This window comes from Pseudomonas sp. AC172, from assembly GCF_979258595.1.
The window spans coordinates 4,508,026-4,622,425 of sequence record NZ_OZ409868.1; the positions used below are offsets into that span (position 1 = coordinate 4,508,026).

The 114,400-nt window shown below is 57.6% G+C and carries 104 protein-coding genes, 4 pseudogenes and 1 riboswitch (1 of these 109 cut by a window edge); of the genes and pseudogenes, 46 read left to right on the top strand and 62 right to left on the bottom strand.

The genetic code is table 11. The features are described 5' to 3' along the window. Positions 1-269 precede the first annotated feature (269 nt). From eat to ACZ0A4_RS20390, 13 genes and pseudogenes are all read left to right on the top strand, one after another. Positions 270-1,640: an ethanolamine permease gene (gene eat / locus ACZ0A4_RS20330; RefSeq protein WP_463576160.1), complete on the top strand. Its 1,371-nt coding sequence runs from the start codon at positions 270-272 to the stop codon at positions 1,638-1,640. A gap of 189 nt (positions 1,641-1,829) precedes the next feature. Beyond that, complete coding sequence (locus ACZ0A4_RS20335) at positions 1,830-3,224, top strand: ethanolamine ammonia-lyase subunit EutB (protein ID WP_463576161.1); 1,395 nt, start codon at positions 1,830-1,832, stop codon at positions 3,222-3,224. After that, positions 3,221-4,054: an ethanolamine ammonia-lyase subunit EutC gene (eutC, locus tag ACZ0A4_RS20340; RefSeq protein WP_463576162.1), complete on the top strand. Its 834-nt coding sequence runs from the start codon at positions 3,221-3,223 to the stop codon at positions 4,052-4,054. Before ACZ0A4_RS20335 ends, eutC begins: the two co-directional genes overlap by 4 nt. 115 nt (positions 4,055-4,169) lie before the next feature. After that, positions 4,170-4,631 (top strand): GNAT family N-acetyltransferase, encoded by a 462-nt coding sequence (locus ACZ0A4_RS20345; protein WP_074691599.1) that lies wholly within the window; start codon positions 4,170-4,172, stop codon positions 4,629-4,631. A gap of 229 nt (positions 4,632-4,860) precedes the next feature. Next, positions 4,861-5,511 carry a DedA family protein gene (locus ACZ0A4_RS20350; protein ID WP_007910892.1) on the top strand — a complete coding sequence of 217 codons (651 nt, stop codon included), beginning with the start codon at positions 4,861-4,863 and terminating at the stop codon, positions 5,509-5,511. Between the two features lie 4 nt (positions 5,512-5,515). Further along, positions 5,516-6,328 carry a M90 family metallopeptidase gene (locus ACZ0A4_RS20355; RefSeq protein WP_463576164.1) on the top strand — a complete coding sequence of 271 codons (813 nt, stop codon included), beginning with the start codon at positions 5,516-5,518 and terminating at the stop codon, positions 6,326-6,328. Between the two features lie 112 nt (positions 6,329-6,440). Then, entirely contained in the window at positions 6,441-6,968 is a 528-nt protein-coding gene (gene ppa, locus ACZ0A4_RS20360) for an inorganic diphosphatase (RefSeq protein WP_003205933.1), read from the top strand. Positions 6,969-7,191: 223 nt separating this feature from the next. Next, complete coding sequence (locus ACZ0A4_RS20365; RefSeq protein ID WP_397483551.1) at positions 7,192-7,938, top strand: helix-turn-helix transcriptional regulator; 747 nt, start codon at positions 7,192-7,194, stop codon at positions 7,936-7,938. 505 nt (positions 7,939-8,443) lie between these two features. Beyond that, a complete protein-coding gene (locus tag ACZ0A4_RS20370; protein WP_463576166.1) occupies positions 8,444-9,364 on the top strand; it encodes a restriction endonuclease in 921 nt (306 codons plus the stop codon). A 65-nt stretch (positions 9,365-9,429) separates the two neighbouring features. Next, positions 9,430-10,516, top strand: a pseudogene (gene darG, locus ACZ0A4_RS20375) (type II toxin-antitoxin system antitoxin DNA ADP-ribosyl glycohydrolase DarG). Positions 10,517-10,722: 206 nt separating this feature from the next. Then, positions 10,723-11,898 (top strand): GGDEF domain-containing protein, encoded by a 1,176-nt coding sequence (locus tag ACZ0A4_RS20380; RefSeq protein ID WP_463576168.1) that lies wholly within the window; start codon positions 10,723-10,725, stop codon positions 11,896-11,898. 127 nt (positions 11,899-12,025) lie between these two features. Continuing rightward, complete coding sequence (locus ACZ0A4_RS20385; RefSeq protein WP_463576169.1) at positions 12,026-12,583, top strand: hypothetical protein; 558 nt, start codon at positions 12,026-12,028, stop codon at positions 12,581-12,583. Between the two features lie 61 nt (positions 12,584-12,644). Next, on the top strand, positions 12,645-13,079 hold the full coding sequence (locus ACZ0A4_RS20390) for a hypothetical protein (RefSeq protein ID WP_463576170.1): 435 nt from the start codon (positions 12,645-12,647) through the stop codon (positions 13,077-13,079). Positions 13,080-13,103: 24 nt separating this feature from the next. Here the strand turns inward: ACZ0A4_RS20390 and ACZ0A4_RS20395 are convergent, their stop codons facing one another. The 6 genes from ACZ0A4_RS20395 to ACZ0A4_RS20420 are packed head-to-tail and all read right to left on the bottom strand — an operon-like array spanning position 13,104 to position 23,287. Continuing rightward, on the bottom strand, positions 13,104-13,916 hold the full coding sequence (locus ACZ0A4_RS20395) for a YfaP family protein (protein ID WP_463576171.1): 813 nt from the start codon (positions 13,914-13,916) through the stop codon (positions 13,104-13,106). A 3-nt stretch (positions 13,917-13,919) separates the two neighbouring features. After that, positions 13,920-15,539 (bottom strand): DUF2300 domain-containing protein, encoded by a 1,620-nt coding sequence (locus tag ACZ0A4_RS20400; RefSeq protein ID WP_463576172.1) that lies wholly within the window; start codon positions 15,537-15,539, stop codon positions 13,920-13,922. 1 nt (position 15,540) lies between these two features. After that, on the bottom strand, positions 15,541-20,115 hold the full coding sequence (locus ACZ0A4_RS20405) for an alpha-2-macroglobulin family protein (RefSeq protein ID WP_463576173.1): 4,575 nt from the start codon (positions 20,113-20,115) through the stop codon (positions 15,541-15,543). Then, positions 20,112-20,762, bottom strand: coding sequence for a DUF1175 domain-containing protein (locus ACZ0A4_RS20410; protein WP_129395691.1), 651 nt, complete (start codon positions 20,760-20,762; stop codon positions 20,112-20,114). The genes ACZ0A4_RS20405 and ACZ0A4_RS20410 overlap by 4 nt, the downstream gene beginning before the upstream one ends. After that, positions 20,747-22,459, bottom strand: coding sequence for a DUF2138 domain-containing protein (locus ACZ0A4_RS20415; RefSeq protein ID WP_463576175.1), 1,713 nt, complete (start codon positions 22,457-22,459; stop codon positions 20,747-20,749). Before ACZ0A4_RS20415 ends, ACZ0A4_RS20410 begins: the two co-directional genes overlap by 16 nt. A 36-nt stretch (positions 22,460-22,495) precedes the next feature. After that, on the bottom strand, positions 22,496-23,287 hold the full coding sequence (locus ACZ0A4_RS20420; protein ID WP_463576176.1) for a YfaP family protein: 792 nt from the start codon (positions 23,285-23,287) through the stop codon (positions 22,496-22,498). Positions 23,288-23,565: 278 nt separating this feature from the next. Here ACZ0A4_RS20420 and ACZ0A4_RS20425 point away from each other — a divergent pair, with 278 nt between their 5' ends. The 5 genes from ACZ0A4_RS20425 (at position 23,566) to ACZ0A4_RS20445 (ending at position 29,988) form a co-directional block, all read left to right on the top strand. Then, positions 23,566-24,711 carry a Fic family protein gene (locus tag ACZ0A4_RS20425; protein ID WP_463576178.1) on the top strand — a complete coding sequence of 382 codons (1,146 nt, stop codon included), beginning with the start codon at positions 23,566-23,568 and terminating at the stop codon, positions 24,709-24,711. A 112-nt stretch (positions 24,712-24,823) separates the two neighbouring features. Beyond that, positions 24,824-25,066 (top strand): exodeoxyribonuclease VII small subunit, encoded by a 243-nt coding sequence (locus tag ACZ0A4_RS20430; protein WP_003228627.1) that lies wholly within the window; start codon positions 24,824-24,826, stop codon positions 25,064-25,066. Beyond that, complete coding sequence (ispA, locus tag ACZ0A4_RS20435) at positions 25,063-25,950, top strand: (2E,6E)-farnesyl diphosphate synthase (RefSeq protein ID WP_463576179.1); 888 nt, start codon at positions 25,063-25,065, stop codon at positions 25,948-25,950. Before ACZ0A4_RS20430 ends, ispA begins: the two co-directional genes overlap by 4 nt. Before the next feature lie 91 nt (positions 25,951-26,041). Then, a complete protein-coding gene (gene dxs / locus ACZ0A4_RS20440; protein ID WP_463576180.1) occupies positions 26,042-27,940 on the top strand; it encodes a 1-deoxy-D-xylulose-5-phosphate synthase in 1,899 nt (632 codons plus the stop codon). A 164-nt stretch (positions 27,941-28,104) separates the two neighbouring features. Continuing rightward, the gene (locus ACZ0A4_RS20445) at positions 28,105-29,988 is read left to right on the top strand and encodes a TonB-dependent receptor domain-containing protein (RefSeq protein ID WP_463576181.1); all 1,884 of its coding nucleotides are present in this window, start codon (positions 28,105-28,107) and stop codon (positions 29,986-29,988) included. A gap of 109 nt (positions 29,989-30,097) precedes the next feature. Here ACZ0A4_RS20445 and ACZ0A4_RS20450 read toward each other — a convergent pair whose 3' ends face one another. The 12 genes from ACZ0A4_RS20450 to nrdR all read right to left on the bottom strand — a co-directional run bounded on the left by ACZ0A4_RS20450 (position 30,098) and on the right by nrdR (position 38,922). After that, positions 30,098-30,898 carry a cobalamin-binding protein gene (locus tag ACZ0A4_RS20450; protein ID WP_463576182.1) on the bottom strand — a complete coding sequence of 267 codons (801 nt, stop codon included), beginning with the start codon at positions 30,896-30,898 and terminating at the stop codon, positions 30,098-30,100. Continuing rightward, positions 30,898-31,317 (bottom strand): MFS transporter, encoded by a 420-nt coding sequence (locus ACZ0A4_RS20455; protein WP_463576183.1) that lies wholly within the window; start codon positions 31,315-31,317, stop codon positions 30,898-30,900. Before ACZ0A4_RS20455 ends, ACZ0A4_RS20450 begins: the two co-directional genes overlap by 1 nt. Then, positions 31,314-31,931, bottom strand: a complete 618-nt coding sequence (gene ribA, locus ACZ0A4_RS20460; protein WP_016984117.1) for a GTP cyclohydrolase II — start codon at positions 31,929-31,931, stop codon at positions 31,314-31,316. Before ribA ends, ACZ0A4_RS20455 begins: the two co-directional genes overlap by 4 nt. Before the next feature lie 239 nt (positions 31,932-32,170). Next, positions 32,171-32,908, bottom strand: coding sequence for a substrate-binding periplasmic protein (locus ACZ0A4_RS20465; RefSeq protein ID WP_463576184.1), 738 nt, complete (start codon positions 32,906-32,908; stop codon positions 32,171-32,173). Between the two features lie 37 nt (positions 32,909-32,945). Then, positions 32,946-33,449 (bottom strand): phosphatidylglycerophosphatase A family protein, encoded by a 504-nt coding sequence (locus tag ACZ0A4_RS20470; RefSeq protein ID WP_007910933.1) that lies wholly within the window; start codon positions 33,447-33,449, stop codon positions 32,946-32,948. Further along, positions 33,446-34,411, bottom strand: a complete 966-nt coding sequence (gene thiL, locus ACZ0A4_RS20475) for a thiamine-phosphate kinase (RefSeq protein WP_463576185.1) — start codon at positions 34,409-34,411, stop codon at positions 33,446-33,448. Before thiL ends, ACZ0A4_RS20470 begins: the two co-directional genes overlap by 4 nt. Positions 34,412-34,429: 18 nt before the next feature. Next, positions 34,430-34,930 carry a transcription antitermination factor NusB gene (nusB, locus tag ACZ0A4_RS20480; RefSeq protein WP_016984114.1) on the bottom strand — a complete coding sequence of 167 codons (501 nt, stop codon included), beginning with the start codon at positions 34,928-34,930 and terminating at the stop codon, positions 34,430-34,432. Beyond that, positions 34,927-35,403, bottom strand: a complete 477-nt coding sequence (gene ribH, locus ACZ0A4_RS20485) for a 6,7-dimethyl-8-ribityllumazine synthase (RefSeq protein ID WP_003228649.1) — start codon at positions 35,401-35,403, stop codon at positions 34,927-34,929. The genes nusB and ribH overlap by 4 nt, the downstream gene beginning before the upstream one ends. Positions 35,404-35,494: 91 nt before the next feature. Continuing rightward, positions 35,495-36,586: a bifunctional 3,4-dihydroxy-2-butanone-4-phosphate synthase/GTP cyclohydrolase II gene (gene ribBA / locus ACZ0A4_RS20490; RefSeq protein WP_463576187.1), complete on the bottom strand. Its 1,092-nt coding sequence runs from the start codon at positions 36,584-36,586 to the stop codon at positions 35,495-35,497. A gap of 31 nt (positions 36,587-36,617) precedes the next feature. Beyond that, on the bottom strand, positions 36,618-37,280 hold the full coding sequence (locus ACZ0A4_RS20495; protein ID WP_463576189.1) for a riboflavin synthase: 663 nt from the start codon (positions 37,278-37,280) through the stop codon (positions 36,618-36,620). A 47-nt stretch (positions 37,281-37,327) separates the two neighbouring features. Further along, on the bottom strand, positions 37,328-38,461 hold the full coding sequence (ribD, locus tag ACZ0A4_RS20500; RefSeq protein ID WP_463576190.1) for a bifunctional diaminohydroxyphosphoribosylaminopyrimidine deaminase/5-amino-6-(5-phosphoribosylamino)uracil reductase RibD: 1,134 nt from the start codon (positions 38,459-38,461) through the stop codon (positions 37,328-37,330). After that, positions 38,458-38,922, bottom strand: a complete 465-nt coding sequence (nrdR, locus tag ACZ0A4_RS20505; protein ID WP_007910946.1) for a transcriptional regulator NrdR — start codon at positions 38,920-38,922, stop codon at positions 38,458-38,460. Before nrdR ends, ribD begins: the two co-directional genes overlap by 4 nt. A gap of 128 nt (positions 38,923-39,050) precedes the next feature. Here nrdR and ACZ0A4_RS20510 point away from each other — a divergent pair, with 128 nt between their 5' ends. The 3 genes from ACZ0A4_RS20510 (at position 39,051) to trxA (ending at position 41,221) form a co-directional block, all read left to right on the top strand. After that, positions 39,051-39,515, top strand: coding sequence for a YbaY family lipoprotein (locus ACZ0A4_RS20510; protein ID WP_463576191.1), 465 nt, complete (start codon positions 39,051-39,053; stop codon positions 39,513-39,515). Beyond that, the gene (locus ACZ0A4_RS20515; protein ID WP_463576193.1) at positions 39,512-40,165 is read left to right on the top strand and encodes a class I SAM-dependent methyltransferase; all 654 of its coding nucleotides are present in this window, start codon (positions 39,512-39,514) and stop codon (positions 40,163-40,165) included. Before ACZ0A4_RS20510 ends, ACZ0A4_RS20515 begins: the two co-directional genes overlap by 4 nt. Positions 40,166-40,348: 183 nt before the next feature. Further along, on the top strand, positions 40,349-41,221 hold the full coding sequence (trxA, locus tag ACZ0A4_RS20520) for a thioredoxin (protein WP_463576194.1): 873 nt from the start codon (positions 40,349-40,351) through the stop codon (positions 41,219-41,221). 4 nt (positions 41,222-41,225) lie between these two features. On the opposite strand, the gene ACZ0A4_RS20525 is transcribed toward trxA, so the two are convergent. After that, positions 41,226-41,585 carry a hypothetical protein gene (locus ACZ0A4_RS20525; protein WP_077574711.1) on the bottom strand — a complete coding sequence of 120 codons (360 nt, stop codon included), beginning with the start codon at positions 41,583-41,585 and terminating at the stop codon, positions 41,226-41,228. A 135-nt stretch (positions 41,586-41,720) separates the two neighbouring features. On the opposite strand from ACZ0A4_RS20525, the gene ACZ0A4_RS20530 reads away from it, so the two are divergent. From ACZ0A4_RS20530 to ACZ0A4_RS20550, 5 genes are all read left to right on the top strand, one after another. Beyond that, positions 41,721-42,320, top strand: coding sequence for a DUF2796 domain-containing protein (locus tag ACZ0A4_RS20530; protein WP_463576195.1), 600 nt, complete (start codon positions 41,721-41,723; stop codon positions 42,318-42,320). 139 nt (positions 42,321-42,459) lie between these two features. Continuing rightward, complete coding sequence (locus tag ACZ0A4_RS20535; protein ID WP_463576196.1) at positions 42,460-43,170, top strand: ABC transporter ATP-binding protein; 711 nt, start codon at positions 42,460-42,462, stop codon at positions 43,168-43,170. Position 43,171: 1 nt separating this feature from the next. After that, a complete protein-coding gene (locus tag ACZ0A4_RS20540; protein WP_463576197.1) occupies positions 43,172-44,437 on the top strand; it encodes an ABC transporter permease in 1,266 nt (421 codons plus the stop codon). Positions 44,438-44,448: 11 nt separating this feature from the next. Continuing rightward, positions 44,449-44,967, top strand: a complete 519-nt coding sequence (locus ACZ0A4_RS20545) for a DUF3299 domain-containing protein (RefSeq protein ID WP_463576198.1) — start codon at positions 44,449-44,451, stop codon at positions 44,965-44,967. Between the two features lie 249 nt (positions 44,968-45,216). Continuing rightward, positions 45,217-45,915: an OmpW/AlkL family protein gene (locus ACZ0A4_RS20550; RefSeq protein ID WP_007910962.1), complete on the top strand. Its 699-nt coding sequence runs from the start codon at positions 45,217-45,219 to the stop codon at positions 45,913-45,915. Between the two features lie 365 nt (positions 45,916-46,280). Here ACZ0A4_RS20550 and ACZ0A4_RS20555 read toward each other — a convergent pair whose 3' ends face one another. Continuing rightward, positions 46,281-47,213 (bottom strand): NAD-dependent epimerase/dehydratase family protein, encoded by a 933-nt coding sequence (locus tag ACZ0A4_RS20555; RefSeq protein ID WP_463576199.1) that lies wholly within the window; start codon positions 47,211-47,213, stop codon positions 46,281-46,283. Further along, positions 47,206-48,090 carry a sugar nucleotide-binding protein gene (locus ACZ0A4_RS20560; protein ID WP_463576200.1) on the bottom strand — a complete coding sequence of 295 codons (885 nt, stop codon included), beginning with the start codon at positions 48,088-48,090 and terminating at the stop codon, positions 47,206-47,208. Before ACZ0A4_RS20560 ends, ACZ0A4_RS20555 begins: the two co-directional genes overlap by 8 nt. A 324-nt stretch (positions 48,091-48,414) precedes the next feature. On the opposite strand from ACZ0A4_RS20560, the gene ACZ0A4_RS20565 reads away from it, so the two are divergent. Continuing rightward, the gene (locus ACZ0A4_RS20565; protein WP_463576201.1) at positions 48,415-52,701 is read left to right on the top strand and encodes a DEAD/DEAH box helicase; all 4,287 of its coding nucleotides are present in this window, start codon (positions 48,415-48,417) and stop codon (positions 52,699-52,701) included. A gap of 121 nt (positions 52,702-52,822) precedes the next feature. On the opposite strand, the gene ACZ0A4_RS20570 is transcribed toward ACZ0A4_RS20565, so the two are convergent. Further along, positions 52,823-54,916 (bottom strand): mechanosensitive ion channel family protein, encoded by a 2,094-nt coding sequence (locus ACZ0A4_RS20570; protein WP_463576202.1) that lies wholly within the window; start codon positions 54,914-54,916, stop codon positions 52,823-52,825. 345 nt (positions 54,917-55,261) lie between these two features. On the opposite strand from ACZ0A4_RS20570, the gene ACZ0A4_RS20575 reads away from it, so the two are divergent. The 4 genes from ACZ0A4_RS20575 to ACZ0A4_RS20590 are packed head-to-tail and all read left to right on the top strand — an operon-like array spanning position 55,262 to position 59,236. Continuing rightward, entirely contained in the window at positions 55,262-56,188 is a 927-nt protein-coding gene (locus tag ACZ0A4_RS20575; protein ID WP_463576203.1) for a DUF72 domain-containing protein, read from the top strand. Further along, a complete protein-coding gene (locus ACZ0A4_RS20580; RefSeq protein ID WP_102901721.1) occupies positions 56,185-56,982 on the top strand; it encodes an endonuclease/exonuclease/phosphatase family protein in 798 nt (265 codons plus the stop codon). Before ACZ0A4_RS20575 ends, ACZ0A4_RS20580 begins: the two co-directional genes overlap by 4 nt. Then, the gene (gene clsB / locus ACZ0A4_RS20585) at positions 56,979-58,253 is read left to right on the top strand and encodes a cardiolipin synthase ClsB (RefSeq protein ID WP_463576205.1); all 1,275 of its coding nucleotides are present in this window, start codon (positions 56,979-56,981) and stop codon (positions 58,251-58,253) included. The genes ACZ0A4_RS20580 and clsB overlap by 4 nt, the downstream gene beginning before the upstream one ends. Continuing rightward, positions 58,250-59,236, top strand: a complete 987-nt coding sequence (locus ACZ0A4_RS20590; RefSeq protein WP_463576208.1) for a lysylphosphatidylglycerol synthase domain-containing protein — start codon at positions 58,250-58,252, stop codon at positions 59,234-59,236. Before clsB ends, ACZ0A4_RS20590 begins: the two co-directional genes overlap by 4 nt. A gap of 111 nt (positions 59,237-59,347) precedes the next feature. Here ACZ0A4_RS20590 and ACZ0A4_RS20595 read toward each other — a convergent pair whose 3' ends face one another. From ACZ0A4_RS20595 to ACZ0A4_RS20605, 3 genes are all read right to left on the bottom strand, one after another. Continuing rightward, entirely contained in the window at positions 59,348-60,106 is a 759-nt protein-coding gene (locus ACZ0A4_RS20595) for an alpha/beta hydrolase family protein (RefSeq protein ID WP_463576210.1), read from the bottom strand. Beyond that, positions 60,096-61,205, bottom strand: coding sequence for a DUF3182 family protein (locus ACZ0A4_RS20600; protein ID WP_463576212.1), 1,110 nt, complete (start codon positions 61,203-61,205; stop codon positions 60,096-60,098). Before ACZ0A4_RS20600 ends, ACZ0A4_RS20595 begins: the two co-directional genes overlap by 11 nt. Before the next feature lie 281 nt (positions 61,206-61,486). After that, positions 61,487-62,488, bottom strand: coding sequence for a GlxA family transcriptional regulator (locus ACZ0A4_RS20605; protein ID WP_463576214.1), 1,002 nt, complete (start codon positions 62,486-62,488; stop codon positions 61,487-61,489). A 101-nt stretch (positions 62,489-62,589) separates the two neighbouring features. Here ACZ0A4_RS20605 and ACZ0A4_RS20610 point away from each other — a divergent pair, with 101 nt between their 5' ends. From ACZ0A4_RS20610 to ACZ0A4_RS20640, 7 genes are all read left to right on the top strand, one after another. Continuing rightward, positions 62,590-63,144: a cysteine hydrolase family protein gene (locus ACZ0A4_RS20610; RefSeq protein ID WP_463576216.1), complete on the top strand. Its 555-nt coding sequence runs from the start codon at positions 62,590-62,592 to the stop codon at positions 63,142-63,144. A 232-nt stretch (positions 63,145-63,376) separates the two neighbouring features. Beyond that, positions 63,377-63,958 carry a YjfI family protein gene (locus tag ACZ0A4_RS20615; protein WP_253756885.1) on the top strand — a complete coding sequence of 194 codons (582 nt, stop codon included), beginning with the start codon at positions 63,377-63,379 and terminating at the stop codon, positions 63,956-63,958. Positions 63,959-63,975: 17 nt separating this feature from the next. Then, positions 63,976-64,674, top strand: coding sequence for a PspA/IM30 family protein (locus ACZ0A4_RS20620; RefSeq protein ID WP_038362095.1), 699 nt, complete (start codon positions 63,976-63,978; stop codon positions 64,672-64,674). 200 nt (positions 64,675-64,874) lie between these two features. Continuing rightward, a complete protein-coding gene (locus ACZ0A4_RS20625) occupies positions 64,875-65,525 on the top strand; it encodes a DUF2491 family protein (protein ID WP_141126625.1) in 651 nt (216 codons plus the stop codon). Positions 65,526-65,540: 15 nt separating this feature from the next. After that, positions 65,541-65,966 (top strand): DUF350 domain-containing protein, encoded by a 426-nt coding sequence (locus ACZ0A4_RS20630; RefSeq protein WP_016983572.1) that lies wholly within the window; start codon positions 65,541-65,543, stop codon positions 65,964-65,966. Positions 65,967-65,983: 17 nt separating this feature from the next. Next, the gene (locus tag ACZ0A4_RS20635) at positions 65,984-66,676 is read left to right on the top strand and encodes a DUF1190 domain-containing protein (protein ID WP_463576217.1); all 693 of its coding nucleotides are present in this window, start codon (positions 65,984-65,986) and stop codon (positions 66,674-66,676) included. Between the two features lie 2 nt (positions 66,677-66,678). After that, positions 66,679-67,836 (top strand): glutathionylspermidine synthase family protein, encoded by a 1,158-nt coding sequence (locus ACZ0A4_RS20640; RefSeq protein WP_463576219.1) that lies wholly within the window; start codon positions 66,679-66,681, stop codon positions 67,834-67,836. Positions 67,837-67,913: 77 nt separating this feature from the next. Here ACZ0A4_RS20640 and ACZ0A4_RS20645 read toward each other — a convergent pair whose 3' ends face one another. The 18 genes from ACZ0A4_RS20645 to ACZ0A4_RS20730 all read right to left on the bottom strand — a co-directional run bounded on the left by ACZ0A4_RS20645 (position 67,914) and on the right by ACZ0A4_RS20730 (position 86,836). Further along, a complete protein-coding gene (locus tag ACZ0A4_RS20645) occupies positions 67,914-69,119 on the bottom strand; it encodes an acyltransferase family protein (RefSeq protein WP_141126629.1) in 1,206 nt (401 codons plus the stop codon). Positions 69,120-69,727: 608 nt separating this feature from the next. Continuing rightward, on the bottom strand, positions 69,728-70,084 hold the full coding sequence (locus tag ACZ0A4_RS20650; protein ID WP_294167184.1) for a copper-binding protein: 357 nt from the start codon (positions 70,082-70,084) through the stop codon (positions 69,728-69,730). Then, entirely contained in the window at positions 70,081-73,239 is a 3,159-nt protein-coding gene (locus ACZ0A4_RS20655; RefSeq protein WP_463576222.1) for an efflux RND transporter permease subunit, read from the bottom strand. Before ACZ0A4_RS20655 ends, ACZ0A4_RS20650 begins: the two co-directional genes overlap by 4 nt. After that, on the bottom strand, positions 73,236-74,720 hold the full coding sequence (locus tag ACZ0A4_RS20660) for an efflux RND transporter periplasmic adaptor subunit (RefSeq protein ID WP_463576223.1): 1,485 nt from the start codon (positions 74,718-74,720) through the stop codon (positions 73,236-73,238). Before ACZ0A4_RS20660 ends, ACZ0A4_RS20655 begins: the two co-directional genes overlap by 4 nt. Further along, positions 74,717-75,973, bottom strand: coding sequence for a TolC family protein (locus tag ACZ0A4_RS20665; RefSeq protein WP_463576224.1), 1,257 nt, complete (start codon positions 75,971-75,973; stop codon positions 74,717-74,719). Before ACZ0A4_RS20665 ends, ACZ0A4_RS20660 begins: the two co-directional genes overlap by 4 nt. A gap of 99 nt (positions 75,974-76,072) precedes the next feature. Next, positions 76,073-76,414: a hypothetical protein gene (locus ACZ0A4_RS20670; protein WP_463576226.1), complete on the bottom strand. Its 342-nt coding sequence runs from the start codon at positions 76,412-76,414 to the stop codon at positions 76,073-76,075. Between the two features lie 155 nt (positions 76,415-76,569). Beyond that, entirely contained in the window at positions 76,570-78,111 is a 1,542-nt protein-coding gene (gene gapS1, locus ACZ0A4_RS20675) for a GapS1 family protein (RefSeq protein ID WP_463576227.1), read from the bottom strand. Between the two features lie 72 nt (positions 78,112-78,183). Then, complete coding sequence (arsJ, locus tag ACZ0A4_RS20680) at positions 78,184-79,404, bottom strand: organoarsenical effux MFS transporter ArsJ (RefSeq protein ID WP_463576228.1); 1,221 nt, start codon at positions 79,402-79,404, stop codon at positions 78,184-78,186. Between the two features lie 9 nt (positions 79,405-79,413). Beyond that, the gene (locus ACZ0A4_RS20685) at positions 79,414-80,418 is read right to left on the bottom strand and encodes an ArsJ-associated glyceraldehyde-3-phosphate dehydrogenase (protein WP_463576229.1); all 1,005 of its coding nucleotides are present in this window, start codon (positions 80,416-80,418) and stop codon (positions 79,414-79,416) included. A gap of 23 nt (positions 80,419-80,441) precedes the next feature. Then, positions 80,442-80,903: a phosphatase domain-containing putative toxin gene (locus ACZ0A4_RS20690; protein ID WP_463576230.1), complete on the bottom strand. Its 462-nt coding sequence runs from the start codon at positions 80,901-80,903 to the stop codon at positions 80,442-80,444. A 63-nt stretch (positions 80,904-80,966) separates the two neighbouring features. Then, complete coding sequence (arsH, locus tag ACZ0A4_RS20695) at positions 80,967-81,683, bottom strand: arsenical resistance protein ArsH (RefSeq protein WP_294167129.1); 717 nt, start codon at positions 81,681-81,683, stop codon at positions 80,967-80,969. Beyond that, positions 81,676-82,749 (bottom strand): ACR3 family arsenite efflux transporter, encoded by a 1,074-nt coding sequence (gene arsB, locus ACZ0A4_RS20700; protein WP_463576231.1) that lies wholly within the window; start codon positions 82,747-82,749, stop codon positions 81,676-81,678. The genes arsH and arsB overlap by 8 nt, the downstream gene beginning before the upstream one ends. Before the next feature lie 17 nt (positions 82,750-82,766). After that, entirely contained in the window at positions 82,767-83,237 is a 471-nt protein-coding gene (locus ACZ0A4_RS20705; RefSeq protein WP_070415435.1) for an arsenate reductase ArsC, read from the bottom strand. A gap of 36 nt (positions 83,238-83,273) precedes the next feature. Next, on the bottom strand, positions 83,274-83,636 hold the full coding sequence (locus ACZ0A4_RS20710) for a metalloregulator ArsR/SmtB family transcription factor (RefSeq protein ID WP_463576232.1): 363 nt from the start codon (positions 83,634-83,636) through the stop codon (positions 83,274-83,276). A gap of 8 nt (positions 83,637-83,644) precedes the next feature. Next, complete coding sequence (locus ACZ0A4_RS20715) at positions 83,645-84,058, bottom strand: arsenate reductase ArsC (protein ID WP_463576233.1); 414 nt, start codon at positions 84,056-84,058, stop codon at positions 83,645-83,647. A 326-nt stretch (positions 84,059-84,384) separates the two neighbouring features. Beyond that, positions 84,385-85,740, bottom strand: a complete 1,356-nt coding sequence (locus tag ACZ0A4_RS20720; protein ID WP_463576234.1) for an FAD-dependent oxidoreductase — start codon at positions 85,738-85,740, stop codon at positions 84,385-84,387. A 14-nt stretch (positions 85,741-85,754) separates the two neighbouring features. Then, a complete protein-coding gene (locus ACZ0A4_RS20725) occupies positions 85,755-86,258 on the bottom strand; it encodes an arsinothricin resistance N-acetyltransferase ArsN1 family A (protein ID WP_294169290.1) in 504 nt (167 codons plus the stop codon). An 80-nt stretch (positions 86,259-86,338) separates the two neighbouring features. Continuing rightward, positions 86,339-86,836 carry a MarR family winged helix-turn-helix transcriptional regulator gene (locus ACZ0A4_RS20730; RefSeq protein WP_294167121.1) on the bottom strand — a complete coding sequence of 166 codons (498 nt, stop codon included), beginning with the start codon at positions 86,834-86,836 and terminating at the stop codon, positions 86,339-86,341. A gap of 193 nt (positions 86,837-87,029) precedes the next feature. On the opposite strand from ACZ0A4_RS20730, the gene ACZ0A4_RS20735 reads away from it, so the two are divergent. Both ACZ0A4_RS20735 and ACZ0A4_RS20740 read left to right on the top strand, forming a co-directional pair. Beyond that, the gene (locus ACZ0A4_RS20735) at positions 87,030-88,178 is read left to right on the top strand and encodes an MFS transporter (RefSeq protein ID WP_463576235.1); all 1,149 of its coding nucleotides are present in this window, start codon (positions 87,030-87,032) and stop codon (positions 88,176-88,178) included. 146 nt (positions 88,179-88,324) lie between these two features. Beyond that, on the top strand, positions 88,325-88,516 hold the full coding sequence (locus tag ACZ0A4_RS20740) for a hypothetical protein (protein ID WP_294167117.1): 192 nt from the start codon (positions 88,325-88,327) through the stop codon (positions 88,514-88,516). Between the two features lie 68 nt (positions 88,517-88,584). Here ACZ0A4_RS20740 and ACZ0A4_RS20745 read toward each other — a convergent pair whose 3' ends face one another. Genes ACZ0A4_RS20745 through ACZ0A4_RS20755 form a run of 3 tightly spaced genes read right to left on the bottom strand, consistent with a single transcriptional unit; the run spans position 88,585 to position 90,090 of the window. Further along, positions 88,585-89,082: a hypothetical protein gene (locus ACZ0A4_RS20745; RefSeq protein ID WP_294167115.1), complete on the bottom strand. Its 498-nt coding sequence runs from the start codon at positions 89,080-89,082 to the stop codon at positions 88,585-88,587. Between the two features lie 5 nt (positions 89,083-89,087). After that, on the bottom strand, positions 89,088-89,684 hold the full coding sequence (locus ACZ0A4_RS20750) for an antitoxin Xre/MbcA/ParS toxin-binding domain-containing protein (protein WP_463576236.1): 597 nt from the start codon (positions 89,682-89,684) through the stop codon (positions 89,088-89,090). Beyond that, positions 89,677-90,090 (bottom strand): hypothetical protein, encoded by a 414-nt coding sequence (locus tag ACZ0A4_RS20755; protein ID WP_463576237.1) that lies wholly within the window; start codon positions 90,088-90,090, stop codon positions 89,677-89,679. The genes ACZ0A4_RS20750 and ACZ0A4_RS20755 overlap by 8 nt, the downstream gene beginning before the upstream one ends. 93 nt (positions 90,091-90,183) lie before the next feature. Between ACZ0A4_RS20755 and ACZ0A4_RS20760 the strand changes: the two genes are divergently transcribed. From ACZ0A4_RS20760 to ppa (ACZ0A4_RS20780), 5 genes are all read left to right on the top strand, one after another. Next, complete coding sequence (locus tag ACZ0A4_RS20760; protein ID WP_294167112.1) at positions 90,184-90,492, top strand: helix-turn-helix domain-containing protein; 309 nt, start codon at positions 90,184-90,186, stop codon at positions 90,490-90,492. Between the two features lie 465 nt (positions 90,493-90,957). Beyond that, on the top strand, positions 90,958-92,637 hold the full coding sequence (locus ACZ0A4_RS20765; RefSeq protein ID WP_463576238.1) for a hypothetical protein: 1,680 nt from the start codon (positions 90,958-90,960) through the stop codon (positions 92,635-92,637). Between the two features lie 175 nt (positions 92,638-92,812). Continuing rightward, a riboswitch (Fluoride riboswitch) is annotated at positions 92,813-92,874 on the top strand. 142 nt (positions 92,875-93,016) lie between these two features. After that, on the top strand, positions 93,017-93,400 hold the full coding sequence (crcB, locus tag ACZ0A4_RS20770; protein ID WP_010924788.1) for a fluoride efflux transporter CrcB: 384 nt from the start codon (positions 93,017-93,019) through the stop codon (positions 93,398-93,400). A 10-nt stretch (positions 93,401-93,410) separates the two neighbouring features. Further along, positions 93,411-93,764, top strand: a complete 354-nt coding sequence (locus ACZ0A4_RS20775) for a DUF190 domain-containing protein (RefSeq protein ID WP_186752031.1) — start codon at positions 93,411-93,413, stop codon at positions 93,762-93,764. Positions 93,765-93,766: 2 nt separating this feature from the next. Then, the gene (gene ppa, locus ACZ0A4_RS20780) at positions 93,767-94,312 is read left to right on the top strand and encodes an inorganic diphosphatase (RefSeq protein ID WP_463576239.1); all 546 of its coding nucleotides are present in this window, start codon (positions 93,767-93,769) and stop codon (positions 94,310-94,312) included. A 13-nt stretch (positions 94,313-94,325) separates the two neighbouring features. Here the strand turns inward: ppa (ACZ0A4_RS20780) and tnpC are convergent. The 10 genes and pseudogenes from tnpC to ACZ0A4_RS20830 form a co-directional block, all read right to left on the bottom strand. Further along, positions 94,326-94,891: pseudogene (gene tnpC / locus ACZ0A4_RS20785) on the bottom strand (IS66 family transposase); the annotation flags it as partial. A 155-nt stretch (positions 94,892-95,046) separates the two neighbouring features. Beyond that, positions 95,047-95,130 (bottom strand): annotated as a pseudogene (locus ACZ0A4_RS20790) (IS66-like element accessory protein TnpA); the annotation flags it as partial. A 223-nt stretch (positions 95,131-95,353) separates the two neighbouring features. Next, on the bottom strand, positions 95,354-97,126 hold the full coding sequence (locus ACZ0A4_RS20795; RefSeq protein ID WP_463576240.1) for a UvrD-helicase domain-containing protein: 1,773 nt from the start codon (positions 97,124-97,126) through the stop codon (positions 95,354-95,356). Then, positions 97,108-98,928, bottom strand: coding sequence for an ATP-dependent nuclease (locus ACZ0A4_RS20800; RefSeq protein WP_463576241.1), 1,821 nt, complete (start codon positions 98,926-98,928; stop codon positions 97,108-97,110). The genes ACZ0A4_RS20795 and ACZ0A4_RS20800 overlap by 19 nt, the downstream gene beginning before the upstream one ends. 291 nt (positions 98,929-99,219) lie before the next feature. Next, entirely contained in the window at positions 99,220-99,711 is a 492-nt protein-coding gene (locus ACZ0A4_RS20805) for a protein kinase (RefSeq protein ID WP_294363412.1), read from the bottom strand. Continuing rightward, the gene (locus ACZ0A4_RS20810; protein WP_294173740.1) at positions 99,704-101,686 is read right to left on the bottom strand and encodes an integrase; all 1,983 of its coding nucleotides are present in this window, start codon (positions 101,684-101,686) and stop codon (positions 99,704-99,706) included. Before ACZ0A4_RS20810 ends, ACZ0A4_RS20805 begins: the two co-directional genes overlap by 8 nt. Further along, positions 101,683-103,257, bottom strand: a complete 1,575-nt coding sequence (locus ACZ0A4_RS20815; protein WP_463576242.1) for a site-specific integrase — start codon at positions 103,255-103,257, stop codon at positions 101,683-101,685. Before ACZ0A4_RS20815 ends, ACZ0A4_RS20810 begins: the two co-directional genes overlap by 4 nt. Before the next feature lies 1 nt (position 103,258). Beyond that, complete coding sequence (locus ACZ0A4_RS20820) at positions 103,259-104,329, bottom strand: site-specific integrase (protein ID WP_463576243.1); 1,071 nt, start codon at positions 104,327-104,329, stop codon at positions 103,259-103,261. Between the two features lie 368 nt (positions 104,330-104,697). Further along, on the bottom strand, positions 104,698-105,222 hold the full coding sequence (locus ACZ0A4_RS20825) for a single-stranded DNA-binding protein (RefSeq protein ID WP_008081898.1): 525 nt from the start codon (positions 105,220-105,222) through the stop codon (positions 104,698-104,700). A gap of 9 nt (positions 105,223-105,231) precedes the next feature. Further along, a complete protein-coding gene (locus ACZ0A4_RS20830) occupies positions 105,232-106,629 on the bottom strand; it encodes an MFS transporter (RefSeq protein ID WP_141126630.1) in 1,398 nt (465 codons plus the stop codon). Positions 106,630-106,820: 191 nt separating this feature from the next. On the opposite strand from ACZ0A4_RS20830, the pseudogene uvrA reads away from it, so the two are divergent. Then, positions 106,821-109,656, top strand: a pseudogene (gene uvrA, locus ACZ0A4_RS20835) (excinuclease ABC subunit UvrA). Between the two features lie 65 nt (positions 109,657-109,721). Here uvrA and bfr read toward each other — a convergent pair. The 6 genes from bfr to rpsK form a co-directional block, all read right to left on the bottom strand. Next, positions 109,722-110,189, bottom strand: coding sequence for a bacterioferritin (bfr, locus tag ACZ0A4_RS20840; protein WP_007918444.1), 468 nt, complete (start codon positions 110,187-110,189; stop codon positions 109,722-109,724). A gap of 149 nt (positions 110,190-110,338) precedes the next feature. Next, a complete protein-coding gene (locus ACZ0A4_RS20845; protein WP_463576244.1) occupies positions 110,339-111,793 on the bottom strand; it encodes a catalase in 1,455 nt (484 codons plus the stop codon). A gap of 239 nt (positions 111,794-112,032) precedes the next feature. Then, positions 112,033-112,419 (bottom strand): 50S ribosomal protein L17, encoded by a 387-nt coding sequence (rplQ, locus tag ACZ0A4_RS20850; protein WP_003176402.1) that lies wholly within the window; start codon positions 112,417-112,419, stop codon positions 112,033-112,035. 42 nt (positions 112,420-112,461) lie between these two features. Beyond that, complete coding sequence (locus ACZ0A4_RS20855; protein WP_003186012.1) at positions 112,462-113,463, bottom strand: DNA-directed RNA polymerase subunit alpha; 1,002 nt, start codon at positions 113,461-113,463, stop codon at positions 112,462-112,464. 22 nt (positions 113,464-113,485) lie between these two features. Next, positions 113,486-114,106: a 30S ribosomal protein S4 gene (gene rpsD, locus ACZ0A4_RS20860; RefSeq protein ID WP_003176404.1), complete on the bottom strand. Its 621-nt coding sequence runs from the start codon at positions 114,104-114,106 to the stop codon at positions 113,486-113,488. An 18-nt stretch (positions 114,107-114,124) separates the two neighbouring features. Further along, on the bottom strand, positions 114,125-114,400 hold the 3' portion of the coding sequence (gene rpsK, locus ACZ0A4_RS20865; RefSeq protein ID WP_002555466.1) for a 30S ribosomal protein S11. 114 nt of this gene lie beyond the right edge of the window; 276 of the gene's 390 nt are visible here — the last part of the coding sequence; the start codon falls outside the window, past its right edge — the gene reads right to left on this strand; the stop codon is at positions 114,125-114,127.

The window sequence follows — 114,400 nt, forward strand, 5'->3', positions numbered from 1 at the left end:
ATTTCTGTGTCGCCCGTTCAACCGCTTTCGCGGGCAAGCTCGCTCCCACAATGGATTTGTGGCGAGCCAATTCCCTTGTGGGAGCGAGCCTGCTCGCGAAGGCGCCCTCAATGACACAACACACAAGGCCTGGCCGCTCTGGCACGGCCCTTGCGTACCCGTCATTCAGATTTTGCGCGAACACTGCCGCTGCGTGAACAGCATCCATCCACCTCAACCGCGCCACCCGAAAGTCCAACAGATCAAACAATAAAAAACAGAGAGGACTTATGACTTCCACCGCACAGCTCAAACCCACACTCGGCACCCTGCATCTGTGGGGTATTGCCGTCGGCCTGGTGATTTCCGGCGAATACTTCGGCTGGAGTTACGGCTGGGGCACCGCCGGCACGCTCGGTTTTCTGGTCACGGCACTGATGGTCGCCACCATGTACACCTGCTTCATTTTCAGCTTCACCGAATTGACCACCGCCATCCCACACGCTGGCGGGCCGTTTGCCTACAGCCGTCGGGCGTTCGGTGAGAAAGGCGGATTGATCGCCGGGATCGCCACGCTGATCGAGTTCGTCTTTGCTCCACCGGCGATTGCCATGGCCATCGGTGCCTATCTGAATGTGCAATACCCGGAGCTTGATCCGAAGATTGCCGCCGTCGGCGCGTACTTTGTGTTCATGACCCTGAATATCCTTGGTGTCAGCATCGCCGCGACATTCGAGTTGGTGGTCACCGTGCTCGCCGTCGCTGAGCTGCTGGTGTTCATGGGCGTGGTCGCGCCGGGCTTCAGCTTCAGCAATTTCGTGCTCAATGGCTGGTCGGGGGCCAACGAATTCACCTTGGGCTCAATTCCGGGGATCTTCGCCGCGATACCCTTCGCAATCTGGTTTTTCCTCGCCATCGAAGGCGCGGCCATGGCCGCCGAAGAGGCGAAAGACCCGAAACGCACAATTCCCAAGGCGTACGTCAGCGGCATTCTGACCCTGGTATTCCTCGCCATCGGCGTAATGGTCATGGCCGGCGGCGTTGGCGACTGGCGCCAACTGTCGAATATCAACGATCCGCTGCCGCAAGCGATGAAAGCCGTGGTCGGCAACAACTCGACGTGGATGCACATGCTGGTGTGGATCGGTCTGTTCGGGCTGGTGGCGAGTTTCCACGGAATCATCCTCGGCTACTCCCGGCAATTCTTCGCCCTCGCCCGTGCCGGATATCTGCCGAGAGGGCTGGCCAAGCTGTCGCGCTTCCAGACCCCACACCGGGCGATTCTGGCTGGTGGCGTGATCGGTATTGCGGCGATTTACAGTGACGGTCTGGTCAATCTGCAAGGCATGACCCTGACGGCGGCGATGATCACCATGTCGGTGTTCGGCGCCATCGTGATGTACATCATCAGCATGCTCAGCCTGTTCAGACTGCGTAAAACCGAGCCGAACCTGGAGCGCACCTTCCGTGCGCCGGGCTATCCGGTCGTGCCGGCGATTGCGCTGTTTCTGGCGGTGGTGTGCCTGATCGCGATGGCGTGGTTCAACACGCTGATCGGTTGTGTGTTCCTTGGCTTTATGGCCGCCGGTTACCTGTATTTCCAGCTGACCGCCAAGCAACGCGCCGATGCGCCGGCAGACGCTATGCTCGAAGGTATCTAGTTGCACCGGCACCGGGCCTTTCGCCCGGTGCCGGCTATATAGAGGTGCACACAAAACCAATGTGGGAGCGAGCTTGCTCGCGAAGGCATAGCGTCAGTCGACTACTGCTTTGAATGTCAGTCCGCTTTCGCGAGCAGGCTAGCTCCCACAAGGAATTCGCTACCCACAGAATCAGGAGGACATCGCCCCATGGCCGCATTCGCCCATTCCGTCGGCGCCCAGACCTATCACTTCGACAGCCTCAAGGACGTCATGGCCAAGGCCAGCCCGGCGCGCTCCGGAGATTTCCTCGCCGGCGTCGCCGCCCTCAATGATGGCGAGCGCGTAGCGGCGCAAATGGCACTGGCCGACATTCCGCTGACGCATTTCCTGCAAGAAGCGCTGATTCCCTATGAGGCCGACGAAGTCACTCGGCTGATCATCGACACCCACGACAAACAAGCCTTTGCCGTGGTCAGCCACCTCACCGTGGGCGGTTTCCGCGACTGGCTGCTCAGCGACGCCGCCGATGAAACCAGCCTGCGCAACCTCGCCCCCGGCCTGACCCCGGAAATGGTCGCCGCCGTGTCGAAGATCATGCGCGTGCAGGATCTGGTGCTGGTGGCGCAAAAGATTCGCGTGGTGACGAAGTTTCGCGGCACCCTCGGCCTGCGCGGACGGCTGTCGACGCGCCTGCAACCCAATCACCCGACCGACGAACCGTCAGGCATCGCCGCGAGCATTCTCGATGGCCTGCTCTATGGTAATGGCGACGCGATGATCGGCATCAACCCGGCGACCGACAGCATCGCCTCGATCTGCGCGATGCTGGAAATGCTCGACGCGATCATCCAGCGCTACGACATCCCGACCCAGGCCTGCGTACTGACCCACGTCACCACCTCCATCGAGGCGATCAATCGTGGCGTGCCGCTGGATCTGGTGTTCCAGTCGATCGCCGGCACCGAAGCGGCCAATGCCGGTTTTGGCATCAATCTGAACGTGTTGCAGGAAGGCTACGATGCCGGCCTGAGCCTGAATCGCGGCACCCTCGGGCAGAATCTGATGTATTTCGAGACCGGTCAGGGCAGCGCGTTATCGGCTAATGCCCATCACGGCGTCGACCAACAGACCTGCGAAACGCGGGCCTACGCCGTAGCACGGCATTTCAAGCCGTTTTTGGTGAACACAGTCGTAGGATTTATCGGCCCGGAATACCTCTACAACGGCAAACAGATCATCCGCGCCGGCCTCGAAGACCATTTCTGCGGCAAGCTGCTCGGCGTGCCGATGGGTTGCGACATCTGCTACACCAACCACGCCGAAGCCGATCAGGACGACATGGACACTCTGCTGACTTTGCTCGGCGTCGCCGGAATCAACTTCATCATGGGCATCCCCGGCTCCGACGACATCATGCTCAACTACCAGACCACTTCATTCCACGACGCGCTCTATGCCCGGCAGACTCTGGGCCTGAAACCGGCGCCGGAGTTCGAGCAGTGGCTGGCGAACATGGGCATCTTCACCCAAGCGGACGGCAAGGTCCGCTTCGGTAACAACTTGCCGCCGGCCTTCCGCCAGGCGCTGGCGCAACTGGGATGAGTCACATGGAAAAACCGCCCATCGATCCGCAAAACCCTTGGCTGGAACTGCGCCGCCTGACCCCGGCTCGGATCGCCCTTGGCCGCACTGGCACCAGCCTGCCGACCAGCGCGCAACTGGATTTTCAGTTTGCCCACGCGCAGGCACGCGATGCCGTGCACTTGCCGTTCGATCACGCTGGGCTCAGCGCGCAACTGACTGAGCGTGGCCGTGAAAGCCTGTTGCTGCACAGCGCCGCTGCGGATCGCAACAGTTATCTGCAACGCCCGGATCTGGGCCGCAAGCTCAGCGATGAATCGGCGCAAGCCTTGCGTGACTATGCAACAGCGCATCCGGGCGGTATCGATCTGGCAATTGTCGTGGCTGACGGCCTGTCGGCGCTGGCGGTGCATCGGCATACCTTGCCGTTTCTCACGCGACTGGAAGAACAGATGAGCGCTGACGGCTGGTCGATGGCGCCCATTGTCCTGGTGGAACAGGGCCGCGTTGCCATCGGTGATGAGATCGGCCAACTGCTCGGCGCAAAAATGCTGGTGATGTTGATCGGCGAACGCCCAGGCCTCAGCTCACCAGACAGCCTCGGTTTATATTTCACCTACAATCCAAAGATCGGCCTGACCGACGCCTACCGCAACTGCATTTCCAATGTACGGCTCGAAGGCTTGAGCTACGGCATGGCGGCGCACCGCTTGCTTTATCTGATGCGCGAAGCCTGCCGGCGGCAGTTGTCGGGGGTCAACCTGAAGGACGAAGCACAGGTTCAGACGCTGGAATCGGACGCTGGTGTAGACATGAAAGGTAATTTCCTGCTCGATCCGCCCACAAACTGAACCGTTTCCGCATTGCGTTTCTGCGCCGGTTTCAGGCAGGATCGATGCACGGCCGCACGGGTTTCCCATCGCCGTCAGAGCAGTTGAAGACAGCCACTTGAAGACGAGACCTATCATGCGGATTATTCAAGCGACCCTCGAACATCTGGATTTATTGACTCCGTTGTTCGTCAAATATCGCGAGTTCTACGGTTCACTGCCTTACCCGGATTCCTCCCGCGCCTTTCTGGAAAAACGCCTGCGCCGCAAGGAATCGGTGATCTACCTGGCGCTGGCCGATGATGACGACAAGAAGCTGATGGGTTTTTGTCAGCTCTATCCAAGCTTCTCTTCGCTGTCGCTCAAACGCGTGTGGATTCTCAACGACATCTATGTCGCTGAAGATGCCCGCCGCCAACTGGTCGCCGACAACCTGATCCGCACCGCAAAAAAAATGGCCAAGGAAACCCAGGCCGTGCGCATGCGCGTATCCACCAGCGCCGACAACGAAGTGGCGCAGAAAACCTACGAATCCATCGGGTTCAAGGAAGACACCGAGTTCAAGAACTACGTGTTGCCGATCAGCGAAGAGCTCTGACTGCAAATGCAACGTGTGATGAGGGAGTCCGCTCCCTCAGGCACTCCGAAAGCTTCCTGACAATTGTTCACACCCCGACATCCCTCGCTACAAAACCAACGCGCTTTTCATCCTTCAGACCGTATAATCCCGATCTTTCCGGCTTGTAAGAAAAACTACACCCCGCTGTAGGCTTACACGAAGTCATCCGCACAGGCCTGCCGAGTCGGGCCGTCAAACAGGTGCCCCCATGGATTTCAACCCGCTCGACCTTATCCTGCATCTCGACGTCTATCTCGATTTGCTGGTGAACAACTATGGGCCATGGATCTACGCCATCCTGTTTCTGGTGATCTTCTGTGAAACCGGACTGGTGGTGATGCCGTTCCTGCCGGGTGATTCGTTGCTGTTCATTGCCGGTGCCGTTGCGGCTGGCGGTGGCATGGACCCGGTGCTGTTGGGCGGCTTGCTGATGCTCGCGGCGATCCTTGGCGACAGCACCAACTACGTGATCGGACGAACGGCTGGCGAGAAACTGTTCAGCAACCCGAACTCGAAAATCTTCCGTCGCGATTACCTGCAGAAAACCCACGACTTCTACGACAAGCACGGCGGCAAGACCGTGACGCTGGCGCGCTTCCTGCCGATCATCCGTACCTTTGCGCCGTTCGTTGCCGGCGTAGCGAAGATGCCATACCCGCGCTTCTTCGGTTTCAGCGTGCTGGGCACCATCCTTTGGGTCGGCGGTCTGGTCACGCTGGGCTACTTCTTCGGCAACGTACCGTTCATCAAGAAAAACCTGTCATTGCTAGTGGTGGCGATCATTCTGTTGTCGCTGGTGCCGATGATCCTCGGTGTGGTTCGCAGCCGTTTCGGCGGCACCAAAGCGCAATCGCACTAAGCCGATGTGGTCGCTGAGCGCCTGGCGTCGCCGGCGCATTCTGGCGAAGCACCCGATTGCCGACGAGATGTGGCAACGGGTGCGCCATCACCTGAGCTTCCTTGACGGCATCAGCGCTGCCGAAGACCAGTGGTTGCGCGAAGCCTGCGTACTGTTCCTCGAAGACAAACACCTGAGCGCCCTGCCCGGCGTCGAACTGCATCAGGAACAACGACTGCTGCTCGCCGCCCAAGCGCAATTGCCGCTGCTCAATCTGGATGATCTGAACTGGTATCAGGGTTTCCACGAGATCGTGCTCTACCCTGACGACTTTCTCAGCCCGCAACGTCATCGTGACGCCAGCGGTGTCGAGCATGAGTGGGACGGCGAACACAGCGGTGAAGCCTGGCAACAGGGGCCGATCATCCTCGCCTGGCCGGGCGTCATGGCCAGTGGCGGCTGGGAAGGCTACAACCTGGTCATTCACGAACTGGCGCATAAGCTCGACATGCTCAACGGTGACGCCAACGGCCTGCCGCCGCTGCATGCCGACATGCGTGTCAGCGACTGGGCCGAGGTGATGCAACACGCCTACGACGACCTCAACCGCCAGCTCGATCATAATCCTGACGCCGAAACTGCCATCGACCCCTACGCCGCCGAGAGCCCGGCCGAGTTCTTCGCCGTCACCAGCGAGTACTTCTTCAGCGCCCCGGATCTGCTGCACGAGGCTTATCCACAGGTGTATGCGCAGCTACAGCTTTTCTACCGCCAGGATCCGTTGGGCAGGTTGCGGCAACTTCAGGCCACAGACCCGGTCTATCAGCCACACGACTGAGCGCTGCACGACTTTCGGTACATGGCGCCCACGGCAGAATATGCCTATAATCGCCGCCACTTTTTGGTCAATCCGGCCAAGTGTTTTTGGTCAACTACGGGGGCAACGCCCAATGAGCTACAGCAAGATTCCGGCTGGCAAAGACCTGCCGAACGACATCTACGTCGCGATCGAGATCCCGGCCAACCACGCGCCGATCAAATACGAAATCGACAAAGACAGCGATTGCCTGTTCGTTGACCGTTTCATGGCCACCCCAATGTTCTACCCGGCCAACTACGGTTACATCCCGAACACCCTGGCTGACGACGGTGATCCCCTCGACGTGCTGGTTGTGACCCCTTACCCGGTTGCTCCAGGCTCGGTAATCCGCGCGCGTCCAGTCGGCATCCTGAACATGACCGACGACGGCGGCGGCGATGCCAAAGTCATCGCAGTGCCACACGACAAGCTGTCCCAGCTGTACGTCGATGTGAAGGAATACACCGACCTGCCGCCACTGCTGATCCAGCAGATCGAGCACTTCTTCGCGAACTACAAAGATCTCGAAAAAGGCAAATGGGTCAAGATCGAAGGCTGGGCCGGTGCTGACGCCGCCCGCGAAGCGATCACCAAGTCGGTTGCCGCCTACAAAGGCTAAGCAACTGCGCTACGCGTGATGCTTGAAGAAAACCCCGGTTGATCCGGGGTTTTTTGTGCTCGGGAAAAGCTGTCTTAAACAGAGTGTTTATCACGGACTACAGAAAAGTTTTAGCCTGTGTAATTTCCCACAAGAACGCCTTACATCCCGTCGCAAAATTCAGCCCGTTTTTGAACGTCCGGTTTATTCAAACCGCTCTGGCACGGCCGTAGACTCCGTGTTTATGAGAAAGAACACTAGCGGTCCAAGATTCAAGGCACTCCTGGAAGCTGCGAACATCTCGACGACGGGTTTCGCAAAGTTCTGGGGCACGGAAGCCCAAAATGTCCACAACTGGTACACCCGGGGCGTCCCGGCGTATCGCATGGAAGAAGTCTCACGCCTGCTGTCCGTCAACAGCGAATGGCTGAAAACCGGCCAAGGCATAAAAGAGCTGCCGAGCCTGACTCCACCTGCCAGCAACGGCGACAGCTTTGACGCCCACGACCCACAGGGCGCCTACCGATTCATCCATCCCAACGACATCGAACTGGCCTTCTTCAAAGAAACACCACAGACCAACGGCTCCGACAAAACCCACGTTATCCAGGATCCGGAACTCTCCATCCGCCTGCTGCGGGCACACGTTGATCAACTGGAGATCCGCCCCGCCGACGCCATCTGCGCACACATGATCGGCAACAGCATGGCCGAGCGCATCGAGGACGGCTCCGTTGTCGCCATCGATCGCGGCCTGACCCAAGTGGTGGACGGTGAAATCTACGCCATCGAACACGACGGTATGCTGCGCATCAAATACCTGCACCGCATGCCCGGCAACGGCCTGCGCCTGCGTAGCCACAACAGCGCCGAATACCCGGACGAAGTGTTCCGCCCGGCGCAGATCGAGGAGCAACGGATTCATATATTGGGCTGGGTGTTCTGGTGGTCGACGGTGAGCAAGCGGCGGCCTGTGGTGCCGTTTCTCTAGAAAACAGTGTGTTCTCTCGGCAAACATCGATCCCTGTGGGAGCGAGCCTGCTCGCGAAGAGGCCCGGACAATTGGTACAAATCCCGGTTTTCTGGCGCAGAAGTCGCTCTAACCCGCACTTCAGGCTGGGAATCCCAATCAAAACTCAGTATCCTGCGCCCCACATTTGCGCATCGACCCGCCCCGCGGCTCAGACAGCGCCCGACGCGGCAGACCAACGTCTGGCCAAGTCCCACAGCCGGACGCAGATCCGGATGTACGTTTTGAAGGCTGGCAAGGCTTACCAAAAATAGGCCAAGCCAGTCCCCGAGAAGCCGGCCACAAGCCGGCTTTTTAATGCCTGTGAAAAAGTGAACCAGCCTGATATTCGACATATTTGTGAACCGAGACATAGCGACTTACGTTTTCACGCAAACAGCGCTTACTCTCCAAGGCATCCTCAGCGAGCGTTAATTTATACTCGCCCGCCGGTTAGTTAAAAAACCTTCAGCACAGGGATGCGCCTATGTCCGTTCCAACCTACGATCAGTTCATCGAACCGATCCTTCGTTTTCTCGCCACAAAACCCGAGGGTGCGATTGCTCGGGACGCTCACGAAGCGGCAGCAAAAACACTGCAACTGACCGAAGCACAGCGCGAAGAATTGATCGCCAGTGGTCAGGCTACCTACAAAAACCGTTCAGGTTGGGCGCACGATCGACTCAAACGTGCCGGTCTTTCCAGCTGTGCCAAACGCGGGTATTGGAAATTGACCGATGCAGGCGCGCAGTACGCCAAGGAGCATGCATTTCCACTGTCAGCCAAGGACGTGGAGCATTTGGCAATCGGCTACATGAATGTGAAGCTGAAGGTCGCGCCTGACGCTGAGCCACTGGATGACCAACCGAATGTGGAGCCAGATCTAGCCTCTGCCACCGAAAGCCCCGACGACCGACTGGAGCGAGCGCTTAAGGAATTGCGCGATGCCACGGCGGCCGACCTTTTGGATAACTTGCTGCAAGTCAGCCCCAACCGCTTCGAAGTGATCGTGCTGGATGTGCTTCATCGCCTGGGTTACGGCGCCAGTCGTAATGATCTGCAACGTGTCGGCGGTTCCGGTGATGCCGGTATCGACGGCATTATCTCGCTTGATAAATTGGGGCTGGAGAAGGTTTATGTTCAGGCCAAACGCTGGCAAAACACGGTTGGCCGGCCTGAACTGCAGGCGTTCTACGGAGCACTCGCCGGGCAAAAAGCTAAGCGCGGCGTATTCATCACCACGTCTGGCTTTACCGCACACGCTGTTGACTTCGCTAAATCGGTGGATGGCATTGTGTTGGTAGACGGAACGCGACTGGTGCATCTGATGATGGATCATGAGGTTGGCGTGACATCGCGCTTGTTGCGGTTGCCGACGCTGGATCGCGATTATTTTGATGAGGAATAAACCTTGACGCTATCTGAACTGGCTTTTGCTCCTCCAGTCCATGCGCGCCCCAAATGGTATTTCCAATGATCAGATTCACCCAAGGCAACCTGCTGGAAGCCAAAAACGAAGCCCTCGTCAACACGGTGAACACCGTGGTGTGTGATGGGTAAAGGCATCGCCTTGATGTTCAAAGAACGCTTTGCGCAGAATTACCACCTGTATGCAGCAGCGTGCAAGGCCGGTGAAGTAGAAACCGGCAAAATGCACGTGACGGCCACCAATGAACTCGATGGCCCGCGCTGGATCGTGAACTTCCCTACCAAACGTCATTGGCGCTCTCCGTCGCAAATGGCGTGGATTACCGAGGGTTTGCATGATCTGCGTCGTTTCTTGATAGAAAACGATGTGAAGTCTGTCGCTGTCCCGCCGCTAGGTGCTGGTAACGGTGGGCTGAAGTGGCCTGAAGTGCGTGAGCAAATTGTTGAGGTACTGGACGATCTGGACGTGGATGTATTGGTGTTCGAACCCTCCAATCAGTATCTGAATGTCGCTAAACGCAACGGAGTTGAGCAACTCACTCCGGCACGGGCGCTGATTGCAGAGCTGGTACGACGTTATTGGGTTCTGGGGATGGAATGCAGCCTGCTCGAGATTCAGAAACTGGCGTGGTTTCTTGAGCGTGCAATTGAAAAACTTCCTAGTACTGAGAACCCGCTGAATCTTAAATTCGTCGCCCATAAATTCGGACCGTACGCTAATCGATTGGAACATCTGCTCAACAATCTGGATGGCAGCTATCTGCATTGCGATAAGCGCATCAGTGATGCGGGAATCACCGATGTGATTTGGTTTGACCAGGATCGCAAAGCCTTTTTGCAGACCTACCTTAAGACTGAAGCCAAGGAATACTCCCAAGCGTTAGAACGCACGGCTGAGTTGATTGATGGCTTTGAATCACCTTTTGGCATGGAGTTGCTCGCGACTGTCGACTGGTTGCTGATTCAGGACGGCGTTGCGCCAACCGTTCCAGCTTTACGCGAAGCGCTGCTGAAGTGGGATGGTGGTTCCAGCGCTGCAGTGCGAAAAAACAAGCTATTTGACGATCAAGCTCTGGGGATCGCAATTGAGCGCCTTACTTCCAGCAGTTTCAGTCCAAACATAGCGGCCTGACGCCGGAGCGAAACAGGGCAATTGCTGCTGCACAATTGCCCCGCTGCCTGTCGCAATGGCTTAGGCAATCCTCAGGCCAATGCGCCAACACTTGCAAAACCCAATCCCCACAGTGCTAAATCCCGCCTTGTAACCGCCCCTCTGTTTTTACCCGCATCCCCGACCCCGGCCGGATTCCGGTATTGAGCCTCACGGGAATCCATGGAATGGCCCTGCATATCCCGACCCTGCTGGTCGTTTCAGTCTTCGTCTTCTTTTTGATGGGACTTTTGACGCTGCACGCCTGGTATCGCGAAACCCGCGAGCCGCCACTGGCGTACCTCGGCAGCATGATGCTGCTTGGCGCCTTGGGCGTGGTATTGGTCAGTTGGCGTGATCGAGGGGTCGACTTCATTCCCATTGTGTTCGGCAATGTTGTTCTATTGCTCAGTGCAGCGATGAACTGGACGGCCATGCGTACGCTGGTCGGGCGCAAGCCTTCAGTGTCCGGCATTCTGGCAGGGGCGTTCGCCTGGCTGACCTTGTGCCTGATTCCCGCCTTCTACGAGTCGATGCCCAATCGGGTTCTGATCTACTCCTTGCTGGCATTCGGTTACGGCGTGCTGACAACGCTGGAGCTCTGGCGCAGCCGCCACACTCTGGACGTCGCGTTTATGCCGGCGCTGGTGCTGACCGTTTTGCACACGGTGTTCTACGCCGTTCGCAGTGCGACCGATGAAGGGCTGCCGGTGACAAAAGCGTTACTGGGCAGTGGCGAGGGCGTGCCGTTTTTCTCGTTCATGCTGTTCGAGTCGATGCTGTATGTCATCGGCATCGCCTACATCACGCTGGCGATGGTCAAGGAGCGTGCAGAGCTCAAGCTCAAAGCGGCGGCGTTCAGCGATCCGCTGACGGGCATTGGCAATCGTCGCGCATTCATGATGAACGCCGGACAACTGCTTGCCGAAAGTCAGCAACACGGGGAACCGGCGGCGTTGTTGCTTTGTGATCTGGATAATTTCAAGCGCCTGAATGACACCTATGGCCATCCCGTCGGGGATCAGGCGTTGATTGCGTTCGGCCGGATCATGGTCGAGAGCCTGCGCAAGGAAGATGTTTGCGGGCGGATCGGCGGTGAGGAGTTTGCTTGCCTGCTCTACGAATGCGATGAGGAGACGGCACTGGAAATTGCCGAACGGATCCGTCGTTCATTCTCGCAATTGTCGATTCTTGAGCCTGGATTGCTCAGTGTCAGCATCGGCGTGGTGACCACCCGCGAATCCGGTCATGACCTGTCACGCCTGCTCTCGGAAGCTGATCAGGCGCTGTACGGCGCCAAGGATCAGGGGCGCAACCGCGTACAGACACTGCGTTCTTTGTACTTGAGTCTTTCCGACAATTAATGCCCGACAACCGGCCATTTCAATAAGCCATTAGCACATCCGCCCTAATTGCCCCGGCCTGCACCCGCCACTAAATTTCCGTTCTGTTTTTGTACATTACAAAAGCGCCAAGGAATGGAGCAGCACCATGTCACCGTTTTTCAAACTGAGTAAATCCCTCGCTCTACTGACTGCACTCTTGACGGCTACTTCAGTGTCAGCAGAAGAACCGAACCCCGTCGGCGACTGGTGGATCATTTACGGCAACGGCGTCCCGCACAAAAACATCATGTATGTGGCCGACAAAACTTCAGTAGTGCCGTCGACACGCACCAAGGGTGCTCAGATGCTGGCGGTGACGCTGGTGTATGAAGAGCCGGGCAAGCCGATGATCGATGCCTATAACCTGGAAGTTCAATGCAAGACTGGCAAGGTGCGGTTTGTTAATGGCCAGTCGGTGGATCGAATTGCCTACATGCTGCGCCACCTGAAAGTGAACGAACAATGGCAGCAGCCGAAGGAGTTCTGGGTGCAGCGCGCCTTTGCTTTTGTTTGCTCTGCGGAGAAAAAAGACATGATTGCCGTGGGCAAGATGGAGCATTTGCAGATGATTCAGGGCATGCAGCAAATGTTCTTCAAACTGGCACCAATTCAAGAGAAAGGCCAAATGATGGACAACCTCGACTCGATACTGGGCAACAAGTAACAGCCTGACGGCTTAACGCTGCAGCGCGCTATTCGTATCGCACATGACATCGGGAGTCATGATGAATCAATGGACCAAGACGTTACTGGCGCTGCTGATGACAGCCACAACTTTGTTGGTGAATGGCTGCCACCTTGTTGCGCAGTCGCGCTGGGAAGGACGGGATGTTCAGGAAGCACTCGATCTGTTCGGCAAACCCGACTCAATGAAAAAACAAACCGGTACCAACGGTGAAAATCTGGCCGTCCTTACCTGGTTCAAGTCCTCAAGTTGGACCACCACCGAAGCGGCCGGTACTTCCATGAATCACACCGGCAACGGCATGGTTTATACCGAGTACTACGAGACCGTCGGGCATAGCTCTGATTGCAAACTGGAAGCCACCGTCAATAAAGCCAAGAAGATTGTGCTGTTCAGGATCGAGGACGGAAAAATCATTCACGGAAAATGCATCAATGTTCCATTCGTGCCCGGTTACATTCCGCCCGGGCTCTAGTGCTGTCCCTGAGGAAGTAACGGCTCAGGGATAACTGAACGCCTTAACCAAAGTCAGCTCCCCTACCGCGCGCATCGGGATCAGAAACGTCTCCATTTTCTCGCTCGGCGTGCCTTCTTCAGTAATCACCGTCACCTGCGCCGTGGTCAGCGGCTGCACCGCCTCATCGCCGCCCTCGTCATCCCCGCGATAGCCACCGCCGTAATAATTTACATAGACCAGATACTGGCCCTTGATCGGCGCAGGCATGGCGAAGATTTCCGGGCCGTAACCCGTGGTGACGTCGACGTCGAGCGCGGCGCCGTTAGCGGCGCTGCGGTTGCCGTACCAGATGTGTGCGCCGTCGGGGGTGACCAGGTGCAGGTCGAGGTCGGTGCCGTCACTGTCCCACGCCAGCAGTACGCGCAGTTTCGCCGGGGTCGCGCCGCCGCTGGTGTTGAGGAATTGTGTGCGGTGGCGTTGCTGGCCATCGGGACTGCGCACTTCGACACTGTTGCTGCCGCTGGGGAAGGAGAACGGGCGATCGAAACGGCCGCTTTCATCGATTTTCAGCGGCATGCTGACGCCGTTGACGATCAGGCGGCCGGGCTCATTGCCTTTCTGCGCTGCTTTGATCTCTCCGCTGATGCGCGCGGTGTTGGCCTGGCCGACCGGGGTGTTGACCGACGAGGCCGGGTAGTTGACGGTCTGGCGGAAGCTTTCGCCCTCGCCTTCTGGCGCGCCGCTGCGCCAGCCGCCGACCGGGGTGTCGAGTTTGACGCCGTCGGCAGCGATGGCCGGCGAGAGCGCGGTCAACGTGCAGAGCAGCAGCAAGACCTGTGGATAACGGAGTGTCATGGTCTATTCCAGCAAAAGGTGACGGGCAAGCCCTTCGATGTAGGTTTCATCCTGGCCGTTGGGATGTGCTTCAAAGGCCAGGTGCAGATATTCGTGGGTCAGGTCGAGGCGATCCTGCAGGGTCAGCACGCCCCGTACGTAAATGCGTTGGCGTTCACGGTCGACGAAGGGACGACCGAAGGCGAGTTTGCACACGGCGAAGGTGCTGACTTCGTTGTAGCCGGCTTCACTTTCCAGCTTCGGGCGCCAGCTGCGACGTTGTTTTTGCAGCCAGTCTTGCGCGGCGGGCAGCGCTTCGCAGGAAGCAACCGGGTTGTCCCAACGACTGAGGCTGGCGCGCGGATAAGCGTGCAGCAGAATCGCGTCGTAACGTTGACCGGCATTGGCTTGCTCGACGGCTTGTTGCCAGGCGAGTTTGTCCGGGCCGGGTTGATCGGAGTGATAGGTGACAGTGCTGCCGGCCAACACCAGATCCGCCGTCCATGCGGCGATGTTGCGGGATTCGGCCGAGGCCGGGCGCGGCGCGACACGTTGGCGATTGCTGCTGTCGTCGATGCTCAGGCAGTCGCCGTTGCGCGTGGCGTTTTGCAGCAGATACGTGCGGATCGCCACGGCCAACGCCTTGGCCGCTTCGGCAGGTTCGGGTTTGGCTTCGCGCTCAAGGACGCGGGCGACGTATTCTTCGCGATCAAGCCTGGCGACGAGTTTGTCGTTGAGCAAAAACAGTTCGCCGTCACTGTGGATATCCAGCGCGTTGCCGTTGGCGAATTCAACGCGGTAATCGCCTTGTAACGGGCCGGAAGTGACCACTCGCTCGCCAGTCAAAACCCGGGTTACCGGATAGCGCGAAAAAAGATCGACCTCAACACAACGCCCCGCCTCTGCCGGCCAAACCGCAGGTAACACCGTTGCTAGCGCTTGCCCGTAATGACGTAAAACCATCTGACTGGTGCCGCGCCCGCCAGCCCAGACCGGTGAGCCATCAGCCGTCCAGCCAGCGAATCCGCCCTGTCGCGATTGCGGGTCTTGATCGCCGAGCCAGCTCCAGGTTTTCACCCGTAAGCGCCCGCCCAATTCACCAACGACATTGCCGTCCGCCGCATTCAGCACAACGTCGAGCAACACCCGCCGCGCCTGATCCTGCGCCGGCAACGAAGCCAGGACCTTCAGCAGTTCAACCACGGAAACCCGTTGAGCCGGTTGCACCGAAGGCAGATCGAGCAACCACGACGGCGCTTGTCGCGCCTGCCAATAGTTTCTCCAATCAGCCGTCGCAATACCCAGCCGCGCAGGCCCGAAATATAACCCGCAGGATTTCACCAACGCCTGATCACGTTCAATCCTGCCGCCCGCCGTGCAGCAATAAACCTCGTCCTTCGATTGTCCGCGACATTCATACGCAGGTTCCCGGGCGCCGGTGTCCACCAGCCACGCATAGACAAACAACTTCCACAGACTGCCCAGTGGCGTATCCAGCGATGACGGCAACGCTTCACGGGCGATCAGTTGTGTCCGACTCAACGACAACAATTCGCCCTTGTAGGCCACGCGCAGCGGCTCATCCTGCGCCGTCGCCAGCGCAGGGAACATACATATCAGCAGCCACAGCAGCGGCCGGCTCATGTCAGTTGACCGTGACCTGACCGAGGGCCGCTTTCGCTTCCTGGGCCTGATGCTGCGGCGCGTAGACTTGCTTGAAACGCACCGGCGGCAGGTTGAACTGGCCCTTCTGCGAGAAGCGCACCAGATGGCGCAGACGCAATTCGCCACTCAGGGCATCGACCGGGACCGCGTACGCCAGTTGACCCGGTTCGAAGCGCGCCTTCTCCAGCGCGGTCGGCTCGGTGCCGTCCTTGCCCTGCAACTTGATGCCCCACGTCGTGCGCTCAACATCGGCGCCCGGTGGCAGCGGCACTTCGAGCATGCCGTAGCGCAGCGGTTTCGGCGTTTTGCTGGAGAGGATCACTTCGTCCAGATACAGGCTGTCGCTGGACAGCGGCTTGGTGCCGACCGGCTCCAGTTTGAAAGTGAACGCTTCGTCGCCCGGCACCAGCCGCGACAGGCGACGGGTGATGGTCACGGCCATCGGATCGGCCGCCGGCTGCTGGGTCTGGAAGCTCAACGCCGCGCGCAATGGACGCTCTTGCGTGCCGGATACTGTCAGCACGCTCGGTACTGGTGTCGCACCCTGCCAAGTCCAGTACATCTCACCGGTTGCACCGTAGTTTTTCTTCCAGCCTTCACCCGGTGTCAGCGCGATGGTCGGCGAAGCCTGGGCGATGCTGCGTTGCAACCAGGTCAGCGCCAGCGCACGCTCCAGAGTCGATTGTTGCGGCAGCAGACGTTGCAGCAGCGCTTGCGAACGCGCCTGATCGAACGCCTGCAGCGATAGATTCAGCGCTTCGGCAAACGGCTGCGAGCTGACGGACAGACGCTGTTGCGCAGCGCCCACCTGACGATTGAATGCATCTGGCAAGGTCACTTTCGACTGCGTGGCCAGCGCGGCGGTCAACACCCGCGCCGCCGCAAGACTGAGCGCCGAATCCGGATCACTCATCACCAGACTGTCCTCACCATCGTCGAGCATGGTTTCAGCATTGCCTTCACCGGCCTTGGCCAGATCATCCATCAAACCGCTGAGCAGCGTGCTCACCGGCAAATGCATCTGCTTGGCGAACGACAGAATCAGCGCCCGCTGCAGCAACGGTGTGTTCGGCGCTTGCTTGGCGTACACCTCCAGCACCCGCTGCCAGTGCTCCGGCGGCAAGGTCAGCTCCAGCACTTGACTGGCGTTAAAGTCGGCGTAATAGGCGTAAGCGGTGAGAAACGCATCCGGTTCACCGTCGTAGCCCCACCAGGTGAAGCTCGCCGACGGCCCGGCCATTTGCACCAGACGCAGACGGCTGTTCTGCATGATCAGGCGCAAGCGATCGCGGATCTGCGGATTCGACGCCAGCGATGGATAGGCAATGCTCAGTGGCAGCAAACGGCTGGCAGTCTGCTCGACGCCGCCGTACGGATAGCTGAGCAGATCATCGAGTGCCGAGCGGAACAACGCTTGCGGACTGTCATCCAGACGCAGGCGAATATCGCTGGCGTCGGCCGGCAGACTCAACGGCGTGTCACCGCTGGCGACATCGAGGCTTTGCGTCTGCGTCACTTGCCAGCCGTCACCGGTCGCACTCAGGCGCACGGCGAGGGAGTCGGCGGTTTTGCCGTCCTGCACCAACTCCGCCGTCCACTCGCCGAAAGCCAGGGAGAACGCCGGCAGCGGCAGGTAGTTGATGCCGTTGTTGAGGGTTACCGGCAGGCGTTGCTCGGCACCCGCGTAGTGAGTGACCAGTTCAGCCTTGACCGGTTTCTCGGCCTGACTGAACGCGAATACGCCGAGTTGCGGCTGATCGCCCTTACGGAATTTGCTCGGGCCGCTCCACTTCAGGTACAGCGGTTTTTCCGAACGAACGAATTGCTTCTTCTGCCCGACCTGACCGTCATCGGCGATCGCGCGGGCGGTGATGCGCCAGCGGGTCAGCGAGTCCGGCATCTTGAAGGTGAAACGGGTTTTGCCGTCGGCACCGGTCAACAACTCCGGCTGCCACGCGGCGGTATCGACGTCTTCACGACGCGGACGCTCCAGCACTTTCACCCCACGCTCGCTGCGGTTGGCTTTGCCCGGTGCGCCGGGGCTGCCAGGCAACGCGACGTCGTAACTGATGAACGACAGGCTGGCACTGGTGCGCACGTTGTTGCGGCGCGGGTGATAGAAGAACTGGTCGATGGTCGGCGCGACTTCCGGTTGCAGCGCGTAGACCATTTCGTCGACAACGCTGACGGTCAGATGCGCCGGAACCGCTTTGCCGGCGAACTGCGTGGTCAGGTCAACCGTAACCGTGTCGCCCGGCAGATACACCGCTTTGTCGGTGCTGATCGCTACGTCGATTTGCGGCGCGACAACCTTGATCCCGGCGTTCTGGAAGCTGTACTGCCCGCCCTTGGTGTACAGCACGGAGAAGGTCAGGTTCGGTGCGAAGTTGTCTTTCACCGGAATACGCGCGCGGTATTGGGTGTCGCTGAGTTTTTCCAGTTTCAGCCAGTCGCCGCCCTTGGCCAGCAGCGCGGTGGCTTCGACCTTGTCACGCTCCAGCGACAGCAATGCATCACTGACCGGTTCCGGGAACGTGATCAGCGCCAGCGCTTCATCGCCGGCCTTGTACTCAGGCTTGTCGAGGACGATTTCCACGGTGCCCGGCACCGCTTTGACGCCGTCGCCGGTGACCGAATGCCCGGTGGCACCGAGCACGCGACCGTGTTGATCTTTCAAGGTCAGGTTGTAAGTGCCCGGACGCTCAAACGCCAGACTGAAGCCCTTGTCCGTTCCCGCGAGTTTGCCTTCGCCGGTGCTCTGGTCTTCCAGGCGCACCCAGCCATACGTGCTCGGCGTCACCGCTTTGCTTTGTTCGGTGCCGCCCTCGTTGGCGTAACGGAACGCGACTTTGTCGCCGACTGCGCTGAAGCGTTGCGCAGCGGTCAAGCGGAAGCTCGCCGCGCCACGGTCGATGAGAATTTCCTTGGTGGTCTTGACCCGATAGGCCGCGCCATCGCTGGCGAACACGGTGAGCATGTAGCGGCTCGGTTTGTCGGCGGCCGGCAGGTCGAGGCTCGCGTTGCCTTTGCTGTCGGTGGTCAGCTCGGTGCTGGTCAGTTCCACCGGGAATTGCCCGAGGTATTGCAGTTCGTTGTCGACCATCGACAGTTGCTGGGCACGCAGGCTCAGGGTCAGCTTGGCGTTGGCCACCGGTTTGCCGTCCGGGTAGAGCAACACCAGACTGCCTTTGACCGGTTCGCCGGTGCGGTAATCCTGCTTGGCCAGATTCAGTGAGATTTCGAAGTGCGGCTTGATGTACTCCGCCACGCGGAAGGCGCTGCTGTAGGCCTGATCCTTGTAGTTGAAACGAATCTCGTAGCCGCCCGCCACCGCGTTGTCCGGCAACTGGAAACGGCCCTGAGTACCGGCCTTCGAATCGAGTTTCAAATCGAGGTGCTGCAACTCGGTGCCGGTGGCATCGAGCACGCTGACCGTGACATCTGCCGCGCCCGGCAACACCGAATCCCGCGCATTCTTGAACTCGCGGCCGACGATTTTCAGCGACACCCAATCGCCCGGGCGATACAGCGGCCGGTCGGTGAAGGCATACAGTTTGGTGTCATAGATTTCGCTGTCGTAATAGAAGTTTTCAGAAACAAAGACGCCGCCCTCTTCATCCTCGCCGATCACGAACGAACGTTCAGGACTGACGTGTTTCAGGCGCAGCAAACCGTCGGCATCAGTCGCGCCGCTGCTCATCACGCCGAGGCCGTCAGTCCACAGCACATTGACCTTCGGTACCGAACTGCCTTCGTGTTTGCGTGCGGCCCAGACCAGCAATTCATCGCCGGCAATCTTGCTCACCGCCACGGTGTTGGAAACGAAGACCATGGTGGTCGCGCGGTACTTGCCGATCAGCGCTTCGACCAGATACAGGCCCGGCTTCAGCTTGCCCAACGGGATATAGACGTTGCCCGGCGCAACGCTGACGAAATCGCTGGAAGACCCGGCCAGATTGACCCCGGCCGGAGGCTCGATCGGCTTGGCCTGCCACAACGGATAACGGAACTGACTGACTACCGGCAGACCCGGGATCAGCGCGAATTGCGGCTGCGCGTCGTACGGAGTAGGCGCGGCGATGGCGTTGCCCATCTTCAGTTCCGGCACTTCCTCGGTGACCTGTTTGCGCGATTCATAGGAGAACGCGCGCTGCATTACCCGACGGGATTTGCGGTACCAGTTGTCCCACAGGTACGCGAGGGTGTTGGACAAGCCTTCACCCTTGAACTGGCCATCACTGACCACACGGTGCAGGTTCTTCTGGCGCTTGAGGAAGTCCAGCGGCTTGTCGATGCGGTACACGCGAATGTCGGCGCCGCCATACGGTTCCATGCGGAATCGACGATAATCACGGCCCGGTGCTTCGAGGCGCACCATCGCCTGCTCGTCCGCCGCGAAACTACTGTCGGCGAGCAGGAAGAAGCTTTCACCGGACACCGGCGTATAGCCGCTCGGCTCGACCGAATCTTCGGCGCTGACGGTGGCCATTGGCAGCAACAGTGCCAGCAGCAAAGGAATTCGGGAGCAGAGTCGCAACATGCGGGCACCGGTCATTGGGAGAGAAAGTTCAGTCGATAGACGCCGATGAAGTTGGGGTTGGCTGCGTCGGGTATCCATCGGGTGTCCTTCCATGTCATGAGTTGCTGCAGGCTTGCCGATCGCATGCCGTTGTCAGTCGGGGTGGTGGTGCCGGTGTGATAGGCGATGTAGCGGCCCATCCAGATCATCAGGTGCTGGTCGTCGCCCTGATCGAAAAACATCAAGTCACCGGGCCGCGCCTGCGAAACGTCACGGCTGACCAGATGGCTGTTGAACTGAATCAGTTTGATCGCGTTGACATACGGCCCGACCTTGCCGCCGCCCTGCTGCCATTGCTGGGCAAGCTTGCGCTGATCATCGCTGAGCGACAGCTCCGGTGGCAGATAACGATTGGACAGGCCATTGCTGCGCAGCCATTTGTCGTCGTGGACTTTCAGCGCTTCGTTGGCGGCAAAGCGCACCAGCCCGGCACAGTCCTGCTGATACCAGCGCGGACTCGGGCCTTGGCTCAGCTGCTCTTGAGCGATACGCACGAACCAGGCGCGAAACACCTGGGATTGCGCCGGATCCAGCGCTGGCGCTTCAACGGCGCGAGCGCCCGCACTGAGCAACAGCGCAAGCAGGCCGAGGCTGCGGATCAGTGCCGTCACAGCGCTTTCCATTCCAGCGGTAGCCACTGCCAGTGACCGTCAGGCTCGCTGCCTTCGGGCAAGGTCAGGGCATATTTGCCATAGCCACCGAAGGTGCGCAGTTTCGGGATCAGGTAGGTTTGCGCGGCGTTGTAAAACACCGGTTCCATGTCTTGCGGCAGACTGTCGAGGGTTTCCTGCTGCATCAGTTGCGCCATCGAATCCGGACCGAAATAGATCGGCATCAGCACATCTTTGGGCAGCACGTCGGCCATCGGCGGGAAGCGTTTGTCGAGAGTGCCGATGGCTTTGTCGACGAGTTTGTCGTCGAGGGAAAACAGCAGCGTCGAACCGTGACGGGCGAGGCTGACTTTCATGAAAGCCTTGCCGGAAATCGCGTCCGGGTTTTCCGCCGTCTTCGCCGCGTACGGGCCGAAATTGGAGCTGACCTGACGCTGCCAGACGTGGTTCTGGCCTTCTTGCTTCTCTACTACGGGGAAAACGTTTTCATCGACGTTGGCTTCGAACGCGCCGACCATCGAACCGAACAGTTTGCCAAGATCACCGTCGAGCTTGCTGCTGTCCTCGTCTTTCAGGCTGGCCACCAGCAACGGCGTGTACAAACGCGAATCGGCGTACCAGCACAGACCCGCCGCGCCGGCCACGTGTTCGGTGAGGGTTTGCGCCACGGCTTCTTCGGCGCCGAGTTTTACCAGCAATGGCTTTTGCGGTTCGGCAGCGACCGGCAAGGTTACGCAGGCGCTGGCACCGAGCGGCATGGCTTGCCAGACCGGTTTGAAATCGAAGTCGGGCTGGTTCTCCAGCTCGTCCATGGCCAGATAGCTGTGCCAACCCCTGCCGTCCATGTCGAAACGCAGCCCGGCGAAGTTCGGGATAAAGCGCTGATAACCCATGGCCAGAACACTGGAATTGACCGACAGACGCTGCTTGGTTTCCGCGGTTTTCGCCGGCAGACCGAACGCCTCAGGAAAGAGTTTTTCGCCATTGAGCAGCGCAGCCAGCGCTTGCGGCGAGACGTGACCGGACTCTTCAGACACGCCGCTTTCCGGGTCGTAGTACTTGGCGGGGTTGGACAGCACCACCAGTTTGTCGCCGTGGGAGGCGAACAACAGGGCTTTGCTGGCGTTATAGGTCAGTTGGTACAGCGGCACAGTATCGCCGCCGACTTTGAGTTCGCCCATTTGGCTGAGCTGCGTGTCATCCAGCGCGACTTTCGCTAATGGCTCGAGCAGTTTCGCCAGCCCACCGCGATCCATCACCAACAGGAAATCCTTCAAGCGACCATCCGCCCCGCGCCACAAAGCAACATCGGCCGGCTGATCGAAAAGCTGTTCGATCAGGCTGTCCTGCAACTTCAGATCATGCTCGTAGATGATCCGGCGCAGACTGCCGATCAAGCCGAGGCGATCCGCATGGGTCTCGTAATAGAAGACAAAATCTTCGGTGAGCGTGGCCTTGAGGAACGGCACGGTCAGCAAGTCCTTGGGCAACTGGCTCAGCGAGCGGGTTTCCAGCAACGCGTCAGGGCGGCTCAAGCCGAGCTTGTCACTCGCCAGTTCCGCCGGCGGCGCTTTGGGCTTGTGCAAAAACCAGCCAAGACCGCCTGCCACCCCGGCCACCAGGCACAGCCCGGCCAGCAGCAGCGGCCATTTCCGGGAAGGTGAAGTCGCTGGCGTAGCGGCAACTGGAGTCACAGTGTTATCACTCATCGTTAACAAAACCCGATTTCATCCGTGGCGGGATGCTTAATAGTTGAAAGTCTTGACCAGCAGCAGATCACCGATCGCCCGCAGGGGCACGATGAACGTTTCGCGTTTTTCGTCGACGGTGTTTTCGTTGAGCACCAGCGTGATCTGCGAGGTGATCACCTCGTTCTGGTTGCTGGTCTCCTCGAAGTTATAGCCGCCGTTGCCGAAGTTGCCCCAATAGTTGACGTAAACCAGATAGGTGCCGTGCAGGGGCGCAGTCATGGTGAACATCTCCGGGCCGGGTCCATCGACGCCATCCGGGTCGAGACCGCCGCCGTTGCTCAGCGCCGGCTGCGCCCAGAAGGCATGCTGACCATCGGGCGTGACAATGTGCAGATCGAGCTCGGCCTTCGGGTCATCCCATCCCAAGACAAGACGAATCCGCGCCGGCGTGCGCAAGTTGTTTGCTTCATAAAATTGCACCCGCTTGAGCGACTGGCCCTCGGCACTGATCACTTCGACGCTGTTGGAGCCGGCGCCGAACGCGTACGGCCGGGCGAAACGGCCTTGGTCGTCGGTGTACAGATTCAGGGGATTGCCATTCACCGCCAGGCTGTGCGGCGGACGCATGTGCCCGATGGCCTTGAGCTGGCCCTGGATCATCGTGCGATTACGCTGGATACCGCGATCGATTGGCGGCGTCGGGTAGGCGACTTGCGGGTTTTCCGTGCGATCGAGCAGGCCGTGATAGCGCCAGCCGCCCACCGGTTCCGACAACTCGGCACTCGGCGCGGCCAGCAGCCCAGGCGCGCAGGCCAACCCGATCAGCAGCAAAAGAAATGAACGCATGTAATGCCTCCTGCCATGCCTGAACGAAACCTTGCACCCGATCCTCGGTACTTCACAGCGGTGAAAACTGCGTTTCGTCTGAAGGACCCGTAACTATCAGGTCGTAGAAGGCGCGAAGATTAGCCATTTGGCAGTTTTTTAACAATCGGATACATGTGCTATTGCTGTAGGAGTCAGGCCAACCCGGTGGACGGTGAGCCGAATAGGCGTCATATTCGGCTCACAAAATGAGCCGAATAGCTTTCCTATTCGGCTCACGGACTCAAGGCAGGTAATAAATGGCAGCTCACTGGATCTGGCAACAGCCCGACTGGCCCGACTTCAACTGGCAGGCAGAACGCCTGACACCGTTGTTGCGCGAGTGTGTTCAGGCACAAGGTCAGTTGATGGGTATGGCCGGTTCAGTAGGCGACGCTTTGGGGGTTCAGACCGAACTGGATGCCCTTTTGCAGAATATCGTTACGTCTTCGGCCATCGAAGGTGAACAACTGAATGTTGGCTCCGTACGGTCGTCCTTGGCGCGACGTTTGGGCCTGGAGTTGATCGACGGCGATAAAGTCAGTCAACGCAGTGAAGGTCTGGCGCAGCTCATGCTTGATGCCACCCGGCGATTTGCCGAACCGTTGACGCTGGAACGCTTGCTGGAATGGCACCAGTGGCTGTTTCCCGCTCAAGAAGCTGACCTTACGGCGCGCTCAATGCATGTGGGTGCGCTGCGCGGTGATGAGCCAATGCAGGTGGTATCGGGTCGCATTGATCGCCCGACCGTTCATTTCGAAGCCCCACCACGCCAAGGTCTTGAACTGCAGTTCGACCAGTTTCTCCAATGGTTCGAGGCAAGCCAGCATCAGACAGCACTGGACCCGATGCTTCGTGCGGGCATCGCCCATTTCTGGTTTGTCACTTTGCATCCGTTTGACGATGGCAACGGTCGCCTCACCCGCACCATCACTGATCTGGCGCTGGCACAGGGCGAAGCGCAAGCCATACGTTTCTACGCCATGTCGGCTAGCATTCTGGATGATCGTTCCGGCTACTATCGGATTCTGGAGTCGAGCCAGAAAGCCACGCTGGATATCACCGAGTGGCTCACTTGGTTCCTGCAAACGTTGCTACGTAGTCTGAAAGAAGCCATCACCCGGATTGAAAGCGTGCTGGGCAAGACGCGCTTCTGGCAGGCACACCGCGAATCTGAACTTTCGGCGGAGCAGGTCAAAGTGCTTAACCGCCTGCTCGACGGCGGTGAGCGGGGTTTTGAGCACGGTATCAGCGCCGGTCAATATCAAGCGGTGGCGAAAGTGTCGAAGGCCACAGCGACCCGACATCTTGCAGAGTTGCTGGAGAAAGGTTGCCTGCAACGCTTGCCGGGGGGCGGTCGTAGTACACGCTATCAGATCTGTTATCCGGACAGAGCTGCGCGTTAAACCCAACCGCCACAGAGTCATTTTTACCCTTTCGGGCCACCCCGCTCATTTGCCCATACCCCCCCTATCTGCTAGTGTCGCGCCGGTTTAACGTCAACCGGAAATCGCCGCCATGGCCCGCAAAAAAGCTGCACTGGATTTCGAACAGTCCCTCGCCGACCTGCAAACACTGGTCGAGCGTCTGGAGAACGGTGAATTGTCGCTGGAAGACTCGCTGACCGCTTTCGAGCAGGGCATCGGCCTGACCCGTGACTGCCAGGCAGCGCTGGCGCAAGCCGAGCAGAAGGTGCAGGTGCTGCTGGAGCGTGATGGCGAACTCGCCGAGGAACCCTTCGACGCGGAACAGCCAGAATGATTGCCGCGTACACGGCGAGCAGCCAGACCCGGGTCAACGCAGCGCTGGAAACCCTGTTCAATGCGCCGCTGCCGGAACTGGCGCGTCTTTACGAAGCCATGCACTACAGCGTGATGAACGGCGGCAAACGCGTGCGACCGCTGCTGGCCTACGCCGCGTGCGAAGCGCTCGGTGGCAAAGCTGAACAGGCCAACGGCGCGGCCTGCGCGGTCGAGCTGATCCACGCCTACTCGCTGGTTCACGATGATTTGCCGGCGATGGACGATGACGATCTGCGTCGCGGCCAGCCGACCACTCACAAGAAATTCGATGAAGCCTGCGCGATTCTTGCTGGTGACGGCTTGCAGAGCCTGGCCTTCAGCGCCCTGCTCGACCCGCGCCTGAGCGACTGCAGCAGCGACATTCGCCTGCAAATGGTCACCGCGCTGGCTAACGCCGCCGGCCCGGCAGGCATGGTTGGCGGTCAGGCCATCGACCTTGGTTCGGTCGGCCTCAAACTCGATCAGAAAGCCCTCGAACAGATGCACCGGCACAAGACCGGCGCGCTGATCGAAGTCAGCGTCAAACTCGGCGCCCTGGCCAGCGGCCGTGCCGAGCCGGATGAACTCCGCGCCCTGCAGACTTATGCACAGGCCATCGGCCTGGCCTTTCAGGTGCAGGACGACATCCTCGACGTCGAAAGCGATACCGAAACCCTCGGTAAACGCCAGGGCGCCGACATCGCCCGGGACAAGCCGACCTACCCGGCGCTGCTCGGTCTCGACGCCGCCAAGGCCTATGCTTTGGAACTGCGCGATCAGGCCCTGCACGCCCTGCGACCGTTTGACGCGGCAGCCGAGCCGTTGCGCGAGCTGGCCCGGTATATCGTCGAGCGCCGCAGCTGACGGCGAATCAGCCAAAAAAGACCAACGCGTGGGCAGGGGGCGATGCATCAGGTAAACTGCCGCATCTTCTATACCTATAACGATTCGCCTGATGCCCACGACGTTTCATGAGATTCCCCGCAAGCGCCCGACCACGCCCCTGCTCGACCGCGCGAACACGCCGGACGGCCTGCGCCGGTTAGGCGAAGCCGAGCTGGAAACCCTGGCCGATGAGTTGCGCCTGGAATTGCTCTACACGGTCGGTCAGACCGGTGGGCATTTCGGGGCCGGTCTGGGCGTGATCGAGCTGACCATCGCATTGCATTACGTCTTCGACACGCCGGACGACCGGTTGCTGTGGGACGTTGGTCATCAGGCGTATCCGCACAAGATCCTCACCGGTCGCCGTGAGCGCATGGGCACCCTGCGTCAGAAGGACGGCATCGCTGCCTTCCCGCGCCGCGCCGAGAGCGAGTACGACACATTTGGCGTCGGCCATTCCAGCACCTCGATCAGCGCTGCGCTGGGCATGGCCATTGCCGCCCGCCTGCAGAACAGCGATCGCAAGGCGATCGCGGTGATCGGCGACGGCGCGTTGACCGCTGGCATGGCTTTCGAGGCGCTGAACCATGCGCCGGAAGTCAACGCCAACATGCTGGTGATCCTCAACGACAACGACATGTCGATCTCGCGCAATGTCGGCGGTCTGTCCAATTATCTGGCGAAGATCCTTTCCAGCCGCACCTACGCAAGCATGCGTGAGGGCAGCAAGAAAGTCCTGTCGCGCCTGCCCGGCGCTTGGGAAATCGCCCGTCGCACCGAAGAATATGCCAAAGGCATGCTGGTCCCCGGCACGCTGTTCGAAGAGCTGGGCTGGAACTACATCGGCCCGATCGACGGCCACGACCTGCCAACGCTGATCGCCACGCTGCGCAACATGCGTGACCTGAAAGGCCCGCAGTTCCTGCACATCGTCACCAAGAAAGGCAAAGGCTTTGCGCCGGCGGAAGTCGACCCGATCGGTTACCACGCGATTACCAAGCTCGAACCACTGGACGCTCCGGCCGCCGCGCCGAAAAAGGCTGGCGGGCCGAAATATTCGGCAGTGTTCGGCGAATGGCTGTGCGACATGGCCGCCGCTGACCCGCGTCTGGTCGGGATTACCCCGGCGATGAAGGAAGGCTCGGATCTGGTGGCGTTCAGTGAACGTTTCCCGCTGCGCTACTTCGATGTGGCGATTGCCGAGCAACACGCGGTGACGTTCGCTGCCGGCATGGCCTGCGAAGGCGCAAAACCGGTGGTGGCGATCTACTCGACGTTCCTCCAGCGCGGGTATGACCAGCTCGTCCATGATGTGGCGGTGCAGAACCTCGACGTGCTGTTCGCCATCGACCGCGCCGGTCTGGTCGGCGAAGACGGCCCGACTCACGCTGGCAGCTTCGATCTGTCGTACCTGCGCTGCATCCCGGGCATGGTCATCATGACCCCGAGCGATGAAAACGAACTGCGTAAAATGCTCACCACCGGCCACCTGTACAACGGCCCGGCGGCTGTGCGTTACCCGCGCGGCAGCGGCCCGAATGCGACCATTGAGAAAGATCTTGAGCCGATTGAAATCGGTAAAGGCGTCGTCCGTCGTCAGGGCAGCAAAGTCGCCTTGCTGGTGTTCGGTGTACAACTGGCCGAGGCGCTGAAAGTTGCCGAGAAGCTTGATGCGACAGTGGTCGACATGCGTTTCGTCAAACCGCTGGATGAAGCACTGGTACGCGAGATTGCCGGCAGCCACGAATTGCTGGTGACCATCGAAGAGAACGCGATCATGGGCGGCGCCGGTGGCGCGGTCAGCGAGTTCCTGGCACGCGAGAACATTCTCAAGTCGATGCTGCATCTGGGCTTGCCGGATGTCTACGTCGAGCACGCGAAACCTGCGCAGATGCTGGCTGAGTGCGGGCTGGATGAGGCCGGGATCGAAGCATCGATTCGCGAGCGTCTGGAATTGCTCAACAAGTAATCGCGATACCTGTGCAAAACCCTGTGGGAGCGAGCTTGCTCGCGAAAGCGGACTGTCAGTCGACTCATTTTTGACTGACACACCGTATTCGCGAGCAAGCTCGCTCCCACAGTGGTTTGTGTCACTGCCAAATTGAATCCGCCCCAAGCGTCAACGGACCACTGATGAACCTTTCGCGCTTCGCCCTGCCCTTCCTTCTGCTGCCATCCGCCAACGCCCTCGCCGACAACTTCGAGCGTGATCAAGCGCTGAAACTGCCGGACACGCTGATCTCAGCCAACCGCCAGGTCGAAGCTCGCAACGACAGCAGCGCCGCCAACACTGTATTCACCCGCGAAGACATCGACCGTCTGCAACCGAGCGACGTGCCAGACTTGCTGCGGCGCGTCCCGGGTGTACAAGTGGCGCAGGCCGGCGGCCGCGGCAGTCTGCCGGGGATCTACATTCGTGGAACGCAATCGGCGCAAAGTCTGGTTCTGGTCGATGGCCAGCGCATCGGCAGTTCGACATCCGGTGACAGCAACCTGCAGCACCTGAACATCGAGCAGATCGAACGGGTGGAAGTGCTGCGCGGTTCGCGTTCGGTGATTTATGGCAGTGACGCGATTGGCGGGGTGATTCAGATCTTCACCCGACGCGGCACAGAGCAGGGTTTGCAGCCACGGATGCACGTCGGTTTCGGCAGCAACCAAACGTGGCAGCGCAGCCTCGGCTTGTCCGGTGGCGATGAGAAAACCCGCTTCAACCTTGGCGCCAGCCTGGATGAAACCGCGGGGATCGACCGTACTCACGAGTCGTACCCGAGCGATGGCGATCACGATGCTTACCGCAACAAGTCCGTCAGCCTGAGCCTCAGCCATGTGCTGACCGATGACATCGAAGTCGGCGCCAATCTGCTGGATAACCGTGGCAAGGGCGAGTTCGACAATCCGTTCGGCCGCTTCGACATGAACACGTCCGAATCGGTCCAACAGCAGCCTTACAGCGATTTCAACGTCAGCAGCGTCAGCAGTTACGTCGATGCGCGGGTCAACGAAACCTGGAAAACCCGCGTCGAATTCGGCCACACCGAGAACCGCGAAAAGACCCTCGACAAGCTCAGCGACGAACGCACGGTGTTCAACACCTACCGCGACTCGGTGAACTGGCAGAACGACCTGACGTTGAATGCGCGCAACAGCCTGATCCTCGGCGGCGACTGGTACGAAGATCGCGTCAACAGCAGCACCATATTCGACGAAGACAGCCGCTGGAACCGCGCCGCGTTTATTCAGCATCGTTATCAGGCTGACAGTTTCTCCACGGAACTGGGGCTGCGCCATGACGATAACCAGCAATTCGGCAGCCAGAACACCTGGAGCGGCACGTTCACCCTGCCGCTGAACCCGGACAACGATCTGTTGCTGAGCTACAGCGAAGGCTTCCGTGCGCCGACCTTCAACGACCTGTACTACCCGGATTTCAGCAACCCGGATCTGAAACCGGAAACCTCGAAAAGCTATGAGCTGCAGTGGCGCAGCCAGTTGACCGACAGCAGCCGCCTCGAGGCGTCGATTTACCGTACGGACCTGGAGGACGCGATTATCTTCGGCAGCAATTCACGTCCGGAGAACGTCGCCTCGGCGCGGATCAATGGCTTTGAAGCGGCGCTGAAACAGGAACTGTTTGGCTGGCAGAGCAACCTTGGTGTTTCGATCATCGATCCACGCGATCGCGATACCGGACACACGTTGGCACGGCGTGCGCGGCGCACGGTGAGTTGGGATCTGGATCGCCAGTTTGACCAGATCAGCCTCGGTGCCAGTTGGCAGGCGGTCAGCAGCAGCTATGACGATCTGAAAAATGAAAACCCGTTGGGAGGTTATACGTTATTCGGCTTGCGCAGCAGTTGGGCGCTGAACCGCGAGATCAAGCTTGATCTGAAAGTGGATAACGTTTTCGACAAAGGCTACAGCCGCGCGAACTACAGCTATGACGGCAGTCAGTATGGTTATCGCGAAGAAGGTCGGGTGTGGATGTTTGGGGTCACCTGGACTCCCCAGCTTTGATTTGAATCTTCGGTGATTTGACTGGCCCCTTCGCGAGCAGGCTCGCTCCCACATTTGGAATGAAATCCCCTGTGGGAGCGAGCCTGCTCGCGAAGAAGTCACCCCGGTTTCAGCGGTCAGGCGCGATCAATTGGCAGAGTTTGGCGGTGGCATCGATCATTTGGCCGCTTGGGCGCTCAAGGCCTTTATCGGTAACCAACAGCAGTTTCCCCTGCTTCACTGCTGCTATCCGCGGCCAAGTTTTCCACGCATCGAGTTGCGCCTGATCCCCCGCCAGAATCACCTCAGGATCACGCCGCAACACCGCCTCGATACTCACCTGCGGTGCCGGTAGACTCAGGTCGGCGAAGACATTACGTGCGCCACACACTTCAAGCGCATCACTGATGATCTGCCCGCCACCGACGGTGTACAGCGGCTTGTCCCACACCTGATAAAACACCCGCAACGGCACTTCCCGGTGATAGCGCTGGCGTAAATCGGTGAGTGCTTGCCGCAGGTCTGTAGCCAGTTTCAGCCCACGTTCGGGCCTGCCCAATTGCGTGGCAATGGCTTCTATCTGCGTGGAGAGTTGATCTAACGAGTGCGGTTCGGCGACGAAAATCGGGATGCCCAGATGCTTCAATTGATCGCGCTGCGCCGGGCCGACACTGCCGGGCCAGAGCAACAACAGGTCAGGTTTGAGGCTGAGCAACTGTTCCATGTCGAGTTGGCCATAACGGCCGACAGAGGGGACGTTGGCAATCTCGGCAGGACGTCCACCAGCATCCAGCACGCCCACCAGCAAGTCGGCCGAATCCAGCTCGACAACGATTTCAGAAAGGGACGGCGCGAGGCTGACCACCCGCAGGTTCGCCAGCACCGGAGCCGAGACGGCCAGCAGCAGAAGCGCCAGCCACAGACGGCGCATCAGCCGAGTTGACGCGGGATACGGTAGAGGTAGAACAGCACTGCCGTGGACAGCGCCAACAGCATCAGCGGCACTGCTTCGAGACCGACAAAAACCGCCAGTGCGCCAATCCACGCCGGCAAGGCTGCCACGAGAAAAGCCGTACGACGACGGGCCGCGAGGGCAATCCACGCGGCCGGTTCATCCGGGGTATCGAGGGCTTTTTGCGTGGCGATCAGCGCGTGTTTGTAGCGGCCGAAAAACTTCAGGCTGACAAACATCGACGCCACACCGGCAATGAACAAGGGCATCGCCAATACCGGCAGAATTCCTTCGCCCTGACCAAACAGCGCGTTGAGCACGAACAACGGCACCAGCGCCAGCGCGAGGTATTTCCACCAATCAACCGACAACCGGCGTCGCACCTGGCCGCGAGTCACGCGCGATCAACCTCGCCCTGATGCTCGTTGCCCATCATGTGGTCGAGCTTGCTGGCCTTGGTCGCCAGATAGAGTTTGTTGTGCGGGTTGTGACCGGTGTGCAGCGGCACACGCTCGGCGACAGTGATGCCCATGTCGGTCAGGGCTTTGACCTTGCGCGGGTTATTGGTCATCAGACGCAGGGACTTCACACCCAGATGCTCGAGCATCGGCAGGCACATGGCGTAGTCGCGCTGGTCGGCGGCAAAGCCCAGACGTTCGTTGGCTTCAACGGTGTCGGCGCCGCCGTCCTGCAACTCGTATGCACGGATCTTGTTCAGCAGACCGATGCCGCGACCTTCCTGACGCAGGTAGAGCAATACGCCACGGCCTTCACGGGCGATGGCTTTGAGAGCGCCTTCGAGTTGCGAGCCGCAGTCGCAGCGCTGGCTGAACAAGGCGTCGCCGGTCAGGCATTCGGAGTGCAAACGGCCGAGAACCGGGGCACCATCAGCAATTTCACCCAGGCTCAGCACAACGTGCTCACGGCCGGTGGCTTCATCGAGAAAACCGTGCATGGTGAATTGCGCAAAAGGCGTTGGCAGCTTGGAAGCGGCGACAAAGACGACAGGCACCGGTGTGCTCCTGATCTAAAGAGTCTGAAAATTCGCAGGCCGGCATTGTAACAGCACGTTCCTACAGACGCTTAGGCTGAATTATCGGGCATAACGATCAAAAAGTTTGATAACTGCGCCCCCTGTGGGAGCTGGCTTGCCAGCGATGGCGGTATATCTGCCGCCATTCTGGTGACTGAGCCACCGCTATCGCTGGCAAGCCAGCTCCCACAGGGTTCTTTATCAGCCGGGCAACCGCGTCAGTTCGAGTTGAATGGATACGGCTGTTTCCACTTCTCGAAGACCGGCTTCAACTCGCCGCTCTTGACCAACTGCTCCATACGCTGGTCATACAGCGCCATCAGCGCCCGCGCCTGAGGCGTGTCGGCGAAGCCGAGAAACAGCGGCAACTCGGCCAAGTGTGAATAACGATACTGCGCCGGATCAGCTGCGGTTTTCACCACCGCTTCAATCTCGGTCAGCGCATCAATGTAATAGTCCGCCCGCCCCTGCTTGAGCATCGACAGAATGCCGGTGCGCCGCTCGATCTGGTTGTAACGCTTGATATTCGGCAGGTAGTTTTCGTAGCGATAACCGCGCACCCAGGCCAGCCGATACTTGCCCAGCGTCGCCTGGGTGGGCGATGGATTGCTCGCCAGACCCAACGCGTAGATGTGATCGGAATCGAAATTCCAGCGTGGGTACAGCACTTGATCGGCTTCATCGCGATAGGAACCGACCAACGCATCGACCTCTTTCAACTGCACCAGACCAACCGAACGGGTGTAAGGCACCGTGCGGATATCCAGCTTCACGCCGACGGGTTCGAACACCCTGCGCAACACGTCCCAACCCAGCCCGTGGCCGTCAGCGGCGGTGTAGTCTTCCCAATCTTCGCTGGCCAGATGGATGACCGCCGGCGTCGGCGCAGCTTCTTGCGCACTGATAACAGTGCTCAGCAAAGCAAAAACCAGCAGCGCCAACCAGCGTCGAGCCATCCCTAGTCCCCTTGCTTGACCCTGATATCCCTTGAGATCAGGCGAAAATCCACACCAGTCCCTGCATGGCCAGCCAGGCGAACACGCCGGCCAGCACGTCGTCGAGCATGATGCCAACGCCGCCATGCACATGCCGGTCGATCCAGCGAATCGGCCATGGCTTGAGAATGTCGAAGAAGCGGAACACCAGAAAACCCGCGAGCAACCAGTACCAGCCTTCCGGTACCAGCCAGAGAGTGATCCACATGCCGACCATTTCGTCCCAGACGATGCCTTCGTGGTCGTGCACCCGCAAATCGTCGGCGACCTTGCCGCACAGCCAGAAGCCGAACAGCATGGTGATCCCGAGCATCAGCCAGTAACCCCAGTCGGGCAACATCTGCCACAACGGGATAAAGGGTAGCGCAACTAACGAGCCCCACGTGCCCGGGGCTTTCGGCAGCGTGCCGGAACCAAAGCCGAACGCGAGGAAATGCCAGGGATTGCGCCAGACCGACGGCGGAACGAATTCGGCCGGAACCTGTTTCGGGTGATCTGTCACGGTGTCTCCTGAAAATGTTGATAACCCCGGATTTGCGGGGTGATGTCGTGCCCTTCGCGGTCCAGCAGGACCACACCCTGACCTTCTGACACACGACCGATCACATGGATCGGCCAGCCATTGACCAGCAGCGGCGGCAACTCGACGGACGGTAGGGTGAACGCCAGCACGTAATCATCACCACCGCTCAGCGCTGCACGCTCGGCGCCGCGCTGACCGAGGAACGCCACTAAAGCATCCGACAGCGGTACGCGCTCGCGTTCAATCTCAAGTCGCACCTTGGAGGCCAGCGCAATGTGGCCGCAATCGGCGAGCAGGCCATCGGAGATGTCCAGCGCCGAGGTGGCTTTGCCACGCAGGGCCTGGCCGAGCGCAAGTTGCGGTTGTGGCGACCAGTAATGATCGAGCAGCGGTTGGGCGATATCAGATTCGGCGTCGCGCTGACCCAACACCAGCGGCAAAGCGCCGGCGGCATTGCCCAGTTCGCCACCGACACACAGCAAGTCGCCCGGTTTCGCGCCGCTGCGGGTCAATGCCTGACCCGCAGGCACTCGACCAAATACAGTTACCGTCAGACTCAACGGCCCACGCGTGGTATCGCCGCCCACCAGCGCAACGCCGCAGCTCTGCGCCATGCAGTTCAAACCGTGGGCATAGGCTTGCAGCCAATCGGCGGTCACCGTCGGTACAGTCAGGGCAAGGGTAAAGGCAACGGGCGTGGCGCCCATGGCGGCCAGATCGCTGACCGCGACGGCCAGCGAGCGCTGACCGAGCAGAAACGGATCGCAGGGGTCGGCGAAATGCACACCGGCCACCAGCGTATCGGTAGAGATTGCCAGTTGTTCCCCGGAGGGAACAGCAAGCAAGGCGCAGTCATCGCCGATCCCCAGAGCAACGCCTTCGCCGCCCTGCGCACAAGGCGCGGCGGCGAAGAAGTTACGGATCAGCTCAAACTCGCCCATTGAAGTATCAAGCGCGTTTCAGCGCTTGAACGCCTTCACTTCAGCTTCACGCAGGCGCGGGGCCAGCTTGTCGAGCACACCGTTGACGAACTTGTGACCGTCGGTCGAACCGTAGACTTTCGCCAGTTCGATCCCTTCGTTGATCACAACGCGGTACGGCACGTCGACGCGCTTGAGCAGTTCCCAGGTCGACAGGCGCAGTACGCACAGTTCGACCGGGTCCAGCTCTTCGATGGTCAGGTCCAGGCACGGAGCCAACGCAGTGTCAATTTCGGTCAGACTGGCCGGAACACCGTGCAGGATGTCGTGGAAGTAGCTGGCATCGGCGAAGGTGAAATCGTTGTCGACGCGAAACTGCGCTTCGATTTCGTTCAGCGAAGTCTTGGCCATGTGGCGCTGGTACAACGCTTGAGTCGCCAACTGACGGGCAGCGCGGCGCTTTTCACTTTTCGAAGGCTTGCCGGCGTCAGTTGGACGCGGTTCGCGCGGGTTGAAACGATCGCTTTCGTCGCTAATCACTTGGCCTCCAACTGTGCCAGCAGGCTGACCATTTCCAGAGCGGACAGGGCAGCTTCGGCACCTTTGTTACCGGCCTTGGTGCCGGAACGTTCGATGGCTTGCTCGATGGAATCAACGGTCAGGACGCCGAAGGCAACCGGTACGCCGAACTCCATGGACACCTGGGCCAGACCCTTGGTGCACTCGCCTGCCACGTATTCGAAGTGCGGAGTACCGCCACGAATGACCGCGCCGAGGGCGATGATGGCTGCGAATTCACCTTTCTGGGCGACTTTCTGCGCTACCAGCGGGATTTCGAAGGCGCCAGGTGCGCGGATGATGGTGATGTCGCTTTCGCTCACGCCGTGGCGAACCAGGGCATCAACTGCACCGCTGACCAGGCTTTCAACCACGAAGCTGTTGAAACGGCCCACTACCAAAGCGTAGCGGCCTTTTGGGGCGATGAAGGTACCTTCGATGGTCTTCAGGGTCATTCGTCAGTTCTCTTAAAGAGCCGGGACGCGTCTGCTACGCGTCCCTCAGTGATTTATTTGCCGCGAATCGGAGTCCGGAAACAACCGGTCATTATTCGGAGGGCACGTATTCTACAACTTCCAGATCGAAACCGGATATCGCATTAAATTTCATTGGCGCAGACATCAAACGCATTTTGCGTACACCGAGGTCACGCAGGATCTGCGAACCGGCACCGACGATGCTGTAAGTGGTCGGCTTTTTCGGCGCGGCCTGATCACCGGTTTCGCGGATATGTGCCAGCAGCACGTCGCCGTCGAGCGGGTGACCGAGCAACAGCACCACACCGCTGCCCGCCTCGGCAACCGCAGCCATGGCGGCGCGCAGGCTCCAGCGGCCCGGCTGCTTGACCATCAGCAAGTCGCGCAGCGGGTCCATGTTGTGCACGCGAACCAGCGTTGGTTCTTCGGCGCAAACAGTGCCCAAAGTGAGGGCCATGTGCACGTCGCCTTCCACCGAATCACGATAGGTCACCAGATTGAATTGGCCCAGTTCGCTGTCCAGTGGCTGTTCGGCAATCCGCTGAACGGTACGTTCGTGGATCATCCGGTAGTGAATCAGGTCGGCAATGGTGCCGATCTTGATGTTGTGTTCAGCGGCAAACTCTTCGAGTTCAGCACGACGGGACATGGTGCCGTCATCATTCATCACTTCGCAGATCACGCCACTTGGCTCGAAACCGGCCATGCGCGCGAGGTCGCAAGCGGCTTCGGTGTGGCCGGCGCGAGCGAGGGTGCCGCCGGCCTGGGCCATCAGCGGGAAGATGTGGCCCGGGCTGACGATGTCCTCAGCCTTGGCATCTTTGGCGGCAGCCGCTTGCACGGTGCGCGCACGGTCAGCGGCGGAGATACCGGTGGTCACGCCTTCGGCCGCTTCGATCGAAACGGTGAACTTGGTGCCGAAGCCGGAGCCGTTGCGCGGTGCCATCAGTGGCAGCTTCAACAGTTCGCAGCGTTCGCGGCTCATCGGCATGCAGATCAGGCCACGGGCGTGCTTGGCCATGAAGTTGATGTGCTCGGCCTTGCAGCATTCGGCGGCCATGATCAGGTCGCCTTCGTTCTCGCGGTCTTCGTCATCCATAAGGATGACCATCTTGCCTTGGCGGATGTCTTCAACCAGTTCTTCGATGCTATTGAGCGCCACAAGGCACCCCCCTTCTTTCGAATTTAGAGCTTCAGGATTTGAGGTAGCCGTTTTGGGCTAGAAAGCTTTCAGTAATACCGCCAGCACTTGGCTCTGCAGCCTTGTCACCGAGGAGCAGACGCTCCAGATAGCGCGCCAGCAAATCGACCTCCAGATTCACCCGGCGACCTGGCGTGTACGACGCCATGATGGTTTCGCTCAGGGTGTGCGGAATGATCGTCAACATGAACTCGGCGCCATCGACAGCGTTCACGGTCAGGCTGGTGCCGTCGACGGTGATCGAGCCTTTATGGGCGATGTACTTGGCCAGCTCTTTCGGCGCGCGGATGCGAAATTCCACGGCGCGGGCATTGTCGCTGCGCGAGACGATTTCGCCGACGCCGTCGACGTGACCGCTGACCAGATGCCCGCCGAGACGGGTGGTCGGGGTCAGGGCTTTTTCCAGATTGACCGGGCTGCCGCTTTTCAGGTCGTTCATGGCGGTGCAGTCGAGGGTTTCACGGCTGACATCGGCCGCGAAGCCGTCGCCCGGCAACTCAACCGCCGTCAGGCAAACGCCGTTGACCGCGATGCTGTCGCCAAGTTTGACGTCGCTCAGGTCGAGCTTGCCGGTGGCGACGTGAACCCGCACATCACCGCCCTTTGGGGTCAGTGCGCGGATACTGCCGATGGATTCGATGATGCCGGTAAACATGGGGTTCTCCTTGAGAACTAAGCCAGCGCTAACGCGATGGCCGGGAATTATACGCTCGCCGCTTGAGCAGGGATGGCAGTGACTCGCCAGTCATCGCCCACCGCGCGAATTTCAGTGATTTTCAGCTCCGGCGCATCCTTCATATAAGCCAGCGGCCAGTCCAGCAATGGACGCGCCGTGGAACCAAGAAACTTGCCAGCGATGAAGATCACGAACTCGTCGACCAGACCGAGCTGAGCAAAAGCTCCGGCCAGACGCGGGCCGGCTTCGACCAGCACCTCGTTGACGCCACGGTTAGCCAGTTCAATCAGCAATTGATGCAGATCGACCTGTCCGTCCTCGCCCGGCACGATCAGGCACTCGGGGCCGTGAGCGTATTGCTCTTCGATCGCGACACAGGTGGCGACCAACGCCGGGCCAGCCTTGAAGAACGGCGCATCGAGTGGCACCCGCAGGCGTCCGTCGATCAGCACGCGCAATGGCGGACGGCTCATGGCCAGCGCCGTTTGCTCACCGTCCAGACCGAGTTCGTCCGCGCGAACAGTCAAACGCGCGCCATCGGCCAGCACGGTGTCGGCGCCGGTCAGGACCACGGCGGCCTGGGCGCGCAAACGCTGGACTGCCGAACGTGCGGCCGGGCCGGTAATCCATTGGCTCTCACCACTTTCCATCGCCGTACGACCGTCGAGGCTCATGGCCAACTTGACCCGCACGAACGGCAAGCCGTGTTCCATGCGCTTCAGAAAACCTTGATTGAGTTTGCGCGCCTCAGCTTCCAGCACACCACTTTCGGTGGCGATGCCGGCATCGGCCAGGCGCTGCAAACCGCGACCGGCGACTTGCGGGTTCGGATCACGCATTGCCGCCACGACTCGGCCGACACCGGCATTCACCAGTGCATCGGCGCACGGAGGCGTGCGGCCATGGTGGCTGCACGGTTCGAGGGTCACGTAAGCGGTAGCGCCCCGGGTCAGCTCACCGGCGGCGCGCAGGGCATGGACTTCGGCGTGCGGTTCGCCGGCGCGTTCATGCCAGCCTTCGCCGACAATCTGCCCGTCGCGCACCACCACGCAGCCAACCCGAGGATTGGGATGGGTGGTGTAGTGACCTTTGCGCGCCAGTTCCAGCGCACGCGCCATAAAGTGGGCGTCGAGGATGGCCTGCTCGGCAACGCTGGTCATTCTTTCACCGGTTCGCGGGCGAGGCGGTCGATTTCTTCGCGGAATTCGTTGAGATCCTGGAAGCGCTTGTACACCGAAGCGAAACGGATGTAGGCAACTTCATCAAGCTTTTGCAGCTCGGCCATGACCAGTTCGCCGACCACGAGGGATTTGACCTCGCGCTCGCCAGTGGCGCGCAGCTTGTGCTTGATATGAACCAGAGAGGATTCGAGGCGCTCGACGCTCACCGGACGTTTCTCCAGGGCGCGTTGCATGCCGGCGCGGAGTTTTTCTTCGTCGAACGGTTGGCGGCTGCCGTCGGTTTTGATCAGGCGCGGCAACACCAGTTCGGCCGTCTCGAACGTCGTGAAACGTTCGCCGCAGGCCAGGCATTCACGCCGGCGGCGCACCTGTTCGCCCTCGGCGACCAGACGCGAGTCGATGACCTTGGTGTCGTTGGCACCGCAGAAGGGACAGTGCATGGTGGCTGGCAACAAAAAAAGGGAGGGCCATGGTAGCGCATCCCGGTGGCAAGACAAGCCATAGGCTTTGCGGTATACAGAACGGCATGATCGTTTGATCCATGGATTTCATTTTGCCGGAGCATCCAATGCCGTTACGTCCGCTCGTTTTGCTCAGTCTTTTCAGCCTGCTGGTGGCCTGTGGCAGCGATGCACCCAAGCCCCAGCCGCCAACGCCAGGCCCTGCGCCGCAGCAAGCGCAGAAAAAAGCCAAAGAGGCCGCCGCGCTTGGCCCGCTGCCGGCCTATCAACGTGAACTGAGCGGTACCCTGCAAGGCGTGCCGGCCGGCGCCGAAGTTGAGCTGGCGCTGCTGGTGATTGACGAAAAGGATCGTCCACAACAATTGCTCGCCAGCTCCAGCCTGATCGGCAACAACCAGATCCTGCCGTTTCGCCTGCGCTTCAATCCGGACGCCTTCCCGGCCGGCGCGCGGGTTGAGCTGCGCGGTCGCGCCAGCCAGTCCGGCCAGTTGATCCTGCATCTGCCGTCGCAAACCATCACCCAGCCGACCACTCAGGCGTTGGGCCAACTGCAATTTGTCAAAGCACCATGAATGCACCGCTCGACCTGCAACAGGCGTTAGGTGAATTGCTCGGCGACGCCAGACTCAAGGTCTGTGCGTTGCCGGACACTGATTTACAGCTATGGCTGATCGATGGCGACAACATGGATCGCGAGTTCAGCCAGGAAGAAATCCAGCGAATTCTGCACGAGCCACCGTATTGGGGTTTCTGCTGGGCCAGTGGTCTGGCGGTGGCGCGGTATCTGGCGGAGTTTCCCGAGTGGGTGCGCGGTAAACGCGTGCTGGATTTCGGCGCCGGATCGGGGATTGCCGGGATTGCGGCAGTGAAGGCCGGCGCGCTGGAAGTCGTGGCGTGCGATCTCGATCCGCTGGCGATTGCCGCGTGCCGGGCGAATGCCGAGCTTAATGATGTGCAGATGAGCTACTCGACGGATTTCTTTGCCGAGGCGGATCGGTTTGATCTGATTCTGGTGGCGGACGTGTTGTATGACCGGGCGAATCTGCCGTTGCTCGATGCGTTTTTAAGCCGTGGCCGTGAGGCGTTGGTGGCGGATTCGCGGGTTCGGGATTTTAGGCATCCGTTGTATGAGCGGATTGAAATGCTGGAGGCGATGACGTTGCCGGATCTGGCTGAGCCGGAAGAATTCAGACACGTCAGCCTCTACCATGCGCTGCGCTAGCTAAAAGCTTCGCGAGCAGGCTCGCTTCCACAGAGGTTTTGTGAACGACACAGATCCAATGTGGGAGCGAGCTTGCTCGCGAAGGCGTCCGCCCATGCAACACACCTCTCAAAGGCTGACCGCTTCCGGCCACACCCCGCCAAGCCGTATAGTTGCCCCATCCACGCTTCTACGAGATCCCCCATGAGTGAGCAAACGCCGTACATCTTCGACGCCACGACGGCCGATTTCGACCAGTCGGTGATCGAGGCCTCTTTCAATAAACCGGTGCTGGTGGATTTCTGGGCCGACTGGTGTGCGCCGTGCAAGGCGCTGATGCCGATGCTGCAAGGCATTGCCGAGAGCTATCAGGGCGAACTGCTGCTGGCCAAGGTCAACTGCGACATCGAGCAGGACATCGTCGCCCGTTTCGGTATTCGCAGCCTGCCGACCGTGGTGCTGTTCAAGGACGGCCAACCGGTCGACGGCTTTGCCGGCGCGCAACCGGAATCCGCCGTGCGTGCTCTGCTTGAACCGCACGTGCAGATGCCGCCACCGGCCGCCGCCGATCCGTTCGAACAGGCTCAGGCCTTGTTCGATGACGGCCGTTACGCCGATGCTGAAGCCGCGCTGGTGGTGATGCTCAATGAAGACAACACCAACGCGAAAGCGCTGATTCTCTACGCGCGTTGCCTGACCGAGCGCGGCGAACTGGATGAGGCGCAAACCGTGCTGGATGCAGTCAAGAGCGACGAACACAAGGCCGCACTGGCCGGAGCCAAGGCACAGATCAAGTTCCTCGGACTTGCTCGTGACCTGCCGGATGCCGCCGACCTGAAGGCGCGTTTGGCGAAAGATCCGCAGGACGATGAGGCGGTGTATCAACTGGCGATCCAGCAACTCGCTCGCCAGCAGTATGAAGCGGCGCTGGATGCACTCCTTAAGCTGTTCATCCGCAACCGCAGCTACGGCGAAGGCTTGCCGCACAAGACCTTGCTGCAGGTGTTCGAGCTGCTGGGCAATGATCACCCGCTGGTGACGGTGTACCGCCGCAAGATGTTTGCGGCGCTGTACTAAGCCGTCATTCGATCCAGCTGTAGAGCGGCGTATCCCCGCCGCTCACCACTTTCACGTCCGAACTGTGGCGCAAGCGCACCAGCAAGCGCTTGCCCGCCACCGCGCTGCCGGTCAGCCCTTCCAATTGATCAAGCAGGTCCGGACCGCTGAGCTGCCCGGCCTTGCGCAACAGGTCCTTGGCCAACTGCCACAAGGCATCGTCCTGATTCAACGGTTTCGCCGCCGGGGCTGATGCGACCGCCTCAGATTGAGCGACCGGCGCCTGCCCATTCAGCGCTGAACCGAGCTTCGCCCAATCGCCGTCATCCAGTTCCACCGTCAAATCCACCGGCACGTCGCCGACGGTTCCGCGTATCCGCAACATTGAGTTCGCTCCTGCACTTTTCTGACCTGCATGCTCCCACGGGACTTGTGCAACGCCAAGCGCACGGGCAAACTCTGCGCACTTTCGTTATAAGATTACATAACAAACTTTTCACTTTACTTCCCGGAGACCGCCATGCGTCGTCTGCTGCTCGCTTTGCCGTTTGCCCTGTTGCCGCTGGCCATCGCCCACGCGGCTGATGAGCATGACCACGATCACGACCATGAACACGGCAGCCTCGGCGCGCATGAACACGGTGTTGGTCGCCTTAACGCAGCGCTCGATGGCCAGACACTGGAACTTGAGCTGGAAAGCCCGGCAATGAACCTCGTCGGTTTCGAACACGTCGCCACAAGCGACGCCGACAAGGCCAAGGTCGCCGCTGCACGTGCGCAACTGGAAAAACCGTTGACCCTGTTCAGCCTGCCCGCCGCGGCCGGCTGCAAAGTGGTCAGCCAGGAACTGGAAAGCCCGTTGTTCGGCGACAAGCCGGATGCCGACGACCATGGCGACGATGAGGCGGACAAGGACGGTCACGAGCATCACCACGACCACAGCGAAATCCACGCGCACTACCAATTCAGCTGTACCGCACCGGGTGCATTGAAGACGCTGGATCTGGCGAACATTTTCAATACCTTCCCGGCGACGCAGAAAATTCAGGTACAACTGATCAGCGCCAGCGGCCAGCAAGGTACCGAAGTGACGGCCAAGGCTGCCGCCCTGAAATTCTGATCACACCGAAAATCCCCTGTGGGAGCGAGCCTGCTCGCGAAAGCGGTGCATTAGTCGACATCGAGGTCGACTGTCAGATTGCATTCGCGAGCAGGCTCGCTCCCACAAGGGTTCCGTGTCCAACCATGAAACTGGTGCCATGACCCAAGCGCTCATCGAACTGTCCGACCTGGGCTTCAACTGGCCCGGTCACCCGCAACTGCTGGACATCCCGGCGTTTCGTCTGGAAGCCGGCGAAACCCTGTTCCTCAAGGGCCCCAGCGGCAGCGGCAAGACCACCCTGCTCGGCCTGCTCGGCGGCGTGCAGAAACCCGGTCGCGGCAGCATTCGTCTGCTCGGCCAGGAACTCACCGAACTCTCTGCCGGCGCTCGCGATACTTTTCGCGTCGACCACACCGGCTACATCTTCCAGCAGTTCAACCTGCTGCCGTTTCTCTCGGTGCGCGAGAACGTTGAGCTGCCGTGTCACTTCTCGAAATTGCGCGCTCAGCGAGCGAAACAGCGTCACGGCAGCGTCGATAAAGCCGCCGCCACCCTGCTGGCGCACCTGGGTTTGAAGGATGAAAGCATCCTCAGCCGTCGCGCCGATTCCCTGTCGATCGGCCAGCAACAACGGGTCGCCGCCGCGCGCGCGTTGATCGGTCAGCCTGAGCTGGTGATCGCCGACGAGCCGACCTCGGCGCTGGATTACGACGCCAGGGAAAACTTCATTCGCCTGCTGTTCGCTGAATGTCGCGAGGCCGGTTCCAGTCTGCTGTTCGTCAGTCATGACCAGAGCCTTGCGCCGTTGTTCGACCGTCACCTGTCCCTGGCCGAACTCAATCGCGCCGCCACGTCTGCCGAGGTCTGAGATGTATCTGTTTCGTCTGGCCATGGCCAGCCTGGCCAACCGCCGTTTTACCGCGTTGCTCACTGCCTTCGCCATCGCCCTGTCGGTCTGCCTGTTGCTCGCCGTTGAACGAGTGCGCACCGAAGCCAAAGCCAGTTTCGCCAGCACCATCAGCGGCACCGACCTGATCGTCGGTGCGCGCTCCGGCTCGGTGAATCTGTTGCTGTACTCGGTATTTCGCATCGGCAACGCCACCAACAACATCCGCTGGGACAGCTTCGAACACTTCGCCAGCAACCCGAAAGTGAAGTGGGCGATCCCGATGTCCCTCGGCGACTCCCATCGTGGGTACCGGGTGATGGGCACCACTGAAGCGTATTTCGAGCATTACCAGTACGGTCGCCAGCAGCATCTGGAATTGGCCGACGGTCGCGCTTTCGCGACTGATCCGTTTGAAGTGGTGCTCGGCGCAGAAGTCGCCGATGCGCTGCATTACAAACTCGGCGACCAGCTGGTGCTGGCCCACGGTGTGGCGGCAATCAGTCTGGTCAAGCACGACGACAAACCGTTCACCGTCGTCGGCATCCTCAAGCGCACTGGCACCCCGGTCGATCGCACGTTGCACATCAGCCTCGGTGGCATGGAAGCGATTCACATCGACTGGCACAACGGCGTGCCGGCGCGGGGTAACGGGCGGATCAGTGCGGATCAGGCGCGCAACATGGACCTGACGCCGCAGGCGATCACCGCGTTCATGCTCGGCCTCAACAGCAAGATTTCCACGTTTGCGCTGCAACGCGAGATCAACGAATTCCGTGGCGAGCCGATGCTGGCGATTCTGCCGGGCGTGGCCTTGCAAGAGTTGTGGAGCCTGATGAGCACTGCCGAAAAAGCGCTGTTCGTTGTCTCGTTGTTTGTGGTGTTGACCGGGTTGATCGGCATGCTCACGGCGATCCTCACCAGCCTCAACGAACGTCGCCGCGAGATGGCGATTCTGCGCTCGGTCGGGGCGCGACCGTGGCATATCGCGAGCCTGTTGGTGCTCGAAGCGTTCGCCCTGGCGCTGACCGGCGTCATCGCAGGTTTAGCATTGCTGTACATCGGCATTGCCGCCGCACAGGGTTACGTGCAGGCCAACTATGGTTTGTTCCTGCCGCTGGCGTGGCCGAGCGAGTATGAATGGACGCTGCTCGGTGGCATTCTGGCGGCCGCGCTGCTGATGGGCAGCGTGCCGGCCTGGCGCGCTTATCGCCAATCCCTGGCCGATGGCCTGTCGATCCGTTTATGAGGATGTTCACCATGCCACGGGCTGCACTCGCGCTGCTGTTGTTGATCGCCCTGCCCGTGTGGGCAGCGGCGCCGAAAGACCTGACGTGGTCGGAGATGATCCCGCCGGACGCCGCGCCGGAAGTGCCGAACATGACCCCGCTGCACGACATGTCGAAGATGAGTGATGCGCTGTCTGCCGAGTCGGCGCCAGCGGCGAAGCAGGACCTGCCGAACGCGCCGGTGGTGCAATCACTCGACGGTCAGAACATTCGTTTGCCGGGCTATATCGTGCCGCTGGAAGTCAACGAAGAAGGGCGCACCACAGACTTTTTGCTGGTGCCGTATTTCGGCGCGTGCATCCATGTGCCGCCACCGCCGTCGAACCAGATTGTGCATGTCAAAAGCGAGTTGGGCGTGAAGCTCGATGAGCTGTATCAGCCGTACTGGGTCGAAGGGCCGTTGCAGGTCAAGGCGTCGAGCAGCGAACTGGCGGATGCCGGGTATCAGATGGAGGCCGACAAGATTTATGTGTATGAGCTGCCGGAGTAATTCCCGGTAATTTTATGCTGTCTGTAAAAGCCCCATCGCTGGCAAGCCAGCTCCCACAGTGATTGAGTCGTTCACAAATTTTGTGATCACCAACAAAACCTGTGGGAGCTGGCTTGCCAGCGATGGGGCCCGCAAAGGTTCCGCAAAAGTCTGCCCCTTCACTGTTTCATTGAGCTGAGTCAAAAGACCGTATCAGTTGGCTTCGTACCATAGGACATCAAACATTTTTAACGTCCTTTCGGAGCCCCCATGAACAAGTCCTTGCTCAGCGCTTCGCTGTTTGCCCTCGCGCTCGCAGCCCCGCTCGCCCATGCCCACGAAGCGGGTGACATCCTCATCCGTGCCGGCGCGATCACCGTCAATCCGAAGGCCGACAGCTCCAGCGTCAAGGTCGATCAGGGTCCGTTGAGCGGCACCAATCTGGGCGGCAAGGCGACCATGAGCAGCGACACCCAACTGGGTCTGAACTTCGCCTACATGCTTACCGATCACGTCGGCCTCGAACTGCTCGCAGCGACGCCGTTCGAGCATGACGTCAAGCTCAAGGGCACTGCCCTGCCAGCGGCCAACGGCAAGCTCGGCACCCTGAAACACTTGCCGCCGACTCTCAGCGTTGTGTACTACCCGCTGGATTCGAAGTCGCCGTTCCAGCCTTACGTCGGCGGTGGCATCAACTACACCTGGATCTATGACGAGCACGTCGGCAGCGAAGCCAGCGCCAACGGTTTCAGCAACTTCAAGGCGAAAAACTCCTGGGGTCTGGCGTGGCAGGTCGGTGCTGACTACATGCTGACCGACAACATCATGCTCAACGCCCAAGTGCGCTACATCGACATCGACACCCGCGCCACCGTCGAGAACAACGCGGTTGCACCGGGCACTCGCGCCCGGGTCAACGTCGATGTGGATCCGTTCATCTACATGGTTGGCTTGGGCTATAAGTTCTAAGTCGAATTATCGAATGTTCACGTGGTGGTGAATTAGGCTTGGTGGTGAGCAGGCGTAGAACTGACGGCGACCGTACGCAGTTGATCGGGGGATAACATCCCCTCGCCACAGGGATAGCGACATATTCCGGCCGTGAAAAAGGCGCCTGTCAAAGGGCGCCTTTTTCATGTCTGCCTGGAATTTTTTGGCGTGAGCTGGATTTCCCCCTCACCCCAGCCCTCTCCCTCAGGGAGAGGGGGAAAGGGAGCCGATTTGTGTGTTCTTCAAAATCTCAGTTCGACTCGGTATTTCAAGTCGGCGTAACTCGAAAGTACACCTCGGCCAGTCCCCTCTCCCTCAGGGAGAGGGTTAGGGTGAGGGGCTCTTCAGGAGCGACCGAGCAACCGCGCCAAACCCACGCTCATCGGCGTCTGCTCAGGCAACTTGAAGCGCTCCAGCAAGCGAGCGTTGTTCGCCCGCGAATGACGGATATCACCGGAGCGCGCCGGACCGTAGCTGACGGGCGGCAGCTCACCGACCACCGCTTGCAGCGCTTCAAGCATCTGCTTGAGGCTCATCGACTGATTCCAGCCGACGTTCACCGCACCGACGTCCACTTCAGACTTTTCGATCGCCTGCACCAGCAGATCGACCAGATCTTCGACGTACAGGAAATCGCGCGTCTGCTCACCATCACCGAACACAGTAATCGGCAAACCTTTCTGCGCACGTTCGCTGAAAATGCTGATCACCCCTGAATACGGCGAGGACGGATCCTGACGCGGGCCGAAGATGTTGAAGAAGCGGAAAATCACCGGCTCCAGGCCATGCTGGCGGCGATAGAAATCGAAATAATGCTCGCCCGCCAGCTTGTCCGAAGCGTATGGCGTCAGCGGCGCTTTGGGCGTGTCTTCATCAATCGACTCGCCCTCGCCATTGTTGCCGTACACCGCTGCGCTGGAGGCATACAACACACGCTTGACCCCGGTCAGACGCATGGCTTCGCAGACATTCAGCGTGCCAATGAAATTGCTCTGGTGAGTTTTCACCGGATCATCCACCGACGCCTGCACCGACGCCACGGCCGCCAGGTGAGCGACAGCGCTGCAACCTTGCATGGCCTTGGCTACCAACGCCGCATCAGCGACATCACCGACAATCAGCTCGACCTTTGGATTGTCCCGCGGCAGGTTGCTGCGTTTACCGGTCGACAAATCGTCGAGGATGCGCACCGAATGGCCTTGAGCAAGCAAGGCATCGGTCAGGTGCGAGCCAATGAAGCCGGCTCCGCCGGTGATTAAAACAGTCCCTTCAGCCATGACGGTAGAACCTATCCAGTAAGCCCGGGAGAGCGGCACGCCAGGCGCGCGGTTTGATCCCGAAAGTGTGCAGAATTTTCTTGCAGGCCAATACAGCGTGTTGCGGCTCTTCGGCAGCGTCCGGCCGCGCGGCGTGAGCCTGAGCGGTCGGCGCTTCGATGACCAGCGCATGCAGGCTGCGCGCTTCGGTCAGAATCGCCTGTCCCAGCGCCAGCGGCGTGGTGGCTTCGTGGCCTGCGTAGTGGTAAGTGCCCCACAACGGCGCGGCACAATCAAGTTGCTTGAGCACCGAAATGATTACCCGCGCGGCATCGTCGACCGGGGTCGGATTGCCACGGCGGTCATCGGCCAGCAGCAATTCTTCTGGCTGCTCGGCACGCGCGAGGAAGCGCCCGAGGGTGCCATCCATGCTGTCATCGAGCAACCAGCCAAATCGTAGCAAAACGTGTTGCGGGCACGTGGCGCGCACACTTTGCTCGATGCGCCACAACGCCTGACCGCGCAGCCCCAGTGGCACCGGCTCGTCTTTTTCGCTGTACGCCGTGGCACGCGAACCATCGAACACCCGATAACTGGAGGGCTGGACGAGGACGATATTGTGGTGCTGGCACAGTTCGGCCAGACGCTCTATTGCACGTTCCTGCCCGGCCATGCGGCTTTCGCTGACGGTTTCGGCCTGGAACCAGTCGAAATAGTAGGCGAGATTGATCAACGCATCGGGACGGGTGTCGTCGAGCAGTTGCGTCAGGCTCGCGGCATCCCAGCCGTCTTCGGGCGGGCGGGGGGCGAGGAAACCGATGTCTTCCTCTGCACCGAGGCGAATCAGCGCCTGCCCAAGGGCATTTCCGCCGCCCAGTAACATAAGGCGCATTCGCATAGAGTCAGCAGGCCCAGTCTGATTGGAACGATGGCTTTAGCGACGGATCTCGTGGATGCGTCGCCGATAATTGCCGGAATCGTTGCATTTTGCGGGTTTAGTGCGCAACCGTCATCCGTAAAGTGCAGATCGCAGGGATTTGTGTCATGGCCACTGGCCCCATCGCTGGCAAGCCAGCTCCCACAGGGTTCAGTGCTGACCACAAATTCTGTGAACCACCGCAATCCTTGTGGGAGCTGGCTTGCCAGCGATGAGGCCCTGCCAGACGCTGAAGATCCTGAGCGGTACTTGCATCTTCCCCCCCGCGCCCGCATAACTTAAGCCATGAATCTGCCCATCCCCACGGACGCGGCCCTGGCAGGCTTTCACCCCGCCGTCAGCGCCTGGTTCAGCAAAACCTTCCCGACGGTCACCGCCGCCCAGGCCCGCGCATGGCCGTTGATCCGCCAACGCCGTTCGACGCTGATCGCCGCGCCCACCGGCTCGGGCAAAACCCTGACCGCGTTCCTCGCCGTGCTCGACGATCTTGTCCACCGTGGCCTGGAAAACCCCGACGGTCTGCCCGACGAAACCCTGGTGGTCTACGTCTCGCCATTGAAAGCGCTGTCCAACGACATCCGCATCAACCTGCAAAATCCATTGGCCGGGATCACCGAACAGCTGCAGCAGATGAACCTGCCAGAAGTACACATCACCACCGCCGTGCGCACCGGCGACACCCCGCAGAAAGAACGCGCCGCCATGCGCAAGACCGCGCCGCACATTCTGGTGACCACGCCGGAATCGCTTTACGTGCTGCTCGGCTCGGAATCCGGGCGAAAAATGCTCGGCACCACGCGCACGGTGATCATCGACGAAATCCACGCCATGGCCGCCGGCAAACGCGGCAGCCACTTGGCTTTGAGCCTAGAGCGCCTGCAAGCGCTATGCGCCGAACCGCTGACCCGCATCGGCCTCTCCGCTACACAAAAACCGGTCGAAGCCGTGGCGCAATTTCTCGTCGGCCACGAACGCCGCTGCGAAATCATCGACATTGGCCACGCGCGGCCACGGGACCTGGGCATCGAAGTACCGCCAGTGCCGTTGTCGGCAGTCATGGCCAACGATGTCTGGGAGCTGGTCTACGACCGCCTCGCGGAACTGGCCCGCGAGCACCGCACCACGCTGATTTTCGTCAACACCCGGCGCCTGGCCGAGCGGCTGAGCCGACACCTCAGCGAACGCCTCGGCAAGCACGCCGTGGCTGCGCATCACGGCAGTCTGGCCAAGGAGTTCCGCCTCGACGCCGAACAACGGCTCAAACACGGTGAACTGCAGGTGTTGATCGCCACCGCCTCGCTGGAACTGGGCATCGACATCGGCGAAGTCGATCTGGTCTGCCAGATCGCCTCACCGCGCTCCATCGCCGGTTTTCTGCAACGGGTCGGCCGCTCCGGGCACCAGGTCGGCGGCACACCCAAGGGTCGCTTGTTCGCCACCACCCGCGACGACCTGATCGAATGCACCGCCCTGCTCGACTGCGTACGCCGAGGCGAACTCGACACCCTGCACATCCCCGTCGCGCCGCTGGATGTACTCGCGCAGCAGATCATCGCCGAAGTCAGTTGCCAGGAATGGTCGGAGGACGCCTTGCTGGCGATGTTCCGCCAAGCCTCGCCCTATCGCGACCTCGACGAAAAACACTATCAAGCCCTGCTGAGCATGCTCGCCGAAGGCTACAACGGTCGTCAGGGCATACGCAGCGCCTATCTGCACCGCGACGCCGTCAGCCGCACCTTGCGTGGCCGGCGCGGCTCGCAACTGACCGCCGTGACCAGCGGCGGCACCATCCCCGACAACGCCGATTACAGCGTGATGCTCGAGCCGCAAGGCCTGAACATCGGCAGCGTCAACGAAGACTTCGCCGTGGAAAGCATTGCCGGCGATGTGTTCCAGCTCGGCAATACCTCCTACCGGATCCTGCGTGTGGAAACCGGCAAGGTGCGCGTCGAGGATGCCCACGGCCAGCCGCCGACCATTCCGTTCTGGCTCGGCGAAGCGCCAGGGCGCAGCGATGAATTGTCATCCGCTGTCGCACGTCTGCAAGCACAGCTCGACGAGCTACTCGGCGCCAGCCCAGGCGATCTGCAACCGGCACTCGACTGGCTGACGCAAACCCTCGGCCTCAACCTTGCCAGCGCCGAACAACTGGTCGAATACCTCGCCCGCGCTAGGCAAACCCTCGGCGCCCTGCCCTCGCAGGACACCTTGCTGATGGAGCGCTTTTTCGACGAGTCCGGCGGCACGCAACTGATCATCCATTCACCGTTCGGCAGCCGCATCAACCGCGCCTGGGGCCTGGCCTTGCGTAAGCGGTTCTGCCGCACGTTCAATTTCGAACTGCAGGCTGCTGCCAGCGAAGACGCCATCGTGCTGTCGCTGTCCACCAGCCATAGTTTTGAACTGGATGAGATCTGGCGCTACCTGCACAGCAACAGCGCCGAGCACATTCTTATTCAAGCGGTGCTCGATGCGCCGCTGTTCGGCGTGCGCTGGCGCTGGAACGCCGGGGTGGCGCTGGCGCTGCCGCGTTTCACCGGTGGGCGCAAAGTGGCGCCGCAGTTGCAGCGGATGAAAAGCGAAGACCTGATTGCCAGCGTGTTTCCCGATCAGATTGCCTGCCTGGAAAACCTCGCCGGTGAACGGGAAATTCCCGAGCATCCGTTAATCGAGCAGACACTGGACGATTGCCTGCATGAGGCGATGGACAGCGAAGGCTGGCTCAATCTGCTGCGGCGCATGGAGCATGGCGAGGTGCGTTTGATCAGCCGCGACCTGCCGGCGCCCTCGCCGCTCGCGGCTGAAATTCTCAGCGCGCGGCCGTACACCTTTCTCGACGATGCACCGCTGGAAGAACGCCGCACTCAGGCAGTAATCAACCGGCGCTGGAGCGATCCGCAATCGACCGATGATCTCGGTGCGCTGGATGCGGACGCGATTACCGCCGTGCGTGAAGAAGCGTGGCCGACGCCGAATGCTGTGGATGAAATGCACGAGGCGTTGATGAGCCTGGCGTGCATCAGCGATGAGGAAGTGCAAGCGAACGAAGGTTGGCGTACATGGCTGGAAAATCTGGCCAGCAGTGGTCGCGCCTGCCGTCTGCAGATAGATGCCGAGCATTGGTTATGGCTGGCCCGCGAACGCCTGACGTGTCTGCAGGCGCTTTATCCACAGGCTAAATTGCAAGCCGAGCTGGAGGCGCTGCCGGGATTCGATGAGGCTTGGACATTCGATGAAGCGCTGGTCGAAGTGCTCCGCGCGCGCCTCGGTGCCTTCGGTCCGCTGCCGTTATCCGCGATTGCCGAACCGCTCGCACTGCTGGCCACTGACGTCCATCAAGCCCTCGCGCAACTGGAGCGCGAAGGTTACGTGCTACGCGGCCAGTTCACGCCCAAGGTCACCATTGAGGAATGGTGCGAACGGCACCTGCTCGCGCGTATTCATCGCTACACGGTCAAGCGCCTGCGCCGGGAAATCGAACCGGTCGCGCTGCAGGATTTCATGCGGTTTCTGTTCGACTGGCAGCATCTCTCGCCTTCGACACGCGGTCAGGGCAGCACAGTGTTGCCAGCGATTGTTGGCCAGTTCGAAGGCTACGCGGCGGCGGCTTCAGCGTGGGACAGCGACATCCTCCCGGCGCGGCTCAGGGACTATTCGCCGAGCTGGCTGGATGAGCTGTGCCGCAACGGCAAATTGGTGTGGACACGCCTCTCTGCCCGGCAAAAGGTCAGTGGCACGGCATTGCGCAGCACGCCGATCGTGTTGCTGCCGCGCAGTCAGGTTGGCTTGTGGAGTGCGCTGGCGGAACAGACGCCCGTGAGCGAACTGTCACCGAAAACCCAAAAGGTGTTTGAAGCCTTGAGTCAGCACGGTGCATTGTTTTTCGATGAGCTGATTCATGAAGCACACCTGCTGCGCACCGAGCTGGAAATCGCCTTGCAGGAACTGGTCGGCGCCGGGCTGGTGAACGCCGACAGCTTCGCCGGCCTGCGCGCGCTGATCACCCCGCCGAGCAAGCGCCAGCAGCGCAGCAGTCGTCGCGGACGCGGCGCGTTTGTCGGTGGCATGGATGACGCCGGGCGCTGGGCGTTGTTGCGGCGTGGCGCGGCTGTGGATAACAGCGAGACGCTGGAACACGTCGCGATGACGTTGTTGCGGCGTTACGGCGTGGTGTTCTGGCGTTTGCTGGAGCGTGAGGCGGACTGGTTGCCGAGTTGGCGCGAATTGCTGCGCACGTTTCATCGGCTGGAAGCACGGGGCGAGATCCGTGGCGGGCGGTTTGTCAGTGGGCTGGCGGGCGAGCAGTTTGCCTTGCCGGAGGCGATTCCATTGTTGCGCGAAGTGCGGCGACGGCCGCATGACGGCAGTCTGGTCGCGGTGTGCGGGGTTGATCCGCTGAATCTGACCGGGACATTGTTGCCGGGGGTGAAAGTGCCGGCGTTGGTGAGCAATCGGTTGGTGTATCGGGATGGTTTGCCGGCGGCTGCCCAGATTGCCGGCAAGCAGCAATACTGGCTGGAGCTGGATCAGATCGGCATGGAGCAGGTGCGCAGCAAATTGATCCGGCATTGAGGTTGTCCTCACCGGCCTCTTCGCGAGCAAGCTCGCTCCCACAGGGTTTGCGGCGTACACAAATCCAATGTGGGAGCGGGCTTGCTCGCGAAGGGGCCGGCACTGCACCACTAATATTGCGTTAAGTCCGCGATTCCTGCGGCACCTCGCTCGCCATTACCTCACCCTCCTGCGACCGCTTAGGCAACAAAACCTGCTGTGGATAAGTCTGCGCGAAATGCACGGTTTCGGTGTTATCCACAAGCTTCTTCAAGCGCTGATTGAACGCCCGGCTCACCGCATACTGCCCGCCCGAGACCGTCCTGAATTGTGCCGTCAGCACCACGCCATTCAGATCCATCTTGTCCACGCCAAACACATCCAGCGGCCCTTGCAGGTTGAACTTGAGGAACGGATCTTCGCGGATCGAATCGCCGGTCTCGCGGATCAATTCAATGGCCTTGTCGACATCCGTGTCATAAGTGAACTGCACCGAGAAAAACGCAAAGGCAAACTGCCGCGATTGGTTGGTCACAGCCTTGATCTGACCGAACGGCACCGAGTGCACAAAGCCCTTGCCGTCGCGCAGGCGCAGGGTGCGAATGGTCAGCCCTTCGACCGTGCCGGCATGGCCCGAATCGAGCACCACCCAATCGCCAATCGACAGGGTGTCTTCGATGATGATGAACAACCCGGTGATCACGTCCTGCACCAGTTGCTGCGAACCGAAACCGATGGCCAGACCGACCACCCCGGCACCGGCCAGCAGCGGTGCGACGTTGATCCCCAGATTGGCCATAGTGGTGATTGCGCAGATCACCACGAGGATGATTTTGATCGCGTTGCGCAGCAACGGCAGGATGGTTTTCACCCGTGTGCTCGGTTGGCGTGCGGCGCGTTTGCTGAGCGGCGGCTTCAACGCTTCCTGAATCGCCGTGTCGAGCACCACCCACAGCAACCACGTCACCAGGAAAATCAGGCCGATGCTGCTTAACGCGTTGCTGATGGCTCTTCCGACCGTGCTGCTCTGGGCAAAATCGAGCAGCGACACGCCCCAGATCCGCCCGAGGATATCGATGAAGGCAATGGCGATGACGATCCGCAGCAAGGCATGCAAGAGGCTGAGGAAACGTTCCTTGTAGGCGCTGCTGCGCTGGATTGCCTGGGCCTTTCGTGACTTGAACAAGTGCTGCAGGATCGTGCTGAGGAACACCGTGCCGATCAGCAACACCGTGGTGAACAACGCGCAACGCAGGGCTTTCTGATTGTCCTCGCCGATGCCGATCAGGTTGACTGCCGAGACCAGCACCATCAGCACGATTGGCCAGTACCACAGCCCCGAGAAAATCCGCAGCGACTCCTGCAACGAAGGCTGTTTCAGGCGTTGGCTCAGCGAGCGGTTGCGGATCAGATGCGCCACCGGGCGACGCAGGCGAATGACCAGCAAGCCAAAAATCACCGAGGCGATCAGCCCGGTGAACACGGCAATGCTGCTGGTGATATTGCCACCCAGTTGACGGGCGATCTGCGGGCTGGTCAGCGCATCGCTGAGGGCGGCGAGAAAGCCGATCAGGAACAGCGGACGCGGGCAGTAGTTGCGGATGATCCGCGCCGCCGGGCGTTTATGGCCGACGTTGAACATCACCACTACGCACAACAACATCGAGGTGGAAAAGATGCCGCTACTGGTGGCGTAGGCCAGACACAGTGCCAGCGCGCGTCCTACCGAGGCTTGGAGAAAATGGCTGACATATAACGTCAGCGGCAGGCAGATCAGCGCCGGCACGGTGTACGGCAGCAAGTAACCGATCAAATCCTGACTGCGCTGGCGGGAGCGCAACCAGCGGCCCTCACGCAGACGCTTGGCCAACAGGCTACCGAGTACCGTCAACAAAGCAAAACTGCCGAGCCAGGTACCGGACAGCGAGAGGAAATCCCCGGCGACGCTCCAGCCCGAGCGGTTCGACGGTTGGTTGACCAGTTTGTCGACTTCATCGGCCGCACGGTCGGCACGCAGGCGCCAGGCATCGACCAGATGATCGTTAAGGTCGAGCTTGTCTTGTACATCATCGATGCTCGAACTGATTGCACCGAGCAGGCCGCCCTGCACAATCGGTTCGGGTTTGGCCGCTTCTTCGGCGGCGGCCGGGACACCAGGCAGCGCCGCGGCGTCGATTTCACTGGCGCCGAGAAACAGCAGTGCTCCCAGCAGAATAGCGATCCTGAACTTGACCAAAACTCCGATCTCCCGTGGCTGAACCTGTAAGGAACTGATCGGTAATTGCACAGCAAGTTCAAGAGCACCCTCACCCCGACCCTCTCCCAGAGGGAGAGGGAGCCGACCGAGTTGCCTGCGAAAAGTACATCGACCTGCAAGTCCGGAGTCGAACTCAAATCCTGAGAACCCTGAAGATCAGCTCCCTTCCCCCTCGCCCCCCTGGGGAAGAGGGTTGGGGTGAGGGGGAGCGCTTTTGATCTTCGCCTTGGACCTGACCGTCCGTAACGCCATCGAAACTTTCCCGGCTCGCCCGCAGTCATCAAAAGATACCGGCAACACGAGGACTTTCGACGGGAGGGCGGCATGGCAACGATTCATATCGGTATTTCCGGCTGGCGCTACGAACCGTGGCGCGGGGACTTTTACCCCAAGGGACTGGCGCAGAAACGCGAATTGCAGTTCGCGTCGAGAGCGGTCAACAGCATCGAAATCAATGGATCGTTCTACGCCCTGCAACGGCCCGAACGTTATGCCCAGTGGTACGCCGAAACACCCGACGACTTCGTTTTCAGCGTCAAGGCGCCGCGCTTCATCACCCACATTCGCCGCTTGCGCGAGATCGAAAAACCACTGGCGAACTTCTTCGCCTCCGGGGTGCTGGAACTCAAGGAAAAGCTCGGGCCGATCCTTTGGCAGTTTCCGCCGAACTTCAAATTCGAGCCCGAGCGTTTCCAACATTTCCTCGCGCTACTGCCCCACGATACCGAAGCCGCTGCCACCCTCGCCCGGCAACACGACGCTCACCTGCACGGTCACGCGAGCATGAAAGCCTGGCGTAGAAAGCCGCTGCGCCACGCAGTGGAAATCCGCAACGACAGCTTCCTTGATCCCGATTTTGTGCGCCTATTGAAGCGCTACAACACCGCACTGGTGATCGCCGACACCGCCGATAAATGGCCGTACCGCGAAGACCTCACCAGCGACTTTGTCTACCTGCGTCTGCACGGTGCCGAGGAACTCTACGCCAGCGGCTACACCGCGCCAGCCCTCAAGCGCTGGGCCGAGCGCATCGACGCTTGGCACCACGGCGAGCAACCAAAGGATGCTCATCTGATCGCTCCACGCTTGAAGCCACGCGCACGCAAGTCCCGCGAAGTGTTCTGCTATTTCGACAACGACATCAAAGTCCGCGCGCCCTACGACGCACGGGCGTTGCTGCATCGTTTCGAGCTGGATAAAGACCTCGCCACCGCTCCCGGTGAGCCCGTAGCAGAAGGAGTGCTGCCATGAGCATTCCGGAACCGGTCGGCTTCACTGATGAAGGCTCTGTTGTCGCGCCTTCGGTACGCACCTTCACCGTGCTGACGGTCAATACCCACAAGGGTTTCACCGCCCTCAACCGACGTTTCATCCTCCCGGAGCTGCGCGAAGCCGTGCGCAGCGTCGCCGCCGACGTAGTGTTTCTGCAGGAAGTTCACGGCACCCACGAACATCATCCCAAGCGCTACAGCAATTGGCCGACGATGCCGCAATATGAATTCCTCGCCGACAGCCTCTGGCCGCAGTTCGCCTATGGGCGCAACGCGGTGTACCCGGAGGGCGACCACGGCAACGCGTTGCTGTCGAAATTCCAGATCATCCGTCACGACAACCTCGACGTGTCTATCAATGGCCACGAGAACCGCGGCCTCCTGCATTGCGTGTTGCGCCTGCCGGGTGACGGCACCGAAGTGCATGCGATCTGCGTGCATCTGGGCCTGCGCGAAAGTCATCGCAACGCCCAGCTGGACTTGCTCATGCAACGCTTGGCGGAGTTGCCCGACGACGCACCGGTGATCGTCGCTGGCGATTTCAACGACTGGCGCCAGCGCGCCGATGCGCAGCTCAAACCTTGCGGCCTGCGCGAAGTGTTCGCTGAGCACCAGGGCAAACCGGCGCGCAGTTTTCCCGCGCGCCTGCCAACACTGCGCCTTGATCGTATTTACGTGCGCAACCTCAAGGCTAGCCAGCCGAAAGTCCTGGCGAACCGGCCTTGGTCGCACCTTTCCGACCACGTTCCTTTATCGGTAGAGATCGAACTATGAGCAGCGCGCCGCTGGAGAAATCCGCTGTGGAACCGATAGCCATCAACCCGCCGATACGCGAGCCCGGCCACGTTGATGTCGAGTACCGCTGGCAGGGCAACAATCGCGTCGAGTTGCTGGAAAATGGTGAGGAGTATTTCCCGCGTGTGTTCGACGCGATGCGCGCGGCGAAAAGTGAAATCCTCCTGGAAACCTTTATCGTTTTTGAAGACAAGGTCGGTGCCGAGTTACAGGAGATTCTGATCGATGCCGCCCGGCGCGGTGTGCGCACCACGGTCAGCCTCGACGGATTTGGTTGCGGCGAGTTGACCACCGATTATCTCACCGCGCTGAGCAAGGCCGGCGTGCACCTGCAAATCTTCGATCCGGCGCCGAAACACCTGGGCATTCGCACCAACTGGTTCCGTCGTTTGCACCGCAAGATCGTAGTGGTCGACGGCCTGACCGCGTTTATTGGCGGGATCAACTTTTCCGGCGATCACCTCGCTGATTTCGGCCCTGAAGCCAAGCAGGATTATTCGGTGCAGATCCAAGGGCCGGCAGTCGCTGACATCCACCACTTCGCCCTGCTGCAAAGCGGTCGGCCAGGTCGTGCGCGGTTCTGGTGGCAACGCCGGCGCCAGCGCCGCGCGGAGATGGCTTTCGAGGATCACGACGGACAGGTGCGTCTGGTGTTCCGCGATAACGACCAGCACAACTCCGATATAGAAGACGTGTATCTGCAGGTACTGCGCCGTGCCAAACACCGGGTCGTGATCGCCAACGCCTACTTTTTTCCCGGTTACCGTTTGCTACGTGAAATCCGTAACGCGGCGCGGCGCGGGGTCGAGGTGCGCCTGATTCTGCAAGGCCAACCGGACATGCTGGTGGCCAAACTCGCGGCACGTATGACCTACGACTACCTGCTCAAGGCCGGCGTGCAGATTCATGAATATTGCCAGCGCCCGCTGCACGGCAAAGTGGCGCTGGTCGACGAAGAGTGGAGCACCGTTGGTTCGAGCAATCTCGACCCGTTGAGCCTGTCGCTGAACCTGGAAGCCAACGTGCTGATCCGCGACCGTGCCTTCAATCAGCATCTGTTCGAACGCCTCGAAGACCTCAGCCAAAACCATTGCAAAGCCATGGATGCCAGCAAGTCGCCGCGTGGCCGCATCTGGCACATGACCGTGGGGTTTCTGGTATTCCACTTTCTGCGGCATTTCCCGGCGATGGCCGGTTGGCTGCCGGCGCATAAACCGAGGCTCAAGCCATTTCGAGGTAACACGCCATGAGCCATTCCGAAGCGCACCCGAGCGGCCAGGCGGCGCCAGCAACTCATTCGAAATGGAGTCGCTGGAAGCGCCCGTTGACCCTGCTGTTTTTCCTCGCACTGATCGTGTTGCTGACGCTGTTCGCCATGCGCATCGAATGGGCCGAGGTGCTGCAAACTCTCGCCGACTTCAAGGTGCGCACATTGATCATCGCCGCTAGCCTGACGCTGCTGAGCTTTCTCGTGTACGCCAGTTTTGATCTGATCGGCCGCACTTACATCCGTCAGGACCTGACCTGGAAACAGATTCTGCCAGTGGGGATCATCAGCTATGCGTTCAACTTGAATTTGAGCGCATGGGTGGGCGGCATCGCCATGCGCTATCGGCTGTATTCGCGCCTTGGCGTGAGCAAAAGCAACATCGCCAAGATTCTCGGATTGAGCCTGGCGACCAATTGGTTCGGCTACATGACCATTGCCGGCGCGGTGTTCAGCAGCGGATTGGTGACGATGCCGCCGGGCTGGAAAATCAGCAGCAGTGCGCTGCAAGGCATCGGCGTGTTGTTGCTACTGATCAGCGTCGGCTATCTGACCGCGTGTCAGTTTTCCAAGCGCCGCGAGTGGTCGATTCGCGGCGTGGAAATCAACCTGCCGTCGTTGCGCATGGCGGTCCTGCAACTGCTGTTGGGGGCGTTGAACTGGTCGCTGATGGCGGCGGTGATTTTCACTTTGTTACCAAGCAAACTCGATTACCCGTTGGTGCTGGGCGTGTTGTTGATCAGTGCGATTGCCGGAGTCATCACGCATATTCCAGCGGGGCTTGGGGTGCTGGAAGCGGTGTTTGTGGCGTTGCTGCAACATGAGGCTTCGAGGGGCAGTCTGGTGGCGGGGTTGCTGGCGTATCGGGCGATTTATTTTCTGTTGCCGTTGCTGATCACGGTGGTGATGTATCTGGTGGTGGAGGCCAAAGCCAAGGCGCTTCGGATCGAGAAGAAACCTTCTTGAGTTTTCGGTGAAGTTGATGGCCCCTTCGCGAGCAAGCTCGCTCCCACATTTGAAACGCGATCCCCTGTGCGAGCGAGCTTGCTCGCGAAGGCGTGAAAGAACACTAAAAGATCAAGCCGACTGAATAATGCTCAACCGTTCGCCCACGACCATCTCGGTAATCCAGTCCACCAGAATCGAGGTGTAAGCCTGCTGCGACACCGGTTCGCTCAACGCATGATCGGCGCCGTCGATTATCCGGTGCGTCAGTGAATGGGTCTGCTGGCACGCCGCGCGATAACTCATGATCGCCGCGTGAGGCACGTAATCGTCGGTTTCGGACTCCACCAGCAACACATCCCCGTTGAATTGCGAGCAGGCATGCAGTGCCCGGTTGGTGTCCGCGCGCACCAGCGTGCTGCGGTAATCGCGCAAATCGGCCTTGTCCAGCTCACGCTTGGGCGTGTGCCATTGCTCGTCGCGATACAGCGCTGGCACGCGCAACGCCAGCCAGCGCACCGGACGCAGCGAAGTCAGGATCGCCGCCAGGTAACCGCCATAACTGGTGCCGACCACGGCGATCGCCGAGGTGTCGAGCGCCGGATGCGCGAGCAAGCGGTCATAGGCCGCGAGCAAATCACGCAGGTTATCTTCACGGGTAACGCGGGTCAGCGGGATGCCGGTGCCGCCGGTGTGACCGCGCAAGTCGAAGGTCAGGCACACACAGCCGAGGCCGGCGATGCCTTTGGCCCGCTCGAGATCACGTTCCTGACTACCGCCCCAACCGTGCACGAACAACACTCCCGGGACTTTCGATTTGGGACTGAGAAAGGTCCCGCTCATCTGTTCATCATCAATGTCGATTTGAATGCTTTCGCTTCTAGCCGTCATAGGATTTGACCGTTACGTATTTGAGGAGAAATTCACTGTTCTCAGCCGGTCCGCGATAGACCTCGATGGCGTCCGCCGGCAGTGGCTGATCGATGTAGGTTTCCACCGAGGACACACGAATCGCTCGCATACCCGGATCGTTGACGAAACTTTGCAGTGCCGCGACCTCAGCGCTGCTGGCGCCGCCCATGCGCCACGATTGTTCGAGTACACCGCTGCGGGATTTACCGTTGCTGTCCAGGCCCTGGGCGATGTCGTAATTGCGTCGCGAGGCGTAAAAACGCGGATAGGCTTCATTCGCCGCACTGTCGAAAACCTGCGCCTGCTCAATGGCCAGACGCACATCGTCGGGCAGGTCCAGCGTCAGCAGTTCGTCATAACCACCCTGCACCACCAGCAGATTCGAGCCGCCATAGACCTCTTCGCCATGAGCATCCTTGGTCAAGTATTGATCACCGCAGTAGCTCAGTACTTTATCGCCGATGAACGACTGGCCGACGCTGTGGGTGACAACGTCGCTCAAGTCCTGTTCCAGCACCACGCCCTCGCTGAACTGCTTTGCAATGTCGGGGCGGGCAAGGATTTGGTCGAAGGCGTCGAGACTCTTGATCACTTCCTGGCCACGACCGGCGCAGGCATGAACCGGCTTCATGCGTATCGGGCCGCTGTACAACAGGTGTTCGGCGGCTGGTCGCGCATCTTCCAGCGCAAACACGCTGAGGCCATCGAGCACCACATTGCGCACCCGCTCGGAAAACAATGGCGACCAGCCTTGCGGCGCGTGGGCCAGATGACTGCGCAGGCCATGGCTGATGGCTTTGGTGCAGATAAAGTCGTGCTCGACGAACCCGCCCCACAGATCCTCCGGGCCCTGAATGCCGAGTTGGTGAGCACTGGCCGTGCCGACGATGGTTTGCGTCGGTAATAGATACAGATCACGGCCGTGGTGTTTTTCAGCTGCGTAACTGCCACCGAATTTGAACCCCAGAATTTGCGCCAACCAGCGGGCCAAAGCCTTGTTGGTCTGAACTTCATGTTGCGGCGCGTCGGCACGTACCGAATGCGCGACGACGATCTTCTTGCTGGGTGTCGGGGTCATGCGTCCCCCCTTCCATCGGTTAGATGACTGTAGCGGTGAGAGGTGCAGAGATCAGGCCAACGGCCGCTCTACGAAAATCCCAGGCCAATCAGAAACTTGCCAGAATCGTGCTGGCACCACGCCTGTATCAATCTGCACGACCGCGCGCAAAAACCCGGCAAATTGCACGATCCCGAACCTTGCACGGTCTCCTGTAGGCCTTCGCCTGCTCGCGATAGCGGTGGGTCAGTCGACCTGTTCTTAATTGACGAATCGCAATCGCGAGCAGGCGAAGGCCTACATTAGGAATTTGTCGGCTTCGGGTTTGGGGTTACACCAAACCGCGCCCGATAATCACTCGGCGCCAGCCCGGTAATCTTCTTGAAGATCGCGCGAAACGCGCCCGGATCCTGATAGCCCACCGTCCACGCAATGTGATCGATCGTGCCATTGCTGAACTCGAGCATTTCCCTCGCCTTGCCCACCCGCAGATGTTGGCAGTACTCGGTCGGTTTCAACCCGCTCGCCGCGCGGAAACGCCGCAGAAAGGTGCGCTCTTCCAACCCGGCCCGCTCAGCCATTGCAGTCAGCGAAACCTCCGTCGCACCGGTGCTTTGCAGCCAATGCTGCACCTTGAGAATCGCCGCATCGCCATGACCGAGAATCGGCGCGAAATTACTGCCGCACTCACTGGCGCTGTCACTGTGCTCTATCACCAGAAATCGCGCGGTGCCGGTGGCAATGCTCGGCCCGAGCAACCTGTCGACCAGACGTAATCCCAGTTCCGACCACGCCATCAATCCGGCGGTGGTGATCAGGTCGCCGTCATCGACAATCGGTGTATCGGCCTTGAGCCTGATATTCGGATATCGCTCGGCGAAAGTCTTGGCCGAAGTCCAATGGGTGGTGGCGCTGCGGCCGTCGAGCAGACCGCTTTCAGCCAACATCAGCGAGCCTACGCAAACCCCGCCAAGCGTCGCACCGAGGGCATGTTGATCCCGTAACCATTGCATCAGGCTGGCCGGCGCTTGCGCGGCCGAGAACCCGCCGATCGATGGCGGAATCAGCACCGCCAGCAAAGCCCTGTCGTCACCCGCATGACTGGCGTAAGTGCGCGTTGGCGGCTGATCACCTTCGACCTGCCAGTGACTGACCCGCAGCACAGGCAACTGCGCGGCCTGATGCTCAGCGGCTATCCGGTTGGCCACCGCAAACAGGTCGGTCAAACCATGCACCGCTGCCATCTGCGCGCCGGGATAGATCAGCACACCCAGTTCAGCGGTAGCAGCCCTTTCTGCGCCCATTGTCAGTTTTCCCCTGTCTATTGTCGGTGCGGCCAATCCTCGAAGCGCTGGCCAGGGCCAATACTGAAGCCACTTCCAGCCACTACATAGAGGACACCCCCATGGCCAAGCAAGCGCTCATCGTAGTCGATATCCAGAACGACTACTTCCCTCAAGGCAAGTGGCCGCTGGCCGGTGCTGATGCCGCCGCCGACAACGCCGTCCGGCTGATCGCCGCGTTCCGCGAGGCCGGCGATTCGGTAATACACATTCGCCACGAATTCACCTCAGCCGACGCGCCGTTTTTCACCCCGGGTTCCGAGGGCGCCAAGCTGCACTCGAAAGTGCTCAACCGCGCCGATGAGCCGGTGGTGCTCAAACACTTCGTCAACTCGTTCCGCGAAACCGAACTGCAATCGATCCTCGACGAACAAGGCATCAAGGAACTGGTGGTGGTTGGCAGCATGAGCCACATGTGCGTTGACGGCATTACCCGTGCCGCAGCGGATCTGGGTTATGGCGTCACGGTGATTCATGATGCCTGCGCCAGCCGTGATCTGGAATTCAACGGGCTTACTGTGCCGGCCGCCCACGTGCACGCGGCTTTCATGTCAGCGCTGGGTTTTGCCTACGCCAGCGTGGTATCCACTGACCAATTCCTCGCAGCCAAAAGCTGAGTCATATTTTGCAAAAACACTGGGCCCGCGTTATTGCGGGCCTTTTTTCGTCTGTCATAAAAATCTCACGCGTGAGCCATTGATGGCACTTTGAATTGGTTGTAGTGTGGCTCACGCGTGAGATGTTCATAACCGAGCCATTGCCATGAAAACCCGTTCCCCCACAGTGAAATCAGAGAGCCCGAAGGGGGAGCGCGCGAAACCGTCGGCGAAAAAACCGTCGAGCTTTTATATGAAGCAGATGCGCGCGGGCCTGGCCGCTGCCGGTTATGTGAAACACGAAACTTGGGTGCTTCCCGAAAACCGAAGCTTGCTCAAGCAAATGGAGCAACAGCTACGCCAACCGATTCTGGCTGGCTCTTTCATGTCGGAGAATTACATGAGCGCAGGCAACAACTGGACCATCGATAGCCTCTTCAACGCCCTCAAGGCCCTGGACGAGGTGGCTTCGCAAGAGATTACTCTGTCGCTGATCCAGAGCTCCGAACCCAGCATCAAGCTGGAAATGAACGAATTCGGCGGTCTGCCGATTCACATCGCCCTGGCCGGCCAGCAGATCATCGTCGACACCGTGCTGGTGGACATCGATTCGATCAGCGACGTGCGCGCCTTCAACGATGCCGTGCTGCGCAGCCGGGAAATGTTCCCGCTGTCGTCGATCGGTATCGAGTCGATGCCGAACGGGCAGACCGTTTACAACATGTTTGGCGCCCTCAGCGCCGACTCGAGCCTGACCAACGTGGTAACCGAGGTGAAAACCCTGGTCGACAACGTGCAGCGCGCGAGTGAAGCCTTCGAACACTTCTTCAAGTAATCAACAGGGAATATCCAATGACTCAGTCCATCTGGAGCAAGTTGTTCACCGCACTGCGCGGCGGCGCCAATGAAGTCGGCGAAGCGATCGCTGACCAACAGGCCCTGCGCATCCTCGACCAGGAAATTCGCGATGCCGACAGCGCGCTGTCGAACGCCCGTCGCGAACTGGTCACCATCATGGCCAAACACAAACTGGCCGCCGACCGCGTGAGCGAGTACGACGCCAAGATCAAGGATCTGGAAGCCAAAGCCGTCTCGGCGCTGAACGCCGGCCGTGAAGACCTGGCGCTGGAAGTGGCCGAAGCGATTTCGACCCTGACCAACGAGCTGGATGTTGAGAAAAAGCAGAGCGACGAGTTCGGCACCTACGCCGAAAATATGCGCAAAGACATCAGCAAAGCCGAGTCGCGTATCAAGAGCCTGCGCCAGCAAGTGGACATGGCCAAGGCCCGCGAAAGCGTGCAGAAAGCCCAGGTCAGCGCCTCCATCGCCAGCGGTGGCGCCAATGGCAAACTGGAAACCGCCGTCGGCACGTTGAACCGCCTGCAAGCCAAGCAGCAGCAACGCGCGGCTGAATTGAGCGCTGCCGACGAACTGGCTGACGCTTCGACCGGCAACGACCTGGAACGCAAACTGCGCGACGCCGGCATCACGCCGAACGAAGGCAGCGCCAACGCGATTCTTGAGCGTCTGAAGCAAAAGTCTGCTCAGTAAACACTGCGCAAAAAACCTGTGGGAGCGAGCTTGCTCGCGAAAGCGTCGTATCAGTCGCCATCAATGTTGACTGACACGCCCTCTTCGCGAGCAAGCTCGCTCCCACATGGTTTACGGCGTGTCGTTCGCCGTTCGGCCCGGTACACTAGCGACGTTTTTTTCGCCGACGAACACCTCCACCCGCTTCAAGGAACGTACCCATGGGATGGTTTAAAGACTTGCTGGGCACCAGCAACTGGCAGACCGCTGCGCCAACACCGACCGTTGCCAGTGGCCCACTCGGCATGGCCCAAGGCAAGGCTGTCAGGTTCGATACGACGCTGGCGCTGTTGCTCGATGGCTCGACTACAGTGCGAGTGCCCTTCGATCAGGCGATCTGGAGCCACGGCTGGGTCGACCTCGGCCAGTCCAATAAACTGCACCGCTATTACATGAATGACGAGGATTTCTGGCTGCAGATCCACGTCACCGGTGACGATCAGATCGAATCGGTCACCCTGTTCAACTACCTCAGTTACGTGACCGTCAACAGTGACGCCGAACTGCAGCGCCTGGCCGGCCCCAATAGCTCGATCGGACTGCCGACCTACACCCACGAAGGTGTCGAATACACCCGCGAGTGGGGCACCGAGCACGGCCAGACCGAACTCGTACCGATGACCGAACAGGTGGTCAATCCGGACGAGAGCTACACCATCGAACACCACTCCATGCTTTATGCGCGCGAGACCGGCCTGACCGATCGCCGCGAATTGCTGCTGTTCTCCGTCGAACAGGATGAAGAAGGCACCGTCAGCCTGAGCACCTCGCTCGGCATCTCGCTGTACACGACAGATCTGAGCACCATTTAAAAAAGGAAGTTTTACATGCTGGAAGTGCTGGCTGTTTCCCTGAACAAAACCGCTCTGGTCGGTTTCGTCGTCTACCTCATCGGCGCCGTACTGCTGTTCATGCTGTTTCAATTCGTCTACACGCGCATCACGCCGCACAAGGAATTCGAGCTGATCCGTTCCGGCAACGTTGCCGCCGCCATCGCCCTGGCCGGCGCGATCATCGGTTTCGCGATTCCTGCCAGTAACGTGATTGCATTTTCGGTCAATGTTCTCGACTTCGTACTCTGGGCAGTGATTGCCGCCGTCGTGCAACTGCTGGCGTTTCTTGCCACGGGTCTGGTGCTCAAAGGCACCTCCCAGCGCATCGCCAATGGTGAAATCGCCTCCGGTATCTACGTCGCGGCGGTCGCGATCAGCGTCGGCATGCTCAACGCCGCGTGCATGACACCGTCCAACTGATCGGCAGGAAGCCTTAGATGAAACGCAGCAAATACGTTCAGTTGTCCCTCGCCGCCTCGGTGGCCATGGCCGTTTCCGGCCAAGTGACAGCCGCGGATCAACCGCGCAATTTTCAGAACGTTGAACAGTGCGTCGACGCCGAAGTGGCTGCCGATGTCTGCTCCAACGCCTACGTCGCCGCTCTGACCGAACACCGGCGCATCGCCCCGGCATACGACGCCAAAGCCAAGTGCGACGCAGATTTCGCCGCTGACTGGTGCCAGAAGAATTCCGACGGCCGCTTCGTGCCGAAACTCGGCGGCTTCAAAGTGCCGCAGGAAGGTGAGCCGGAGCAGAACCTCGACGCCATCGCCAATGCCCAGATGCCCGCCGGTAATGCAACGGCGCAGAATGTGCAAAGCACTTCGCACGTCTCCAGCGGTGGCGGAAATGGCTGGCTGACCGGCTGGCTGATCGGCAACGCGATGAGCAACAACGCCGAACGCACGGTTTACCGCGATCGCGAAACGCGCCAGCCATACAACACCTCGACGCAGTACCGCAGAGCCGAAACCACGACGCGCAGCCAAACGGATTACGAGAGCAGCAAAAGCAAACCGGTCAACGTGGCTTCTTCGACGTCACGCGGCGGCTTCGGCAGCCAATCCAGCGCCCGCAGCGGTTGGGGTGGCTGGGGCAGCAGTTCTGGTTCCGGTCGTTCGAGCAGCTGACCATGAAGAAGATCCTCTGCGCCGAGCGCCCCGACTGGAAACACACTGCCGAAAGTCTCGGCTTCATGTTCCACACCATAGACGACGAGCCGTACTGGGACGAAAGCGCGTACTACCAGTTCACGCTCGCGCAGATCGAAAACGATCTTGAGGATCCGACCACCGAACTGCACGAGATGTGCATGGACCTGGTCGACCGTGTGGTGCACAGCGAGGAACTGCTCGATCGCTTGAGCATCCCGGCGCCGTACTACGACATGATCCGAACTTCCTGGCTGGAAGGTCATCCGCATCTGTACGGCCGCATGGACTTTTCCTACAGCGGCAACGGCCCGGCGAAACTGCTGGAGCTCAACTACGACACCCCGACCAGTCTTTATGAAGCAGCGGCGTTTCAGTGGGGCTGGCTGGAACAATGCATCGAGCGCGGCACGCTGCCGCGCCATGCCGACCAGTTCAACAGCATCGACACCCAACTGCATCAGGCCTTTGCTGAGTTACAACTGAAGCGGCCGTTCTACTTCGCCTCGATGAAAGAATCGGTTGAGGACAAGGGCACCACGGATTACCTGCGGCTGATCGCCGAGAAGGTCGGCATCGAATCACGGCACATCGATATTGAAGACATCGGTTTGACGGCTGAAGGGCGTTTCGTCGATCTGGAAGATCGCTGGATTGCGCACCTGTTCAAGCTGCATGCCTGGGAGTTTATCTTCCACGAACCGTTCGGCGCGGCGATTGCCGAGTGCGACACGCAGTTTTTCGAACCGGCGTGGAAGGCGATTCTGTCGAACAAGGGGGCACTGCCGTTGCTGTGGGAACTGCACAAAGGTCATCCGAATCTGCTGGCCGCGCATCTCGACCCGAATCCGGCCAACGCCGTACCCAAGGGCTGGGTACGCAAGCCATACTTTTCCCGGGAAGGCGCCAACATTGAGCTGCAAACGGCTGACGGTCTGATCGTCAAAGAGGACGGTCCCTACACTGATGCGCCGTTTATCCTGCAGGAATTTGCACCGCTGCCGAAATTTGGCGACAGCTACACGCTGATCGGTTCCTGGGTGATCGGCGATCAGGCAGCGGGGATTGGTGTAAGGGAAGATAACAGCCTGATCACCAAAGATTCGAGCCGGTTTCTGCCGCACCTGATCCTCGACTGACTTGCTCGGCAGATGGCTGCCCGACACTAATAAACCGCAGCGTTTGCGCACTGCGGTTTTTTTGTTTCTGCGCCAGATTACGCAATATCCACCGAACGAACCGGCGATTCCACGGGTGGTTTTTCCCTGGCCGTTTCAGTCGCGCCAACGCCAGCCATTCTGCGCCGGGCGATCTCTGCCCCACGGCGCCGCAATGGCGTTTCGACGAAGCGGAAATTGAGTTCACTGCACACGACCATGATCACCAGTGAGGTCAGCAGCAGCTCTACCGTGAAGGCAGCCCCCAGCTCCACGTCTCTGCTGGCGGCAATACGCGTCCAGATCTCGGTGCTCAGATGGTAGGCAAAGATGTGCACGACGTATAACGCGTAAGAGCGCGAACCGAGCCACTGGAAAAGACCATTGAGCAGCGCCGGGCAGTAGATGTAGCCCTTCTGATAACTGGCGAGCCAGACAATGATCAACGCCGTGATCGCGATCAGACCGACGGCAATCGGCGCCATGATCATCTGACCGGCGATGGCGCCCATCATGTACAGAAGGAACAACGTGATGGCCAGACGCTTGAACCTGCTGCCGCCAAGCCCGACAGGTTCAATATCCTTGTACAAAGAGGTGCGGGTGAACAGGCAAAGCAGAATCCCCCACATCATCGCGTCCAGGCGGAACGAGAAAAGCATCGGTGCGGGAGGGGCTGCGAAGGTATCGCGATTGAACGGAAATTGCGCCGCGATCAGCAGGATCAGAATCATCACGCGCCAGCGGGGCGACGTCACCAACAGCAGGAACAACGGAAAGATGAAGTAGAACTGCTCTTCCAGCGCCAGGCTCCAATACACGGAATTCGGCCCCAGCAGCACCCCGTACTGATTCGCCAGGTTACCGGAGAACGTGGCCACCGCGGTGAAACTGCGCAAGTTTTCGTACCAGGACTGGAACGCATTCGACTGGTTGAAAAAGATCGAGAACGCCAGCGGTATCAACACCCACAGCCAGGCTGTCGGCAGCAATCGGTAGGCGCGCCGGATCCAGAAAGACGTTGCCGCAAGGCCAAAGCGGTTCTGCTCGCGGTTCTTATCGAAGTAATCGAGATAGGCCTTGCTGACGACGAAACCGGAAATACAGAAGAATAGATCAACGCCGGTCCACGGCGCATACACATTGAACACCTTCAACAGGTATAAACCGAAGAACGGCAACAACTGAGGGAGATGGGCAAAAATGGTCATGAGAATGGCCACGCCCCGCAGAAACTCAATTTCCTTGTTTTTGCTACTGCTCATCGGTTTCTCTTGTTTTTGTGAATGAACAAGCGCTGATAGTCACGCAATCTGTTCTTGAGAAGATGGGCCGGTTCTCCAGCCGCCGGGGCCGATCATGGAATGGCTTGCGATGGCGTTCAAGAGCCTTCGGCAAACTTTACCGGCACGCGCTGACGCGTGAATATTCGCTTTATGTTTCGCCAAAACGACGAAACCCCCGCAATGCGGGGGTTTCGAGCTAAGCCAGGTCACAGCTCAGGGACAAATCAGAAAGGTAGTTCACATAAGAGCAGACCATCACCCCTGTATCGCCTTATTTTACTGGTAAAAATCAAAAAAAAATAACGACATTCACAGAAAAACGTAAAGAACAGTCCGTCTTGATTTGCAGAAAACCTGGAATGGGAAAGCGTGCGAAGACTTGTGTAAAGATCGTGCTTTACACAAGTCGTATTTTGCGCAATTTCGGATGGCTCTTCGCTTACTAGATAGTTGGAAGAGTTCGAACAGATGATCAGCTTCAAGTCGCGCCGGTTTAGCTTGATCGCGGTTGGTTAACACCAAAATCAAACAGACGCGGAGCCTCCCTTCGTACCTACATCATGTGGGAGGGCCAATCCGTCTCGTGCTTATTTCACCTTTTTAATGGACACAACCGTGGCTTTCGCGCCCTCAGATCTGAATTCGAAAGTCACCTGATCTCCAGCGCTTAGCCCCGTCAATTGGTCCGTCGTGGCGGAAAAAGCCATGGTCATAGGCGGCCACTGCACCGCCGGCACAGCGCCATGCGCGATAGTCACAGTGTGCTTCTCGGAGTTAATAGCCTTGATTGTGCCCTCCGCTTTGGCTACTGGAGCTTGCTTTGCGTCTTGCTTCATCTGCATGCCCTCCATACCGTCCATTTTCATACCCGGCATGTCCTCTGCCAAGGCAGAAAGGGACAGCGTAACGACGGTGCTTGCAACTGCAATCAGGGTCAGTTTCATACGATTTTTCCTTGATGGTTGATAGGTTCAACTGAGAGGTGCCGGCGACGCATCAGGTGATAGGCTGCCGGAATGACAAACAGGGAAAGCAAGGGTGCCGTGACCATGCCGCCAACCATAGGCGCGGCGATACGGCTCATCACTTCGCTACCAGTACCGCTGCCCAACAAGATGGGTAACAGGCCGGCAATGATGACCGCCACGGTCATGGCCTTGGGTCGAACGCGCTGCACAGCGCCTTCACGAATGGCCGCCACCAGCCCGTGCTCAGTGTTGTCGCCGAGGTCTTCACGTTCGGCCCAGGCGTTCTTCAGGTAGAGCAGCATGATTACGCCAAATTCGGCGGAAACACCGGCCAAGGCGATAAAACCGACCCCGGTCGCGACTGATAAGTTGAATCCCAATAGATAGAGGAACCATGCCCCACCCGTGAGAGCGAATGGCAGTGTGGCCATGATCAACAGGGCCTCATCGAAGCGGGCAAAAGTCAGGTAGAGCAGCACGAAGATGATCAACAGCGTGGCCGGCACCACCAGTTTGAGTCGTGCGTTAGCCCTTTCGAGAAACTCGAATTGCCCTGAGTAACTAAGGCTCATGCCGGGCTGCAACTTGACCTGTTCACTGACGACCCGACGCAGGTCGGCGACTACCGAGGCAATGTCCCGGCCACGCACATCGATGTATACCCAACCAGAGGGCCGTGCGTTCTCGCTTTTGAGCATCGGTGGGCCGTCGCTGACCTTGACCTTCGCCACAGAGCCAAGGGTAATCTGGCTCCCCAGAGGGGTGTATATCGGCAATTGCTCCAGGGCGCCGAGCGAGTCGCGCCACTCACGTGGATAACGTACGTTGATCGGGAAACGTGCTAGCCCTTCGATGGTCTCCCCGACGTTTTCACCGCCGATAGCACTGGCCACGATGGACTGCACATCGGCGATATTCAGTCCGTAGCGGGCAGCGGCCTTGCGATCGATATCCACGTCGATATAGCGGCCACCGGTAAGCCGCTCGGCCAGAGCCGAACTGACGCCGGATATGCCCTTGGCCACCCGTTCGACTGCCTGAGTCGCGGCATCGATCTCCGTCAGGTTGGTGCCGGCAACTTTCACTCCAATGGGACTCTTGATCCCGGTGGCCAGCATGTCGATACGGTTGCGAATCGGCGGTATCCAGATGTTTGTCAAACCGGGAACACGCACCACACGGTCCAGTTCTTCCACCAACTTTTCCTGGGTCATGCCCGGACGCCATTGCTCGTGTGGTTTGAACTGTATCGTGGTTTCGAACATCTCCAGCGGTGCGGGGTCGGTGGCGGTTTCGGCACGACCGGCTTTACCGAAGACGTGTTCAACCTCTGGAACGGTCTTGATCAAACGGTCGGTCTGTTGCAGCAGTTGTGCCGCTTTCTGTGCTGACAATCCCGGCAGAGCTGAAGGCATATAGAGCAAATCACCCTCGTCCAAAGGCGGGAGAAACTCGCCACCCAAGCGCGACAATGGCCATAGCGCACTGACAAAAACCAATAGCGCCACCAGCAGAGTGATCTTTGGTCGACGCAAGACCGCGTCCAGAGCCGGCTGATAGATCCGGATCAACCACCGGTTCAACGGGTTCTGTTGTTCACTGGGAATTCGCCCCCGAATCCAGTAGCCCATCAGCACCGGCACCAAGGTCACTGACAATCCCGCCGCTGCGGCCATGGCGTAGGTTTTGGTGAAAGCCAACGGGCCGAACAGCCGTCCCTCTTGCGCTTCCAAGGTAAAAACCGGAATGAACGACAGGGTGATGATCAACAAACAGAAGAACAGTGCTGGGCCTACCTCTGCCGCCGCTTCGGTCATCACATGCCAATGACGCTCACCCCTCAGTTCCTCTCCAGGATTTGCCACGTGCCAGGCCTCAATCTTCTTGTGGGCGTTCTCGATCATCACTACGGCAGCATCGACCATGGCGCCAATGGCGATGGCAATCCCGCCCAAGGACATGATATTGGCGTTGATGCCCTGATAGCGCATGATGATGAAGGCAATCAGCACCCCCACCGGCAGCGAAATGATCGCCACCAGTGATGAGCGCAGGTGCCAGAGGAAGATCCCACAGACCAACGCGACGACGACGAACTCTTCGATTAGCTTGTGGCTGAGATTTTCCACCGCGCGGTCGATCAGTTTGCTGCGGTCGTAGGTGGTGACGATTTCCACTCCGGCCGGCAAACTGCTTTTCAGTTCGTCGAGTTTGGTCTTGACCGTCGCAATGGTCTCGCGAGCGTTCTTACCGCTGCGCAATATCACCACGCCGCCGACGGTCTCGCCTTCGCCGTCGAGTTCGGTGATGCCACGCCGCATTTCCGGTCCCAACTGGATCGTGGCGACATCGCCAAGGGTCACCGGCACACCACCCGAACCCAACTTGAGTGGGATCGCCCGAAAATCATTGAGCGTCTTTAGGTAGCCGGACGCGCGCACGATAAACTCGGTCTCTGCCATCTCCAGCACCGCGCCACCAGTTTCCTGATTGGCCTTGCCGATAGCTTCGGTCACCTCAGCCTGAGTGATACCTAGGCTGGCCAGTTTGAGTGGATCGAGCTGCACCTGGTACTGCTTGACCATGCCGCCCACGGTGGCCACTTCCGCAACATTGGGCAGGGTCTTGAGTTCAAACTTGAGGAACCAGTCCTGAAGTGCGCGTAGCTGCGCCAGATCGTGCCCGCCACTGCGATCCACCAGCGCGTATTGGAAGATCCAGCCCACGCCCGTCGCATCGGGCCCCAACGCCGGCTTCGCGCTGGCCGGCAACCGACTTTGTATTTGGCTCAGATATTCCAACACCCGCGAGCGAGCCCAGTACAAGTCAGTGCCGTCTTCGAACAGCACGTAAACGAAGCTGTCACCGAAGAAGGAATAACCACGCACCGTCTTGGCGCCCGGCACCGAGAGCATGGTGGCGGCCAACGGATAGGTCACCTGGTTCTCGACAATCTGCGGCGCTTGTCCCGGAAAAGGGGTGCGGATGATCACCTGCACATCGGAGAGGTCTGGCAGCGCATCGATGGGTGTGCTTTGCACCGACCAAATGCCCCACGCCGTGACAAACAGCGTCGCCAGTAGCACCAGGAATCGGTTGGCCACTGACCAACGAATCAGGGCAGCGATCATGGCTGACTCCCCGATTTTTCCAGGCGCTCAACACGCAGGCCATCGTTGGTCTGACTCACCGCAACCCGAACCTTGTCACCCGTTTTGAAGCCTTGCATCAGCGCCGGGTTGGCGAGTGGGAACGTCATCGTCATGCCAGGCATGCCCAGCGTTTTGAAAGGACCATGGGCGAGCGTGACTTCTTTGTCGTTGATCTCAACGATCTGCCCATCCGCTTCATGAAAGCTGGAGGCTGCTGCGCTGGGTGGTGACTCTTCCTCCATGCTTGCAACAATGCCCTTTAGACTGGCCTCCGAGTCGAGCAGGAACTGGCCAGAGGTAACCACTTTCTGGCCTTCTTCCAGACCATTCAATATCGCCGTCTTGTCGTCGCTTTCCTGCCCGAGTTGCACCTCCACGGGACGGTAGCGGCCGGCGTCTTCGGCGAGCATCACCAGAGCACGTCGGCCCGTGCGAATGACGGCCTCGCTCGGCACCCACAACACGCTTTGCCCGGTCGAACGGTTCAGGCGTACCTGCGCCGTCAAACCCGGCCTGAGGCGCCCGTCAGGATTGGGTAGTTCCACCCGCACACGAAGGGTGCGGCTGTCCGGATTGGTGTCGGGCAAAATCGCGCTGACCTTGCCATTGAGCGTTGTCCCTGGAAGGGCTGGCAGACGCGCCTCGACCGCCTGCCCCACGGTGATCGATCCGGCATCCGATTCTGGAACGGCCACCGCTAGCCAGACACTGCTCAAGCCATTGACGCGTGCGAGGGTGTCGCCAGTCGCCACGGTCATGCCCGCACGTACGTTCAATTCTTGCAGCACACCGGCAATTGGGCTGGTGAGCGTCAGGTAGGGCTGAACCTTTCCGCCACGCTCTACTTGAGTAATCAGTGTTGCCGGCATCCCTGTGAGCCGCAGTCGTTGGCGGGCCGCAGCGAGCAGGTCAGCATCACCGTTGCGTCTCAGGGCAAGGAATTCAGTCTGGGCAGCCGCCCATTCCGGCACCAGAATATCCGCCAATGCCGCATTGGCTTTGAGCACATCACCGGGAGCATGGGCATAGACCCGCTCCACAAAGCCAGTGGTGCGTGCCTGAATCACAGCGACATCACGTTCGTTAAACGCCAAGACACCGGTTACTTCGAGGCTGGAGTCAAAGGTCCCACGAGTGACAGTCGCAAAACGCAGTCCGAGATTCTGGGTCAGACTCGGATCGATGCTGACGCTCGCACGGTCCCCTGCGCCGCTGGCGTATTGGGGAACCAGTTGCATGTCCATGAAGGGGGACTTACCTGGCTTATCGAACTTTTGCTGCGGGTACATGGGGTCGTACCAATAGAGCGCTTTGCGTTCGCCCGTTGAATTGAGGCTCTGCTCCGAGGCGGTATTGGGTACTCCGCTCATGCGTTGATGTGCGAACCAGTAACCACCCACAACACCTAATGCCATCGAGATGCCAACCATCAATGCCCCGTTCCATTTTTTAAGGCTCATTGGCTGGACTCCCCATAAGCAAAATACAGCCGCGCACTGGTCAGCGCTCGCTGCTCTTCCACGTCAATCTGTTTGAGTCGGGCCTCGATGAGTTCACGTCGGGCGGCAACAACGGCGTTCAAATCGCCTTTGCCGGCGCGATAACTGGCCATGCTGAGTTCGACCTTTTCCTTGGCCAGCGGCAACAGGCTTTCCTGGTTGCGGCGCACAGCACGATTCAGGCGTTCATAGTCAGCCAGTTCGTTTTCCAGTTGCTGGGTGTGCTCGCGAGACAGGGCTTCGCGCTCGGCCTCAAGCTGACTGAGTCCAGCCTGTTTGGCCGCAATTTTGGGGTTTTGGCGCGAGTCAGGAAACAGCGGCAGGTCCCAGGAAAATTGCACGCTGACCATATCGCCGAACTCACGGCCACGGCGCTGGTAATCCAGTTCCCAGCTCCAGTCCGACTGCTTCTCCGACACCGCTTCATTAACTTTGGCTTGCGCTTCACGGGTCATCGGCGCAAACGCGGCCAACTCGGGATGGTGTTGCAGTTTATGGGAGTAGCTTGAGGTTTCGACAGGCCATTCAGGCAGGCTGCCCACAGGCTTGTCGTTGGCGGCGGAACCAATCCAGCGTTTGAGGGCCGCTCGGGCCTGTGCTCTTTGGAGAATCAGATCATCCTGTTGCTCCGCCAGTTGAACCGCTTCCTGCTTGGGTGTCACCGCATCAGCGGGTTGAGCGCGACCACCGGCAATCTGGGCCCGGACGGTATCGGTCAGCAGACGATTTTCTTTGTAGAAGTCCTGGAACAGCGCATCTTTCCGCTCAACCGAGTAGCTACTGATCCAAGCTAACGCCGTGGACTGGCGTACCTTCAGACGTTCGACTCGACGCTCCGCAGCGGCGCGATCAACGGCCGCATCGGCGACCTCAATCCGAGCTTTGCGCTTGTCGCTGTTCGGCATTTCTTGCCTGACCCCGACCATTTGCATGGTCATGAAGTCCTGGTTGATGCTCCAGCGATCCGGACCGCCAATGGGGTAGTTCTGCACACCCAGCAGCAGCTTGGGGTCAGGCAGCTCACCGGCTGGAATAGCCGCGCTGCTGGCTGCCTGAATTTTTGCGTCTTGTGCGGTCAACGACGGTGCATTGTTTTCGGCCAGCCGCAACGCTTCATCGAGTGTCAAGGCGGCAGCGAAGCTCGGCAATGCCAGTACGCTTGCCGCCAGACCGGCCACGAGGGACCAGCCTGTGCAATAGCACTTGGAGTTCATGTTTACGATTCCTGTGATCATCCACTGCACGCGTCAAAAGACATGCGCGCAGCCAGTCCATCCCGCTAACGCGGAATGAGGCTCAATGTGGGACAGGAATCAAACGCGAGGGGGTCGCCATACCCCGGATGGGGTCTGAATAGGTAGGGAATCGCTGAGGTAGTAAAGCACTACGGGGCTGAATACGGTTACCGGAGGCTTGAAGATCGAGACTTGCAGCATGCCGCCCGTCTTGCATTCCTGGCCCGGCTTACAAGGTTTGCCGTGCTCAGTAGGGCTTTTCATGTCGTTGCAGCAGTCCATTCCCATGTCGTCCATCATCGCCATGCCCATCGTTTTCATTGGGCAAGGTTCTGTCGGTGCCTGAACACCCGCCATCCCGCTGAGGGGAAGCGCCAGGCTGATCAAGAAGATGAGGCAAAACCGCAGATAGCGTTTCATGGGCTGGAGTGTAGTCGCTGCAAATGGCTCTTACAATTGGATGAATGTTCTCAGCGGTCTATAGAAAGGCCCTGATCCAGGCGATATCACTGGACCTAAATTAAGCCAGCATTATCAGTGCGATAATTGAAGTGATTGACGAGCTGCGTCCCGATTTATTTCTGCGCCGCTGTCTCGGACTGAGCCGGAAACGCAACACGCATTTCATCCACCATCGATTTGAGGATTTCTCGTAATGGTTGCTCTCTGCCCAGTTGCTTCGACCACTCATGGATGTGCAGCTCGAAATTGAATTTTTGGGTCATCCGCTCAGAATCAGCCTGTTTAGCCTTCTCCAAGGCTTCTACTAAACCAATTTTTTCGCTTGCTACCAGACTCATCAGCTCTTCAAATTCATGAATCGTGAGGAAGTAAATATTTTCGACGGGGATCAAATGTTGCTCAGCATATTTGGATCGAATTTTTTCGAGGACTACATCTCCTACAACGGCTGCGAAAGTAACTCCATTCCCGATGTACAGCTCTTTGTATGTAATAGCCAGCAGGTAGGTTGAGGAGCGCTGACGAATCACGGGATGATCACCGTCCATCGAAGCGATTCGAGCAGCAACCTCATGCCCTTGTTCGAACGCTTTAATCAAGGACGTTTGGGTCGCTCGACGAACATCCCCCCGTTGAAACGCGACCATACCCCGCTGCGCCATTTCCACACCTTTAGCGTCGATCAGCACATTCGAATCACCATCAGCAGCAATGAAGTCGACGACTTTCCCTTGACCAGGCAGGACTAGAGTCAATTCGCTCTCGTTGGCTGTCGGCAACCCTGACTTGCTCAACCAGTCGCCTACATATTTTTCAAACGACTTTCCAAAAGCGTTATTGAACCCGTCTACGTCAGCTCGCTTGAGGTAGTCGTAGATGAAATGTCCCAAGGATCGCTCAAGAACATGAGGGGACACACACAAATATTCGGAGCGAACCTTGATGAATGGGAATTTTAGGAAGGGCGTTTGCTGCAAATACTCGTTCGGGTGGCGCCCGTCCCTGTCTACCTCTTCTAAGGTGCGATGCAAATCTCCAACTTCGACAGAAATGGTACGTAAATAGGCGTCTACAGCCATCGGTGTAAAGGCTGGACAGAGACCAAAAAGAGTGGCTCGCTGAAGTACAGGACCACTTTTCTTCGTGCTAGCAAGGACCGCAAAAGAAAGACGCAGAAAGTCCTGTATGGAAACTCCAGTTCCATTCAGGAAACGAGTTTTGAAATAATGATTTTCCGGGACTTTTGCGAACAAAAGCTCCTGACGAGCAATATCAACCAAGCCGCTCTCTGTCTGATGAAAAAACTGCTGGTAGGCCACCGCCCGGAAAAAAAGCCGTACGTCTTCGTACTCATCGGGCAGGCTACCGGTTTCCGTCAGGTCAAGGACCTTTTGTAGCAACTCAAGCATTTCATTCTGAGAGATTGAAGGGCGCCTCAATGGGCTATTTACTAATGGATCTAGAAAAGTCCATTTAATAAACAACATGATCAACCATGGCTGCTTGGATGCCTGCTCAAAGCGATCTTTGGTGGGACTGTATAGATACCTCAACGCCGCTTCCAATAAGCTGAGCGGGTCGTAGCGTCGAATAATGCGTTGAATTTCCGCCAAGCCTTCGTCGAAACTCTTTGCTCTGATCGGCAGCTTCGCCATGAGAGTGGCATCCTTGTTTGAGATCAATGACATTCTCACACAGCGTTCGACTCCAAGCCGCCTTTAGGGTGATTAAAACGCTTCGGCATGCCTCGGTAACGCAATAGAGATCAGTGCTGCGAGCAGTACGAATGCACTCGATATCCATAAGCACGCGCCCAGCCCATACACCTGATAAACCCAGCCGGAGAGCACCGTGCCGATCAGACGGCCCATGGCGTTCGACATGTAATAAAAACCCACGTCCAGCGACACTCCATCTTCCTTGGCGTAGGACACGATCAGGTAGCTGTGCAGCGACGAATTCACCGCGAACAGAGCACCAAACATCATTAATCCGCTAAGTAGCACCACCTGTTGCGACAGCCCGCTGTTCAGCCCGAGGGCAATTGCCGCAGGCAAGCCTGCCAGTGCAAGCGCCCAGATAAATGCCGCACGACCATCCGGCACGTGCCCGCTTTTTTTGCCAGTGATGTTGGGTGCAAAGGATTGCACGATGCCGTAGCCAATCACCCAGGCCGCGAGGAAGCCGCCAACCTCCCAGAAGTCCCAGCCGAACACGCTGCTCAGGTAGACCGGTAAGGCCACCACAAACCAGACATCGCGGGCGCCGAACAGAAACATCCGTGCCGCTGAGAGGATATTAATCGCCCGGCTCTTGGACAGGATGTCTCGAAACTTTGGCTTGGCTTTCGCTTTGCCCAGGTCCTTCTTCAACAGGATCAGACTGCTGATCCAGATCAACGCCAGTACACCCGCCATGGCCAACAGGGCGCCTTTGAAGCCTATAAGTGCTAGCAAGGCTCCACCAAGAAAGAAGCCGACACCTTTGAGTGCGTTCTTCGAGCCGGTGAGGATTGCTACCCACTTGTAGAGCTTGCCCTGCTGCCCATCGGGGACCAGGAGCTTGATCGAGCTTTTGGCACTCATCTTGTTCAGGTCTTTGGCGATCCCGGACAACGCCTGAGCGCCCATCACCCATGGGATGGTTAGCCATGCGACAGGAACCGTCAGCATCAACAGCGCCGCGACCTGCATGCCCAGCCCGATGTTCATGGTTCGGTTCAGTCCCAGCCGAGCGCCGAGGTAGCCACCCACCAGGTTGGTGATTACGCCAAACAGCTCGTAGAACAGGAACAATGCGGCGATTTGCAGTGGGCTGTAGCCCAACGCGTGAAAGTGCAGCACCACCAACATGCGCAAGGCGCCGTCGGTGAGGGTGAAGGCCCAGTAGTTGCCCGTCACGAGCAAGTACTGCCGAACTTCCGGAGCGAGGGCTGATAACGCTTTCATGACCGCTCCTTAAACTGCCAGACCGACCATTTTGGCCAGTTCGACGGTGCGGTTGGCATAACCCCATTCGTTGTCGTACCAAGCATAGAGTTTGACCTGGGTGCCGTTGATGACCATGGTCGACAACGCGTCAATGATCGATGAACGCGGGTCGGTACGGTAGTCGATGGACACCAAGGGACGCTCCTCGAAACCGAGGATGTCTTTCAGTTCATTCTCGGAAGCGTCCCTGAGGAACTGATTCACCTCTTCGACCGTGGTGGCACGCTCGACTTCAAAGACACAATCAGTCAGCGAAGCGTTGGCCAGCGGCACGCGTACGGCGTGACCATTCAAGCGTCCACGCAGCTCCGGGAAGATTTCGGCAATGGCGGTGGCCGAACCCGTACTTGTTGGGATCAAGCTCATCCCGGATGCACGCGCACGACGCAGATCCTTGTGCGGCTGATCGAGAATGCTTTGGGTGTTGGTCAGGTCGTGGATGGTGGTGATCGAACCGTGTCGAATGCCCAGCTTCTCGTGGATCACTTTCACCACTGGCGCCAGACAGTTGGTGGTGCACGAAGCAGCGGTGACGATGCGATGTTCAGCAGGTTTGAACAGCTGATGGTTGACGCCCATGACGACGTTCAACGCCCCTTTTTCCTTCACCGGAGCGCAGACCACTACGCGCTTCACGCCTTGGTCGAGGTAAGCCTGAAGCACAGCGACGGTCTTCATCTTGCCGCTGGCTTCGATGACCAGATCGCAACCCGACCAGTCGGTGTCGGCAATCGCTTTGTTCGCCGTTACTTTGATCCGCTTACTGTCAATGACGACGCTATCGCCTTCGGCGCTCGCTTCGTTGTGCCAACGACCATGCACCGAGTCGAAGTTGATCAGGTGCGCATGGGTTACTGCATCGCCTGCCGGATCGTTGATCTGCACGAACTCAAACTCCGGCCAGCTCCAGGCAGCTCGCAGAGCGAGGCGACCGATCCGACCAAAACCATTGATGCCAACTTTCATAGTCATGTTGTTGTGCTCTGTATCTGTAGTCAGTGGGGGGTCGACTGGGTGTCGAACTGGCCGATGTATTCGATATGGGCAGGATGTTGAATGGCGCGCGGACGCAACGACTGAACATCGCGAATGGCATCGCTGAATGGCACACCGCTCTCGATCAACAGTTGAGCGGCGACCAAACCGGTACGACCCGATCCGCCCTTGCAATGGATAGCAATCGTTTTCCCTTCAGTCAGGAGCTGCTTCAGTCGCGGATGATGCTGTTCCCATGCGGCTTTGAATGCTTCGCCAGGCGCTTGATCGTCTTCTATCGGCAGGTGAAACCACTCGATGCCGAGCATTTGGCACTCTTCGGGCAGCAGGTCGATCTCGTTCTGAAGCAACTCTTCTGCTGGCATCAGCGTCAGCAACGCCGATGCCCCTGCATCCTTGAGGGTTTGCAACGCCTCGAAAGGTCGGGTGCCCTTCGTGCCTGGACACGGGGTGAAAATCATTTGGCCATCGAACTGTGCCAAGGGCAGTACGGAATATGGGTGTTGTAGCACGGTGATAGATCCTCAGATGGAGCGCTGATTGACACGTTTCATGAGTTCTTCCGCTGACTCTTTGCGCTCGGAATAACGATCCACCAGATAGTCCTGACGGTCACGAAGCAACAGCGTGAATTTCACCAACTCTTCCATCACATCCACGACGCGGTCGTAGAATGGAGAAGGCTTCATCCGGCCGTTATCGTCGAATTCCATGTAGGCCTTCGGTACGGAGGATTGGTTGGGAATGGTGAACATGCGCATCCAACGTCCCAGCACTCGCAGCTGATTAACGACGTTGAACGACTGCGAGCCGCCGCATACCTGCATAACGGCGAGGGTTTTGCCTTGAGTCGGGCGTACTGCGCCCATTGCCAGTGGCACCCAATCGATCTGCGCTTTGAACACTGCGCTCATGTTTCCGTGACGTTCTGGAGAGCACCAGACCTGACCCTCTGACCACAACACCAAGTCGCGCAGTTCCTTCACACGAGGATGATCGTCGGGGGCATCATCCGGCAGCGGCAAACCTGACGGATTGAAAATCCGCGTCTCGGCGCCGAAGTGCTCCAGCAACCGAGCTGCTTCTTCAACCAGCAAACGACTGAAAGAGCGTTCACGAGTCGACCCGTACAGCAGCAAAATGCGCGGCTTGTGGATGGAGGTCTTTTCTATACCGAGCTTATCTGTCGAAGGAAGATCAATCAGGTCAGTATCGAGCTGGGGAATGTGATCATCAAACATAGTCTTTGTCCTGCGCTACCGCGCTCTTGGATTCATCGAACCAGCGGTGTTTCAACCAAAGGGCAACACCGACCAGAGAAATCAGTACCGGTACTTCCACCAGCGGGCCGATCACCGTGGCGAAGGCCACCGGGGAAGCCAGGCCGAAGGTGGCAATGGCCACGGCAATCGCCAGTTCGAAGTTGTTGCTTGCGGCGGTGAAAGCCAGTGCAGTGGTGCGTGGGTAGTCCGCCTTGAGCAGCTTGCCCATCCAGAAGCTGATGAAAAACATCACCACGAAGTAGATCGTCAGAGGGATCGCGATGCGCAATACATCCAATGGCAATTGCAGCACTACGTCACCTTTGAGGCTGAACATGGCCACGATGGTCAACAGCAGTGCCACCAGCGTCAGCGGGCTGATCTTCGGAATGAAGCGCTCCCGAAACCAGGCTTCGCCTTTACGGGCGATGAGGGTCCTGCGGGTCAGGAAGCCTGCCAGAAACGGCACACCCAGGTAGATCAGGACCGACTCGGCAATGCTGACAAAGCTGGTCTCGATCACACTGCCTTCCAGTCCGAACAGCGGCGGCAACAGCCCAAGGAAGACCCAGGCATACAGACTGAAAAACAGGATTTGAAAGATGCTGTTGAACGCCACCAGCCCGGCGACGTACTGATTGTTGCCACCCGCGATCTGGTTCCAGACCAACACCATTGCAATACAACGAGCCAGGCCGATCAGGATCAGGCCGGTCATGTACTCCGGTTGGTCCCGAAGAAAGATGATCGCCAGCGCGAACATCAACACCGGTCCGATGACCCAGTTCTGGACCAAGGACAAAACGAGGATGCGCTTGTCCTTGAAGACCTCCGGCAGTTCCTCATAACGAACCTTGGCCAGAGGCGGATACATCATCACGATCAAGCCGATAGCGATGGGTATGTTGGTTGTGCCCACGGAAAGACTGTTGAGCCACTGCGGCCAGCCTTCGAACATGCTCCCCAGACCGATCCCCAAGGCCATGGCGAGAAAAATCCACAGCGTCAGATAACGGTCGAGGAACGAAAGGCGGCTTTTACTCATGATCAATGCTCCTGTGATTACAGCGTGCCAATCAGGGCCAGCTCTGCCTTGAGCTGTTCGGCACTCAGCTGGGAAAGCGGTAAAGCCAGAAAGGCTTCAATACGGGTTCTGATCTGCTCCAAAGTGGCCTCAAAAGCCGCCCCGATCTCTTCTTGAGTCCCGTGGTATTCCGACGGGTCAGCCAACCCCCAGTGCGCCTTCGTGGCCGGTCCGAAAAATACCGGGCAGGCCTCACCGGCAGCCTTGTCGCACACCGTGATGACGAAATCAGGAGCCAAGTTCACATGGACATCGCTGGACTTACTGATCAATCCCTCCGTCGAAATACCAGCGCTTTCTAACGTCTTGAGACTCAGCGGATGTACTTCGCCTTTCGGCTGACTGCCCGCGCTGTAGGCTTTCATACCTTCCGGCGCCAAGTGATTGAAGACTGCTTCACAAAGGATGCTGCGGCAGCTATTGGCAGTGCACAGGAACAGGATTTTCATCGAGCGATCTCTTAGTCGAAGGCGGAATCAGGCGATTTAGCTTTCACAGCAGGCCAGCGCCCGCTCAGGGCGGTCGCCCATTTCATCGAGGCGTTTAGATTCAGGGCTCAACCAATGCTTGTTGCTTTCGAGCGTAGTGGTCAGCACTTGATGGACCCAATCTGGAAGGTTCGGGTGCAGTCGGTAATACACCCATTGGCCTTGCCGACGGTCCGACAGCAAACCGCAACTGCGCAGCTGGGCCAGGTGCCTGGAGACTTTTGGCTGACTCTCATTCAGTGCGCAGGTCAGCTCGCATACACAAAGCTCTCCTTCACGAGTGATGAGCAGCATCGTGCGCACCCGAGTGTCATCAGCCAGGCATTTGAAAACAGTGGTCGGTGTCAGATGGTCAGCCATATCGTTTCTCAGTGTTTGTTTTTGACCAAGACGAACATCTTGATGCGCTCATGAATTTCGTGAAGGGTGTGACGAAAGGCATCGGGTTTGATGCTGGTGACCGGGTCTTCAAAACTCCAGGCCAATGCCTCACCGGCGCCTGGTAGAGACTGGCATTCCGATGCGGCTTTATCACACAAGGTGATGACGTAATCGAAACGCTCACCACGAAACTCATCTATCGACTTGCTATGCAGTCCTTCAGCGCTCACACCGATGTGGGAAAGCGCCTCAAAGGTGCGCGGATCTACCTGAGTCGGAGTTGTGCCGGCGCTGAACGCCTCGAAATGCTCCGAATCGGTATGCCTCAGCAACGCTTGGGCCAGCTGAGAGCGGGCAGCATTGGCGGTACAAACGAAAAGGACACGGGCTTTGCTGGTCATTGTGAAATCTCAGCTCATATACGGTATAACGAATATATGATTTTCCGTATACCAGGTAAAGAGCTAATGGCACAGTAATCCATAAAAACGTTTGGATTCCGCCGACCAGCTTCAATGAAAGCCCTATATTGCCGCGTCAGTCACGTAACTCGCTTTCCAGTTATCTACAAATATCTGCGGCGGTATATATGTTTTTTGTAATGAGTCTGTCGCGCAAGCAGAAAAAGGTCGTTCCTTGGTTCAAGGACTACCTGGACAAGCAGAAGAAATAAGAAGGGCACCCCTAACCTGCCCCGGACGTCGAGGGCGGGTTAGGCGGCAGTGCTCTAGGCTTTGCAACAACCCGGCGAGGTAAGAGGTGCGGCCTCAGGAAATGTTCCCGCCGTCGCGCAACAAGATGTCTGACTAGCCGAAGCTTCAAGGCGATCATCAGCCTCATCGAAATCCGAGTTGCAAATGCCAGTTGCCGGAAGGATCAGCTCAACCCTTTTGGCCGCCTCCCAATCACCCGCCAACGCCGCGACAACAGACCGTACCTGTTCATACCCCGTCATTAACAAAAACGTAGGCGCCCGGCCATAGCTCTTCATCCCCACAATGAAGAAACCTTCCTCTGGATGGGAAAGTTCTACTGCGCCGTGAGGCCTGACCGTACCGCAGCTGTGCTGGTTGGGGTCGATCATTGAAGCGAGCAACACTGCACTTTGGGTTGTTGGGTCAAGTGAGATACGCAGCTCGGCGAGCAGACTCAGGTCTGGGCGGAATCCAGTCGCCACAATGATTTCGTCCACAGGTGGAAATAACTGGCCTCCCGCCTTCACGACCAACCCTTGGGCATTGCCTACTACCTGATCGATAGCGACGCTTTTGAACAGCTCGATCACGCCGTCATTCAGCAATTGGCGAATCTTCAGGCCGAGCTTTCCGCGCTCTTCCAATTGATCATTCGCACCACCGCCCAGAATGCGCTCAAGAGAATTACCCCGGATTGCCCATAGCACTTTGGTTTGCGGTGCCTCCTGAGTCAGCCGTACCAGATCCTGGAGGGTGTTAAACGCGGAGTGACCACCACCTACTACCAGCACTCTTTTGTTGGCATAGCGATTCCGGGCACGACTCAATACCTCCGGGATGCCGTACGCGATGTGCGCTGCATGCTCGATCTCGCCCAAGGCAGGGATACCATGGGCACCCATCCAGTTCGGCGTCAGGTACGTGCCCGAGGCATCGATGAGAGCGCTGGCCAGCACATCCTGTTCACCCGTTGGTCCTGCGACGCGTAGCAAAAAAGGGGCAGCCGATCTGCCCTGGGTCTTCATCACATCCTGACCGATGCGAGTGGCTGCCAGAACACGGGTATTGAGCTGCAAGTGACGCTTGATCTGTTCGAGGTCTGCGAGAGGTCGAACAAACCGGTCCAGCAGTTCACGACCCGTTGGATACTCGTTCTCCGGTGGTGGAATCCAGCCATCGGCCAGCAAAAGTTTGGCCGCCTCCTTGTCCACATTGAACTGCCACGGAGAAAACATCTTCACATGCGCCCATTCTTCGATGCTGGACCCAGCTTTCGGACCAGCGTCGAAAATCAACGGTGTGATCCCTCGGGCCAATAGGTGAACGGCTGTCGCCAGGCCCACCGGCCCTGCTCCGATTATGGCAACGGGAAGATCGTTGTTCACCATGGTCCATTCCTTTTTCAGACTGGCTGATTGACCGGAAACAGGCGTTCGACAATCGTACAGTCAAGCCAGCGCCCTTCCAGGCAAGCGTGCTTTTCATACACCCCCACCTGACGAAAACCGCAGGCTTCACACAGTGCAAGACTGGCGTGATTGAAGGTAAAAATACGCGAAAGAACCTTCCAGAATCCGCGAGCTTCGGCTTCGTCCAGCAATGCCTGAAGCAACTGTTTGCCGAACCCGTAGCCGCGAACATCGCGATCTACATAAATGGAGAAATCTGCAACGCCGTCGTAACAGGCTCGGGTGCGATAACTACTGAGTCCAGCCCATCCAACAACCTGATCAGCCACATCAACCATGACCACTACCGGGTAGCGTTCTACTGAGTTAATGCGATCAAACATGTCTGATGCACATACAGGAGTTGTTTCAAACGTAGAGCTACGATCCTCAATACCTTGGTTGTAGATGGCTGCCATTTTGGTAGCATCTAAGCGTTCAGCTAAACGAAATCGCATCAGCGTTTGCATTGTTAGCATTATTCGAGCCCCACTCGGTTGGTAGTAACAACATTGCTTCTAAAAGGAAGTTTTCCCTTTCAATCCTTGCTCTTCACGGCTGGGCAACACTCACTCACGAGCCCGCAGCGAATCTCCGTGGCCCGCGTAATCTGCCTAAGCAAACTCAGTGCTCCTTGCCTGGCTTCAGCCGAGATGTTCTCGATCATCGCTCGCTCCTCAGCAATCAGGTCAGCTCTGATTTTCTCGTATAGCTCCCGTCCAGAATCCGTTGCCTGGATTCGGACTGCACGTCGATCTTCATCATCCTCAACGCGAGACACATACCCTTTACGCTCTAAGGTATCGATCACTCGGCTTGCCGTGCTTTTGTCCAAGAACATTTCTTCCGCCAAGACCTGAAGGCGCAGCGCGCCCCTTTTGACAAGCGTCTCGACGGCATAGCATTGGGTTACCGATACGTCGTAACAGCAGATCCGGTCGCGATCACGGAACTGATAGACGCGAACCAGCTGGTTCAGCGCCTCATGCAAGTCCTCGGAATCCTGAGTCAGCTGATCGTTTTTAAGCTTCGTCATAACCGTCACAAATTAGTTGTTAGCTGCAACAGTAATCCTCGAATCTCGGAGGCGTCAACAACGAACTTAGATTGACGATAGCCAGAAGAAGGCGCTAGCTTGTTGTTACTAACAACTAAAAATGAGCGCATCGGTCGTGTCATTTCCACAGCAGATTCATTCTCCGATCAATCGCTCCAGGCTCGTATGGGCAATGGGTTTCACCCAGATTATTGCCTGGGCTACGACCTATTACTTGCCGGCAGTGCTTGCGACTCCTATAGCCAAAGAAACCGGGTGGTCCATTACCAGCGCAGTGGGTGGTCTGTCTTGGGGAATGCTGATAGCGGGAGCTTCCTCGCCGGCAGTTGGTCGTCAGATTGATCGTCATGGCGGACGCTCTATCCTGGCTGCCAGCTCACTGCTCCTGGCTCTTGGCATGTTACTGATGGGGCTGGCGGGAAACCTTGCCACGTACTACCTCGCCTGGACGCTGATCGGCGTCGCCATGGCGGCGGGTCTATACGACGCAGCCTTCTCAACCCTGGGACGACTTTTCGGCGAAGAGGCTCGAACCTCCATTACCGGACTGACCCTTTTAGGCGGCTTCGCAAGCACCATAGGCTGGCCGGTGATAGCGGGACTGGAGAGTTGGATCGGTTGGAGGGGCGCCTGCTTTGCTATCGCTGCGACTCATCTGCTAATCGGATTCCCTATTCATGCGCTGTTGATTCCTGGAAGCACAAAACAACCGCCCCACCCCGTTATAACCGAATCACTAGGGGGGGCTGCGCTTCGCCCAAAGACCTCCAATTATCTGTTTTTCTTGATTGGCGGCATGCTAACGGCACTGGCACTGGTGGTATCTGGTATCTCGGTACACCTGCTCAATATTCTCAAGCAGTTGGGGATCGCGAACGCTATGGCCTTGGCGCTCGGCATGGTGATCGGACCCTCGCAAGTGGTGGCGCGGGTTGCGGAGTTTTCCATTGGAAGGAATCTCCACCCAACTTGGTCCGCACGAGTGGGAGTGTTGCTATGCTTCGTCGGACTTGGATTGCTGATCTCAGGCCTGCCTTGGCTGGCCTTCGTAGCAATTGCACTTTACGGTGCGGGTAACGGCATCCTCACCATCGCTCGCGGTACTCTTCCATTGGCGCTTTTTGGACCTCAAGGATATGGCGCACGCATGGGACTGCTCGCAAGGCCTGTCCTTGTTGCCCAAGCGTGCGGCCCCATCGCCTCAGCTTTTGTTTTGGAAAGCTTTGGAGCTTCGGTACTTATCGGTGTGATGTGCGGGCTTCTGTTCCTATGCTTCATGGCTACCTGGCGGATACCGACGGCTCAAAAAGAGAACACGTGAGGCGCTGCTGGAGGCGCAGTGTTAAATCGGGGGGACTCGACTGCAACCCTATTGGTAATGCAGGCGGATCCAGCCACCTGTCACCTTGACGCCCTCCCCTCCGCTCAAACACTAAACTCTTACGGACGAGTTTTGGAGCAAGAAAAATGACACGAAAAAAGCAGCTGACTCCAATCGAAGATGCATTGGCAGAGCAACCTATAACCGTCGGGCACGAGGTTTCTAATGGTCCGTCCCAAGGTACAAAGCTTTCGCTTGAACGCCTGCTGGCAGAAACTCCGGAGGACAATCTAGACGAGGCATGGGAAAAAATGGCATCAGTCGGGCGTGAATTCTGACGTGAGTTTTGCTTTCCATATCTGTCCTGCCCATTGCACCAGCAACGTTCGTCTATCCCTCGAAACCTTCAGAACCCATCGGCGTAATAGCCCCATTCACCGACCAACTCATCTATCGCCAGCGAAATTCTCGATTCCTGCATCAATTCGGAAGGCGTGTAGCTGAGCGCCACAGCGATGGCCATCGCGAAACCATCAAGGCTTTGCGGGCTATATGGCCAGACTTGGAGCTTTATCAATGATGCATCGCTGAGGCTGTATTCATCGACAAACGCCAACATCCCCTCCAACCGGGTAAATTCGCATAACGATATCGCACGCGTTTTCAGAGGCCAATCCGCGAGCAACGTTCGCGTATCCAAATACGTGTCCCCGGCGCTTGCAAGCATTGGATGAGTGAAGGCTCTTACGCAAAACGACATCAACAGCGGAGACGATACGAGACTCCGTACGTGTTTCAAGTCGACTAGCCCTTGACCAAACTCCCACGCCAGTTCGCGACGCAGGTGCTCTTCAAGATTTGGGTGATCAGCCATCACTACTCTTGAGTTGGCGATAACATTCATGAGGATCACACCCCAACGCCATATTCGAGTCGCTTCAGAAGCGTGTAGACCGCCTCGCACCCCTCGCTCATATTGAGCACTTCGTAAGGCCGCCGACCGGCAAAAGCAATGCTTGGCTGTTGCACCCAATGTACGGCGCTCGCTCCGAAGAATGACAAAATTAACGCTACGGTTCGCGCATAGCTGGCAACGTAATGTTGGTCAGCGATCCTAGGGTCTATTTGTTCTAAAGCCTGTGTCCCGCGATGTTTCTCACACCGAGCAAGAAGCCAACCTTCAAACGCCATCACTTCTCCAGGCATGCTGCACAGCTCGCATACGCAACCCGAAACCAGTTCGGTGATTTCTAGAGCCATACCGACGCTAGCGTCGCCCCCACGTTGATAAATCCGGAGCTGACCGAACTTTTCTTTCGCTTGTGAAATATTCACGTCGAGCGCTCTCAACTCTGCATATCGCTGGATTAGCAGCAGACTGCCTTCGATCAGATCCGACCAACCGTCGAGGCATTCAAACCCGAACATTTCCGTCTCAGAGCCGTCTCGCTGAAAAAGAAGGGTTCGGTGATTAGTAGCGAGGCGTCTTTCAATGAAATTATTCATTTGCCCTATCTACCTTGGACCACAACGTTTCTCTGGGATGCCGAAGTAGCGCGGACGGGTAAATCTGTCCATCCATCAGCTCGTAGCAATACTGCTCACCGACCGAATGGATGGCTCGAATCGGCTCCATCAACCAACTGCATTTCTCGTTCAACCATGGCGGGGACACAAGCTGAATTTCCCGAATAAATTCCTCGGGTGTATCCCTATAGGCCAAACCCAATAGGTGGCGGACGGCAGGGATCATGAATTGCTGCTGCGAGGAAAACTCCCCGTCGAACGTTTCGTAGGTCAAAAAAAACCACTCATGATTCGCCGTCTGTGAGATGTAGGCCCAACGATGCGTTCCTTCCTCCAAAGCGAAAAGCGGATTCTGCAATCGCGCTTGCGCGTGGGTTTCGAACATATTATCTCTCCAAGCGTTTACTATCGGCGTACTATAGTACGCTGCGAACGCTAGCTCAATGTGGCTACATACTCCTTTTTCAGGAGTAGCCGCATGCGCGAGCTAAACGACGCATTTGCGCTGGCTCTGAGGGATATGCGGCATCAGGCCAATTTGGCCCAGAACGACTTCCCACCGAGGGTTAGCAGGGAGTACATCAGCCTACTGGAGCGTGGACTTCGCTCCCCTAGCCTGAAGGTGATAGACGATCTAGCTGAAATCATGGGTATCTCCCCGCTGTCACTTGTGCTCCAGTGCTATCTGCATCGGGATCCAAGCACGAGCTTCGAGGCCCTTCTTGCAAAAGCGGTTCGCGATGTAAGGGTAGAAATGATCCCTGGCAAAGATGAGGATGTGGACTAGGAGATACACCTGATCCTTTTTACTGCTGCACGCTCACGGGCAGCCCTGGTTTTGGCAGTTGAAACGAGGCATTCGACGGGAAACGTATGCTTCGCCCCGCACACCTTCTGCGTTGTTGACTCTTCCTCCTAGCGAATGGGGTATCAAGCCGGCCTGATCTTCGTTGTTTTCATTAAACCGACTTCGCCGAATTAGCCCACATGGCGTCTACTCCAGGCTCTTAGACCTACATCGAAATTCGCTCTGATTGGGAAAAAAGTAGCAGGGTGTCTACGCGATGTAAGTCGCCCCCGTTTGATCGCTTAGGGTGACTGATATTTCGCATTGTGACATTTCAGGCCAAAATCAGAATCGACTAGGCTTGAAAGCCTTATTTTACCTCTACAAATGAGCAAGGCCGCGAAACCGCTACTGCACCTTGTTTACAAGGGATATAAATAGCGCAGTGTGACATCCAGGAGAATCATGATGGCAGCGAACTCAATCGCAGAAATCCTCAAACGCGATGGCCCAATGCTAAGCAGCGACTTGTCGAAGCTACTTGAGCAACGGCACGGTTTGAATTCGACCGCTGCTCGGAAACGGGTTGAACGAGGCTGCGAGGGAATGAGCAAGCTGAGCCATATCATTTTTCCACACAGAGCCCGATTCCTGTATTTGGAGAAAAATTACGGCTCCCCCTTTTTCTTTCAAAACTTGATGGTCGCACTCAAAAAAACTGGAAGCTCATACTTCACTGCTCTCAATGCATTGGAGTTGCGCGACAACATCATGCCTCGCGGCCACTTTCTGATTGCCTGCGGAGCCCCGGTAGCCCAGAAAAAACACATCTCATCCGAGAGCCTGCTTGAGAGACTGATCAAAGCGACCCTAGTGAAAGAAATCACGGTTCCAGGTGGAGAGACCTGCATCGTACGATGCGACATTGAACACATCCTGGACGCAACGTCGCTCTGGGCAAAAATGAAGAGCCGACTCATCGCAGAAAAAATCACGTTATTGGCAGTTAAAGACTGGTCCCGGAATCTGGGCATGGTCAGCTATGACTCAGTCGAGACCCGAGAAGATGAAGACACCACGAACTTGCCTAAGGTCGGAACGTTTAACTGGGATTTGGCAGGGCCGTCGTATTTATTCCCAATGCGTGGACAAGCAATTGTCGGTGTAAAACCTGGCTTTCTGGTTTGTGATTTAGCGTTGAATGGCAGAGTTTCTCTCGAACACATTGGCGCGTTTGTTCGCAAGTGCATAACACTTAGAAGCCTGCCGAAAGTGGGTAAGTGCCTTCAGATATTCGTGGCGGAAGAGTACGAAGCAGAGGCTTTTGCTTTACTCAAAAAAGAGGGGATTATTCCGGCTACGACTGAAAGCCTGTTTGGCCGAGACGTAGCCAAAGCCTTAAAAAATCTATGCGCGATACTGACGGATACAGCAAAGCTGACCCAGAACCCCGAGGCATTGGAGAAAATTTTCGATGACCTTTCTCGCATTGAAGGTGCCGCCTCTACCTTGAGAGGTAGCCTTTTTGAGTTCGCCGTTGCCCAGATCGTTAAATTTACCCTTCCTGGTTATGAGCAGGAAATGAACCGAATCGTCAAAAACTTGCTGGGCGATAAAGCCGAAATTGACGTATTGGCAGTCCGAAGAAATCACGAAGTCGTCTTCATCGAATGCAAAGGAATTCATCCAGTCACCACACTTGATGATGATGAAATAAACAAATGGCTCGATAAAAGGATTCCTGTGCTTAGGGCGTTCGCTAAGACACATTCGGAGTGGGCTGGAATGGATCTGAGGTTTGAACTTTGGACCAGTGGCCGCTTCTCTGAACGAGCCTTATCTCTGGTAAGCGCCAGGCAGGCGGAGAGCCATAAATTCCTAATTCAGCTTCGTGATGCGGAATATGTATTAGCACAAGCGGTCGCTAGTAAAGACACGGGGCTTTTGAGGACGTACGAGCAGCACTTCATCAAAAATCCCATGCAGGAGTTTGAGGAAGCGCAAAAGCGAGCAAAAAGAAAGGAGGAGAGAGCGGCGAGTCGGGCAAAAGTGAAGGAAGTTTCTCTAACAAAAGCAACGCCTCCACCATTACCAACTCTTTCGGCACCTGAGACCTATACAGGCTATTTGGGCGATTCTGTGTAAGCGTCTACCGAACCCGTCTTGAACAACTGGATTGGAATTCCGATGTACCTATTTTCGAACTTCCATTGAGGTCGCTGGGTAGGCTCAGGTCACTATGGCAGTAAAGACAGCGTCCCTACAGGCCGCACTGATTTCGGGGCGTGGAGGTTGAAGTTATCGGTACTGTTACTATAGGATCTGCTCAGGAGATGGCATTCCTCCTTGAAACCGCCTCGTGCTGATGATGCCTACGTAAACCCTGGACAGGGTGCGTAGGTGTGCCTCCCTGTCCTCTAATTTAGGACAGGATCTTGACTCCAAATCTCATATCAGCTCGCTTTCGTAATCTGCGATTATCAGCACCTCCTTGGCTCTACCAGCCCAGAGGAGAATTGCAGCCATGCTGAAATCACTATTAGTTATCGCCATCGGTGCATCACTTGGTGCTTGGTTGCGCTGGCTCCTGGGCATGAAGCTCAACGCGCTGTTCCCGACAATTCCCCCAGGCACTGTGGTGGCGAACATGGTCGGGGGGTACATCATCGGCCTAGCCATCGCGTTCTTGGCCGCATCTCCCTCCTTAAGCCCCGAATGGCGCCTGCTAATCATCACGGGTTTTTGTGGGGGACTTACCACCTTTTCCACCTTTTCAGCCGAAACAGTTGCCCTAATCCAAGAAGGGAGATTGCTGTGGGCGCTCGGTTCAATTTCATTGCACGTCGTAGGTTCGTTAGCGATGACCGCTGCCGGACTACTGTCCTACCAAATGATTGGTACTCGCTGAGGAGATTAAAATGAAAGGTTATATGGTCGTTTTCTTCACCCAACAAAACCGTCGTTATCAAGGAAAGATGCTTGGCGAATGGATCGTCGACGTAGCTAAGGAAATGGGGCTGCGCGGTGCCACGCTATGTACTGGAATCGAAGGTTTTGGACACACTGGAAAACTACACTCATCGCACTTTTTTGAGCTGGCTGATCAACCCACGGAGATTCGCTTGGCAATCACGGAGGATGAGGCAGAGCGGTTATTCAAGCGACTGGACTGTGAGGAAATATCGGTGTTTTTCACCAAGACGCCAATCGAGATGGGCACACTTGGAAAAACGCCTTCCAGCGCAGCCTCTTCCAAAGCTTCGGAGCTATGAACATGAGCTATACGGACATTCCAGCTGGTAACGCGATCCCCGATGACTTTTTCACCGTTATCGAGATTCCTGCAAACCACTCTCCGATCAAATACGAAGTGGACAAGCCAAGTGGGCAGCTCTTCGTCGACCGCTTCCTCAGCACACCGATGTTCTATCCGGCCAACTACGGGTTTATACCGAACACGCTAAGCGATGATGGCGATCCACTGGACGTACTGGTGGTCTGCCCCTATCCGGTCTCTCCTGGCGTTGTCATTCGCAGTCGTCCGGTTGGCGTGATGTACATGACAGACGAAGCAGGCGCCGATGCCAAAGTAATCGCTGTTCCTCATGACAAACTCAGCTCGATGTACAGCGATATCAAGGAGTGCGAAGACCTTCCCGCACTTCTGCTTGCGCAGATCCAGCATTTCTTTGAGAACTACAAGGCGTTGGAACCAGGTAAGTGGGTGAAGATGGGGCACTGGGGTAGCGCAGATGAGGCTAGGGAAGAAATCCGCAGGTCAGTAGCAGCCTACGTTCCAAAAAGTCTGGTGTCTCACTAGAAAATCTGGACTGTTAAATGTGACCCCACTTATGCGGGAGTAGCTCAGTAATCTCACTCGCCCGCTGTGTCGGCAGGCGGGTGAGGACGTCCTTCAGGTACGCATATGGATCATGCCCATTGAGCCGTGCCGTCTGAATCAAACTCATGATTGCAGCCGCACGTTTACCGCTGCGTAACGAGCCCGCGAACAGCCAGTTCGAGCGCCCAAGAGCCCACGGTCGGATTTGATTCTCGCACCAGTTGTTATCGATGGGCACAGCACCGTCATTGAGATAGCGCGTCAGCGCTATCCACCGCTTTAGGCTGTAATCCAACGCCTTGGCGATGGCCGATCCCTCAGGCACAAGCTGCCTCTGGGCGATCATCCAGGTATGAAGTGCATCGATGATCGGCGTTGCTTTCTCTCGCCGTATTCGCTGCCGGTCACCTGATCCCAGTTCGCGAACCTCTCGCTCCACTACAAAGCTGCAATGTAGTGCAGCGCTTTTTCGGCAATCTGGCTTTTGATGGTCGCGTGCAAGTCGAAGAACTTGCGGCGTGCATGGGCCATGCAGCCGATCTCCGTGACGCCCAGTTCGATTCGAATCGTGGCCGGAAGAACTTGAGGGGCCGCTGTCGAAGACAATGTCTTGACCGGAATAAAAGCAGTTGCAGTGCCAGGTTTTTCCGCCCATGCACCCGAATCCATTTATGGACGAGGTTGGCATTGAGGTTGTGGGTCAAGGCGACATTGGCAATCGAGGTGTCAGCCTGCGCACACTCGGCGATGACCTGGGCCTTAAAGGAGTTGGAATAGGAACGGCGTTCTGGTGGCATGGGCGTCCGCTTAAAAAGGCTAAAAATGGTGTCCACTTAAATTTAGGTGGACACCATCGCCTTAAGCGACGGCATCAGGAAGGTGTGTTGCCCGGACGGTTACGATTCTGTGAATTAGCCCTGCATTAAAAGCAGGCCTGTCGCAGTCTTCGGCGGCCGAAGTCAACCTGACTACCGGCTACGCTGATCGGAGCCAGATCGGGCAGTATCCATCAACGCTTGCTTATAACCGATGGCCTTTAAGCAGAGGACAAGGTGGCCACTGGGGATCTAAGATAACCACATGGGTTCGCGCCCGCGTCAGCGCAACCCGCAGCACTTTGCGACTTTTAAGGTAAGGTGGAAGATCGTCTCGCCAAATAAACGATGACTCCACAACCGCCCCGCTCCGTCTTGCCTCCCGAACCAAAATTACGCCATCGAATTGCTTTCCCTTCGCCTTGTGAATGTTCATAACTTGCAAGAAGGGTGAATCCTCAGATCCATCCAATATCTGTTCTTGCGCCAACGCTTGATCAAGTGCCAAACGAGCATTTGTGTAAGCGCCATCGCGCAACCACTCTGAAGAAAATGCGGAAGCAATGCGATGTCCGCGCCTGAAAGCCACCAAAAAATCCAGCTGTAAAGCAACCCGGATGAGTTCAGCTTGGTTGGTAGATCGAAGACTACGTTTCACCTCCAACCAATCCGCAGCTGGATCACCCGTGAATCTAAGATTTAAGTCGGAGATCAGGATTCGCAATGATCTTGCGATATTAATATTTAACGCTTTTCCACTCCTAATTTTCAGAGCCTGTTCTTTCAATTTTGCTACGTCTTTTCTTGCTTGCCCCGTCGCACTGCGGGCGGCAGCGATTAGCTCCATACCGGTAGCGACGTGAGTTTCCATTTGCTCCAGGTTCTTCGGCTCCAATAAAAATGCAGCAAACCGTGCAGACAACAGCGATTCTGCTTCATCGAAAAGCAACTTGTGATTTATAACCTTGCCCACATTTGAGCCAAGCGCGTTCAGCGCATTAGACATTTTTAATGCGCTTCTATTGTTAGAAACCAAGATAGCTATGGACTCTGGGAATGAGCCCGTCTGCGCCTTAGTAGCATCGTAAAGCTGAGACAGAGCGCGACGCAGCAGATGGTTCCAATTTGGAGGCGGCTTCTCAGGCCTGTAAGACAGCGTCGAGACACCCTTGTAGGAAGCACCACGCACTTCGCCACTTAGGATGTCATTGCCAAAAGCTAGAATTTCAGAATCAGGACTTCGGTAATTTTGAGCCCCAAGATCAACCTCATGGGGATGAAGTACGTCTCGAATTGCGATGATGCGTTCAGGTCCAACGCCCGGAAGGAAGTCGAATATCTGCTGTTCGAGATCGGCGAGGCATAAGATCTGCGTATATGGAGCAAGCATCCCGATACACTGCCAAGCCTGATCCCCGGTATCCTGGGCTTCATCCACGATTATGAGTGGGTGCCGGCTTGCCAGGGAGGACAGCAGATGTTTACTGAGACTGAGTAACCTCACAACGTTTTGCGCAAATAGATCGAAAGCAACCCTACCGTCTACTCGGAAGAGTTGTTCTCGCTCCGCCTGCCAGTCAGCCCAACCTTCATCTCGCTCATCGATTCCACCAGAAATAGCTTTCTCATCCTGGGGTAATAGAATTGAAAGCTTGTATGGCACACCAAGTAGATAACCATGTGCTTTCAAGATGCTCCAGAAGAATGAGTGAAATGTCTGGATGGACAGTTGCTCTCGCTCCTCGCTGGAGGATTCAAGCTTGGCGGCGTCGAGTATCCGAGCAACTGCTGCGCGGGAAAAGCTGAGAAACAGCACCGACTGTCCTGGCTGCATGCCACGCTTAATGCGTTGTACGGCTTTTCGAAGGGCGACCGTTGTCTTGCCGCTACCTGGGCCGCCCATTACAAGAACGTGGCCCTCACATGCTAATACGCTATCGCGCAGTCCGCAGGCGTCGTTCATATCTTCGGCGGCCATGCATCGTCCCCTACCTCCTGCTCCGGACCGTCATTGATCGGTGGTGGCAAAGGAAAGAGCGCATAAATCGAAGTTAAAAATTTAGTTACCGTTTCCGGCAGCTCGTGAATCGCACATTCATCAAGGAGGCGAGCGGACCAACCAGCTCCCTTGTTACTTCCCAAAACGTCTCTTGCTAAACCTCTTACCATCTCGTCGTTGGGACGCTGGTCAGGAATCGCGGCATTACCATTCTCGTTGTTGGCCTTCAACGTGGTCAGAAATGACCACAGGCGATCCGCAGGCACCTCAGTAGAAAGTAGGCCTTCGAATCCTTTGTAGGCATGCTCTACGTTGATTTCATAATTATCAGCGAGTGCTTTCGCCTGCTCGGCTTTGCGTATGTGCTTGTAGTCGAAGTCATAAAATCCGAATGTGCGAAGTCCCAACGTCTTAAAAAACTTACCGAATTTCGGCATGTTCGATTCGCCGTCTGCATCGAAGAAAGCCACCCCTGCGATATCAAGCGGCTGGAGGGTCGGGTCGCTTTCCTCCATACGGCGAGCAACAATTGGCAATGCGTGAAATTCAGTGATCCCCTCGACAACTATCGCCGCTCTACCAAGCATGCATTCTGAAAGTCCGGAACGGGAAAAACGCTTGTAATCGTTGTCTTTCAGGCCAGTAGCGTCGGACACTTTTCTCGCAGTGACAATACCTCCATCGCGAGCAAGGAGAAGCGTTTTGCTTGGCTCAAACTTTTCAATTACAAATGGTGAGTGTGAGGTAACAAAAGCCTGTGTCGTCTTCGTTGTTAAATACTCAGCGATGCGGCGTTGAGTATGGGGCGGGACTGCAATTTCAGGTTCCTCCATAGCAAAGATAACCGTATCAGGCTTAAGGTCTGCGATGAACGACAGCAGTGCCAATACCAGGGTATTAATAGTGCCGGTGCCAGCGTGAGCGAATGGCACGTGCCCCTGATCAGGCGCTAACGCCAGGAAAAAGGTCATGGTTTTGCGTAGATGCTCGCGGGTCAGTTCTGACACATGCAGCTTCGTGGCATTGCCGTTAGACTCCAGCGCAATGTATCGAGCAAGACGCTTCTCTACAGATCGAAGAACTGGAGCAATTTCAGCGGCATCAGCTTCGATGTCGAGATTTTTCAAACGGGAGATGGTCTTTTCCCACAAGCTTGTCCTTACCCCTTTTGTGCGCAAGATGATGTCTAGCATCGATCCACGTTCAAGACTGAGCGCTCGCGAACCTGTCCTGAGGGTTCTGAGATAAAGAAATCCAAACTGGCGTTTGATCGCCTTGGGAACTGACGTCAGCTCTCCAAGTGGGGCATCTGGGCTGTGCGAAAAATAGCTTTTAGCGACAAACTCATCCTCTTCAGCGTCGTATTTACCCACCGTTTCAATTCGCAAACACGGGACTACCTCGGGGGGATTCGCTGCCTCGATCTCTCCTGGACCGAGAATTCGATTTTCAACCAGGTGCCAAAACTCGATGTTGCCGCCGCATTTGTTGCCAACCTCGCCGTTAAGCTCAATCACAACCGCTTCAATGCGCAGCTGTACCGGTTGCGGCTCGTCCCCCTCCGCTATGGGAGGGAATAAATAAATGCCGTTGTAAAAGTCGAACTCATCTATGGGCGGAAAGCGATTTAATCTGTCAGGGCCTAATACAAGATCCAAAGCTTCGCAAATCGTACTCTTGCCAACGTTGTTGGTTCCGACCATAAGGGTATGGCCATCAAAAATTAGGTTCGCGAGCCGGATGCCACGAAAATTTTGAATGGTGAGTCTGACGACTTTCATACTGTTCCTTCAGCACAAACCCAATGATCTTTTGATCATGGCATCAAAATGATTCTATGGTCACCCCATTCATTTTGGCTAGCTCATTCAATCATGGCGCAGCTACAGGAAATCCCAAAGATCGCAGCGGAATACTTTGGATTGATGAACACGATTTTTTCCGATGAGCGGACTGGATGAAGCGCAACAGGCTTTGGAGACAACTCTGAGCCATTTGGTCGCTCGGATCTTGTCAGCAGAAAGCGAAGGATATGAAACTGATCCCGCTAATCGGGCAAAACGTGGCCCCGATTACGTCCGACCGGACGAGGGTATCTCCTTGTCAAATGGTCTTAAAATTGAATCTGTCTCGCGCTCAGAAGGCAACTTCACGCCATCGGGTGCAGGCCGATCAATATGGCTGACTTGACGATTATTCAACCTAAGGTTGAACGCGATTCTTTGCCAGCGTGCCTTCCACGCCGTTTCCCTCGCTGCGTACGCCGCGATCTCAGCCTTGAGGCGTGCGTTCTCGTTGAGCAACAACGCATTATCACCGAGCGCCTCTTGCTTTGCTTTGCCAGCCCCACCGGTCCGTAACGCTTCCTTAGCAACGCCAAAGGCTGCCTTGATCTCAGGGCGTGCATTCAGAGCCTGACGTGTAAATCCCGACATTTCCTCCACAGCGGCCCAAGACAGTTCCCCGTTTTTTTCCCCCAATGCCCAAAGGTCTAGGTCTCTGACTATTCGACGTATATCACCGTCAGTCATACGTCGAGAACGACTTTCACCATTCTTATTCACTAGCCAATGCCTCCATTTTCACAAGGTGCGGATCCACACCATAGTCAAGAAGCTGCCTTTCCATTACGCCAAGCTTTTTGGTCGCGTGCACTAGCCACTGTTCGCTTTCCCCCTTACGTTTTGATGAGTATTTCGAAGCAGCAGCCTCAACCTGCACCACGTGGGTTTTATACAATCGAATGGTTTCAGCCCGGCCATCTTCATTGGTCTTTACCCAAGAATACTCGTTGCACTCCGCTTGGCATTCGAGACCTTTTGGACAAGGGCTCTGCGCGAAGGAGTGCGTACAAAATCCTGGCCCCAGATCATGGATAGCTCTAACCTTAGCTATTAGAAATGCGTCTTTCTGCGTAACCGGGAGTTGGTGGTAAGTATCTGCAATTGGGCCTCCGACCTCGCCAAGTTTGATCATCTCACGATACATGAGCGCCTTCTTCGCCGGGCTGGAATGCTGATATGCCTTGGTATCTCGTGGGTTTGTGCGGTTAAACCAACGAGTTTGCATAAGTTCAGATAGCCCACCTTCATCCAACAAAGTATTTAGCGTGTGTCTAAATTGATGACTGGTAAACTTAAGCTGCAAATCAGACGAAACAAATTTCGCTACCAAAGGATGAATGTCCACCTTTATAAATCTTTGCAACATTGCATGACTTATGGGTTGCGCAATGGAGCGAGAATACATACCTGATGACAACCCCATAAAACGTAGAAGCAAAATATTCTCAGGAAAGTAAGTAATACCCTCCGAATCCTTGATCAGCCACTCAATCTGTCTAGGATTGTATAGAGACTGGCAATACGCAACGATCCCCGAGCGAGTGACATAGTGAGACGGATTCGCTGGCCTTATACCCTGTAGAGTGAGCTTATTGAAATCCGGAAAAGCCAGTCCATTTTTCCTTGCCCATCCATTTGCCCCAACTAAATTAGGAATCCCAAGCTCGCTTAATTCAAGACTGTAAAATCTATAATCCTCAGAAACTTTAGGAACAAAACGCAGATCCGGACCTTCACATCTCCGCATTTCTTTGGCCGTTTCCCTTGGACTTTGACTTAAATCTGAAAACTCCTGGACGCATTGTTCAATAACTTCTTCTGCTTTGGTAGGAATAAACACGCGTCTTTTAACACTTGGATCATCCCCGCTTTTAGCTTTACCTGGAAACGTGTAAATGTAGCGCTCGCCATTGGCCACCGTCCCAACCAATTGAAATGGCATCATTGCAAGCTCGCTAAAACGGCGCCCCATGAAGGCCAGAAATGTGAGCATCACAACATAAATACGAAGATTATGATCCTTGGGCACATCGAGAAACAAAACACCTAGAGCTTGGAGAACCTCGGGGCTAACCATTTTTTCAGCTTTGGTGGTCTCATTTTGCGCATCGTCCAGCCGCGTCTGTTCCCGTGAATTGACAGCACTTGGTCGGCTGAATGCGTGATAGCGATATCGAAGGCTCACATTGCACAAAAAATTCGCATCGCAATAATCAGTAAATTCGTGCAACGCCTTGTAAAGGTTATAAGCCGAGGTTTCAGAATAGTGTGAAGCAATCAAGGCACAAGCCCTATCTAACACCTCACGCTTAAGCTCCCAAACCTCAGTAGACCCAGCAATATGGGCAACATAGCCGAGCGCCGTTACAAAGTTACGCTGACTGGACATTGAAGAGGATTTTCTGTGAAACCGCAGGCACATGAGCGACTTAGCCGCCTCAGCCCACGACCCTTCGAGAGCGGCGCCTCCTAATTTCGGCGCGGTCATAAAGTTAATGGAGGCGTCACCCTTCCTTTTCCCTGGGCTGGCAGAAAGCTTACCGTCCGATATAACCCATGTGACAGCCCCCCACTCAACCGTCTCGAAGCCAAGCATTGAAAGACGTTTCGCACGCGCCACTAGCATGGCTAAATTTCGCTTTCTATCAGTCTCCAAAGAAGAGACGAATGGCGTAACTTTAGAAATTCGCTTCATGCTTTTTCGGCTTCCGACTCACACAACAATACGACCTGTTTAACCGCGTACAAAATTTCGTCTAACTGGACTGCAATCCGCGAATTACCTGCCTCCAAGACTCGCGTCCTTCGCTGGAACAAAAACTCGTAGACGGCTTGGTGATCAGCCTCCGCGTAAGCTTGAAATTTAGGGCACTTGTAGCAAGAGTAAGGTGGATATAGACCACACAAACTATCTTTGCCGCAGATACCAATGTCCTCATTGACGTCCATGCACGGAATCAGCTTACTGGAGTCATCTTCATTTTTGACTACATCCCCAGGATGGACAACTCTCCCTCGAAAATACTTTAAAAATTCCGCATAAAAACCGACAAGAGCTTTATCCAAATGTTCAACAATTCCCTCGGCAAGCTCGAAGTAGACCTCCACATGCTGAAGATCCGAATGATCCAAAAGCTCGGCAAGCTCTCTCCTGCTTACTCCATCCAAAACGAGATTAGTGGCGAGTGTGTATCGCAACCTTCTGGCACTTATAATCAGCAACCGCCGAGTCAAAGGAGACATAATTTGGTGGCGGCGGACAAAAGACCTAAGGAGATCAGTAACACTATATGTAGCATAATGAAACAACTGATCAAGGCGCCCCGCATTGAGTGCAGATGTGTTTTGCGAAGTATTTATGAACATTGGACGAGGTAGAGATACCTTCTTACCGTCGACTTGCGCCGAGCAGTCTATCGACTGGCCCGCTGCAATGAGTTCAAGAATGTATTCAGCATATTGTGTAGGAATCGGCACAACTTTCATATCTGCGCGAGGATTTTTTAGCCTTTTCTTGATCCGAGGATAATTTATAACCCATGTTGGAATCTCGGATTCAGGTGTGAGATTCACTAGGTCCTCCTCCAACAAAAGAGAAAGATTGCCTGGATTTCGCCCATGAGCGATGAAAAGTGCAAGCGCTGCCCGCTCTTGCAACTGCTTCAGAGAGCGATCAGTGGGTCGTTCCATCGCATTGATCAACTGTTGCAATTCCAAGCCCCTGTTCAGTGGGCCTTTATCAACATGCTCGTTTCTTACAGCCTCGCCTTTGGGGTTCCCCGGTAGGATTATGCTATCAAGCTCTAGAGCATACGCCTCACAGAAGCCTAGCTCGGCATAGTTTTCGGAGCACCAGATGTACCAGCGGATAGGACGATACATGCGCCAAAGCTGCTGCTCAGAGCGGGCAGTCTTGAGGGCGTTTTGAAATACACTGATTAGCGAATTTTTAAAATCCACGTTGGAAATGCTAACTGCTTCAGGACGGCTCAAAACTACCTGCCAAACGTCTTGAAACATAACCATTCCCGCATGTGTAGAAACGGTTCTCACGCGATCTACACAGTATAATTGCAACGCCAATTTTGCGTGAAAGCTTACGATCTTGGAGAAATGCCCTGTACTACCGGAAGATAAAGTATACGGAAAATACCAATCTGGGCCGACTGTGGAAAGGACGTAACCTTCAGCTGTAGTTACCTCAGCGGGAATCCACTCCCACTGATGGACCTCAAAAAGTTCTTGAACAGCGAGAGCGGCACTCATATCAAAATTCCGGTATCAGGTCAGCGTGATATTGTTTTAACACTTCATTTGCAGATTCGACTATTCCCGCACGGATATAAGTGTCCTGTGACTCAAGCCGGCTATCACCACGTATCCCGGCCAACGTTTGACGACGGTGCTCTTCATCAAAGCCCGCCTCCCGGAGCCGCCTTTCAAGAGACATCGAGAATGTGTGACGTAGCATTTTTGACGTTAGGTTTGGCGGTAGACTGTCGCAAAATGCAATACGAAGCTGTCGAAAATATTGACCCAGAGTATTCAAATGTAACGGCTCACCCTCATCGCTCACAATCAAATATTCATGGTCATCGACATCTCCGTTATCCATCATCGCTTCACGGTGTATTTCAATATATTCAGATAGTTCACGCGCAAACACGTCATTATCTAAAGGCAACTGTCTAGCGAGACGCTTAACTCTGGGTGGAGGCTGCCTATGATCGTCTGGATCCACAGGGCGACGTACAACTCGCAATTCAGAAATGCTACCGAAGACAATATCCTGAACTCTCAAACTGAGAAGCTCGCCCATCCTCAGACCATACATGAGCATAATCATCGCGCAGATATAGTTTCTGAATTTTACTGACTCATTAACTCCGATAGCTGCGGGATAGTTGTAATGTATCGCCCTATTGAAAAATTCAAGTCCTTTACGTGTAAAAGACTTTCTTAATGATGAAACTGGGGAAGCGTATGCGATAAAAGCCTTATCTATGATACGTTCAACATGCTGTTGATGCATTGTCATACGAGTGTACATTGGGTCTCGACTACTCAAGCGGCCCAACTCGACCCCAAACGCCCAAACCAAAAAATTTCTTACCGTAAGAAGGCGCTGGTTAAACGTTTCTTCACCCACTGGAATCTTTTCGGTTCCCGACCCAATGCGTGTCAGGTTTTGTGCTACAGGAGCTTTGCCCGGAACTGCCTTCTTGACTGAGTGACGCAGCCTTTCTATCAGGCCGCCATTCAGCTCGGCCTCGGTGAACATCCGGTCCGACCGAAGGCGAGACTCCAAATCGATTCCGGAGTCATCCAGCCATTCCATCAATAGGAGCAACTCCCTCCCATTACGAGTAAGGGTATTTCCACTTAGGTCCCTTCGCGAAAGAATCCACTCATTCGGAGCCGGGACTGGGAAGCCCTCACCGTCCAGAATAATTGGAATTCGCTCCCCCGTAGGGTGTTGGATTACCTCAAGCTTCATGCTCCACCTTTACACCGCACCTTATGAGAACCTTTTACTTTACATTTTCCTCTTATGTCTACTTTTTTGATGTCTTTTTTTGATGTAAAGAAAAAGCCCCGCTCTCTTTACAGAGGCGGGGCCATCTTATTTATTATAAAGTCTTTAATTTACGGGGCGTTGCAGCATTTATCCCCGCTAAAGATCTTTACATTCCGACCTTATGAGGTTCAGAACGGGATATCGTCATCGAAGCTGTCGAAATCCGGAGCCGGTTGCGGTGCGGCCTGCTGTGGAGCCGGGGCCGAACGCTGCTGTGGAGCCGACTGCTGCGGGCGCGGAGCCTGCTGGCGTGGAGCCGGAGCCGACTGCTGGTAGTTGTTGCCACCGCCTTGTTGGTCGCCCTGTTGTGGACGGCCGCCGAGCAGTTGCATGGTGCCTTGCATGTCGACCACGATTTCGGTGGTGTAACGCTTGATACCGTCTTTTTCCCACTCGCGGGTCTGCAGCTTGCCTTCGATGTAGACCTGCGAACCCTTACGCAGGTATTCGCCGGCGATTTCGGCAACCTTGCCGAACATCGAAACACGGTGCCATTCGGTCTTCTCGACCTTCTGACCGGTTTGCTTGTCGGTCCATTGTTCGCTGGTGGCCAGACTCAGGTTGGTCACGGCGTTACCGTTAGGCAGGTAGCGAACTTCGGGATCCTGGCCGCAAGTGCCGACCAATATGACTTTGTTAACCCCACGGGCCATAACGTTCTCCTAGGCTTCGCAAGCAGCCCCGGCCGGGTTGTTCACCAGGCGTTCGAGGGTGTCGCGATCCACTAATTCTTTGTCCAGTTTGATGTAAACAGCCGCTTCGTCAGCAACTATCACTGCATCGGTTACCCCTACGAGGGCCTTGAGGCGCTCGACCAGACCCGCTTCGCGGATCGCTTCGGGCGACAACGGCAAGCGCAGGCTCGTCACGTAGGGAGGTTCACGCATGGTAACAGCAAAGGCTAACCAAAGTGCAGCCAGCCCGGCACATCCAAGGAACACAACCGACAGACCGCCATGCTGAAACAGCCAGCCGCCGAGTATCCCGCCGAGTGCCGAACCGAGGAACTGGCTGGTGGAGTACACGCCCATCGCCGTGCCCTTCCCGCCTGCCGGTGAAACCTTGCTGATCAGCGACGGCAATGAAGCCTCCAGCAGATTGAACGCGGTGAAGAACACCACCGTACCGATCACCAGAGCCCGCAGGCTGTCGCCGAACTGCCAGAAGAATAGCTCAGTCAGCATCAGCGTCATGACGGCGCCGAGCAAAACTCGTTTCATTTTGCGTTTCTTCTCGCCATAGATGATGAACGGGATCATGGCGAAGAACGAAATCAGCAGCGCGGTGAGGTAGACCCACCAGTGCTGCTCCTTGGGCAAACCGGCTTTTTCCACCAGTGCCAGGGGCAATGCGACGAAGCTCGACATCAACATGGCATGTAACACAAAGATGCCCAGATCGAGGCGCAGCAGGTCCGGATGCTTGAGTGTCGGCATCAAGGCCTGACGCGCGACGCCGGACTCACGATGCTGCAGCGGCCCGGTAGAGCGCGGCACCATGAACATGATGATGGCGATACCGACCAGAGCCATGGCACCCGTGGCGAGGAACAGTCCAGACAAACCGAAAGCCCGGGTCAGTAAAGGCCCGACGACCATGGCCACGGCAAACGACAAACCGATGGTCATGCCGATCATGGCCATCGCCTTGGTGCGGTGCTGTTCGCGGGTCAGATCGGAGAGCAACGCCATGACTGCGGCGGAAATCGCCCCGGCGCCTTGCAGGATCCGGCCGGCGATCACGCCCCAGATCGAATCAGCCTGTGAAGCCAGAACACTGCCGAGCGCGAAGACGATCAGCCCGAGGTAAATCACCGGACGACGGCCTATGCGGTCGGAAATGATCCCGAAGGGTATCTGGAAGATTGCCTGGGTCAGGCCGTAAGCGCCGATAGCCAACCCGATCAGGGCCGGGGTCGCTCCTGCCAGATCCATGCCGTAGGTCGCCAGTACCGGCAACACCATGAACATGCCCAGCATACGGAAGGCGAACACCAGGGCCAGACCGCTCGCCGCGCGGGTCTCGCTGCCACTCATGCGTTCGCTGTGGGGATCGTGCATGGAAAAACCTCGTGTGAACCGGCGGCGATTCTACCAGTCCCATCGGAAGACGGGGTAGATCGCGACGCTTTGACGCGTATAGATGAAACTCTCTTCATCCAGGGCAAAAAACCCTTCGTTTGATAGTGTGCATCCATCCAGTATTTGCCCGTATACTCCTACGTTTTCGACGCCCGCCGAGCGAGGCCACTTTGGACAAGATCCTGATACGTGGGGCCCGTACCCACAACCTGAAGAACATCGACCTGACCCTGCCACGGGACAAGCTGATCGTCATCACCGGCCTGTCCGGATCCGGCAAGTCGTCCCTGGCCTTCGATACGTTGTACGCCGAAGGTCAGCGCCGCTATGTCGAATCGCTGTCGGCCTACGCCCGCCAGTTCCTGTCGATGATGGAAAAACCCGACGTCGACACCATCGAAGGCCTGTCGCCGGCGATCTCCATCGAACAGAAGTCGACCTCGCACAACCCGCGCTCCACGGTCGGCACCATCACCGAAATCTACGACTACCTGCGTCTGCTCTATGCACGCGTCGGTACGCCACGCTGCCCGGATCACGACATTCCGCTGGAAGCGCAGACCGTCAGCCAGATGGTCGATCTGGTGCTGGCGCAACCGGAAGGCAGCAAACTGATGTTGCTGGCGCCGGTGATCCGCGAGCGTAAAGGTGAACACCTTTCGGTCTTCGAAGAGCTACGTGCCCAAGGTTTCGTTCGCGCCCGGGTCAATGGCCGCATCTGTGCAGCTCGACGAGCTGCCGAAACTCGATAAACAGAAGAAGCACTCGATCGATGTGATCGTCGACCGTTTCAAGGTACGCGCCGATCTGCAGCAACGTCTGGCCGAGTCTTTCGAGACCGCGCTGAAACTGGCGGACGGCATTGCTCTGGTCGCGCCGATGGACGATGAGCCGGGCGAAGAGATGATCTTCTCCGCGCGCTTTGCCTGCCCGATCTGCGGCCACGCGATCAGCGAGCTGGAGCCGAAGCTGTTCTCCTTCAACAACCCGGCCGGCGCCTGCCCGACTTGCGACGGCCTGGGGGTGAAGCAGTTCTTCGACATCAAGCGCCTGGTCAACGGTGATCTGACGCTGGCCGAAGGTGCGATTCGCGGCTGGGACCGGCGCAACGTCTATTACTTCCAGATGCTCGGCTCGCTGGCTTCGCACTACAAGTTCAGTCTGGAAAAACCGTTCAATGAACTGACCGCAGAGCAGCAGAAACAGATCCTGCACGGCAGCGGTTCGCAGAATGTCGACTTCAAGTATTTGAACGACCGTGGCGATATCGTCAAACGCTCGCACCCGTTCGAAGGCATCGTGCCGAATCTGGAGCGCCGCTACCGCGAAACCGAATCGGCGAGCGTGCGTGAAGAGTTGGCCAAGTTCCTCAGCACCCAAGCGTGCCCGGATTGCCGTGGCACGCGCCTGCGTCGTGAAGCGCGGCATGTGTGGGTTGGTGAGAAGACCCTACCGGCGGTGACCAACCTGCCGATCGGTGATGCGTGCGTTTACTTCGGCGAGCTGAAGATGACTGGCCGCCGCGGCGAAATTGCCGACAAGATCCTCAAGGAAATCCGCGAGCGTCTACAGTTCCTCGTCAACGTCGGTCTCGACTATCTGTCGCTGGATCGCAGCGCTGACACGCTGTCCGGTGGCGAGGCGCAGCGGATTCGTCTGGCCAGCCAGATCGGCGCTGGCCTGGTGGGCGTGTTGTACATCCTCGACGAACCGTCCATTGGCTTGCACCAGCGTGATAACGACCGACTGCTCGGCACGCTCAAGCACCTGCGTGATATCGGTAACACGGTAATCGTCGTCGAGCACGACGAAGATGCGATTCGTCTGGCTGATTATGTCGTCGATATCGGCCCGGGCGCCGGCGTGCACGGCGGGCAGATCGTTGCCGAAGGCACGCCGGCCGAAGTCATGGCACACCCGCATTCCCTGACCGGCAAATACCTGTCGGGACGGGTGAAGATTGAAGTGCCGGCCAAACGTACGCCGCGCAACAAGAAGCTCAATCTGTCGCTCAAAGGCGCGCGTGGCAACAACCTGCGCAATGTCGATCTGGACATCCCGATTGGCTTGCTGACTTGCGTCACCGGCGTATCCGGCTCGGGCAAATCGACACTGATCAACAATACGCTGTTCCCGCTCAGCGCCACGGCACTCAATGGTGCAACAACGCTGGAAGCGGCAGCGCACGACAGTATCAAAGGCCTGGAGCATCTCGATAAAGTCGTCGATATCGACCAGAGCCCGATTGGCCGTACACCGCGCTCTAACCCAGCGACGTATACCGGGCTGTTTACGCCGATCCGGGAACTGTTCGCCGGCGTACCTGAGTCACGTTCCCGTGGTTACGGTCCGGGGCGTTTCTCCTTCAACGTCAAGGGCGGTCGCTGCGAAGCGTGCCAGGGCGATGGCCTGATCAAGGTAGAAATGCACTTCCTGCCGGACATCTACGTTCCGTGCGATGTGTGCAAGAGCAAGCGCTACAACCGCGAAACCCTTGAAATCAAGTACAAGGGCAAGAGTATCCACGAAACCCTCGAAATGACCATCGAGGAAGCCCGGGTGTTTTTTGATGCGGTGCCAGCACTGGCGCGCAAACTGCAAACGCTGATGGATGTCGGCCTGTCGTACATCAAGCTCGGCCAGTCAGCGACCACGTTGTCCGGCGGTGAGGCGCAACGGGTCAAGCTGTCTCGCGAGCTGTCCAAGCGTGACACCGGCAAGACCCTGTACATCCTCGATGAACCTACCACCGGTTTGCACTTCGCGGATATTCAGCAATTGCTCGACGTGCTGCATCGTCTGCGTGACCACGGCAACACGGTGGTGGTGATCGAACACAACCTCGACGTGATCAAGACGGCCGACTGGCTGGTCGACCTCGGGCCGGAAGGTGGCTCCAAAGGTGGCCAGATCATTGCCACCGGTACACCGGAAGAAGTGGCCGAGATGAAGCAATCTCATACTGGACATTACCTCAAACCGCTGCTGATCCGAGATCGGGCGTAAAACGCCAGACATGAAAAAGCCCCTGTCACTTCATCGTGACAGGGGCTTTTTTGTATCGATTGCAATCAGGAAGTGTGAGATTGCAGGTAGTTCTCAAGGCCGATCAGCTTGATCAGACCCAACTGCTTTTCCAGCCAGTAGGTGTGGTCTTCTTCAGTGTCGTTGAGCTGAACCCGCAGGATTTCGCGGCTGACATAGTCTTTGTGCTGTTCGCACAGCTCAATGCCTTTGCACAGGGCAGCGCGAACTTTGTATTCAAGACGCAGATCCGCTTCCAGCATCTCCGGCACAGTGGTGCCGACATCCAGATCATCCGGACGCATACGTGGCGTGCCTTCGAGCATCAGAATCCGGCGCATCAGTGCATCAGCGTGACCGGCTTCTTCTTCCATCTCATGGTTGATTCGCTCGTAGAGCTTGGTGAACCCCCAGTCCTCATACATCCGCGAATGAACGAAATATTGATCACGCGCGGCCAGTTCGCCGGTCAGCAACGTGTTGAGGTAATCGATTACGTCTGGGTGGCCTTGCATCGCCCTACATCTCCCTACTTGAAAGTCTGTAGTTTGAACCAACATGACTGGAAGGTCACCCGTTCCACGCAATAAAAGCGAAGATATTCTGAGAAAAGCGGCCTAAATAACGCAAAAACCGCCCAAATGAGGGCGGTTCTGCTTCTCGTTTAGACTTCGTTAAGCTGTACGTTCAGCAGCTTTGCGATTGCTTCTCCATACGCCGGGTCGGCTTTGTAGAAATGCTGCAACTGACGGTCGACGACATCACTGGAAACGCCCGCCATGGCGCCGGCGATGTTGCTGACCAGAAGCGCTTTTTGCTCGTCACTCATCAAGCGGTACAACGCACCGGCGTGGCTGAAGTAATCGGTGTCTTCGCGATGATCGTAACGATCAGCCGCACCACTCAGGGCCAGTGCAGGCTCTGCGTAACGCGGAGCTTGTTTCGGCGCTTCGGTGTAACTATTCGGCTCGTAATTAGGCGCTGCACCACCGTTGCTACCGAACGCCATCGAGCCATCGCGCTGGTAAGTGTTCACCGGGCTGCGTGGCGCGTTCACCGGCAGTTGCTGGTGATTGGTGCCGACACGGTAACGGTGGGCGTCGGCGTAAGCGAATACGCGACCTTGCAGCATGCGATCCGGCGACAAACCTACACCCGGCACCATGTTGCTTGGGCCGAACGCGGCTTGCTCGACTTCAGCGAAGTAGTTCTGCGGGTTGCGGTTCAGCTCCAGCTCACCCACCTCGATCAACGGGAATTCTTTTTGCGACCATGTTTTGGTCACGTCGAACGGGTTCTCGTAATGCGCTGCGGCCTGGGCTTCAGTCATGATCTGGATGCATACGCGCCATTTCGGGAATTCACCGCGCTCGATCGCTTCGAACAGATCACGCTGGGCGTAATCCGGATCGGTGCCAGCCAACCGCGCAGCATCGGCCGGAGCCAGATTCTTGATGCCTTGCTTGGTCTTGTAGTGCCATTTCACCCAGTGACGCTCACCTGTAGCGCTGATCAGGCTGTAGGTGTGGCTGCCGAAGCCGTGCATGTGACGGTAACCGTCCGGGATGCCTCGATCGGAGAACAGAATGGTGACCTGGTGCAGCGCTTCAGGCGAATGCGACCAGAAGTCCCACATCATCTGCGCGCTTTTCAGGTTGCTTTGCGGCAGACGTTTTTGCGTGTGGATAAAGTCAGGGAATTTAAGTGGATCGCGAATGAAGAACACTGGCGTGTTGTTGCCAACGATGTCCCAGTTACCTTCATCGGTGTAGAACTTCAACGCGAAACCGCGTGGATCGCGCTCGGTGTCAGCCGAACCGCGTTCACCGCCGACCGTCGAGAAACGCAGGAACGTCGGGGTTTGCTTGCCAACAGTTTCAAACAACTTGGCACTGGTGTACTCGGTAATGTCACGAGTCACTGTGAAAGTGCCGTATGCACCCGAGCCCTTGGCGTGTACACGACGTTCAGGAATGTTTTCACGGTTGAAGTGCGCAAGCTTCTCGAGCAGGTGGAAATCGTCGAGCAGCAGCGGGCCACGAGGGCCAGCGGAGCGAGAATTCTGGTTATCAGCGACAGGTGCGCCACTGGCGGTAGTAAGCGTTTTAATCTGGCTCATACGGTCTTCTTCCTCTGTCAGTCTTGAAACTGCCGGCTAATCGGCTTGGTGGGAAGTATTGATCATCCATGTGACGGCCACAAATTCATTAACTTGCGCACATCGATAGATAATTACTAATTATATTCCCAGCACATAGTGACAACAGAGACATGTCAGAAGCTTGTATGAACAGCGCATTTTCTTGCACGCACAAAAAACCGGGCACTAGGCCCGGTTCTTTGTTTCAGACTGACGTCTTACTCGGCGGATACAGCTTCGCCAGCAGTAGCACGATCAACCAACTCGACGTACGCCATAGGCGCGTTGTCGCCAGCGCGGAAACCGCACTTGAGGATGCGCAGGTAGCCACCCTCACGGGTAGCGTAACGCTTGCCCAGGTCGTTGAAGAGCTTACCAACGATAGCTTTCGAACGAGTACGGTCGAAAGCCAGACGGCGGTTAGCCAGGCTATCTGTCTTGGCCAGAGTGATCAGCGGCTCAGCAACGCGACGCAGTTCTTTGGCTTTTGGCAGAGTAGTTTTGATCAGCTCGTGCTCGAACAGCGACACCGCCATGTTTTGGAACATGGCCTTGCGGTGCGAGCTGGTGCGGCTCAGGTGACGACCACTTTTACGATGACGCATGGTTCATTCCTTACCAAACACTACGTTCGGTGATTACGACGATCAGGCAGTCGCCTTGTCGTCCTTCTTAAGACTTGCAGGCGGCCAGTTGTCGAGGCGCATGCCGAGGGACAGACCGCGGGAGGCCAGAACGTCCTTGATTTCAGTCAAGGATTTCTTGCCAAGGTTCGGAGTCTTCAACAGCTCTACTTCGGTACGCTGAATCAGGTCACCGATGTAGTAGATGTTTTCCGCCTTAAGGCAGTTAGCCGAACGTACAGTCAGTTCCAGATCGTCAACCGGGCGAAGCAGGATCGGATCGATCTCGTCTTCCTGCTCGACAACCACTGGCTCACTGTCACCTTTGAGGTCGACGAACGCAGCCAACTGCTGTTGCAGGATGGTTGCAGCGCGGCGGATAGCCTCTTCAGGATCCAGAGTACCGTTGGTTTCCAGATCAATAACCAGCTTGTCCAGGTTGGTACGCTGCTCGACACGGGCGTTTTCCACCACGTATGCGATACGGCGAACCGGGCTGAACGAAGAGTCAAGCTGCAAGCGACCGATGCTGCGGCTTTCGTCTTCATCGCTCTGACGCGAGTCGGCTGGTTCATAACCACGACCACGAGCTACGGTGAGCTTCATGTTCAGGGCGCCGTTAGACGCCAGGTTAGCGATTACGTGATCGGGATTAACGATCTCGACATCATGATCCAGCTGAATATCGGCAGCGGTAACCACCCCCGAACCCTTCTTCGACAAGGTCAGCGTAACTTCGTCACGACCGTGCAGCTTGATGGCCAGACCTTTAAGGTTCAACAGGATTTCAATTACGTCTTCCTGTACACCTTCGATGGCGCTGTACTCGTGGAGCACACCGTCAATCTCGGCCTCGACTACTGCGCAGCCGGGCATTGAGGACAACAGGATGCGTCGCAGCGCGTTGCCCAGGGTGTGGCCAAAACCACGCTCGAGAGGCTCGAGAGTGATCTTGGCGCGGGTTGGACTGACAACCTGCACATCAATGTGGCGGGGTGTCAGGAACTCATTTACCGAAATCTGCATGGATGCACCTATTTTCTAGCCCTTACTTGGAGTAGAGCTCGACAATCAGGCTTTCGTTGATGTCGGCGGACAGATCACTGCGAGCAGGAACGTTCTTGAAAACGCCCGACTTCTTCTCAGTGTCTACTTCTACCCATTCTACGCGGCCACGTTGGGCACACAGATCGAGAGCTTGGACAATGCGAAGTTGGTTTTTTGCTTTCTCGCGAACTGCAACCACGTCACCAGCACGAACCTGATACGACGGAACGTTTACGGTCTGACCGTTAACGCTGATCGACTTGTGCGATACCAGCTGACGGGATTCGGCACGAGTCGAACCAAAGCCCATACGGTATACAACGTTGTCCAGACGGCATTCGAGCAGTTGCAGCAGGTTTTCACCGGTTGCACCTTTCTTGCCAGCAGCTTCTTTGTAGTAGCCGCTGAACTGACGCTCGAGAACGCCGTAGATACGACGGACCTTCTGCTTTTCACGCAGTTGGGTGCCGTAGTCGGACTGGCGACCGCGGCGTTGGCCGTGGATACCAGGTGCTGCTTCAATGTTGCACTTCGATTCGATCGCGCGCACGCCGCTCTTCAGAAAGAGATCGGTGCCTTCGCGACGAGCGAGTTTGCATTTTGGACCAATGTAACGAGCCATTCTTTACAATCTCCTGGATTACACGCGGCGCTTCTTCGGCGGACGGCACCCGTTGTGCGGGATTGGCGTCACGTCGGTGATGCTGGCGATCTTGTAGCCACAGCCGTTCAAAGCGCGGACTGCGGATTCACGACCTGGACCTGGACCCTTGACGTTAACGTCGAGGTTTTTCAGGCCGTATTCCAGCGCAGCTTGACCAGCACGTTCAGCAGCTACTTGAGCAGCAAACGGGGTGGACTTGCGGGAACCGCGGAAACCCGAACCACCGGAGGTAGCCCAAGAAAGCGCGTTACC

Excerpts from the sequence above, each read along its gene's own strand:
- ACZ0A4_RS20380 (WP_463576168.1), top strand. The coding sequence starts at position 10,723 with ATGGCCCTGCATATCCCGACCCTGCTGGTCGTTTCAGTCTTCGTCTTC.
- ACZ0A4_RS20515 (WP_463576193.1), top strand. The coding sequence starts at position 39,512 with ATGAATGCACCGCTCGACCTGCAACAGGCGTTAGGTGAATTGCTCGGC.
- ACZ0A4_RS20465 (WP_463576184.1), bottom strand. The coding sequence starts at position 32,908 with ATGGCTCGACGCTGGTTGGCGCTGCTGGTTTTTGCTTTGCTGAGCACT.
- ACZ0A4_RS20550 (WP_007910962.1), top strand. The coding sequence starts at position 45,217 with ATGAACAAGTCCTTGCTCAGCGCTTCGCTGTTTGCCCTCGCGCTCGCA.
- ACZ0A4_RS20730 (WP_294167121.1), bottom strand. The coding sequence starts at position 86,836 with ATGACGAAGCTTAAAAACGATCAGCTGACTCAGGATTCCGAGGACTTG.
- ACZ0A4_RS20535 (WP_463576196.1), top strand. The coding sequence starts at position 42,460 with ATGACCCAAGCGCTCATCGAACTGTCCGACCTGGGCTTCAACTGGCCC.
- ACZ0A4_RS20615 (WP_253756885.1), top strand. The coding sequence starts at position 63,377 with ATGAAGCAGATGCGCGCGGGCCTGGCCGCTGCCGGTTATGTGAAACAC.
- ACZ0A4_RS20565 (WP_463576201.1), top strand. The coding sequence starts at position 48,415 with ATGAATCTGCCCATCCCCACGGACGCGGCCCTGGCAGGCTTTCACCCC.
- ACZ0A4_RS20820 (WP_463576243.1), bottom strand. The coding sequence starts at position 104,329 with ATGGAATGGCTGGATGACTCCGGAATCGATTTGGAGTCTCGCCTTCGG.
- ACZ0A4_RS20395 (WP_463576171.1), bottom strand. The coding sequence starts at position 13,916 with ATGACACTCCGTTATCCACAGGTCTTGCTGCTGCTCTGCACGTTGACC.
- ACZ0A4_RS20600 (WP_463576212.1), bottom strand. The coding sequence starts at position 61,205 with ATGACCCCGACACCCAGCAAGAAGATCGTCGTCGCGCATTCGGTACGT.
- thiL (WP_463576185.1), bottom strand. The coding sequence starts at position 34,411 with ATGGGCGAGTTTGAGCTGATCCGTAACTTCTTCGCCGCCGCGCCTTGT.
- ACZ0A4_RS20650 (WP_294167184.1), bottom strand. The coding sequence starts at position 70,084 with ATGAAACTGACCCTGATTGCAGTTGCAAGCACCGTCGTTACGCTGTCC.
- ACZ0A4_RS20660 (WP_463576223.1), bottom strand. The coding sequence starts at position 74,720 with ATGAGCCTTAAAAAATGGAACGGGGCATTGATGGTTGGCATCTCGATG.
- arsJ (WP_463576228.1), bottom strand. The coding sequence starts at position 79,404 with ATGAAAGCGTTATCAGCCCTCGCTCCGGAAGTTCGGCAGTACTTGCTC.
- ACZ0A4_RS20735 (WP_463576235.1), top strand. The coding sequence starts at position 87,030 with ATGGGTTTCACCCAGATTATTGCCTGGGCTACGACCTATTACTTGCCG.
- ACZ0A4_RS20755 (WP_463576237.1), bottom strand. The coding sequence starts at position 90,090 with ATGTTCGAAACCCACGCGCAAGCGCGATTGCAGAATCCGCTTTTCGCT.
- eat (WP_463576160.1), top strand. The coding sequence starts at position 270 with ATGACTTCCACCGCACAGCTCAAACCCACACTCGGCACCCTGCATCTG.
- ACZ0A4_RS20610 (WP_463576216.1), top strand. The coding sequence starts at position 62,590 with ATGGCCAAGCAAGCGCTCATCGTAGTCGATATCCAGAACGACTACTTC.
- gapS1 (WP_463576227.1), bottom strand. The coding sequence starts at position 78,111 with ATGGCGAAGCTGCCGATCAGAGCAAAGAGTTTCGACGAAGGCTTGGCG.
- nrdR (WP_007910946.1), bottom strand. The coding sequence starts at position 38,922 with ATGCACTGTCCCTTCTGCGGTGCCAACGACACCAAGGTCATCGACTCG.
- rplQ (WP_003176402.1), bottom strand. The coding sequence starts at position 112,419 with ATGCGTCATCGTAAAAGTGGTCGTCACCTGAGCCGCACCAGCTCGCAC.
- ACZ0A4_RS20575 (WP_463576203.1), top strand. The coding sequence starts at position 55,262 with ATGGCAACGATTCATATCGGTATTTCCGGCTGGCGCTACGAACCGTGG.
- ACZ0A4_RS20685 (WP_463576229.1), bottom strand. The coding sequence starts at position 80,418 with ATGACTATGAAAGTTGGCATCAATGGTTTTGGTCGGATCGGTCGCCTC.
- ACZ0A4_RS20775 (WP_186752031.1), top strand. The coding sequence starts at position 93,411 with ATGAAAGGTTATATGGTCGTTTTCTTCACCCAACAAAACCGTCGTTAT.
- ACZ0A4_RS20845 (WP_463576244.1), bottom strand. The coding sequence starts at position 111,793 with ATGAGCCAGATTAAAACGCTTACTACCGCCAGTGGCGCACCTGTCGCT.
- ACZ0A4_RS20715 (WP_463576233.1), bottom strand. The coding sequence starts at position 84,058 with ATGACCAGCAAAGCCCGTGTCCTTTTCGTTTGTACCGCCAATGCTGCC.
- ACZ0A4_RS20425 (WP_463576178.1), top strand. The coding sequence starts at position 23,566 with ATGGCAGCTCACTGGATCTGGCAACAGCCCGACTGGCCCGACTTCAAC.
- ACZ0A4_RS20705 (WP_070415435.1), bottom strand. The coding sequence starts at position 83,237 with ATGAAAATCCTGTTCCTGTGCACTGCCAATAGCTGCCGCAGCATCCTT.
- ACZ0A4_RS20560 (WP_463576200.1), bottom strand. The coding sequence starts at position 48,090 with ATGCGAATGCGCCTTATGTTACTGGGCGGCGGAAATGCCCTTGGGCAG.
- ACZ0A4_RS20555 (WP_463576199.1), bottom strand. The coding sequence starts at position 47,213 with ATGGCTGAAGGGACTGTTTTAATCACCGGCGGAGCCGGCTTCATTGGC.
- ACZ0A4_RS20345 (WP_074691599.1), top strand. The coding sequence starts at position 4,170 with ATGCGGATTATTCAAGCGACCCTCGAACATCTGGATTTATTGACTCCG.
- ACZ0A4_RS20530 (WP_463576195.1), top strand. The coding sequence starts at position 41,721 with ATGCGTCGTCTGCTGCTCGCTTTGCCGTTTGCCCTGTTGCCGCTGGCC.
- ppa (WP_463576239.1), top strand. The coding sequence starts at position 93,767 with ATGAGCTATACGGACATTCCAGCTGGTAACGCGATCCCCGATGACTTT.
- ACZ0A4_RS20400 (WP_463576172.1), bottom strand. The coding sequence starts at position 15,539 with ATGAGCCGGCCGCTGCTGTGGCTGCTGATATGTATGTTCCCTGCGCTG.
- ribH (WP_003228649.1), bottom strand. The coding sequence starts at position 35,403 with ATGACCCTGAAGACCATCGAAGGTACCTTCATCGCCCCAAAAGGCCGC.
- ACZ0A4_RS20540 (WP_463576197.1), top strand. The coding sequence starts at position 43,172 with ATGTATCTGTTTCGTCTGGCCATGGCCAGCCTGGCCAACCGCCGTTTT.
- ACZ0A4_RS20445 (WP_463576181.1), top strand. The coding sequence starts at position 28,105 with ATGAACCTTTCGCGCTTCGCCCTGCCCTTCCTTCTGCTGCCATCCGCC.
- rpsD (WP_003176404.1), bottom strand. The coding sequence starts at position 114,106 with ATGGCTCGTTACATTGGTCCAAAATGCAAACTCGCTCGTCGCGAAGGC.
- ACZ0A4_RS20630 (WP_016983572.1), top strand. The coding sequence starts at position 65,541 with ATGCTGGAAGTGCTGGCTGTTTCCCTGAACAAAACCGCTCTGGTCGGT.
- ACZ0A4_RS20450 (WP_463576182.1), bottom strand. The coding sequence starts at position 30,898 with ATGCGCCGTCTGTGGCTGGCGCTTCTGCTGCTGGCCGTCTCGGCTCCG.
- ACZ0A4_RS20830 (WP_141126630.1), bottom strand. The coding sequence starts at position 106,629 with ATGCACGATCCCCACAGCGAACGCATGAGTGGCAGCGAGACCCGCGCG.
- ACZ0A4_RS20645 (WP_141126629.1), bottom strand. The coding sequence starts at position 69,119 with ATGAGCAGTAGCAAAAACAAGGAAATTGAGTTTCTGCGGGGCGTGGCC.
- ACZ0A4_RS20670 (WP_463576226.1), bottom strand. The coding sequence starts at position 76,414 with ATGAAACGCTATCTGCGGTTTTGCCTCATCTTCTTGATCAGCCTGGCG.
- ACZ0A4_RS20740 (WP_294167117.1), top strand. The coding sequence starts at position 88,325 with ATGACACGAAAAAAGCAGCTGACTCCAATCGAAGATGCATTGGCAGAG.
- ACZ0A4_RS20625 (WP_141126625.1), top strand. The coding sequence starts at position 64,875 with ATGGGATGGTTTAAAGACTTGCTGGGCACCAGCAACTGGCAGACCGCT.
- ACZ0A4_RS20390 (WP_463576170.1), top strand. The coding sequence starts at position 12,645 with ATGAATCAATGGACCAAGACGTTACTGGCGCTGCTGATGACAGCCACA.
- ACZ0A4_RS20350 (WP_007910892.1), top strand. The coding sequence starts at position 4,861 with ATGGATTTCAACCCGCTCGACCTTATCCTGCATCTCGACGTCTATCTC.
- ACZ0A4_RS20640 (WP_463576219.1), top strand. The coding sequence starts at position 66,679 with ATGAAGAAGATCCTCTGCGCCGAGCGCCCCGACTGGAAACACACTGCC.
- ACZ0A4_RS20710 (WP_463576232.1), bottom strand. The coding sequence starts at position 83,636 with ATGGCTGACCATCTGACACCGACCACTGTTTTCAAATGCCTGGCTGAT.
- ACZ0A4_RS20580 (WP_102901721.1), top strand. The coding sequence starts at position 56,185 with ATGAGCATTCCGGAACCGGTCGGCTTCACTGATGAAGGCTCTGTTGTC.
- ACZ0A4_RS20405 (WP_463576173.1), bottom strand. The coding sequence starts at position 20,115 with ATGACCGGTGCCCGCATGTTGCGACTCTGCTCCCGAATTCCTTTGCTG.
- ACZ0A4_RS20725 (WP_294169290.1), bottom strand. The coding sequence starts at position 86,258 with ATGCGATTTCGTTTAGCTGAACGCTTAGATGCTACCAAAATGGCAGCC.
- ACZ0A4_RS20545 (WP_463576198.1), top strand. The coding sequence starts at position 44,449 with ATGCCACGGGCTGCACTCGCGCTGCTGTTGTTGATCGCCCTGCCCGTG.
- ACZ0A4_RS20655 (WP_463576222.1), bottom strand. The coding sequence starts at position 73,239 with ATGATCGCTGCCCTGATTCGTTGGTCAGTGGCCAACCGATTCCTGGTG.
- dxs (WP_463576180.1), top strand. The coding sequence starts at position 26,042 with ATGCCCACGACGTTTCATGAGATTCCCCGCAAGCGCCCGACCACGCCC.
- ACZ0A4_RS20795 (WP_463576240.1), bottom strand. The coding sequence starts at position 97,126 with ATGGCCGCCGAAGATATGAACGACGCCTGCGGACTGCGCGATAGCGTA.
- ACZ0A4_RS20800 (WP_463576241.1), bottom strand. The coding sequence starts at position 98,928 with ATGAAAGTCGTCAGACTCACCATTCAAAATTTTCGTGGCATCCGGCTC.
- ACZ0A4_RS20335 (WP_463576161.1), top strand. The coding sequence starts at position 1,830 with ATGGCCGCATTCGCCCATTCCGTCGGCGCCCAGACCTATCACTTCGAC.
- ACZ0A4_RS20825 (WP_008081898.1), bottom strand. The coding sequence starts at position 105,222 with ATGGCCCGTGGGGTTAACAAAGTCATATTGGTCGGCACTTGCGGCCAG.
- ACZ0A4_RS20590 (WP_463576208.1), top strand. The coding sequence starts at position 58,250 with ATGAGCCATTCCGAAGCGCACCCGAGCGGCCAGGCGGCGCCAGCAACT.
- ACZ0A4_RS20355 (WP_463576164.1), top strand. The coding sequence starts at position 5,516 with ATGTGGTCGCTGAGCGCCTGGCGTCGCCGGCGCATTCTGGCGAAGCAC.
- ACZ0A4_RS20815 (WP_463576242.1), bottom strand. The coding sequence starts at position 103,257 with ATGAGTGCCGCTCTCGCTGTTCAAGAACTTTTTGAGGTCCATCAGTGG.
- ACZ0A4_RS20760 (WP_294167112.1), top strand. The coding sequence starts at position 90,184 with ATGCGCGAGCTAAACGACGCATTTGCGCTGGCTCTGAGGGATATGCGG.
- bfr (WP_007918444.1), bottom strand. The coding sequence starts at position 110,189 with ATGCAAGGCCACCCAGACGTAATCGATTACCTCAACACGTTGCTGACC.
- ACZ0A4_RS20765 (WP_463576238.1), top strand. The coding sequence starts at position 90,958 with ATGATGGCAGCGAACTCAATCGCAGAAATCCTCAAACGCGATGGCCCA.
- ACZ0A4_RS20430 (WP_003228627.1), top strand. The coding sequence starts at position 24,824 with ATGGCCCGCAAAAAAGCTGCACTGGATTTCGAACAGTCCCTCGCCGAC.
- ACZ0A4_RS20745 (WP_294167115.1), bottom strand. The coding sequence starts at position 89,082 with ATGAATGTTATCGCCAACTCAAGAGTAGTGATGGCTGATCACCCAAAT.
- ACZ0A4_RS20370 (WP_463576166.1), top strand. The coding sequence starts at position 8,444 with ATGTCCGTTCCAACCTACGATCAGTTCATCGAACCGATCCTTCGTTTT.
- crcB (WP_010924788.1), top strand. The coding sequence starts at position 93,017 with ATGCTGAAATCACTATTAGTTATCGCCATCGGTGCATCACTTGGTGCT.
- ACZ0A4_RS20620 (WP_038362095.1), top strand. The coding sequence starts at position 63,976 with ATGACTCAGTCCATCTGGAGCAAGTTGTTCACCGCACTGCGCGGCGGC.
- ACZ0A4_RS20665 (WP_463576224.1), bottom strand. The coding sequence starts at position 75,973 with ATGAACTCCAAGTGCTATTGCACAGGCTGGTCCCTCGTGGCCGGTCTG.
- ACZ0A4_RS20495 (WP_463576189.1), bottom strand. The coding sequence starts at position 37,280 with ATGTTTACCGGCATCATCGAATCCATCGGCAGTATCCGCGCACTGACC.
- ACZ0A4_RS20415 (WP_463576175.1), bottom strand. The coding sequence starts at position 22,459 with ATGAGTGATAACACTGTGACTCCAGTTGCCGCTACGCCAGCGACTTCA.
- ACZ0A4_RS20750 (WP_463576236.1), bottom strand. The coding sequence starts at position 89,684 with ATGAATAATTTCATTGAAAGACGCCTCGCTACTAATCACCGAACCCTT.
- ACZ0A4_RS20525 (WP_077574711.1), bottom strand. The coding sequence starts at position 41,585 with ATGTTGCGGATACGCGGAACCGTCGGCGACGTGCCGGTGGATTTGACG.
- ppa (WP_003205933.1), top strand. The coding sequence starts at position 6,441 with ATGAGCTACAGCAAGATTCCGGCTGGCAAAGACCTGCCGAACGACATC.
- eutC (WP_463576162.1), top strand. The coding sequence starts at position 3,221 with ATGAGTCACATGGAAAAACCGCCCATCGATCCGCAAAACCCTTGGCTG.
- ACZ0A4_RS20365 (WP_397483551.1), top strand. The coding sequence starts at position 7,192 with ATGAGAAAGAACACTAGCGGTCCAAGATTCAAGGCACTCCTGGAAGCT.
- trxA (WP_463576194.1), top strand. The coding sequence starts at position 40,349 with ATGAGTGAGCAAACGCCGTACATCTTCGACGCCACGACGGCCGATTTC.
- ispA (WP_463576179.1), top strand. The coding sequence starts at position 25,063 with ATGATTGCCGCGTACACGGCGAGCAGCCAGACCCGGGTCAACGCAGCG.
- ACZ0A4_RS20420 (WP_463576176.1), bottom strand. The coding sequence starts at position 23,287 with ATGCGTTCATTTCTTTTGCTGCTGATCGGGTTGGCCTGCGCGCCTGGG.
- ribD (WP_463576190.1), bottom strand. The coding sequence starts at position 38,461 with ATGACCAGCGTTGCCGAGCAGGCCATCCTCGACGCCCACTTTATGGCG.
- arsH (WP_294167129.1), bottom strand. The coding sequence starts at position 81,683 with ATGTTTGATGATCACATTCCCCAGCTCGATACTGACCTGATTGATCTT.
- ACZ0A4_RS20385 (WP_463576169.1), top strand. The coding sequence starts at position 12,026 with ATGTCACCGTTTTTCAAACTGAGTAAATCCCTCGCTCTACTGACTGCA.
- ACZ0A4_RS20855 (WP_003186012.1), bottom strand. The coding sequence starts at position 113,463 with ATGCAGATTTCGGTAAATGAGTTCCTGACACCCCGCCACATTGATGTG.
- ACZ0A4_RS20410 (WP_129395691.1), bottom strand. The coding sequence starts at position 20,762 with ATGGAAAGCGCTGTGACGGCACTGATCCGCAGCCTCGGCCTGCTTGCG.
- clsB (WP_463576205.1), top strand. The coding sequence starts at position 56,979 with ATGAGCAGCGCGCCGCTGGAGAAATCCGCTGTGGAACCGATAGCCATC.
- ACZ0A4_RS20595 (WP_463576210.1), bottom strand. The coding sequence starts at position 60,106 with ATGACGGCTAGAAGCGAAAGCATTCAAATCGACATTGATGATGAACAG.
- ACZ0A4_RS20810 (WP_294173740.1), bottom strand. The coding sequence starts at position 101,686 with ATGAAGCGAATTTCTAAAGTTACGCCATTCGTCTCTTCTTTGGAGACT.
- arsB (WP_463576231.1), bottom strand. The coding sequence starts at position 82,749 with ATGAGTAAAAGCCGCCTTTCGTTCCTCGACCGTTATCTGACGCTGTGG.
- ACZ0A4_RS20510 (WP_463576191.1), top strand. The coding sequence starts at position 39,051 with ATGCCGTTACGTCCGCTCGTTTTGCTCAGTCTTTTCAGCCTGCTGGTG.
- ACZ0A4_RS20720 (WP_463576234.1), bottom strand. The coding sequence starts at position 85,740 with ATGGTGAACAACGATCTTCCCGTTGCCATAATCGGAGCAGGGCCGGTG.
- ACZ0A4_RS20690 (WP_463576230.1), bottom strand. The coding sequence starts at position 80,903 with ATGATTTTCACCCCGTGTCCAGGCACGAAGGGCACCCGACCTTTCGAG.
- ACZ0A4_RS20605 (WP_463576214.1), bottom strand. The coding sequence starts at position 62,488 with ATGGGCGCAGAAAGGGCTGCTACCGCTGAACTGGGTGTGCTGATCTAT.
- ACZ0A4_RS20635 (WP_463576217.1), top strand. The coding sequence starts at position 65,984 with ATGAAACGCAGCAAATACGTTCAGTTGTCCCTCGCCGCCTCGGTGGCC.